109 protein-coding genes (1 of these 109 only partly in view) are annotated in these 114,201 nt (G+C 68.8%); 55 read left to right on the plus strand and 54 right to left on the minus strand.

Going from position 1 to position 114,201, the window contains the following annotated elements; all coding sequences use genetic code 11:
* Positions 1-93 precede the first annotated feature (93 nt).
* Positions 94-327, minus strand: coding sequence for a hypothetical protein (locus ACXIZN_RS06990; protein WP_125682264.1), 234 nt, complete (start codon positions 325-327; stop codon positions 94-96).
* 197 nt (positions 328-524) lie between these two features.
* Between ACXIZN_RS06990 and coaE the strand changes: the two genes are divergently transcribed.
* The gene (gene coaE, locus ACXIZN_RS06995; protein WP_457953159.1) at positions 525-1,709 is read left to right on the plus strand and encodes a dephospho-CoA kinase; all 1,185 of its coding nucleotides are present in this window, start codon (positions 525-527) and stop codon (positions 1,707-1,709) included.
* A 3-nt stretch (positions 1,710-1,712) separates the two neighbouring features.
* Here the strand turns inward: coaE and ACXIZN_RS07000 are convergent, their stop codons facing one another.
* The 5 genes from ACXIZN_RS07000 to ACXIZN_RS07020 all read right to left on the minus strand — a co-directional run bounded on the left by ACXIZN_RS07000 (position 1,713) and on the right by ACXIZN_RS07020 (position 7,389).
* Positions 1,713-2,339 (minus strand): response regulator, encoded by a 627-nt coding sequence (locus ACXIZN_RS07000; RefSeq protein ID WP_457953160.1) that lies wholly within the window; start codon positions 2,337-2,339, stop codon positions 1,713-1,715.
* Entirely contained in the window at positions 2,336-3,595 is a 1,260-nt protein-coding gene (locus tag ACXIZN_RS07005) for a sensor histidine kinase (protein ID WP_457953161.1), read from the minus strand. The genes ACXIZN_RS07000 and ACXIZN_RS07005 overlap by 4 nt, the downstream gene beginning before the upstream one ends.
* Complete coding sequence (locus tag ACXIZN_RS07010) at positions 3,592-5,112, minus strand: ArnT family glycosyltransferase (protein WP_457953162.1); 1,521 nt, start codon at positions 5,110-5,112, stop codon at positions 3,592-3,594. The genes ACXIZN_RS07005 and ACXIZN_RS07010 overlap by 4 nt, the downstream gene beginning before the upstream one ends.
* An 89-nt stretch (positions 5,113-5,201) precedes the next feature.
* Complete coding sequence (locus ACXIZN_RS07015) at positions 5,202-6,728, minus strand: ArnT family glycosyltransferase (protein ID WP_457953163.1); 1,527 nt, start codon at positions 6,726-6,728, stop codon at positions 5,202-5,204.
* A 145-nt stretch (positions 6,729-6,873) separates the two neighbouring features.
* Entirely contained in the window at positions 6,874-7,389 is a 516-nt protein-coding gene (locus ACXIZN_RS07020) for a DUF402 domain-containing protein (RefSeq protein ID WP_192741582.1), read from the minus strand.
* Between the two features lie 142 nt (positions 7,390-7,531).
* Between ACXIZN_RS07020 and ACXIZN_RS07025 the strand changes: the two genes are divergently transcribed.
* Both ACXIZN_RS07025 and uvrB read left to right on the plus strand, forming a co-directional pair.
* Positions 7,532-8,797: a DUF5685 family protein gene (locus ACXIZN_RS07025; protein ID WP_457953164.1), complete on the plus strand. Its 1,266-nt coding sequence runs from the start codon at positions 7,532-7,534 to the stop codon at positions 8,795-8,797.
* Between the two features lie 51 nt (positions 8,798-8,848).
* The gene (uvrB, locus tag ACXIZN_RS07030; protein WP_457953165.1) at positions 8,849-11,005 is read left to right on the plus strand and encodes an excinuclease ABC subunit UvrB; all 2,157 of its coding nucleotides are present in this window, start codon (positions 8,849-8,851) and stop codon (positions 11,003-11,005) included.
* Between the two features lie 72 nt (positions 11,006-11,077).
* Here the strand turns inward: uvrB and ACXIZN_RS07035 are convergent, their stop codons facing one another.
* The 5 genes from ACXIZN_RS07035 to ACXIZN_RS07055 form a co-directional block, all read right to left on the minus strand.
* Complete coding sequence (locus ACXIZN_RS07035; RefSeq protein ID WP_457953166.1) at positions 11,078-12,487, minus strand: S28 family serine protease; 1,410 nt, start codon at positions 12,485-12,487, stop codon at positions 11,078-11,080.
* Between the two features lie 69 nt (positions 12,488-12,556).
* Positions 12,557-13,333, minus strand: a complete 777-nt coding sequence (locus ACXIZN_RS07040) for an enoyl-CoA hydratase/isomerase family protein (protein WP_457953167.1) — start codon at positions 13,331-13,333, stop codon at positions 12,557-12,559.
* Between the two features lie 189 nt (positions 13,334-13,522).
* Positions 13,523-13,945: a hypothetical protein gene (locus ACXIZN_RS07045; protein WP_034316212.1), complete on the minus strand. Its 423-nt coding sequence runs from the start codon at positions 13,943-13,945 to the stop codon at positions 13,523-13,525.
* 257 nt (positions 13,946-14,202) lie between these two features.
* The gene (locus ACXIZN_RS07050) at positions 14,203-15,162 is read right to left on the minus strand and encodes an ABC transporter permease (RefSeq protein ID WP_052121043.1); all 960 of its coding nucleotides are present in this window, start codon (positions 15,160-15,162) and stop codon (positions 14,203-14,205) included.
* Positions 15,155-18,064 carry an alpha/beta fold hydrolase gene (locus ACXIZN_RS07055; protein WP_457953168.1) on the minus strand — a complete coding sequence of 970 codons (2,910 nt, stop codon included), beginning with the start codon at positions 18,062-18,064 and terminating at the stop codon, positions 15,155-15,157. The genes ACXIZN_RS07050 and ACXIZN_RS07055 overlap by 8 nt, the downstream gene beginning before the upstream one ends.
* Positions 18,065-18,383: 319 nt before the next feature.
* Between ACXIZN_RS07055 and ACXIZN_RS07060 the strand changes: the two genes are divergently transcribed.
* Positions 18,384-19,358 (plus strand): TerC family protein, encoded by a 975-nt coding sequence (locus tag ACXIZN_RS07060; protein ID WP_126734103.1) that lies wholly within the window; start codon positions 18,384-18,386, stop codon positions 19,356-19,358.
* Between the two features lie 30 nt (positions 19,359-19,388).
* Complete coding sequence (locus ACXIZN_RS07065) at positions 19,389-21,350, plus strand: alpha/beta fold hydrolase (RefSeq protein WP_457953169.1); 1,962 nt, start codon at positions 19,389-19,391, stop codon at positions 21,348-21,350.
* 216 nt (positions 21,351-21,566) lie between these two features.
* Here the strand turns inward: ACXIZN_RS07065 and ACXIZN_RS07070 are convergent, their stop codons facing one another.
* Positions 21,567-22,547: a LacI family DNA-binding transcriptional regulator gene (locus ACXIZN_RS07070; RefSeq protein WP_457953170.1), complete on the minus strand. Its 981-nt coding sequence runs from the start codon at positions 22,545-22,547 to the stop codon at positions 21,567-21,569.
* 114 nt (positions 22,548-22,661) lie between these two features.
* Between ACXIZN_RS07070 and ACXIZN_RS07075 the strand changes: the two genes are divergently transcribed.
* Positions 22,662-24,185, plus strand: a complete 1,524-nt coding sequence (locus ACXIZN_RS07075; RefSeq protein ID WP_457953171.1) for an FGGY-family carbohydrate kinase — start codon at positions 22,662-22,664, stop codon at positions 24,183-24,185.
* Here the strand turns inward: ACXIZN_RS07075 and ACXIZN_RS07080 are convergent.
* On the minus strand, positions 24,116-24,802 hold the full coding sequence (locus ACXIZN_RS07080; protein WP_457953172.1) for a helix-turn-helix domain-containing protein: 687 nt from the start codon (positions 24,800-24,802) through the stop codon (positions 24,116-24,118). The genes ACXIZN_RS07075 and ACXIZN_RS07080 overlap by 70 nt on opposite strands.
* Positions 24,803-24,832: 30 nt before the next feature.
* On the opposite strand from ACXIZN_RS07080, the gene ACXIZN_RS07085 reads away from it, so the two are divergent.
* The 3 genes from ACXIZN_RS07085 (at position 24,833) to ACXIZN_RS07095 (ending at position 26,711) form a co-directional block, all read left to right on the plus strand.
* Positions 24,833-25,237, plus strand: a complete 405-nt coding sequence (locus ACXIZN_RS07085; RefSeq protein WP_457953173.1) for an NUDIX hydrolase — start codon at positions 24,833-24,835, stop codon at positions 25,235-25,237.
* Between the two features lie 199 nt (positions 25,238-25,436).
* The gene (locus ACXIZN_RS07090; RefSeq protein ID WP_457953174.1) at positions 25,437-25,922 is read left to right on the plus strand and encodes an MmpS family transport accessory protein; all 486 of its coding nucleotides are present in this window, start codon (positions 25,437-25,439) and stop codon (positions 25,920-25,922) included.
* A gap of 21 nt (positions 25,923-25,943) precedes the next feature.
* A complete protein-coding gene (locus ACXIZN_RS07095) occupies positions 25,944-26,711 on the plus strand; it encodes an ABC transporter permease (RefSeq protein ID WP_457953175.1) in 768 nt (255 codons plus the stop codon).
* On the opposite strand, the gene ACXIZN_RS07100 is transcribed toward ACXIZN_RS07095, so the two are convergent.
* The 11 genes from ACXIZN_RS07100 to ACXIZN_RS07150 form a co-directional block, all read right to left on the minus strand.
* On the minus strand, positions 26,674-27,360 hold the full coding sequence (locus tag ACXIZN_RS07100; RefSeq protein ID WP_457953176.1) for a histidine phosphatase family protein: 687 nt from the start codon (positions 27,358-27,360) through the stop codon (positions 26,674-26,676). The genes ACXIZN_RS07095 and ACXIZN_RS07100 overlap by 38 nt on opposite strands.
* Positions 27,361-27,378: 18 nt before the next feature.
* Positions 27,379-29,247: a Na+/H+ antiporter gene (locus tag ACXIZN_RS07105; RefSeq protein ID WP_457960469.1), complete on the minus strand. Its 1,869-nt coding sequence runs from the start codon at positions 29,245-29,247 to the stop codon at positions 27,379-27,381.
* 40 nt (positions 29,248-29,287) lie between these two features.
* Positions 29,288-29,683 (minus strand): VOC family protein, encoded by a 396-nt coding sequence (locus ACXIZN_RS07110; protein ID WP_457953177.1) that lies wholly within the window; start codon positions 29,681-29,683, stop codon positions 29,288-29,290.
* Positions 29,684-29,688: 5 nt separating this feature from the next.
* The gene (locus ACXIZN_RS07115) at positions 29,689-30,093 is read right to left on the minus strand and encodes a helix-turn-helix transcriptional regulator (protein WP_378367503.1); all 405 of its coding nucleotides are present in this window, start codon (positions 30,091-30,093) and stop codon (positions 29,689-29,691) included.
* Between the two features lie 117 nt (positions 30,094-30,210).
* Positions 30,211-33,282 carry a glycosyl hydrolase 2 galactose-binding domain-containing protein gene (locus ACXIZN_RS07120; RefSeq protein WP_457953178.1) on the minus strand — a complete coding sequence of 1,024 codons (3,072 nt, stop codon included), beginning with the start codon at positions 33,280-33,282 and terminating at the stop codon, positions 30,211-30,213.
* A 124-nt stretch (positions 33,283-33,406) separates the two neighbouring features.
* Entirely contained in the window at positions 33,407-33,793 is a 387-nt protein-coding gene (locus ACXIZN_RS07125; protein WP_257485815.1) for a YchJ family protein, read from the minus strand.
* A 13-nt stretch (positions 33,794-33,806) separates the two neighbouring features.
* Complete coding sequence (locus ACXIZN_RS07130; RefSeq protein ID WP_457953179.1) at positions 33,807-34,184, minus strand: DUF1801 domain-containing protein; 378 nt, start codon at positions 34,182-34,184, stop codon at positions 33,807-33,809.
* Between the two features lie 73 nt (positions 34,185-34,257).
* Positions 34,258-34,461: a helix-hairpin-helix domain-containing protein gene (locus ACXIZN_RS07135; RefSeq protein ID WP_257485817.1), complete on the minus strand. Its 204-nt coding sequence runs from the start codon at positions 34,459-34,461 to the stop codon at positions 34,258-34,260.
* A gap of 122 nt (positions 34,462-34,583) precedes the next feature.
* Positions 34,584-36,746: a UvrD-helicase domain-containing protein gene (locus tag ACXIZN_RS07140; protein ID WP_457953180.1), complete on the minus strand. Its 2,163-nt coding sequence runs from the start codon at positions 36,744-36,746 to the stop codon at positions 34,584-34,586.
* Between the two features lie 25 nt (positions 36,747-36,771).
* On the minus strand, positions 36,772-37,401 hold the full coding sequence (locus ACXIZN_RS07145; protein WP_457953181.1) for a hypothetical protein: 630 nt from the start codon (positions 37,399-37,401) through the stop codon (positions 36,772-36,774).
* A gap of 183 nt (positions 37,402-37,584) precedes the next feature.
* Positions 37,585-38,838, minus strand: coding sequence for a DUF222 domain-containing protein (locus ACXIZN_RS07150; RefSeq protein WP_457953182.1), 1,254 nt, complete (start codon positions 38,836-38,838; stop codon positions 37,585-37,587).
* Between the two features lie 225 nt (positions 38,839-39,063).
* On the opposite strand from ACXIZN_RS07150, the gene ACXIZN_RS07155 reads away from it, so the two are divergent.
* Entirely contained in the window at positions 39,064-39,375 is a 312-nt protein-coding gene (locus ACXIZN_RS07155) for an antibiotic biosynthesis monooxygenase family protein (protein ID WP_457953183.1), read from the plus strand.
* An 80-nt stretch (positions 39,376-39,455) separates the two neighbouring features.
* Positions 39,456-40,253, plus strand: a complete 798-nt coding sequence (locus ACXIZN_RS07160) for a DUF1684 domain-containing protein (RefSeq protein WP_457953184.1) — start codon at positions 39,456-39,458, stop codon at positions 40,251-40,253.
* On the opposite strand, the gene ACXIZN_RS07165 is transcribed toward ACXIZN_RS07160, so the two are convergent.
* The 7 genes from ACXIZN_RS07165 to ACXIZN_RS07195 form a co-directional block, all read right to left on the minus strand.
* A complete protein-coding gene (locus tag ACXIZN_RS07165) occupies positions 40,235-41,230 on the minus strand; it encodes a BtrH N-terminal domain-containing protein (RefSeq protein WP_457953185.1) in 996 nt (331 codons plus the stop codon). The genes ACXIZN_RS07160 and ACXIZN_RS07165 overlap by 19 nt on opposite strands.
* On the minus strand, positions 41,227-42,030 hold the full coding sequence (locus ACXIZN_RS07170; RefSeq protein WP_457953186.1) for a MerR family transcriptional regulator: 804 nt from the start codon (positions 42,028-42,030) through the stop codon (positions 41,227-41,229). Before ACXIZN_RS07170 ends, ACXIZN_RS07165 begins: the two co-directional genes overlap by 4 nt.
* A 46-nt stretch (positions 42,031-42,076) precedes the next feature.
* Positions 42,077-44,983, minus strand: coding sequence for a discoidin domain-containing protein (locus ACXIZN_RS07175; protein WP_457953187.1), 2,907 nt, complete (start codon positions 44,981-44,983; stop codon positions 42,077-42,079).
* Positions 44,984-45,151: 168 nt separating this feature from the next.
* The gene (locus tag ACXIZN_RS07180; RefSeq protein WP_457953188.1) at positions 45,152-45,838 is read right to left on the minus strand and encodes a hypothetical protein; all 687 of its coding nucleotides are present in this window, start codon (positions 45,836-45,838) and stop codon (positions 45,152-45,154) included.
* 36 nt (positions 45,839-45,874) lie between these two features.
* Positions 45,875-46,600, minus strand: coding sequence for a HEAT repeat domain-containing protein (locus ACXIZN_RS07185; RefSeq protein WP_457953189.1), 726 nt, complete (start codon positions 46,598-46,600; stop codon positions 45,875-45,877).
* 190 nt (positions 46,601-46,790) lie between these two features.
* Positions 46,791-47,276: an AMIN-like domain-containing (lipo)protein gene (locus ACXIZN_RS07190; protein WP_457953190.1), complete on the minus strand. Its 486-nt coding sequence runs from the start codon at positions 47,274-47,276 to the stop codon at positions 46,791-46,793.
* Positions 47,277-47,352: 76 nt separating this feature from the next.
* Positions 47,353-48,372 (minus strand): DUF6734 family protein, encoded by a 1,020-nt coding sequence (locus tag ACXIZN_RS07195; RefSeq protein WP_457953191.1) that lies wholly within the window; start codon positions 48,370-48,372, stop codon positions 47,353-47,355.
* Positions 48,373-48,497: 125 nt separating this feature from the next.
* On the opposite strand from ACXIZN_RS07195, the gene ACXIZN_RS07200 reads away from it, so the two are divergent.
* The 4 genes from ACXIZN_RS07200 to ACXIZN_RS07215 are packed head-to-tail and all read left to right on the plus strand — an operon-like array spanning position 48,498 to position 50,108.
* A complete protein-coding gene (locus tag ACXIZN_RS07200) occupies positions 48,498-49,043 on the plus strand; it encodes a hypothetical protein (protein ID WP_457953192.1) in 546 nt (181 codons plus the stop codon).
* 11 nt (positions 49,044-49,054) lie between these two features.
* Positions 49,055-49,399: a hypothetical protein gene (locus ACXIZN_RS07205; RefSeq protein ID WP_457953193.1), complete on the plus strand. Its 345-nt coding sequence runs from the start codon at positions 49,055-49,057 to the stop codon at positions 49,397-49,399.
* A 33-nt stretch (positions 49,400-49,432) separates the two neighbouring features.
* Complete coding sequence (locus tag ACXIZN_RS07210) at positions 49,433-49,711, plus strand: type II toxin-antitoxin system Phd/YefM family antitoxin (protein WP_457953194.1); 279 nt, start codon at positions 49,433-49,435, stop codon at positions 49,709-49,711.
* 16 nt (positions 49,712-49,727) lie between these two features.
* Positions 49,728-50,108, plus strand: a complete 381-nt coding sequence (locus ACXIZN_RS07215) for a type II toxin-antitoxin system VapC family toxin (RefSeq protein ID WP_192742427.1) — start codon at positions 49,728-49,730, stop codon at positions 50,106-50,108.
* Positions 50,109-50,315: 207 nt separating this feature from the next.
* Here the strand turns inward: ACXIZN_RS07215 and ACXIZN_RS07220 are convergent, their stop codons facing one another.
* Complete coding sequence (locus ACXIZN_RS07220; protein ID WP_457953195.1) at positions 50,316-50,993, minus strand: MBL fold metallo-hydrolase; 678 nt, start codon at positions 50,991-50,993, stop codon at positions 50,316-50,318.
* Between the two features lie 107 nt (positions 50,994-51,100).
* Between ACXIZN_RS07220 and ACXIZN_RS07225 the strand changes: the two genes are divergently transcribed.
* Complete coding sequence (locus ACXIZN_RS07225) at positions 51,101-52,324, plus strand: acyltransferase family protein (RefSeq protein ID WP_457953196.1); 1,224 nt, start codon at positions 51,101-51,103, stop codon at positions 52,322-52,324.
* Positions 52,325-52,401: 77 nt separating this feature from the next.
* Entirely contained in the window at positions 52,402-55,257 is a 2,856-nt protein-coding gene (uvrA, locus tag ACXIZN_RS07230) for an excinuclease ABC subunit UvrA (protein ID WP_192741640.1), read from the plus strand.
* Between the two features lie 25 nt (positions 55,258-55,282).
* Here uvrA and ACXIZN_RS07235 read toward each other — a convergent pair whose 3' ends face one another.
* Positions 55,283-55,906 (minus strand): fibronectin type III domain-containing protein, encoded by a 624-nt coding sequence (locus ACXIZN_RS07235; protein WP_457953197.1) that lies wholly within the window; start codon positions 55,904-55,906, stop codon positions 55,283-55,285.
* 275 nt (positions 55,907-56,181) lie between these two features.
* Here ACXIZN_RS07235 and ACXIZN_RS07240 point away from each other — a divergent pair, with 275 nt between their 5' ends.
* Genes ACXIZN_RS07240 through ACXIZN_RS07255 form a run of 4 tightly spaced genes read left to right on the plus strand, consistent with a single transcriptional unit; the run spans position 56,182 to position 58,624 of the window.
* On the plus strand, positions 56,182-56,733 hold the full coding sequence (locus ACXIZN_RS07240; RefSeq protein ID WP_167373663.1) for a sigma-70 family RNA polymerase sigma factor: 552 nt from the start codon (positions 56,182-56,184) through the stop codon (positions 56,731-56,733).
* Entirely contained in the window at positions 56,730-57,440 is a 711-nt protein-coding gene (locus tag ACXIZN_RS07245) for an anti-sigma factor family protein (protein ID WP_457953198.1), read from the plus strand. The genes ACXIZN_RS07240 and ACXIZN_RS07245 overlap by 4 nt, the downstream gene beginning before the upstream one ends.
* Entirely contained in the window at positions 57,437-57,910 is a 474-nt protein-coding gene (locus ACXIZN_RS07250) for an SRPBCC family protein (RefSeq protein ID WP_457953199.1), read from the plus strand. Before ACXIZN_RS07245 ends, ACXIZN_RS07250 begins: the two co-directional genes overlap by 4 nt.
* Before the next feature lie 9 nt (positions 57,911-57,919).
* Positions 57,920-58,624: a carbon-nitrogen hydrolase family protein gene (locus ACXIZN_RS07255; protein ID WP_457953200.1), complete on the plus strand. Its 705-nt coding sequence runs from the start codon at positions 57,920-57,922 to the stop codon at positions 58,622-58,624.
* Here the strand turns inward: ACXIZN_RS07255 and ACXIZN_RS07260 are convergent.
* A complete protein-coding gene (locus ACXIZN_RS07260; protein ID WP_457953201.1) occupies positions 58,603-60,006 on the minus strand; it encodes an MFS transporter in 1,404 nt (467 codons plus the stop codon). The two genes, ACXIZN_RS07255 and ACXIZN_RS07260, sit on opposite strands and share 22 nt — an antisense overlap.
* Positions 60,007-60,104: 98 nt before the next feature.
* Here ACXIZN_RS07260 and ACXIZN_RS07265 point away from each other — a divergent pair, with 98 nt between their 5' ends.
* On the plus strand, positions 60,105-60,506 hold the full coding sequence (locus ACXIZN_RS07265; protein ID WP_126734071.1) for a winged helix-turn-helix transcriptional regulator: 402 nt from the start codon (positions 60,105-60,107) through the stop codon (positions 60,504-60,506).
* Here ACXIZN_RS07265 and ACXIZN_RS07270 read toward each other — a convergent pair.
* A complete protein-coding gene (locus tag ACXIZN_RS07270; RefSeq protein WP_457953202.1) occupies positions 60,496-61,077 on the minus strand; it encodes a DUF6000 family protein in 582 nt (193 codons plus the stop codon). The two genes, ACXIZN_RS07265 and ACXIZN_RS07270, sit on opposite strands and share 11 nt — an antisense overlap.
* Before the next feature lie 83 nt (positions 61,078-61,160).
* The gene (locus ACXIZN_RS07275) at positions 61,161-62,480 is read right to left on the minus strand and encodes a cation:dicarboxylate symporter family transporter (RefSeq protein WP_457960470.1); all 1,320 of its coding nucleotides are present in this window, start codon (positions 62,478-62,480) and stop codon (positions 61,161-61,163) included.
* A gap of 206 nt (positions 62,481-62,686) precedes the next feature.
* On the opposite strand from ACXIZN_RS07275, the gene ACXIZN_RS07280 reads away from it, so the two are divergent.
* The 7 genes from ACXIZN_RS07280 (at position 62,687) to ACXIZN_RS07310 (ending at position 68,992) form a co-directional block, all read left to right on the plus strand.
* The gene (locus ACXIZN_RS07280) at positions 62,687-64,291 is read left to right on the plus strand and encodes an ATP-binding protein (protein ID WP_457953203.1); all 1,605 of its coding nucleotides are present in this window, start codon (positions 62,687-62,689) and stop codon (positions 64,289-64,291) included.
* Positions 64,288-64,956: a response regulator gene (locus tag ACXIZN_RS07285; RefSeq protein WP_457953204.1), complete on the plus strand. Its 669-nt coding sequence runs from the start codon at positions 64,288-64,290 to the stop codon at positions 64,954-64,956. The genes ACXIZN_RS07280 and ACXIZN_RS07285 overlap by 4 nt, the downstream gene beginning before the upstream one ends.
* A 36-nt stretch (positions 64,957-64,992) precedes the next feature.
* Positions 64,993-65,358 (plus strand): MerR family transcriptional regulator, encoded by a 366-nt coding sequence (locus ACXIZN_RS07290; protein ID WP_457953205.1) that lies wholly within the window; start codon positions 64,993-64,995, stop codon positions 65,356-65,358.
* 18 nt (positions 65,359-65,376) lie between these two features.
* Entirely contained in the window at positions 65,377-66,327 is a 951-nt protein-coding gene (locus tag ACXIZN_RS07295) for an alcohol dehydrogenase catalytic domain-containing protein (RefSeq protein WP_457953206.1), read from the plus strand.
* Positions 66,328-66,480: 153 nt separating this feature from the next.
* Positions 66,481-67,029 (plus strand): snapalysin family zinc-dependent metalloprotease, encoded by a 549-nt coding sequence (locus ACXIZN_RS07300; protein ID WP_126734066.1) that lies wholly within the window; start codon positions 66,481-66,483, stop codon positions 67,027-67,029.
* A 344-nt stretch (positions 67,030-67,373) separates the two neighbouring features.
* Positions 67,374-68,453, plus strand: a complete 1,080-nt coding sequence (locus ACXIZN_RS07305; RefSeq protein ID WP_457953207.1) for a DUF5005 domain-containing protein — start codon at positions 67,374-67,376, stop codon at positions 68,451-68,453.
* The gene (locus ACXIZN_RS07310) at positions 68,450-68,992 is read left to right on the plus strand and encodes a hypothetical protein (RefSeq protein WP_457953208.1); all 543 of its coding nucleotides are present in this window, start codon (positions 68,450-68,452) and stop codon (positions 68,990-68,992) included. The genes ACXIZN_RS07305 and ACXIZN_RS07310 overlap by 4 nt, the downstream gene beginning before the upstream one ends.
* Here ACXIZN_RS07310 and ACXIZN_RS07315 read toward each other — a convergent pair whose 3' ends face one another.
* Genes ACXIZN_RS07315 through ACXIZN_RS07355 form a run of 9 tightly spaced genes read right to left on the minus strand, consistent with a single transcriptional unit; the run spans position 68,993 to position 79,625 of the window.
* A complete protein-coding gene (locus ACXIZN_RS07315; RefSeq protein WP_457953209.1) occupies positions 68,993-69,565 on the minus strand; it encodes a hypothetical protein in 573 nt (190 codons plus the stop codon).
* 57 nt (positions 69,566-69,622) lie between these two features.
* The gene (locus ACXIZN_RS07320; RefSeq protein WP_457953210.1) at positions 69,623-71,035 is read right to left on the minus strand and encodes a beta-N-acetylhexosaminidase; all 1,413 of its coding nucleotides are present in this window, start codon (positions 71,033-71,035) and stop codon (positions 69,623-69,625) included.
* A gap of 1 nt (position 71,036) precedes the next feature.
* A complete protein-coding gene (locus ACXIZN_RS07325; RefSeq protein ID WP_126734061.1) occupies positions 71,037-71,903 on the minus strand; it encodes a carbohydrate ABC transporter permease in 867 nt (288 codons plus the stop codon).
* Complete coding sequence (locus ACXIZN_RS07330; protein WP_034321570.1) at positions 71,894-72,853, minus strand: carbohydrate ABC transporter permease; 960 nt, start codon at positions 72,851-72,853, stop codon at positions 71,894-71,896. Before ACXIZN_RS07330 ends, ACXIZN_RS07325 begins: the two co-directional genes overlap by 10 nt.
* The gene (locus ACXIZN_RS07335) at positions 72,854-74,137 is read right to left on the minus strand and encodes an extracellular solute-binding protein (RefSeq protein WP_457953211.1); all 1,284 of its coding nucleotides are present in this window, start codon (positions 74,135-74,137) and stop codon (positions 72,854-72,856) included.
* A gap of 11 nt (positions 74,138-74,148) precedes the next feature.
* On the minus strand, positions 74,149-75,279 hold the full coding sequence (locus ACXIZN_RS07340; RefSeq protein WP_457953212.1) for a lactonase family protein: 1,131 nt from the start codon (positions 75,277-75,279) through the stop codon (positions 74,149-74,151).
* Positions 75,280-75,306: 27 nt separating this feature from the next.
* Positions 75,307-76,695: a GntP family permease gene (locus ACXIZN_RS07345; RefSeq protein WP_457953213.1), complete on the minus strand. Its 1,389-nt coding sequence runs from the start codon at positions 76,693-76,695 to the stop codon at positions 75,307-75,309.
* Complete coding sequence (locus ACXIZN_RS07350) at positions 76,692-78,287, minus strand: N-acyl-D-amino-acid deacylase family protein (protein WP_457953214.1); 1,596 nt, start codon at positions 78,285-78,287, stop codon at positions 76,692-76,694. Before ACXIZN_RS07350 ends, ACXIZN_RS07345 begins: the two co-directional genes overlap by 4 nt.
* 33 nt (positions 78,288-78,320) lie before the next feature.
* A complete protein-coding gene (locus ACXIZN_RS07355; RefSeq protein ID WP_457953215.1) occupies positions 78,321-79,625 on the minus strand; it encodes an amino acid deaminase in 1,305 nt (434 codons plus the stop codon).
* A gap of 150 nt (positions 79,626-79,775) precedes the next feature.
* Between ACXIZN_RS07355 and ACXIZN_RS07360 the strand changes: the two genes are divergently transcribed.
* Genes ACXIZN_RS07360 through ACXIZN_RS07370 form a run of 3 tightly spaced genes read left to right on the plus strand, consistent with a single transcriptional unit; the run spans position 79,776 to position 81,858 of the window.
* Complete coding sequence (locus tag ACXIZN_RS07360; RefSeq protein ID WP_457953216.1) at positions 79,776-80,717, plus strand: sugar kinase; 942 nt, start codon at positions 79,776-79,778, stop codon at positions 80,715-80,717.
* Positions 80,714-81,478, plus strand: coding sequence for an IclR family transcriptional regulator (locus ACXIZN_RS07365; protein WP_192741661.1), 765 nt, complete (start codon positions 80,714-80,716; stop codon positions 81,476-81,478). Before ACXIZN_RS07360 ends, ACXIZN_RS07365 begins: the two co-directional genes overlap by 4 nt.
* Positions 81,475-81,858: a RidA family protein gene (locus ACXIZN_RS07370; protein ID WP_034321592.1), complete on the plus strand. Its 384-nt coding sequence runs from the start codon at positions 81,475-81,477 to the stop codon at positions 81,856-81,858. The genes ACXIZN_RS07365 and ACXIZN_RS07370 overlap by 4 nt, the downstream gene beginning before the upstream one ends.
* Positions 81,859-81,914: 56 nt before the next feature.
* On the opposite strand, the gene ACXIZN_RS07375 is transcribed toward ACXIZN_RS07370, so the two are convergent.
* The 3 genes from ACXIZN_RS07375 to ACXIZN_RS07385 all read right to left on the minus strand — a co-directional run bounded on the left by ACXIZN_RS07375 (position 81,915) and on the right by ACXIZN_RS07385 (position 84,007).
* The gene (locus tag ACXIZN_RS07375; protein WP_457953217.1) at positions 81,915-82,910 is read right to left on the minus strand and encodes a 1-aminocyclopropane-1-carboxylate deaminase; all 996 of its coding nucleotides are present in this window, start codon (positions 82,908-82,910) and stop codon (positions 81,915-81,917) included.
* Complete coding sequence (locus ACXIZN_RS07380) at positions 82,907-83,554, minus strand: GntR family transcriptional regulator (protein ID WP_457953218.1); 648 nt, start codon at positions 83,552-83,554, stop codon at positions 82,907-82,909. Before ACXIZN_RS07380 ends, ACXIZN_RS07375 begins: the two co-directional genes overlap by 4 nt.
* Before the next feature lie 93 nt (positions 83,555-83,647).
* Positions 83,648-84,007: a DUF1844 domain-containing protein gene (locus ACXIZN_RS07385; RefSeq protein WP_005163289.1), complete on the minus strand. Its 360-nt coding sequence runs from the start codon at positions 84,005-84,007 to the stop codon at positions 83,648-83,650.
* 268 nt (positions 84,008-84,275) lie between these two features.
* On the opposite strand from ACXIZN_RS07385, the gene infC reads away from it, so the two are divergent.
* From infC to ACXIZN_RS07420, 7 genes are all read left to right on the plus strand, one after another.
* Entirely contained in the window at positions 84,276-84,851 is a 576-nt protein-coding gene (gene infC, locus ACXIZN_RS07390; protein WP_063273553.1) for a translation initiation factor IF-3, read from the plus strand.
* A gap of 70 nt (positions 84,852-84,921) precedes the next feature.
* Positions 84,922-85,116, plus strand: a complete 195-nt coding sequence (gene rpmI / locus ACXIZN_RS07395) for a 50S ribosomal protein L35 (RefSeq protein ID WP_007028043.1) — start codon at positions 84,922-84,924, stop codon at positions 85,114-85,116.
* 63 nt (positions 85,117-85,179) lie between these two features.
* Complete coding sequence (gene rplT / locus ACXIZN_RS07400) at positions 85,180-85,557, plus strand: 50S ribosomal protein L20 (RefSeq protein ID WP_005163284.1); 378 nt, start codon at positions 85,180-85,182, stop codon at positions 85,555-85,557.
* A complete protein-coding gene (locus ACXIZN_RS07405; protein WP_457960471.1) occupies positions 85,554-86,387 on the plus strand; it encodes a TrmH family RNA methyltransferase in 834 nt (277 codons plus the stop codon). The genes rplT and ACXIZN_RS07405 overlap by 4 nt, the downstream gene beginning before the upstream one ends.
* Positions 86,388-86,623: 236 nt before the next feature.
* Positions 86,624-87,688 (plus strand): phenylalanine--tRNA ligase subunit alpha, encoded by a 1,065-nt coding sequence (gene pheS, locus ACXIZN_RS07410; protein WP_457953219.1) that lies wholly within the window; start codon positions 86,624-86,626, stop codon positions 87,686-87,688.
* Positions 87,689-90,256, plus strand: a complete 2,568-nt coding sequence (gene pheT, locus ACXIZN_RS07415) for a phenylalanine--tRNA ligase subunit beta (protein ID WP_457953220.1) — start codon at positions 87,689-87,691, stop codon at positions 90,254-90,256. It begins immediately after the preceding gene.
* Positions 90,257-90,345: 89 nt separating this feature from the next.
* On the plus strand, positions 90,346-93,732 hold the full coding sequence (locus ACXIZN_RS07420; RefSeq protein WP_457953221.1) for a tetratricopeptide repeat protein: 3,387 nt from the start codon (positions 90,346-90,348) through the stop codon (positions 93,730-93,732).
* On the opposite strand, the gene ACXIZN_RS07425 is transcribed toward ACXIZN_RS07420, so the two are convergent.
* Complete coding sequence (locus ACXIZN_RS07425; RefSeq protein ID WP_457953222.1) at positions 93,713-94,405, minus strand: DNA alkylation repair protein; 693 nt, start codon at positions 94,403-94,405, stop codon at positions 93,713-93,715. The genes ACXIZN_RS07420 and ACXIZN_RS07425 overlap by 20 nt on opposite strands.
* A 196-nt stretch (positions 94,406-94,601) precedes the next feature.
* Between ACXIZN_RS07425 and ACXIZN_RS07430 the strand changes: the two genes are divergently transcribed.
* Positions 94,602-96,188 carry an alpha/beta hydrolase gene (locus ACXIZN_RS07430; protein WP_457953223.1) on the plus strand — a complete coding sequence of 529 codons (1,587 nt, stop codon included), beginning with the start codon at positions 94,602-94,604 and terminating at the stop codon, positions 96,186-96,188.
* Between the two features lie 302 nt (positions 96,189-96,490).
* Here ACXIZN_RS07430 and ACXIZN_RS07435 read toward each other — a convergent pair whose 3' ends face one another.
* Positions 96,491-96,940, minus strand: a complete 450-nt coding sequence (locus ACXIZN_RS07435) for a DUF6294 family protein (RefSeq protein ID WP_126734046.1) — start codon at positions 96,938-96,940, stop codon at positions 96,491-96,493.
* 215 nt (positions 96,941-97,155) lie between these two features.
* Between ACXIZN_RS07435 and ACXIZN_RS07440 the strand changes: the two genes are divergently transcribed.
* On the plus strand, positions 97,156-97,650 hold the full coding sequence (locus ACXIZN_RS07440; protein ID WP_457953224.1) for a helix-turn-helix domain containing protein: 495 nt from the start codon (positions 97,156-97,158) through the stop codon (positions 97,648-97,650).
* 42 nt (positions 97,651-97,692) lie between these two features.
* On the opposite strand, the gene ACXIZN_RS07445 is transcribed toward ACXIZN_RS07440, so the two are convergent.
* The gene (locus tag ACXIZN_RS07445) at positions 97,693-98,658 is read right to left on the minus strand and encodes a helix-turn-helix transcriptional regulator (RefSeq protein WP_457953225.1); all 966 of its coding nucleotides are present in this window, start codon (positions 98,656-98,658) and stop codon (positions 97,693-97,695) included.
* A 90-nt stretch (positions 98,659-98,748) separates the two neighbouring features.
* Here ACXIZN_RS07445 and argC point away from each other — a divergent pair, with 90 nt between their 5' ends.
* From argC to argH, 8 genes are all read left to right on the plus strand, one after another.
* A complete protein-coding gene (gene argC / locus ACXIZN_RS07450; RefSeq protein ID WP_457953226.1) occupies positions 98,749-99,777 on the plus strand; it encodes an N-acetyl-gamma-glutamyl-phosphate reductase in 1,029 nt (342 codons plus the stop codon).
* Complete coding sequence (argJ, locus tag ACXIZN_RS07455) at positions 99,774-100,934, plus strand: bifunctional glutamate N-acetyltransferase/amino-acid acetyltransferase ArgJ (protein WP_457953227.1); 1,161 nt, start codon at positions 99,774-99,776, stop codon at positions 100,932-100,934. The genes argC and argJ overlap by 4 nt, the downstream gene beginning before the upstream one ends.
* Positions 100,931-101,851 (plus strand): acetylglutamate kinase, encoded by a 921-nt coding sequence (gene argB / locus ACXIZN_RS07460; protein WP_034321637.1) that lies wholly within the window; start codon positions 100,931-100,933, stop codon positions 101,849-101,851. Before argJ ends, argB begins: the two co-directional genes overlap by 4 nt.
* Entirely contained in the window at positions 101,848-103,041 is a 1,194-nt protein-coding gene (locus ACXIZN_RS07465; protein ID WP_457953228.1) for an acetylornithine transaminase, read from the plus strand. Before argB ends, ACXIZN_RS07465 begins: the two co-directional genes overlap by 4 nt.
* A gap of 16 nt (positions 103,042-103,057) precedes the next feature.
* Positions 103,058-103,984: an ornithine carbamoyltransferase gene (gene argF, locus ACXIZN_RS07470; RefSeq protein WP_126734040.1), complete on the plus strand. Its 927-nt coding sequence runs from the start codon at positions 103,058-103,060 to the stop codon at positions 103,982-103,984.
* 73 nt (positions 103,985-104,057) lie between these two features.
* Positions 104,058-104,579: an arginine repressor gene (locus ACXIZN_RS07475; RefSeq protein ID WP_034321647.1), complete on the plus strand. Its 522-nt coding sequence runs from the start codon at positions 104,058-104,060 to the stop codon at positions 104,577-104,579.
* Positions 104,569-104,922 carry an argininosuccinate synthase gene (locus tag ACXIZN_RS07480; RefSeq protein ID WP_457953229.1) on the plus strand — a complete coding sequence of 118 codons (354 nt, stop codon included), beginning with the start codon at positions 104,569-104,571 and terminating at the stop codon, positions 104,920-104,922. Before ACXIZN_RS07475 ends, ACXIZN_RS07480 begins: the two co-directional genes overlap by 11 nt.
* 27 nt (positions 104,923-104,949) lie before the next feature.
* Positions 104,950-106,365, plus strand: coding sequence for an argininosuccinate lyase (gene argH / locus ACXIZN_RS07485; RefSeq protein ID WP_457953230.1), 1,416 nt, complete (start codon positions 104,950-104,952; stop codon positions 106,363-106,365).
* Between the two features lie 50 nt (positions 106,366-106,415).
* Here argH and ACXIZN_RS07490 read toward each other — a convergent pair whose 3' ends face one another.
* From ACXIZN_RS07490 to ACXIZN_RS07500, 3 genes are read right to left on the minus strand one after another with little or no spacing between them, the layout of a single operon-like run.
* Entirely contained in the window at positions 106,416-107,054 is a 639-nt protein-coding gene (locus ACXIZN_RS07490; RefSeq protein ID WP_457953231.1) for a TetR/AcrR family transcriptional regulator, read from the minus strand.
* The gene (locus tag ACXIZN_RS07495) at positions 107,054-107,725 is read right to left on the minus strand and encodes a DUF4166 domain-containing protein (RefSeq protein ID WP_457953232.1); all 672 of its coding nucleotides are present in this window, start codon (positions 107,723-107,725) and stop codon (positions 107,054-107,056) included. Before ACXIZN_RS07495 ends, ACXIZN_RS07490 begins: the two co-directional genes overlap by 1 nt.
* Positions 107,722-108,297 carry an SRPBCC family protein gene (locus ACXIZN_RS07500; protein WP_457953233.1) on the minus strand — a complete coding sequence of 192 codons (576 nt, stop codon included), beginning with the start codon at positions 108,295-108,297 and terminating at the stop codon, positions 107,722-107,724. Before ACXIZN_RS07500 ends, ACXIZN_RS07495 begins: the two co-directional genes overlap by 4 nt.
* 122 nt (positions 108,298-108,419) lie before the next feature.
* Between ACXIZN_RS07500 and ACXIZN_RS07505 the strand changes: the two genes are divergently transcribed.
* The 6 genes from ACXIZN_RS07505 to ACXIZN_RS07530 form a co-directional block, all read left to right on the plus strand.
* Positions 108,420-109,055 carry a DNA-3-methyladenine glycosylase gene (locus tag ACXIZN_RS07505; RefSeq protein WP_457960472.1) on the plus strand — a complete coding sequence of 212 codons (636 nt, stop codon included), beginning with the start codon at positions 108,420-108,422 and terminating at the stop codon, positions 109,053-109,055.
* Between the two features lie 32 nt (positions 109,056-109,087).
* Entirely contained in the window at positions 109,088-110,362 is a 1,275-nt protein-coding gene (gene tyrS, locus ACXIZN_RS07510) for a tyrosine--tRNA ligase (RefSeq protein WP_457953234.1), read from the plus strand.
* Between the two features lie 575 nt (positions 110,363-110,937).
* A complete protein-coding gene (locus tag ACXIZN_RS07515; protein ID WP_457953235.1) occupies positions 110,938-112,851 on the plus strand; it encodes a hypothetical protein in 1,914 nt (637 codons plus the stop codon).
* Positions 112,844-113,833, plus strand: a complete 990-nt coding sequence (locus ACXIZN_RS07520) for an HAD-IIA family hydrolase (protein ID WP_457953236.1) — start codon at positions 112,844-112,846, stop codon at positions 113,831-113,833. Before ACXIZN_RS07515 ends, ACXIZN_RS07520 begins: the two co-directional genes overlap by 8 nt.
* A 22-nt stretch (positions 113,834-113,855) precedes the next feature.
* Complete coding sequence (locus tag ACXIZN_RS07525) at positions 113,856-114,098, plus strand: hypothetical protein (RefSeq protein WP_457953237.1); 243 nt, start codon at positions 113,856-113,858, stop codon at positions 114,096-114,098.
* A gap of 4 nt (positions 114,099-114,102) precedes the next feature.
* A protein-coding gene (locus ACXIZN_RS07530; RefSeq protein ID WP_457953238.1) for a TlyA family RNA methyltransferase crosses the window boundary here: on the plus strand, positions 114,103-114,201 show its 5' portion. The gene runs 717 nt beyond the window's last position; 99 of the gene's 816 nt are visible here — the first part of the coding sequence; its start codon is at positions 114,103-114,105; its stop codon lies beyond the right edge, outside the window.

Raw genomic sequence — 114,201 nt, forward strand, 5'->3', positions numbered from 1 at the left:
CCACTTTCGAGACATCTGGTGTCCCGAAAGTGGCTTTCGCGACGCTGGGACTACCGCATTCAGAGGACTAAATGCGGTGAGGGGGAACGGGGGTCAGGAGGTTGCGGTCCGGACGGACGGGACCGACGGCACCCAGATGCGTTCGAGCGCCGCGGCGCGGGCCTTACGGCGGAGTCCGGCGAAGCTGTGCTTGGCGGGAACGAGGAGCGCGCTCAGCCACGTGCGCCGGTATTCGGCGAGGGCGTCGGCCACGGGACGATGGAGGACACAGTGCACCAGGCCCGGCGTTCCGAGCCGGTGCCTTCCGACGTGCTTACCGTCTGCCATCTTTCCTCCGTGTGGGCTACCTTCGCCGCGGACGGTACGCAATCAAGCCCCCGAAGACCGGTAACCGCCCGGCGTGTCACCCATAAAGGTTGAGTCTCGCGTCACGATGAACTTGCCTTTTGCATCCGTCTGTGCCGGAAGTGCGCGTCCCGTGACCCTGCGCGGTCGGCCCGGCTCGCGGCACTAGGCTGCTCGACATGCTGCGTGTGGGCCTGACCGGCGGGATCGGCGCCGGAAAATCGACGGTGGCGAACCGGCTTTCCGAGCACGGCGCCGTCCTCATCGACTCCGACAAGATCGCCAGGGAGGTCGTCGAGCCGGGGACACCGGGGCTCGCGGAACTCGTCGAGGCGTTCGGGGAGGACATCCTCGGCGCCGACGGCGCGCTGGACCGGGCCGCGCTCGCCGCCAAGGCGTTCGCCGGCGAAGAGTCCCGCAAGCGGCTGAACTCGATCGTCCATCCGAGGGTCGGCGCCAGGACGGCCGAGCTGATGGCGGCCGCCCCGCCGGACGCGATCATCGTCCACGACATCCCGCTGCTCGTCGAAGGCGGGCTCGCGCCGATGTACCACCTCGTCGTCATGGTCGACGCGCCGGAGGAGGTCCGGGTCCGCCGCCTGGTCGAGGCGCGGGGGATGGCCGAGGATGACGCGCGCGCCAGGATCAAGGCACAGGCCACGACCGATCAGCGCCGGGCGGTGGCCGACGTCTGGTTCGACAACAGCGGGGCGCCCGACATCGTGCTCGCCGAGGTCGACGCGCTGTGGGCGGACAGGCTGACCCCGTTCGAGGCGAACGTGCGGCTCCGCAAGCCGCGCGCGCCGATGTCGCCGAAGATCGCGCCGTACGACGAGACCTGGCCCGTACAGGCCGAGCGGGCGCTCGCGCGGATCCGCGTGGTGGTGGGTGACGCCGCCGTGCGGGTCGATCACATCGGTTCGACGTCCGTGCCGGGGCTGCCGGCCAAGGACATCCTCGACCTCCAGCTGACCGTGTCCACTTTGGACAAGGCGGACGAGCTGGCCGGCGCGCTCTCCGACGCGGGGTTCCCGCGGGCGGAGGGGGAGTGGTACGACGACGCGCACGGTGAAGAGGGCACCTGGCCCAAGCGGTTCCACTTCGGTGGCGACCCCCGCCGTCCGGTCAACCTGCACGTCCGCTCCCAGGAGACGCCGGCCTGGCGGCTCGCGCTGCTGTTCCCGGAATGGCTGCGGCGGAACCCGGACGAGCGCGACGCCTACGCGGCGGTCAAGAACGCGATGGCCGCGAAGCACGCCGGCGATGGAACGGTCGAGCAGTACACCGACGAGAAGCAGGTCTGGGTCGACGCGGCTTTCACCCGTGCCGACGCGTGGGCGGACTCGACCGGCTGGACCCCTTAGGCCTCAGCCGCCGAGCAGTCCCCGCGCGAAGGCGGTCGCGACGGCGGCCGCGCGATCCTTCACGCCGAGCTTGGCGTACGCGTGCACGAGGTGTGTCTTCACCGTGGCCTCGCTGATGAACAGCAGTTTCGCGGCCTCCTTGTTGGTCGACCCGCGCGAGATCAGGGTGAGGACCTCCAGCTCACGCTTGCTCAATGGCTCCGGCGTGGGTGCGCGCATCCTGCCGAGGATCAGGTCGGCGACGGCGGGGGAGAGCACCGCCTCGCCCCGCGCCGTCGCCCGGACCGCGCGGAAGAGCTCCTCGCGCGGAGCGTCCTTGAGCAGGTAGCCGGTCGCGCCCGCTTCGATCGCCGGGATGACGTCGGTGTCGGTGTCGTAGGTCGTCAGCACGAGGATCCGCGCGGGATTGCCGAGCTTCGCCAGCGTCGCGATCGCGGCGACCCCGCCGGAACCCGGCATCCGGAGGTCCATCAGCACGACGCCGGGGCGGAGTTTCTCCGCCAGCGCGACGGCCTCGTCACCGGACGACGCCTCTCCGAGCACCTCGAATCCTTGATCCGCGGTGAAGATGCCGCGCAGCCCGTCGCGGACGATGGGATGGTCGTCGGCGATCAGCAGCGTGATGGTCATACCCTGGCCTCCAGCGCGATCGCGGGCAGATCGGCCGACACGGCCGTCCCGCCGCCCGGCTCGGATTCGAGGTGCAGTGTTCCCGCCAACCTGGCGACCCGGGCCCGCATCCCGGGGATGCCGAAACCGCCATCGCCGACCGTGTCCGGTTCGAAGCCCTTCCCGTCGTCCCGGACGTCGACGGTCACCTGATCGCCCATGTAGGACAACGTGAGCCCCACGATCGTGGCGGCGGCGTGCTTCTCGACGTTGGCCAGCGCCTCCTGCGTGATCCGCAGCAACGTCGCCTCGATCTCGGGATGCAGCGCCCGCGTGGTCCCGGTGGTGGTGAACCGGACCTCGACACCGGTCCGGCCGCTCCATCGCCGGGAGACCTCGCCGAGCGCGTCCGGCAGGGTCGCGGCGGCCAGCGGCTGCGGGCCGAGTGCCCGCACCGAACGCCGGGCGGCGGTCAGGTTCTCCCGCGCCAAGGCCATCGCGGACCCGACGTGCCGCTGCCATTCCGCGGGATCGCCCTTCGCCTCGGCGGCCGCCTCCAGCTGGGTGATGATCCCGGTGAAGCCCTGGGCGAGCGTGTCGTGGATTTCCTGGCTCAACCGCTGACGCTCGTCGAGGACACCGGTTTCGTGCGCCTGGCTCAGCAGTTGCCGTTGCAGCACCGCGTTCTCCTCCTGTGCGGCGGCCAGTTCGTCGAGCACGCGTTTGCGCTCCGCGTGCTGCCGCGCCATCGCCGCCGAGACGAGCCCGCCCCCGCCGACCGCGGCCGTCTGCACCAGCGTGACCACGGCCCACAACGCGGGCTGATCGGCGAACGCCCGCAGCGGGCCGCCGTTGGGGATCGTGTTGATCAGCGCGGAGACCACGAAGATCCCGGCCAGCGCCAGCGGGGCGGGCCGCAGGCGCATCGCTTCGAAGAACCCGGTGATCATGAAGATCAGGAAGATCGTGTCGTGCGCTTCGAGCACCGCCGCGATCGTGATCAGCCCGGCGAAGGACACGGCGACCACGGCCGGATGATCTTCCCAGCGTTTCGGTATCAGTGTGGAACCGAGCAGGAGCCAGCCTGCCGCGATCCCCGCCGGCCCCAGGGTGGACAGCGGGTCGTGGCCGGAGAGCACGAGACTGAGCACTGTGCTGAGCGCCAGCAGCGCATACGGCAGATACCTTTCGATCCGGCCGCCCCAGGGGCGCCACAGGGACCCGCCGTCGTCAGGAGACGGCCACAGCGAGTCCTGCCACCGGATCCAGCTGGTCATACCCGGAATTCTCGCAGGCCCGGCCACGCCGTGGCCCAGGTTTCGGTATGGCCGGTGACCAGCCAGATCGGCATCCCCCGGCTCACGTTGCGGACGCCGGCGGCGTTGTCCACGCGGGAGACGATCCGGGCGTCGGTGAACGAACGCAGCAGGCGCGCCGGATCCGGTCCGACGAACAGGACGCTGTCCGCGGTCTCGGGCGGATGCCCGAAGTACCAGAAGCCCCGGCTGGGGCTGTACACGGCGGGAAGCCCGTAGTCGGCGCCGTACCGGTCCAGTGCTCCGGCCTGCCAGTACCCGGCCGTGACGAGCGTGGTGCGCGCCCGCTGGTCCGGCGGGAGCCGATGGTAGGCGTCCGCGACGGAACGGGCGAGGTCCGGCCAGCCGATCTCTTCCAGCGCGTACGCCGGACGCGGGACGTCCCGGCCTTCCGCGAGCCAGGCGGACGGCCACACCGGCAGCGCGTACGGGAGCGTGTACAGCGCGGAAAGCAGGAACACCGGCCAGGTCGGGATCCACCGGAACCACCGGGACGGCCTCAACTGTCCGAAGTGGACGGCGGCGCCCGCCCACAGGACGCCGAACATGCCCGCCGCGTAGTAGTACCGGCCGTTCGACAGGATGAACAGCGCGATCACCCCGACCGCCGTCCAGCCGAGGAACCGGTATTCGCGCAGCCTGGCCGAGAACAGCAGGACCCAGAGTCCATAAAGGACTCCGACGACACCGATACCGAGCCCGGCGCCGGTGAGCAGGGCGGGCAGGAACCCGGCACGGCCGCTCCAACCACCGGTGGTCTCGTGCGCGATGACGTCGCCCATCTCCAGTTGCGGCCAGCCGTTCGCGGCCTGCCACCACAGTGTCGGCACCATCGAGAGGGCGGCGATCCCCGCGCCGAGCCAGAGTTTGGGCCTGCGCAAGAGATCCCGGGGCCCGAAGACCAGGATCGCGACCCCGGCGGCGACCCAGAACGTCGCGATCAGGAGCTTGACGTTCAACGCGACGGCGGTCGCCACGCCCAGCCACACCAGCAGGTTGTCGTCGCGGGTCCGCATCCACCGCACGAGCAGCCACGCGATGAGCGTCCACAGCGCCGGGTCGATCGTCGAGGTGGCCAGGTAGTGCCCGCTGCCGAGGAACTGCCCGCAGATCGCGTACGCGGCGGCGGCGCGGGTCTGCGCCCGGCGGTCCCCGCCCATCTCGTAGGCGACGAGCCCGGTGAACACGACACCGGCGGCCGTCGCGAGGACGGCGGGCAGACGGAAGACGAAGACGTTGCCCGGCGCGAGCGTGTCCATGGCCAGCGCCAGTGCCGGGAGCACCGGCGGCTGATCCGCGTAACCCCAGGCCAGCCGCTTGCCCGCGGAGAGGAAGTACAGTTCGTCGCCGAAGTAGCCGTACCGCCACGCCGTCGCCATCAGGACCGCCGCGGCCGCGGCGGCGAGGAGCCCCACCGGGAGCCGGGCGAACGCCGCACTGGACACGGTCGGCGTTTCGGCCGCGTGGGCGGCTTCCATCCATTCCTCGCAGATCCCTCGGGTGCCGGTCCTCTCGCACCTTACGTGCCACCGGCGTGGCGCGTCGGTCGCGAGAGGACCGGTGAGGCTCAGAAGCCCCAGTCCGTGAGTTTCGGCCACACCGTGTCCCAGCTCCCGTTCCGGCCGGTGGCCAGCCAGATCTTCATGCCCTGACTCACGTTCGCGATCCCGGCGCGGTTGTCGAGGGCACCGACCTCACGCACCTGCGTGAAGTACGGCACAAGCCCCGAAGGGTCGTTCCCGACGAACAGGATGTCCCGTGCCGATTCCGGCGGCCTCGGCAGCGTCACGTAGCCGCGGTTGGGGCTCGACGGCGACGGAAGCCCGAGCTCCGGTCCATAGTGGTCGATGGCACTGGCCTGCCAGTACTTCGCCGTGACGACACCGGTCCGGGACGGATCGGGAGCGGCCCGGTGCGCTTGCGCCACCGACTCCGTGATCTCCCGCCAGCCGACCTCCTCGACGGCGAAGATCGGCCGCGCCCACACCGGAGCGCTCGCCAGCTGCGCACGCGGAAGGATCGGAAGTGCCTGCGGGATCGCGATCACCGCGGCCAGGAGGTACACCGGCCAGGTGGCGATCCAGCGCCAGTACTTCGACGCCTGGCCCGCTTCGATCTCCACCGCCGCCGCGGCGAACAGCGGGGCGAACATCCCGGCCGCGTAGTAGTAGCGCCCGTTCGCCAGGAGGAACAGGGCGAGGACGCCGAGCGCGGTCCAGCCGAGGAACCGGTACGGCCGCAGGCGTTCGGACCGCAGCAGGCGCCACAGTCCATAGCAGACCAGGATCGCCCCCACCGGTACGCCGGCGCTCAGCACCAGCGTCGGGACGAAGGTGACCCGCCCGCCCCAGCCTGCCGAGACCTCCTGGGAGATCGCGGCGCCCATGGTCAGTTGCGGCCAGCCGTTCGCCGCCTGCCAGACGAGGGTGGGCGCGATCATCGCGGCGGCGATCAGCGCGCCGAGCCACAGCGCCGGGCGGCGGACGAGGTCACGGGGCCCGAACACCATCGCAGCGGCCAGCACGACGAACCAGAAGCCCCCGACGAGGAACTTCGTGTTCAGGGCGAAGCCGGTCACCACGCCGGCCCAGACCAGTAGCGTGTCCGCACGGGTCCGCACCCAGCGGGTGAGCAGCCAGATCAGCAGCGCCCACAGGAACGGGTCGATCGTGCTGGTCGCCAGATAGTGCCCGCCGCCGAGCATCTGGATGGACACCGCGAACGTCGCCGCCGCGATCGTCTGCGCTTTGCGGCCGCCGCCCAGTTCCCTGGCGATGAGCGCGGTCAGCACGACGCCCGCCACCATCGCGAGCGTCGCCGGGATCCGCAGGACGAACGGGGAATCGGCGCCGAACGCATCCATCAGGCGGGCCAGCAGTGGCAACAACGGCGGCTGGTCGGCATACCCCCAGTCCAGATGCCGTCCGGCCGCCAGGAAGTACAACTCGTCGCCGAAGTAGCCGTATCGATCGGCCGTCGCCGCGAGGACCGCCCCCATCGCGCCAGCGATCGCCAGCACGGGTGTCCTGGCGAACGACGCGACCTCTCCGCGTTCTCGTCCATCGGACCGTTCCCGGAGTCCCTCGGCCTCCATGACCACGGGTATCCGCCCCCTCTCGATCGGTTACGCCCTTGATCGAGAGTCCCGCGGCGCCGCCCTTCCGGGGATCCATCGGCCGGTCAGGATCGGCTCATCCAAGGGATGAGCCGGGATCAACCGATCGATGGATGCAGAGGGGTCAGTGCCGTCGCCAGCCGAGGGTGATGTCCTTTGTGGACAGCCAGCCGCGCAGGTCGTGGCCGTGCGTTGCCAGTCCGTCGACCGTCGTGTGGCTGATGCCGAGCGCGCGTTCGCCGTCGGCGGGGGAGAGCAGCCCGGCGGTGACCGCGGCGAGGAGTTCGTCGGCGTCGATCACCTGGACGGATTTCTTGTCCCGCAGGACGAGGTCGAGATAGAGATCGGTGGCCACCCAGACACCGTCCTCGCGGCGGATGTCGACGACGTCGAGGTAGAAGTCCTGGTCGCGCTCGTGGCCGGGGGTGAACCAGAAGTCCGTGATCCGCAGGCCGAGATCCGGCAGCAGCCAGGACTCGATGTAGTGGAACTGCGCCCGTCCCGGAGTCGGCCGCGCCATGTAGAGGCCGAAGGGCTCTTCGCGGTATTCCTCGACGTCCCTCACGATGCCCTTGGGGTCCGTGTTGGTCTTCGCGGCCGGGTCGAAGTACTCGACCTTGGGCGGATGCAGCGCGGTCATGCGCCCATCTTGGAAGGCGGCGTCGCTCGCGAACACCGCCCAACCGGGTGGACGATCACGGTTTGCCGGTTCCGGGGCAGGAGCGCCGCCCGGCCGGATAAGGTGCGCTGGTTCCGCCATAGGGGTGAGTGGGAGTCGACGTATGTTCGGGATCATCAGGCCGTGCCGCCACCGGCTTTCCGCGGGTCTGCACGCGGAGTGGCTCGCCCATCTCTGCGGCCTTTGCCTGGCATTGCGGGACGAACACGGACATCTCGCCCGAATGGTGACGAACTATGACGGGCTGATCATCTCGGCACTCGACGAAGCGCAGTCGCGGCGTGCGGAAGGCCGCCGCGACGCCGGCCCTTGCCCCCTTCGGGCGATGAAGGGGACGTCGGTCGCGAAGGGCGGCGGTGCCCAGCTCGCGGCGGCGGTCTCCCTCGTGCTGGCGTCGGCCAAGATCAGTGACCACGTCGAGGACCGCGACGGCGCCTTCGCGCGGCGTTCCGTCGCGCTGGCCGCGAGGCGGGTCGCGACGCGCTGGGCGGACCAGGGAAGCCGTACGGGAATCCGGGTCGGCTTCGACACGGCCGTCCTGACCGAGGCCGTCGACCGGCAGGCCGAGATCGAAACCGCCGTCCGCCTCGGTGATTCGGCCGTCCTCGCCACCGAACCCGCCGAACTGGCGACGGCGGCCGCGTTCGCGCACACCGCGGTCCTGGCGGGCCGCCCGGAGAACGCGGCGCCGCTGGCCGAGGCCGGACGCCTGTTCGGCCGGGCCGCACATCTGCTCGACGCCGTCGAGGACCTCGCGGAGGACGAGGCCGCCGGCGCGTGGAACCCGCTGGCGGCCACCGGTACCGGACTCGCCGAGGCCCGGCGGTTGTGCGACGACGCGGTGCTCGGTGTCGAACTCGCGCTCCGCGAGGTGGCGTTCGATCAGCCCAAGCTGGTGCACGCGCTGCTGGTCCACGAACTGCGGCAGGCGGTGCGGCGCGCCTTCGGGCACGGCCACGGCCCGCAGCAGCCGCCGCCGGGCTGGATCGGGCCCGGGCCTCAGCCGCAACAACATCCTCACCAGCCTTATCCGCCCCACCAGTACCCGCAGGGCGGCTACCAGCCTCCGCCTCCGCCGGCGGGCGCTCCCGGTGGCGGAGGCCCGCCGCAGGAGCCGCCGAAGAAGAAGGGCAAGCACCGCGGCGAGGGCGGACCGGTCGATGGTCAGGGCGGTGGCTGCTGGGTCCCCAAGTTCCGTGTCCCGCCGAAGCCGAGGAACTTCTTCTTCGGCTGCGCCGTGGCGACCTACATGTGCTGTTCGTGCCAGTTCTGCTGCCGCGATCCCTTCCCCGGCCCGTGGAGCGGCAAGCCCAACAGCAGCTGTGACTGCGACTGTGACTGCTGTTCCTGCTGTGACTGTTCCTGCTGATCCGACCAGGCGAAACGGAAACTGTCGGACCCAGCGCTTACTCTGGTTCTCGTGGCTTTCGCAACCGAACACCCCGTGCTCGCCCAGTCGGACTTCCGCCCCGTCACGGACATCCCCCGGACAGGCGGCCGATTCGAGGTGGTCAGCGACTACAAACCCGCCGGTGACCAGCCGGCGGCCATCGACGAGCTCGAACGCAGGATCAACGCGGGCGAGAAGGACGTCGTGCTGCTCGGCGCCACGGGTACCGGCAAGTCGGCGACGACGGCCTGGCTGATCGAGCGCGTCCAGCGCCCGACGCTGGTGATGGCCCCGAACAAGACGCTCGCCGCTCAGCTGGCGAACGAGCTGAGGGAGCTGTTCCCGCACAACGCGGTCGAATACTTCGTCAGTTACTACGACTACTACCAGCCCGAGGCGTACATCGCGCAGACGGACACCTACATCGAGAAGGACTCGTCGATCAACGACGACGTCGAGCGGCTGCGGCACTCGGCGACGATGAACCTGCTGTCCCGGCGCGACGTCATCGTGGTCGCGAGTGTCTCGTGCATCTACGGTCTCGGCACCCCGCAGTCGTACCTCGACCGGTCGACGAAGCTGAAGGTCGGCGAGCAGCTCGACCGGGACGTCTTCCTCCGCGCGCTGGTGGACGTGCAGTACACCCGTAACGACATCGCCTTCGCCCGCGGCACCTTCCGCGCCCGCGGCGACACGGTCGAGATCATCCCGGCGTACGAGGAGCTGGCCATCCGCGTCGAGTTCTTCGGCGACGAGATCGAAAAGCTGTACTACCTGCACCCGCTCACCGGCGACATCGTCAAGGAGGTCGACGAGGTCCGCATCTTCCCGGCCACCCACTACGTGGCGGGTCCGGAGCGGATGGAGAAGGCCATCCGCGGTATCGAGGCCGAGCTCGAGGAACGGCTGGCCGAGCTGGAGAAGCAGGGCAAACTGCTCGAGGCCCAGCGGCTCCGGATGCGCACCGCCTACGACATCGAGATGATGCGCCAGGTCGGGTTCTGCTCCGGCATCGAGAACTACTCGCGCCATATCGACGGCCGCAGCGCCGGCTCCGCGCCCGCGACCCTCATCGACTACTTCCCGGAAGACTTCCTGCTGGTCATCGACGAGTCGCATCAGACGGTCCCGCAGATCGGCGGCATGTTCGAAGGTGACATGTCCCGGAAGCGGAACCTGGTCGACTTCGGGTTCCGGCTGCCCAGCGCGGTCGACAACCGGCCGCTGACCTGGGAGGAGTTCACCGACCGGATCGGACAGACGGTGTACCTGTCGGCGACGCCGGGGCCGTACGAGATGGGGCAGGCGGGCGGCGAATTCGTCGAGCAGGTCATCCGGCCGACCGGTCTGGTCGACCCGAAGGTGGTCGTGAAGCCCACCGAGGGCCAGATCGACGACCTGGTGCACGAGATCCGCGAGCGGGCCGAGAAGGACGAGCGCGTCCTCGTCACCACGCTCACCAAGAAGATGTCCGAGGACCTCACCGACTACCTGCTGGAGCTGGGCATCCGGGTGCGGTACCTGCACTCCGAGGTGGACACGCTGCGCCGGGTCGAGCTGCTGCGGCAGCTGCGCGCGGGCGATTACGACGTGCTGGTCGGCATCAACCTGCTCCGTGAGGGTCTCGACCTCCCCGAGGTCTCGCTGGTCGCGATCCTCGACGCGGACAAGGAGGGCTTCCTCCGCAGTGGCACGTCGCTGATCCAGACGATCGGCCGCGCCGCCCGAAACGTGTCGGGCGAGGTGCACATGTACGCCGACAAGATCACCGACTCGATGCAGCACGCCATCGACGAGACCGATCGCCGCCGCGCCAAGCAGGTCGCCTACAACAAGGAGCGCGGCGTCGACCCGCAGCCCCTGCGGAAGAAGATCGCCGACATCCTGGACCGCGTCTACAGCGAGGCCGAGGACACGGAGTCCGTCGCCGTCGGCGGTTCGGGCCGGAACTCGTCGCGCGGCAAGAAGCCCGAGCAGGGCGACCGCGTGCGCAGCTCCGGGATGCTCGCCGACAAGGACGTCGCCGGGATGCCGCGCGCCGAGCTGGCGGACCTCATCCAGCAGATGACCGACCAGATGATGCAGGCCGCGCGCGACCTGCAGTTCGAGCTGGCCGCCCGGCTGCGGGACGAGGTCGCGGACCTCAAGAAGGAGCTCCGGGGCATGGACGCGGCCGGCATCAAGTAACCCGCGTTCCGTCCTCTGGTTGCGGTACTTGCACGCGCAAGGATCGCAACCAGAGGACGAAATGCGTGAGGGTCAGAGCCGACGGCGCTCCAGCATGGTCAGGTCCGCGTCGAAGTCCGGGAATCCGGCCGGGGCCGAACGCGTGCTGACGCCCGGCGAGACCGGAGGCAGACCCGCCCACCGACGCACGGTGTTCGTCGCTTCGGCGGCCTGGGCCGCGGGAAGCTGCGAGATCCGGGCGCCGTGGTTTCCGCCCGGCACCGTGTAGCTGTAGGAATCCTTCGTGCCGAAGCCGAGCTTGAAGGGCTCCGCACTCCACGGGTCGTTCTCGCCGTTGACGAACATCAGCCGCTTCCCCTGGGACTTCACCCAGAAGTCGATGTCCGGCATCGCCAGATGGTCGAACCGCGGGATGTCGACCGAATCCGGCACGAACGTCCGCGACACGTTGGAGCCCGGGTAGCGCAGCAGGTCTCGCAGATAGCCTTCGTAGGACTCGGGGGCGCCGAGCTGGTAGGCCGCCTGGAAGTAGTACGGGACGTAGACCTCGAGGTTCTGGTCGGAGTAGGTGTTGAGGCTCTCGACGCGTTCGAACCAGGCATAGACCTCCGCCGCCGGAGCGCCCGCCTTCGGGATCGTCGCGCAGTCCGACTGCCTCTGGTACTGCCAGAAGGCGAAGTACGAGTCGATCACGGAGATCTCCAGCGACACGTCCGCCGAGCCGACGGTCTTGAACGTGTAGCCGTTCTTCGCCGCGTCGGCGGCGGCGAGCGCCGCGAACTCCGGACGCCGGGTCAGCACGTCACGCTGGATCGCCTTCAGCGCCGATCGGCAGGCCGGATCGTCGCCGACGTTCGCCAGGAACCGGTTGTAGCGGTCATGCGAGTCGATGACGTCGTTGGGCGCGACGTACGGGATCGTCGCGTCGACGTCGTCCGGGAAAAACCTACGGAAGTAGGTCGCCGTCATACCGCCCTTGCTGCCGCCGGTCGCGAGCCACTTGCCCGGATAGATCCGCTTGAACGCCTCGACGGCGCGGTGCTGGTCGGCGGCGGCCTGCCAGATCGTCAGCTGCTTGCCCCAGTCCGGGTGGTCCGGCCGCGAGGGCGTGAAGAACCGGTACTCCATGGACAGCTGGTTGCCGTCGACGATCTGTGTCGGCTCCGAGCGGTTGGGCGATTGCGAGACGTTGTACCCGCTCGTGTACACCACGGTCGGCGACCGGAATTCCTTGTGCAGCAACGTGAACCGCTGCTGGAATGTGCCGCGGTCCGGCCTGCGGTGGTCGACGGGCTGGGTGTAGGCGAGTTTGAAGAACCGGTATCCGGCCGGCGCCGGGTTCTCCGAGACGACGGTCAGCCCGGGGACCCGCCCGAGCGCTTCCTCGATGTCGCCGGGTGCCGCCTGCGCGGCCGGGGCGAGCCCGGCCAAGGCGAGAACGGTGATCGCCAGAACCGGCCACGCGGCCGTGAGCTTCCGCATCCATGCCCTCCCCATCGGGACCTGTTGAGCTGTCGGATACTCACAGAGTCACCGCCGGTGGGCAATCGCCTATCCGGTCGAGCCGCCGCGCAGCACCCGGTCGACATAGGCCTTGATCGCCGCGGTGGCTTCGGGCGAACTCCACAGTTCGAGGACGTGGGCGTCGTCGCCGGTACGGTGTTCGGCGATCCGCTCGTGGAACGGCCGGTGCAGCTGCGCCTTCGTGTGCGCGTACGCGGCCGCCGGGATCTCGGCGAGTTTCCTGGCCACCTCCACCGCCCGCCCGACGACGTTCTCGGGGGCGGTCACCTCGTTCACCAGGCCGAGCCGGAGCGCGTCCGCGGGCAAGTGGGTCTCGCCGAGGAAGGCGAGTTCGGCGAGGACGTCGGCGCCGAACCCGGACCGCAGGATCTCCAGCGCCGCCAACGGGAACGGCACGCCGACGAGCAGTTCGGTGATCCCGATCCGGCCGGGGCCGTCGGCGAGGACGCGGCGGTCGCAGGCGGCGGCGAGCACCGCCCCGCCGGCGATCGCGTGCCCGTTGACGGCCGCGACCACCGGGCCGGGGAAGCCGAAGACCGAGAGGAACGCGTCCGACAGCGCGGGCAGGAAGTCCTCGATGTAGTCCGCGCCGCCGTCGTGTACTCGCCGCAGGTCGACACCCGCCGAGAAGATGCCGCCGGTGCCGGTGAGCACGACCCCGCGACAATCGCTCAGCTGCACGTCTTCGAGCCGGAGGGTCAATTCCTGGCAGAACTCGGTGTCGAGGGTGTTCGCTTTGCCGTGCTGGAGGGTGACGACGGCGATCCCGCCTTCGTCGTCCACGCGGATCGAGGAGGTGGCCATGGCCCGACCGTACCCGAGCCCGCGAGGATCTACAGTGGACCGCTTAGTCTGTGTCTCTCATAGCGCGCTTCCGGGTTTCCGCGGCCGGGCCGCGGCGTGGTCCGGCCGCAAACCCGAGCCGCCGGCCGAAAGAAAGACGCGCGCGCGTCTCCTCACTTGAACCGGAGAACCTCAGCCTGGGAGCGACCGCTAGTCCCGCAGCCGTACGGTGACCGTCGGGCTGAAGGACCGCTTGCGGTTCCAGCCGGTCTCGGCGCCGATGCTGAGCTGGATGGCGCGGTCGGCGGGCGCCCAGTAGCCGGTGCGCACGAAGTAGGCGTCCATCGAACACAGCCTTGCGCAGGACTTGCGGTTGCAGATCGTCTCCCAGCCCCACTGCCTCCCGCTCTCCTCGACGCCGTTGCGCCGGACGAAGAGATGCGGGTTGCCGATTTCACGGCAGTAGGCGCTGCCCTCGGAGATGTAGAGGACCCCGTCGATCTTGTAGAACCGATTGTTGTCGAGAAGCGTCACCTGGCCGGAGACGGCGAATCCGACCCGGCCGCCCTTGCCCGCGCTCATGGTCCAATCAAGAGAGAATTCTTGGACCGGAGTCTCGACTGACTGGGTCATGGTGACATCCCCGCTTTCCGCTCGCGTCGGCACCTTTCCATTGAAGATAAGGATTTCCCGGAGGGGCCCGAAGCTGAATTCGAGGTTTTCACCCAATGAGTCGATGATCGGAAAATCGATGTTCTCATGCGCATGAAACACCGGTTACCGGCGCTAATGGGTGAAGGTCGCCACGGCCAGTGAAAACCGGGGCCCACCAGGGAAGAGGATTTCGTCTTCCCGGTGGACCCCGGTGCTTTTCCGGTACGGAATCGCTCTCAGCTGGTGATGTCCTTCGTCGCGAACCGGCGGCCGGCCAGAAGGAAGAACACCGTGCCGTACAACGCCGCGGACAGCATGCCGTTGGCCATGTTCGTCCAGTCGATGTCGGTCGAGATCAGATCCATCCACGAGAACGCGAAATGCGTCGGAAGGTAGTCGCGCAGCCCTTCCAGCGCGGTGATCTGGTCGAGGATCTGCGAAACGATCGCGACGATCACCGCGCCGCCGACGGCGCCCAGCGGGGCGTCGGTGGCGACCGAGAGCAGCATCGCCAGACCGGCCACCCACGCCAGCTGCAGGATGATGTAGATCGTCGCGAGCCCCATGGCGACGAGGCTGTCGCCGAACGACACCGCGTCCCCGGTCGGGCTGATCGCGTCGCCCGCGCCGTACCAGATGACGCCGACCACCAGCGAAACCAGCGGCAACAGGATCAGCGCGACCGCGGAGAGGATGCCGGAGACGATCGCCTTCTGCCGCAGCACCCGATGCCGGGGGACCGGCATCGCGAGCAGGTACTTCAGGCTCGACCACGACGCCTCACTCGCGATCGTGTCGCCGTAGAACAACGCCACGATCATCGGGAGCAGGAACGTCCCGGACACGAACAGCGCGAGCACCACGAAGTTCGGCGCGCTCGCGGTGGCGAGGTCGACGAAGCCGCCGCTGCGGCGGTTCGGGTTGGCCTGCCCGATCTCGAACGCGATCACCAGGATGAACGGCAGCAGCGCGACGAACCCCAGCATCAGCTGGGTCCGCCGCCGTTTGAGCTGCCGTTTCAGTTCGACGCCGAGCCGCAGCGTCCGGTCGGCGCGGTAACCCGCCACCGCCCCGTCCGGGCCGACCTCGGTCGGTTCGTGCGACGCGACCTCGGTCAGCTCCAGCAGGGCCGCCGGATCGGTGTGCACGCCGTGATCCGCCCGGGTCGCCGGGCCGGAACCATTGGTCTTACTCACCCTTCGAGTCCTCTCCGACCAGCTGCAGGAACGCGTCTTCCAGACGGCGCCGCGGCCCGGCCTGCTCGACCGCGACTCCGGCCCGCACCAGGGCGGCGACCGCTTCGGCGCGCGCGAGACCGTCGAGATCCGCGTGGACGAGTTCGCCGTCGACGTCGACGCCGGAAACACCGCCGACCTTTCGCAGCGCTTCGGCCGCTTCGGCGGGCTTGTCTACCCGGAACGTCGCCTCGCCGCTGGACGCGGCCAGTTCCCCGACCTCACCCGAGGCGACCAGCATGCCGCGGTGCATCACGACCACGTGCGTACAGGTCTGCTCGACCTCGGCCAGCAGGTGGCTCGAGACCACCACGGTGCGCCCGGTCGCCGCGTAGCGCTGAAGCACCTCGCGCATCTGGTGGATCTGTGGCGGGTCGAGCCCGTTGGTCGGTTCGTCGAGCACCATGAGCTCCGGCAGGCCGAGCATCGCCTGCGCGATCGCGAGCCGTTGCCGCATGCCCTGGCTGTAGGTGCGGACCCGCCGGTTCACCGCGTCGCCGAGCCCGGCGATCTCCAGTGCCTCGGCGAAATGCGCCTTGTCCCGCGGGCGGCCCGTGCTCGCCCAGTACAGCTCCAGGTTCTCCTTGCCGGACAGGTGCGGCAGGAAGCCCGAACCCTCCACAAAGGACCCGATCCGGGACAGCACCGGCGCGCCGGGCGCGATCAGGTGGCCGAACACGCGGATGGTGCCCGCGGTCGGCGTGATGAGCCCCATCAGCATGCGCAGGGTGGTCGTCTTGCCCGCGCCGTTCGGCCCGAGCAGGCCGAGCACCTGACCGGGTTCGACGCGGAACGAGAGATCCTTCACCGCGACGAACCCGCCCGCGTAGGCCTTGCGCAGACCCTCGATCACGAGGGGCGTCTTCGCCAGGCTCTCGTCGACGTCGTGGGCGCGGCGGCGGCGGAAGGCGGCGATCACGGTGATCGCGATCCCCGCGAGCAGCGTTCCGGCGATCCCGAGCAACTGCGCGGTGGGCGCGCCCGCGCCGACCGAGTTACCGGGGACGACCGGCACGCCGAGCCGTCCGCCGTCCGCCAGCCCGATGCGGAACACGGCGGGCTCGACGGGCGTCGCGAACGCCTGATCCGTCGTGGCGACGACCAGCCGCAGTGTGTGCCCCGCTTCCAAGGGCCGCACGATGCCCGGCAGCGTCACGGTCACCTCGACCGGGCTGCCGTCGGCGGGCAGGCCCGAGACGCGGAAGGGGGCGACGGCGTTGGCCGGAAGCGTGCGGACACCTTCCGAGTTGACGTCGTAGAGCTTCGCGAACAGGACGGCTTCCTTCTGGGGAGCCGCGGTGGAGGGGTCGGCCGAGATCTGGAGCCGGACCGTCGACGAACCGGCCGCGATCGTCTGCGCGTCGAGGGGCGGCGTCGCGAATTGCGCGGCCTGCCCTGGCGGGTCCAGGCTGAACAGTCCGGAAAGGCGGGACGAACCCGCCACCGCGCCGTTGAGCCCGGGGATCCCGCTCACCGCGGCGGGGTTGCCGCCGGCGGGACGCACGACCGGCTGGGCCGGGCCCGCCAGGGTGAACTGGCGCCGTTCGGTGGCGTCCCCGGTCGCTCCCGGGTACGCCGGTGCGGTGACGGTCCGGACCGAAGGGGCGCCGTTGGCCCGCAGGGTGCCCTGGATGTCGTAACTGAACCCGGTGCCGGGATCGGTGCCCTGCCCGGTGAGGGAGAACTTGAGGAAGTCGGCGATCTGCCCGCGCAGTTTCTGCCCGGGCTTCCCGCCGTCGTGGCCGCCGGTGTACCAGATCGTGCGGACCTTGCCGCCCGCCGCGGTGATCTGCCGCGCGGTCGCGTCGGACTGGTCCAATCCGAACAGCGTGTCACTTTCGCCCTGTACCAGCAGGGTCGGCACGGTGATCTTGTCCGTCACGGACGCGGGGGAGACCCGGCGGAGCAGATCGACGGTCTTCTGGCTCGCCTTCCCCGTGGTGGCGAGCTCGGTGTAGGCCTGGCAGACCTCGGCGGTGAACCGTCCACAAGGGTCGGCCGGGCCGGACGGTGGCCGCTGCCCGTTCTGGCCGCCGAGCGGCAGGGACTGCGCCGCGGCCCCCGCCGCGCCCGTGCCCTGTGCCGCACCGGATTCGCTCGTCTCGTCACCCGCTTCGGGGGCGTCGTTGGCGGGGGAGCCGCTCTGCGCCGCGCCGGAACCGGCGGAGAAGAAGATGCCCGCCCACGACTTCTTGAAGACGCCGTCGGCGGCGAACGCGCCGGCGGCCGGAGTCGTGGCGTTCGGCGCGGCCGGGGCGGCGGCGTTCGGGAAGAGGCCCTGCGCGAGATCGTTGTAGGTGATCACCGGCGCGATCGCGTCGACCCGCTTGTCGGTCCCGGCGAGCAGCAGGGAAAGCGCGCCACCGTACGAAGCGCCGGACACGGCCACCTTCGGGTCGCCGTTCTCTTTGAGGACGTCGGGGCGCGTGGCCAGGCCGTCGATCAGCTTCTTGGCGTCGGCGACCTCGCGGTCGGGGTCGTTCAGCGCGATCTTCCCGGTGCTGCGGCCGAAACCGCGCGCGGACCAGGTCAGCACGACGAAACCCTTGTCGGCGAGTTCGCGGGCCTCGGCGGCGACACTGTTCTTGTCACCGCCGAAACCGTGGGCGAGCAGGACGGCCGGAGCCGGGGTCTGTTCGGGCAGGTACGTGGTCGTGTCGATCTTCACGACCTCGGACGAGCCCGGGGCTTCGGGCAGGTCGAGGGTCGCGTCCTGGGTTTCGACCGCGGACGGGGCGGGTTCGCTGTTCGTCCACACGACGGCCGCGGCGGCCAGGACCACCACGACCGCGGCGAGCGCGGTGAGCTTCGCGCTTCGCGTGCGAGGGAGCGGGATTCGGGGCACGGAACGACCGTATTTCACCGAAGCTGAGAACCGCTTCCCCGGCACACACGGACCACACAAGCGTGACGTTAGGCCGCCACCGGAACGGGTACTCAAGTAGTGAGAAGAGGTGGGTGTGACGGGAGTTACGCCATCATCTTGGTGACAAGGGCAACCTTAACTGGCGTCATGCGTACAGACAGGTCAAACTGGACCAGCTGTGAGGGGAGTATTCCTTCGCGGCGGTGTCGTCAGCACGGTGGTCTTCGCAGGCCCCCGGCACCGTCGGCCGGTTTTCGTACCGGCGGAAGAGACCTCCGGTTAGTTGCTGCTGTGCACTTTCCGGAGGGTTGGTTACATGTCTGTTCCCCTGTGGCTATGGATCGCCACGGTCGGCGGTCTGCTCGCGCTGATCGCACTCGACCTGGTCATCGTCGATCGCAAGCCGCATGAGGTCACCACCGGCGAAGCCGCCAGGTGGGTCATCTTCTACATCGCCGTGGCCATCGCGTTCGGCGTCGGCGTCTGGGTCTTCGCCGGGCACGACTTCGGTGTCCAGTTCTTCACCGGGTACATCACCGAGTACTCGCTGAGCGTCGACAACCTGTTCATCTTCATGATCATCATGACGTCGTTCAAGGTGCCCGCGATCCACCAGCACCGGGTGCTGCTGATCGGCATCCTGCTCGCGCTCGCCATGCGCAGCGTGTTCATCGCCGTGGGCGCCGCGCTGATCGCGCAGTTCGTCTGGGTCTTCTTCCTCTTCGGCGCCGTCCTCGTCTGGACCGCGGTCAGCATGGTCCGCAACAAGGACGAAGAAGAGGAATACGAGGAGAACGCGCTCACCCGCTGGGTGCGCAAGCTCTTCCCGGTCACCGAAGAGTGGCACGGGCACAAGTCCTTCGTGAAGAAGGACGGCAAGCGCTGGATCACCCCGATGTTCCTGGTGATCGTCGCGATCGGCAGCGCGGACCTGCTGTTCGCGGTCGACTCGATCCCCGCGATCTTCGGTATCACCCAGGAGGCCTTCCTGGTCTTCACCGCCAACGCGTTCGCGCTGATGGGCCTGCGCCAGCTGTACTTCCTGCTCGGTGGCCTCGTCACCAAGCTGGTGTACCTGTCCTACGGCCTCGCGGTGATCCTCGCCTTCATCGGCGCCAAGCTGTTCCTGCACGCGCTGCACGAGTACCACGTCGTCCCGGACTGGCTGGACATCAACAACTGGGTCTCCCTGGGCGTCATCGTCGTGGTCCTGACCGTGACGACGGTGGCCAGCCTCGCGAAGGCGAAGAAGCTGGAAGCCGCTGAGCGGGAATCTTCGATCAGTAGTTAGAACTGCTAAGGATCGGGTACCGTCGGGGCCGTGCGTCCCGTTGACATCGAAGCCCTGACGGTCCCCGGCATCCTCGCGCTGCGCGGCGACCTGCTGCTCACCGCGGTGAGCAGGCCTGATCTGAAGACGAACGGCTACCGCGGAGCCCTGCGCAAGGTCGACCTGGGTGGCGGCGGGGAAGAGGCCTGGACCCACGGGGCCAGGGACTCCGCCCCCGCCATCTCACCGGACGGCCGGTGGGTCGCGTTCCTCCGGGCCGGAGAGGGCTCCGGACGCGCGGCCAAGCCGCAGGTGCACGTGATGCCCGCGGCCGGCGGCGACGCGAAGCGGATCACCGGCCTGCCCCTCGGCGCGGGCGCACCGGTCTGGGCACCCGATTCCCGGCGGATCGCGTTCGTCGCCCGCGTGCCCGAGCCGGGCCGGTACGGCACCGAGAACGCGGACGGCGAAACCCCGGAGCCGGGCGAAGAAGCGCCGCGCCACATCAAGAACCTCTTCTACCGCGTCGACGACGTGGGTTTCCTCAACGACCGTCCACAGCGTCTGTTCGTCGTGGACGCCGTCGCCGCGCTGGACGAGGAGCCGCCCGCCGAGCTCACGCCGCTGACCGACGACCGGGCCGACGTCGACCATCCTTCGTGGACGGCCGACGGCGAGCAGATCCTGTTCACCGCTCCGCGTGACTGGGCCGCCGAAGACACCGTCCGTTCGGACGTCTACGCCGTGCCCGCGGGCGGTGGCGAACCTCGGCCACTGGTCCGGTCCCTGGGCACCGCGGATCGGCCCGTCGTCGCCCCGGACGGTTCGATCCTGTTCTACGGCAACGAATTCTCCGGTATGGAAGACGTCGCTCGCAACACCGGGCTCTGGCAGGCGCCGTGGCCCTCCGGTGACGAACCCTCTGCACCGCGCCGGCTGACCGACGTCGAAACGGTGGACTGCGACCACGCGGCCAGTCCTCCCGTCGTCGTCGGCGACGAGGTCCTCGTCGTGGCCAGCAACCGCGGTGCCGCGGAGCTGCGTGCCGTTCCCCTCGGCGCCGAACTCGCCGAGCTGAAGTCCCTGCGCCGCCTCGCCGGTGAACGCACCGCGGTGAAGTCGTTCGCCGTCGACGGCGAACGGATCGTCGCGGTGATCGGGACGCCCGTGAGTTCCGGTGACGTCGTGCTGCTTTCCGGTGGCGGACAGCGTGTGCTCACCGACTACTCGAAGGCGTTGCGGGACACCGGGATCCTGCCGCTGGAGGAACTGGACGCGACCGCCCCGGACGGCTATCCGGTCCACGGCTGGGTCGTCCGGCCCGCCGGAGACGGGCCGCATCCCGTGGTCCTGATGGTCCACGGTGGACCGTTCGCGGCGTACGAATGGAAGGTCTTCGACGAGGCGCAGGTGCTCGCCGACGCGGGCTACGCCGTCGTGCTCGGCAACCCGCGCGGTTCCGCCGGCTACGGCGAAAGCCACGGCCGGAGCATCGTCCACGGACTCGGCACCGTGGACGCGGACGATCTGCTGGCATTGCTGGACGAAGCGCTCAAACTGCCGAATCTCGACAGCGACCGCGTCGGAGTGATGGGCGGCTCGTACGGCGGGTTCATGACGAGCTGGCTCGCCGCGCACCACGGCGGCCGGTTCCGTGCCGCGTGGAGCGAGCGCGCGGTCAACGCGTGGGACTCGTTCGTCGGTAGTTCCGACATCGGCTGGTTCTTCGCCGGAGGGTACGCCGGTGACGACATCGAGGAGCAGCGCAAGCGCAGCCCGCTGACGTACGCGGGGAAGATCGACATCCCGTTCATGGTCGTGCACTCCGAGCAGGACTGGCGATGCCCGCTGGAGCAGGCGCAGCGGATGTACGTGGCACTGCGGCAGAACGGCGTCGCGGCCGAATTCCTGCTGTTCCCCGGCGAGGGGCACGAACTCACCCGGTCCGGGCTGCCGCGGCACCGGGTGCAGCGGTTCGACGCCGTGCTGGAGTGGTGGGGCCGTCACCTCTGAACCTCGTGAGTGGTGGGGGCGGGTGGGTGCCGCCCACACCCCCACCAAGGCCCGACCACCGCCCGGGGGTGGGGAAAANGTAAACGATTTCTTCCCACCGCTTCGGAGAACCCGGCTGGTGTGGGGCCGGCTTGGGGGAACAAGGGGGTGGGGCGTTCCTGGGCGGCCGGTGCGAACCGGTCGCCCAGGCACGTCGTGCACCGGGATCTCCAAGTGTCAGCCGCGTCGTGAGCTCCGGCGCACGATCAGCTTCGCCTGAAGCGTGGTCGTCGTGGCCTTGCGCGTGCTGTCGCCGATCCGGGCGAGCAGCAGCTCGGCGGCGACCCTGCCCACCTCGTTCGCGGGCTGGGCGACCACCGTGAGCGGCGGGTCGATCAGCGTCGTCCACGGCGCGTCGTCGAACGACACGATCCCGACGTCCTGCCCCGAGCGCAGGCCGCGGGCGGCCAAGGCCTCCAGGACCCCGATCGTCATCGTGCTGTTGCCGACCAGGAGCGCGTCCGGCGGCTCGGGCTCGTCGAGCAGGCTGAGCGCGGCGAGCCTGCCGCCCTCGGCGCGGAACTCGGCACGCCGCGTGAGCGCGTTCTCCTCACCGACCGCGTCGGTGTAACCGGCCAGCCGGTCTTCGGCCGTGCGCACCCCGGGCGGCCCGCTGACGCAGGCGACCCGCCGGTACCCGCCGTCGAGCAGGTGCCGGGTGGCGTCGCGGGCGGCGAGCCGGGTGTCGACCAGCACCTGGTCGCCGGTGTTCTCCAGCAGCGGCCGGTCGACGGCGACCACGGGAGTGCCGCGTTCGGTCAGCCGGTCGACGTTGGTGGCCCGGCCGGTGGGAGAGAGCACGACGCCGGCGACCCGTTCCTGGAGCGCGACGTCTATGTAGCGCCGCTCCTTCTCCTCGTTGTCGTCGGCGTTGCACAGCACCACCGAATAGCCCGCCGTCTGCGCGATGTCCTCGACGCCGCGGGCGATCGCGGTGAAGAAGGGGTTCTCCACGTCGGAGATGATGAGCGCGAGTACCGCGGTCTCCTGACGGCGCAGATTCCTCGCGAGCCCGTTCGGGTGGTATCCCAATTCGGCCGCGGCGGCCTGCACCCTTGCCGCGAGCACCGGGTCCACAGTGGACTTCCCGTTGAGCGTTCTCGACACGGTCGCCGTCGAAACCCCGGCCTTCGCCGCCACGTCGTTGATGGTGGCCACCGTGACCTCCCCTTCCGCAGGTGTGTTGACACCCTCGCACGGGAAGAATAGCTTGACCGACAATCGTTACCATCCGCTGATCGCGCTACTCGCGCGGAGGAGTTCGGAGGCGTCGTGCGGGAACCGGGCCTGGTGCTCGGCGTCGACATCGGCACCTCGAGTTCCAAAGGCGTCCTCGTCGATTCCCGGGGCACCGTGGTGGCACGGGCGTCCCGGCCGCACGAAACCTCCCGGCCGCGTCCCGGCTGGTTCGAGCACGACGCGGAAACCGTGTGGTGGCAAGACTTCGTGGCGCTGGCGAGGGAGCTTTCGACGGCCGCCGGGGATCATCCCATCATCGGAGTGTCGGTCAGCGGGATCGGGCCGGTGCTGTTGCCGGCCGAAGCTTCCGGCAAACCTTTGCGTCCCGCGATCCTTTACGGCGTCGACACCCGCGCATCTGACGAAATCCTGGAATTGAACCGGGAATTCGGCGAAGAATCCATTGTGGAACGCGGCGGGAGCGCGCTCGGCTCACAGGCTGTCGGGCCGAAATGGCGCTGGCTGGCCAAGAACGAGCCGGACGTATTCGAGCGGGCGAAGCTCTTCTTGATGGCGAGTTCGTTCCTCGTGCTGCGATTGACCGGTGAATACGTCCTCGACCATCATTCGGCGAGCCAATGCGATCCGATGTACGACCTGCGCGAGGCGCGCTGGGCGCCGGACCGGGCCGCGGCGATCGCCCCCGGCGTCGAGCTGCCGAGGCTCGCGTGGCCGACCGAGGTGGCCGGTTCGATCACCGCCGGGGCGGCCGCGGAAACCGGCTTGCCGCAAGGGATCCCGGTGACGGCGGGAACGGTGGACGCCTGGGCCGAGGCGACCAGTGTCGGGGTCACCGCGCCCGGCGACACCATGCTCATGTACGGCACCACCATGTTCCTGATCCAGATGCTCGCCGATCCCCGCCCCGGGCGGGGGCTGTGGACGACCCGCGGTGCCTTCCCCGGCAGCTATTCGCTCGCCGCGGGGATGGCCACCTCCGGCGCGATCACCGATTGGCTGCGGGAACTCGTCGGCGGCGAGTTCGGGGAGCTGGCCGCGGCGGCGGCCGAGGTACCGGCGGGCAGCCGCGGCCTGCTGATGCTGCCGTATTTCGCGGGAGAGCGGACACCCGTGCCGGACCCGGACGCGAGGGGGATCGTCGCCGGGCTCACCACGTCCCACGATCGTGCGGATCTGTACCGCGCGGCCCTGGAAGGCACCGCGTACGGCGTGCGGCACAACCTCGAAGCCATGCGCGAGGCCGGTGGCGGCGCCGGCCGGTTCGTCGCCGTCGGCGGCGGGACACAGGGCGGTGTGTGGACACGGATCGTCAGCGACGTCGCGCGGATCGAGCAGGAGATCCCCGCGGAAACCATCGGCGCCGCGTTCGGTGACGCCGTCCTCGCCTCGGTCGCGCTGGGCAGGAAACCGGATCTCGAAGCCTGGAACCCCGTCGCCGAGATCGTCCGCCCCGGCGCGGACGCCGACGTCTACGACGAGTTCTATCCGCACTACCGTGACCTGTACCGGTCCACTGTGGACATCGCTCACTTCCTGGCGCGCAAGAACTCGCTCGCCTTCAGTCCCGAGAACTCCCGGCAATCCCGGCTCAGGTGAGCCTGGTCGGCGTAACCCGCCGAGAACGCCAGCGAGGCGAGATCCGGCGCCGTTCCCGCGAGGCCGATGGCGCGCTGGAACCGGGTGACCCGCAGGTACGTGGCCGGTCCGTAGCCGACCGCGAGAGTGAACCGCCGCCGCAACTGCCGTTCGCCGGTGGTGAAGCCGTCCAGTGCGGCCGAAACCCGGGCGACGCCGCCGTCCAGCCTGGCGATGAGCTCCGAGACCTCCCGGTCGGCCCGGCCGGGTCCGCGCCGCTCGACGACGTCGATCAGCGAAGCCGCGCCGGAGAGCACGCGTTCGGCCAGCAGCTCGCCCTCCCCGCCCCACAGGTCGCCGAGGGGGACACGCTGGTCGCGCAGCTCGTCGGCGCCCAAGCCCAGGACGTCACCCGCTCTGCCGGGGGCGAACCGCACGCCCCGCGCCGGGCCGCTGGTCTCCCAGGTCCAGGCCGCGGTGTCCGGCCCGGCGACGAAGACCTCGCCGCCGCTCTCCACCAGGTCCACGCAGCCGTCGGGCACGATCCGCTTCGGCGCCGTGCCCGTGTCCTCCCACAGGCAGCGCACCACGCCGGACGGCTCGCCGGGTGCCGTCGTCTCCCGATACACGGTTGCCATGATGCCCCCGGCCTACGACAGAATCGGGCCGTGTCCGAAGCAGAGATCGATTCACTGGCCTGGATCCACGTCCGCGACCGCCGTCTGCTGTCGGTGCGGACCGAGGGAAAGGCCAAGTTCTACCTGCCTGGAGGCAAGCGCGAACCCGGCGAGGGCGACGTCGCCGGGCTGTGCCGGGAGATCAGGGAGGAACTCGGCATCGAGCTCGACCCGCCGAGCTTCCGCTTCTTCGCGGTGCTGAACGAGCAGGCCGACGGTTACGCGGACGGCCGCCGAGTCCGCATGACCTGTTACACCGCCGATCATCGCGGCGAGCCCGAGCCCGGCCGTGAGATCGCGGAGTCCGCCTGGCTGTCGTCGGCCGACGCGCACCTCTGCCCGCCGGCGGGAAGGCGGGTGCTCAGGCTGCTTGCCGACGCGGGTCTCGTCGACTAGTCAGGTCACTCAAAGTGAGCTGTTCGGCTCACAGTGCTTACGCCGATCGCCGTATGACCAGGGGCTCCCCATTCACTGGGACACCCAAAAGGGTGAATATCGGGTTTCTTCCCGATAACGGCTAACGCGGAGTCACCTTCGTGCGAGAAGTAGTCGACGCACTCGACGGAAGTGCGCTCGGACGAGAGAAGACCTCTCCATGGGTGTTCCCACCGCGACCCCTCCGGCATCGGCGCCGGGGCAGGGTGCCCCCGGCAGGCTGAAGCCGCTGGGGACCGTCGTGGTCGTGCTGGGTGTGATGGCCGTCGCCGTCACCCTGACCAGCTACGTGCTGCCGAAGGCCTCCAGGCCCGTGCAGAGCCCGCCCGCGCCGCAGGTCGAACAAGCCGCGGCCGCCGTGCGCACGGTGCTGCACACCGTCGTCTACGAGCTTTCCGGCGCGAAAGGCGCCCAGAACGTCACCTACGTCGCGCAGGGCTCGGAACTCATGCAGAAGACCGACGTGACGACGCCGTGGAGCACCACCTTCGAGCGCAGGAGCGAAGAAGGCCGCGACGAGTTCTACAGCCTGTCCGCGCAGGGTTCGGGTAGCGGCGCGCTGCGGTGCCGGATCCTCGTCGACGGCGAGGTCGTCAGCGAACGCATCGCCCCCGCCCCGGGCGCGCCGGTGACCTGCACCGCCTGATCCTGCGGCAGGATCATCCGGGTGACGGATGGTGCGATCGAGTTCGGCCCGGTGCTCGCCGTGGTCCTGGCCGTGCTGGCGATCTTCGGCGCTGCGGTGGTGCAGTTCGGGCGGCTCGGGCAGGGCAAGGCGGTGCTGTTCGCGGCCGGGCGGGCCGTCGTCCAGCTCGCCGCCGTGTCGCTGGTCATCGTGGGGATCCTGAAATCAGGCTGGCTGACCGGCGGTTTCGTGCTGCTGATGTTCACGATCGCGGCGGTCACCTCGGCGCGCCGGATCGGGGTGGCGAAGGATCTGGCGTGGGTCGCGCTCGCCATCGCGTCCGGTGTGGTGCCGGTGCTGACGCTCGTGCTCGCGACCGGGGTGGTCCCGTGGCGGCCGATCGCGATCGTGCCGATCGCCGGGATCGTCATCGGCGGCGCGATGTCCGCGACCTCACAGGCGGCGCGGCGGGCGCTGGACGAACTCGTTTCCCGCCACGGCGAATACGAAGCCGCGCTGGCGCTGGGCTTCCTGCGCCGCCCGGCCGCGCTGGAGATCTGCCGCCCCTCGGCGGGACACGCGCTGATCCCCGCCCTCGACCAGACCCGCACGGTCGGCCTGGTCACCTTGCCCGGCGCCTACGTCGGTGTCCTCCTCGGTGGCGCCGGGCCGGTGCAGGCCGGGGTGACCCAGGTGCTCGTGCTGATCGGGCTGCTGGCCGCCGAGGCGGTCGCGGTCCTGGTCGTCGTGCACCTGGTTGCGGCGGGCCGGATCAGCCGAAAGGCGACTGGAGATGCGACGTGTCGTTGAACCGCCGCACCATCCAGTCGTCGCCCGACACCACCAGATGTGAGATCGAGCCGTTGTCCGCGCCCAGGAACGCGAACCGGTTCTTCGCGCCGCTCGCCTGCGCGAAGACCTCGCCGATGACACCGCCGTGGGTGAACACGGCGATCCTCCGGTCGGGATTGGCCGCCGCGAGCCTGCCGATGGCCGCCCTGATCCGCCCGCCGAACGACTCCATCGTCTCCGCGCCGGGAATGACGTCCCAGCGCTGTTCGCGCCACAGCTGTTCGACGATCGGGTGACCTTCGTAGGTGTAGCGCCGGAAAAGCCCGTTCTCCCACTCACCGAGGTGGATCTCGCGCAGGTCCGGCTCGACTTCCGGCGTGAGCCCGAGCTTCGCCGCCAGCGGTGCCGCGGTCTGCGGCGTCCGGCGCAGTGTCGTCACGTACAGTGCTGAGATCCGCTCGTCCGCCAGACGGCGCCCCACCCGCTCGGCGTGATCCCTGCCTTCCGGCGCCAGGTCCGGATCGGCCTGCCCGTCGACGAGGTCGAATGGGTGGTCGCCCTTCGCCGGAGCGGATTCACCGTGGCGGACAAGGAAGATCTCGGTCGCGCCAGGTGGGGGAGAGAACCGGTGCTGGCGGTATTCGACTTCCTGCTCAGGGGTGCTCATACCCCGGACCCTACCGAGCTAGCCGAGCTGTTTGTCCACGAAACACCAGCGCCAGGTCTCGCCGGGTTCGTGGCTGCGCATCACCGGGTGCAGGGTGTCGTGGAAGTGCTCGGTCGCGTGCTTGCCCGGTGAGGAGTCGCAGCAGGCGACGTTCCCGCATTTGACGCATTCACGCAGATGCACCCAGGTCATCCCGTTCTCGACGCAGACGGCGCACACGTCGGGGGAGCTGGGTTCGACCGCGGGCCACTCCTTGGTGAGATGTTTGCAGGATCCCGCCGTCGCGGCGGGGGTGCGCAGTTCCCGATCGGAGTCCGGCACGGTCTCCTCCTCCCTGTCCAGCATGGATTCCTCGATGTCGAGGCGTTCGAGGATCCGGCGCAGGACATCATCATCGGCCATGCCGGAGTCACGCGCCTCCAGGAACTTCTCCCGTTCGACTTCGAGTAGCCGCAGCCTCAGCCGCCGGTACGCGTCGCTCGGTGTCTCGGACAGCGCACTCTGCCTGCCGAGCTCCTCCCAGGCCGAGTCCGAGCGGTGCTGGAGCCGGCTGCGCAGGCGTTCGACGATGTCGTCGGGGTCCTCGGGCGTCCGGATCTTCTCCAGTTCTTCGAGCGCGGCCCTGGTCATGTCGTGGAGGACGGCCGCCTCCTGCAGCGCGTCCTCGGCCGGATCGGGCGGCGGCAGTTTCAGGCGGCGGACCAGCACCGGCAGCGTCGTCCCGTGCAGCAGCAGCGTTCCCGCCACCACGACGAACGCGACCAGCACCAGCACGGCCCGCTGCGGGGTGTCCGCGGGCAGCACGAACGCCGCCGCGAGCGTGACGACCCCGCGCATCCCCGCCCACGCGATCACCGCCGAATACCGCCACGGCCAGGCGTGACGGTGGAACACGCGTCGCGCCAGGCCGATGCCCGCCATCCAGACGATCCGGGTGACGATGGTCGCGGCCAGCGTGGCGGCGCAGATCAGGACCAGTTCCAGCGCGGTCAGCCCGCTGTCGCCGACCTCGGTCATGATCCGGCGGACCTGCAGGCCGATCAGCAGGAAGACTATGTTCTCCAGCAGGAACTGGATGGTCTGCCAGTTCAGCCTGCTGGCCAGGCGCGAGCGGCCCGAAAGCATGCTCGGCGCCTTGTGCCCGAGGATCAGCCCCGCGACGACCACGGCGATCACGCCGGAACCGTGGATCGCCTCGGCGGCCAGATAGGCGACGAACGGGACCACCAGCGACAGCGCGGTGTCGGTGACCGGGTCTTCCAGGCGGGTGCGGATCAGCGCGGCGAGCGCGCCGACGGCGAACCCGATCACCAGCCCGCCGCCCGCGGCCAGCAGGAAATCCCCGCCGACCTGCAACAGGCTCACCGAACCCGCGATGGCCGCGATGGCGGTCCGCAACGCGACCAGCGCGGCCGCGTCGTTGAACAGGCTTTCGCCCTCCAGCAGCCTGGTCAGCTTGCGCGGCATCCCGACCTTGCGGGCGACGGCGGTGGCCGCGACCGCGTCGGGCGGCGCGACCACCGCGCCGATGGCGAGCCCGGCGGCCAGCGGCAGGCCGGGGATCACCAGCCACGCCACGACCCCGACCGCGGCCGTGGTGAAGATGACGAGACCCACCGACAACAGCAGGATCGGCCCGCGGTTGCGCCGGAAGTCGATGAGCGACGTGCGGATCGCGGTGGCGTACAGCAGCGGGGGCAGCAGCCCCAGGAGCACGACCTCCGGATCCAGTTCGTACTCCGGGACGCCCGGCACGTACGACGCGGCGACCCCGACGGCGATCAGGCACAGGGGCGCCGACCAGTCGAGTTTCCGCGCCGCGGCGGTGACCAGGAGGACGGCCACCACCAGCGCTACTAGTTCTACCGCGATCTCCACGCCGCTCATCATCACCCGGGAGCGTCACCACGCGCGCACCGAGGCCCGGCTAACGCTCCTCGAACCGCACCAGATTGCCCGCCGGGTCGCGGAAAGAGCAGTCGAAAGCGCCCCAGGACTGCTTCATCGGTTCTTGGACGACGTCCGCGCCCGCCGCCTGGATCCGGTCGAAGGTACCGACCAGATCCGGCGTGGACAGCACGATGATGCCGTGGACGCCCTTGGCCATCAGCTCGGCGATCGTCGCGCGTTCCTCGTCGGTGATCTCCAGATCGGCGGCGGGCGGGTGGAGCACGAGTGACGTCCCCGGCTGTCCCGGCGGGCCGACCGTGGCCCGGAGCGGGCCCCGGTCGCGCACTTCGAAGCCCAGGATGTCGCGATAGAAGGAAAGTGAAGCCTCGAGATCGTCCGCGGGAAGGTAGGACGCCTGAATCGAGAGGGTCATACGACTCAAGGTAGGTCGGCGCGCGGCGGTGACGCTTCTCGATTCCTGATCGGTCGCATGACCTGTTTGACGACGCAGCCGGGCATACCCCGGCCGTCTTCCGCCGCCTGTTTGCGGTACGCGCTCGGCGAGATGCCGACCAGCTCGGAGAAGCGCGTGCTGAACGTGCCCAGCGACGAGAAACCGACGTCGAAGCACACTTCGGTGACCGACATGTCCCCGCGGCGCAGCAGCATCATGGCCCGCTCGATCCGGCGGGTCATCAGGTAGCTGTACGGCGATTCGCCGTACGCGGCGCGGAACTCGCGGCTGAGGTGCCCGGCGGAGACGTGCACGCCGCGCGCCAGCGCTTCGACGTCCAACGGCTGCGCGTAGTCGCGGTCGATCCGGTCGCGGACACGGCGCAGCATCGCCAGGTCCCGCAGGCGCGGGTCGGGTTTGCCGGTCACCCGGAAAGCGTAACCCACGCCCGCACGGGAGAGGCCCCCTTCGCCGGGTGGCGAAGGGGGCCTCGGGTGACTCCCGCGCTAAAGGGTGATCTTGTCGATGTTGGGGCCGCCGTTCGCCGTGGTGGCGACCGCCTTGATCTTGTTCGCTCCCGCCGCCAGCGTGACCTTGACGGTCCTGGTCGTCCAGTTCGGCCAGGCCCCGGTGCCACCGAAGCCGACACCGGACGCGCTGATCGAGCCGTTGACGGAGAAGTCCAGCGGCCGGTTCGCCGTCGTCCCGTTGGCGTAACGGACGACCACGTCGTAGGTGCCCGCGGCCGGCACGTTCACCGTCCACTCGACCGAGCTGCCCGCGACGTTGTCGTAGTTGACGAATCCGGTGCCGGTGAACCCGGCGTGGTTCGACTCCACCGCGCCCTGGACGATCGTGGCCTCCTCGGCCTGGTAGTCGACCGGGTTGGCCGGTCCGGAGCCGTCGGCGGGAACGGTCTGCGTGCCGGTGTTCCAGCCCGAGACCCGGACCGAAGGCTTGGATCCCTTGAGGTCGGCGGTGCGGTACTTCGCGGTCAGCGTGGTCGTTTCACCCGGCCACAGGCTCACCGCGTTGTCGTTCCACTCCACCGGCAGCACCGGCTTGCCCCCGGCGTCCACGACCTTCGAGTCGACGTAGAACGCCGGGAGCTTGCCGCCCGAGGTGTTCTTCAGCGTCACGGTGGTCGTGGTGGTGCCGTCGCCACCGGCGACCGACTTCGCCGTCGCGCTGACCGCGGACTGGCCGAGGTTCTTCAGCCCGGTCAGGTCGGCGTAACCCGACTGGGGCGTGTAGTACCAGTCGCTGCCGGCCCAGTTCAGCGTGTCGGCCTTGGTGGAGAGCCAGTACACGTTCCGGCTGACCTCCTTGCCGGAGGAGTCGGTGAGCACCAGCTTCGCCAGGTAGGTGTTCGACAGCCCGCTCACCGCCGGGACGGTGACCGCGGTGGCCTTGGCGCCCAGCGCGCCGACCGACATCCCGGTCTTGGTGTTGCTGTACTTCTCGGTGCCGTCGAGGTTGTACAGCTTCGTGGTCGCCGTCAGCCCGCTCACCGCGTTCGACGTCTGGTTGATCACCACGACCGACCGGTTGTCGTGCGAGTACTGGATGTGCAGCGGTTCGTTGGCCTTCTTCGCCCCGTAGTAGGCGCCGTTCTGGTCCATGTAGGCGTCGAACAGCTGCCAGTGCAGCGAGGTCCACGGGCTGTTGAGCATCCAGTAGATCAACCCGGTCGACGGGTTGGTCGAGTCGGTGTAGTTGCGCGAGTGCGACTCGAACTCCGCGCGGACGTTCTCGTACTGCGCGAGCTGCGCCTTCCGCACGAAGTCGTTCAGGTCGGCAGGCGCGCCGTAGCGCTTGGTGAGCGCGTTGGCGAACAGCTTCAGGTTCGCGAACGTCGTCGACGACGAACGGTGGTACTGGGGTGCGGACGGGTCCTTCCACATCGTTTCCAGCTCACTGTCCGACATCATCCGCTTCAACGTGTCCATCGTCGGGATGTCGACGCCCGCGCTGGTCTCGGAGTTGAAGCTCCAGGCGCCACCGCGGTCCTTCTGCGACTTGTCGTACCAGTAGACGGGCGGGACGTAGTCGTACGGGCCGTTCATCTTCATGCCGGAGGCGCCCGTGATCGGGGACGGCCTCTTCGACGCCGACGGGATCACCGGAAGGGTGAAGTCGGCGGCCTTCATCGCGTCGAGATAACCCTGCTCGATCCGCCGGTCCGGCGCGAAGTCGCTGCCGATGTGGAACGAGATGACGCTCGGGTGGTCACGCAGGCGCTCGGCTTCGGAGAACATCGACGCCTTGGCGATCGGGTAGTCCGACTCGACCCACGGCTCGCCCTTCTCCTCGCCGTTGACGTGCCCTTCCCATTTGTCGCAGCATTCCCAGCCGGGCATCGTCAGCACACCGAGGTCGTCGGCGAGGTCGAAGAACTCGTCCGGCTCGATGTGGCCTTCCAGGCGGACCGTGTTGAGCCCGAGGTTCAGCACGTACTTGAGCTTGTCGGCCGCCGCGGTCTCGTTCCAGCGCAGGAACAGGTCAGGGGTGTAGCCGCCGCCGCGGATCAGCAGCGGTTTGCCGTTGACGCTGTACTGCCGCCCGCCGCTGGAGTTCAGCGGTGCCTTGACGTCGCGGACACCGAACTTCGACTTCGAGGTGTCGGACGGCGTTCCGCCGACACTCGCGGTCAGATCGAGTTCGTACCGGTGCTGGCCGCCCATCCCGGCTGGCCACCAGAGATTCGGCTTGTCGAGCCCGACCACCGGGAACGTCACGGTCTTGCGTTCCTTGGCGGCCAGCGAGACGGTCTGGGTGACCGGCTTGCCCGCGACCGTGCCGGCGACGGTGGCCTGCACCGCGTCCGCCGTGTCGTTGCGGACGTCGGCCTTCACGGTCAGGTCGGCGTGGTCGAGCGAGGAGTTCAGCTTCTGGACCACGTGGGCGCTGCGCAGCGCGACCGGGCCGCTGCGGCGGACGAGGACGTCGCGCACGATCCCCATGTTCTGGTCCGGCGGGGTCTGCGCCCAGTCGATCCAGCCCATCGAGAGGTCGTTGTCGGGGTCGTTGGGGTAGACCTTGAACGCGACGCTGTTGATGCCCTGACGCACGTGCGAGGTGATGTCCAGGTCGTGGCGGGTGTAGGCACCGTTGACCTGGTCCTTCGTCGCGATCCTGGTGCCGTTGACCCAGACGTCGGCCTTCGAGAGCACACCGCTGAAGTCGAGGTACGTGCGCTTCGAGGTGTCCTCGACGTTCAGGTCCGTGCGGTACCACCACGGCACCGAGAACTGCGCGGTCGGGACGTTCTTCATGTTCGTCGAGTAGAACGGGTCGGCGTACTTGCCGTTCTGCAGCAATCCGGCGTAGACCGTCGAGCGGGACGACACCGGGTACCAGCCGGCGGTGGGGAAGCCCGGCTTCGACACCGCCGAATCGTCGCTGACCTGCGCCGAAGACTGGATCACGTAGCCGGGGATCGGGGTGGCGTTACCCGCGACGGCCACCTCCGCGCCGGTGGCGACGGGGGCGGTGGTCACCCCGCAGACCGCGGCGGCCAGCGCGGTGACGGTCAAGGCCAGTAACGGGAGCCGGGTTCTCTTCTGCCGAAAACTCACGAGCGCGCCTCCTCGGGCACACGGCGGCGGACCTTTGGTGAAATCGTTAAGAAAGTTCCCTAACAATGTGGGGGAGATAGTAGCCGCCACCGCACGCGGAGAACAGACCCTTGCGCCGGGTTCGTCAGCCGACGGGTGCCACGTAGATCCACTGCCCGTCGACGCGGACGAAGTGGCTGTTCTCGTGCATGCTGTCCGCCCGCCGGTCCTGCCGGTAGTGGGCCCGGAACTCCACGGTGCCCTCCTTTTCCAGCAGTCCGCCGCCGGTCTTGCCGAGGATCTCCAGGAACGTCCAACGCTGTCCGGGATCGAGCTCGAGCTCGGCGGGCCTGGTCTTCGGATGCCAGGTCTTCATGAGATAAGCGGTGTTGCCGACGGCGAACGCGCTGAACCGCGACCGCATCAGGAGTTCGGCGGTCGGTGCGGCCGAGGCTCCCCGATGGAAGCGGCCGCAGCACGCGCCATAGGGCTCGCCAAGGCCGCAGGGGCAACGGGACTCGTCGGTGATCACGTCGGCGATTGTGTCATCGAGCCGCCGCGGTGGTTTCGAGGTCTCGCGCCTGCTTGAGCCAGCCGGTGAACAGGTCGGCGTCGATGTCCTCGACGGAGCGCAGCTTGACGTGCGCCATCTCCCGCGCGCTCGCCTCCAGCCTGCCGGACTCGTCGTCGATGAGCTGGCCCTTCCACAGGGCGAAGGTGACGTACGACGAGTAGGCCTTCAGTAGGCAGACGAGGTTCTTCCCGACGGCTTCGCCGGCGCTCCAGGTCGGGGAGGCGTGGTACATCGCCTCGATGGAGCCGGGCAGGGCGGCGTTGACGATCGGGCGCAACGCGGTGGCGACTTCGCGCAGGTTCTCGGGCAGGGCTGCGATGTAGTCGTCGACGTTCGCGAACTTGGCCATGACTCGTTCTCCTTCGGTCGGTGTGCTGCGCCCAGCTAACCTTCCGACGGCTGAAGTTGTCAAGACAAAAAATTTAGTCGGTGGGTTTGAATGTCTGACCTCGTGTTTCCAGCGCTTCGCGGATGATGCGGAGCGCTTTGGGGCCGACGCCGTGCAGGCTCGCGAGCTCGGCTTCCGTCGCGCGGGTGAAGTGCTCCAGCCGGGTGTAACCGGCGGCGGTGAAGGCGCGTGTCGCCGGGTTGCCGATACCGGGCGGCAGGTCGGTCTGTTCGTTCATGGGTGTCCTCTTCGGTCAGTGGCCGTGCCGTCGCATCCATTGTGGACTGCAGCAGAACTCGCACGGTTCGAGCTCACCGGGGGCGACGGAACCCCAGGCGAGACGCGTGGCGTCGTGGACGTTCATGCCCTGCCGATGCGCGCGCCCCTGGCCCTTGCGCAGCCCAGTGCAATCCGGGTCGTTGTGTTGGCGTTTCCCCCTGAGGTCCGGAAGCCGTGGGAGAGGACGTTCGGTGGCGGCTTACGGCACAGCGAGCACCACGAGACCGGCATGTCGTGGACGCAGTCCTCTTCGGCTTTCACGGCTTTCGCCTGCTCATCGGCCTGCTCGGGCGCGGTGTCGTCGAGCACGCCCCACCAGAGGAAGTCGCGGGCCCGCGTCGCCGCGACGAGATGCTGCCTGCCGCGTAACTCACGGCGTTCCTCCTCGGCCTGGCTCCCGGTCACGCTCTCGTGGGTGTTCTGCAGTACCAGCACGGCCTCGAAGTCCAAGCCCTTCGCCCGGTGCACAGTGCCGACCTTGAGCTTGCCGTCGGCCGCACCGGTGTAGTGCTCCAGTGCCAGCGTGGGGATCCCGGCCGCACGCAGGATCTCGGCGCATCGGCCGAGATCCTTGTGGTGGAAGACGATCAGCGCCGAATGGTCAAGGCGTACCGGCAGTTTCCGGACCGCTTCGACCAGCGCGCCGGGCAGTTCTCCGGACGTGCCCCGCCAGGTCTCGGTCGTGCCGCCCTCGCTGGCGGACTCGGCCGCGCGGAGAGCGATCCCGTCGGCGCCGTCGAGATCGTCGACCCGGTTCGTCGCGTCGAAACGCCGCGCGAAGCCCAGAACCTCGGCACGGTTGCGGTAGTTCACCTTCAGGATCTCGCCGCGGCCCTGGACGGGGATGCCGGCGTCGGACAGTCGCCAGCCGCCGGGGTAGACCTGCTGCTGACCGTCTCCGACCAGCAGAAGCCGGTTCGGACCGTCACCGGCCAGGTCGCGCAGCAGTCGCAGCCCGCACAGCGGGATGTCCTGCACCTCGTCGACGACGACTCCCGCGTACGGCGTTTCGAGTGGCCGCCTCGCGAGTTCGGTGCGGCCGAGCTCGATCAGGTCGTTATAGTCGTGCACGCCCCTTTCGGCCAGTCCTCGCTGGTAGTGCTCATAAAGGTCCCAGACGTGCGCTTTCTGGCTCGCGTCGAGCCGGAGGATACGTCCACGCCGCTGGACCGCGACGTAGCCGGCCAGCGTCGTGATGCCCCTGCCCTTGATCACCCGGTCCAGTTCCGTGCGCCAGTAGTCGACGCTCGGTTCGATGACCTGCAACTTCTCACGGTGGGCCATCCACGCGAAGCTGAATGCCGTGTCGATCTTGGGCCGATCCACCTGCACGGGCACTTCGCGCTCGGCGAGGAACCGGCGGACCCAGGCGTGCAGGTTCGTGAACTCGACGCGACCGTCCAGCTCGGGCGCGAGCCGGTCGAAGGCCGTCTTGATCACCGAAGGCAGCGTGTGGACGTAGGTGGTGAACAGCAGCGGCCCGGTGCTGAGCCGGGCCAGATGCCTGAGCCGGTGGAGAGCGACGACCGTCTTGCCGGTCCCCGCCGGGCCACTGATCCGCGCCGGTCCCGAGTAGTCCCGCTTGACGATCGCGTTCTGCTGAGGATGCAGGAAGGTGAGCCACGAATCGAACGGACGTCGCTGGGCTGCTCCGAGCTGGTCTTCGATCAGTTCGGTGACGTCCAGCAGCCCTCCCGCGCTCGGCTCACGGTCCGGCTGCTGGACGGCCAGGGACCGGTAGCCGCGCAGCCGTCGTTCCGCCTGCTCCGCGATGGCGGCGACCGACCGTTTGTCGAGATGGAGCGCGTCCCGCCGGAAAATCCGGCCGAGGCTCGACTCGGTCAGTGACCAGTGGACGCCGTCCTGACGGGGGTCGCCCGCGCCCTGGCCGATCACCGCGAGGTGGATGGCGCTCTCGGCCAGGGAACGGCCCTGTGGGCCGGGGATTCCGGCGAAGCGCTCTTTCGCATGGCGCAGGATCTGGTTCGCGGTCTCGAAATCAGGCCCCTTGTCCGAGATCAGGAGAGCGAAAACGCCGGTCTGCCCGATCAGGAAGGCGTCCGCGCTCCGGCTGTCCCCCGACGGCAGCGCCGCGTTGACCATGAGCCGCCAGCCCGTACCGGTCCGGCTGAGCAAGGCGGTGAGCACGTTGCGTTGTAGTGAGTCCAGCCCGGTGAAGGTTCTCGCGAGTATTTCTCGAGCCTGGTTTTCGAGTCGCCTTCTGGAATGGTCGCTCCTGCTCACATGCGTTCCGTTCGTCGGTGGTGGTTCAAGGTGCGGGGAACTCGACGGCGATATCGGCGGCCGTCTCAAGCGTCGCTTCGCTCGGCCGTCCGGAGGCCGGCGCGGACTCGGCGATCACGACCAGCTTCTTGGCCAGGCGGGAGTCGTAGTTCTTGCCGGTGAAACGGCTTCCCGGCGGTGTCTCGCCGAAGAGCACGACGTTGCCGGTGCCGTCCTTGTCGACGAGCCGTTTCAGGTCGCTCGCCTCGCTTGCCTTCGGCATCTTCACCCAGGCGACGGAGACGGTGATGGTGTTGCCGGCGCCGTCGTCGACGATGACCATCATGCGGTCGAGATCGACGCAAGGATGGCGCAGGAAGAAGCGCTGGACTTCACCGAAGGAATGCGGTCCGCATTCGAGTTCCCGTTTGGCGGTCTTCTTGAGCTGGCGCCAGCCAAGACGTTGCCATGATTCGGAATGACGGCCTTTCTGGGCGGATTTCTTGCTGGAGCTTTTGCCTTTGAGGGCTTGGCTCGCGGCGGAATCCAGGGAGGCGGCGGTGCCTCCGCCTATGCCGTTGGTGGCGGCGACGACCACTCCTGCCGTGGCCATCGCGCCCGCACCGTACTTGTATTTGACCCAACGGCCGTCCGGGCCGCGCGGTTGATTCACCATGATGCGCTCCGTCCCCTCCCAAGTCCGGAACGGCGATCTTGCTCCGGCTTTTGCGGAACAATCGAGGACTCTTGCGCCAATACGCCCGAACGGCGCAATCGATTCCGGGGTTTCCGCCGGTACTGAACAGTTTTAGGCATGACGAGGAGCCCGTCGCCGGTGTGGCTGGCGGGCTCCTCGGGTTCAGTGGTGGTGCAGGGTGTTGCGGCGGGGTTGTCGGAGCGGATCTCGGTATTGGGGCGGGATGAATTCCGGTAACCCATCGGCCGCCATGCGGACTTCCCAGTCACCGTGATGAATCAACCGGTGATGAAAACCGCACAACAGCACGAGATTCCGAAGATCCGTGGGTCCGCCGTCTGCCCAGTGCTCAATATGATGGGCGTGGCAGTTCTTGGGTTTCCGATGACAGCCCGGGAACGCGCAGCCACCATCGCGGATATTCAGCGCCCGGCGTTGGCCGGGCGTGACGAAGCGTCTGAGCCGTCCCACGTCGAGGGGTTCTCCGGCGGTGCTCATCACGACCGGCAACATCAGACAGTCGCAAGTGGCGAGCCGCGCTTCCAGGGCGGTCATCGTCCCAACGAAGTCGAGACACGCGGCGCCGAGATCGGATTTCAGCTCGTCGAGTCCGATGGTGACATGCACCAAGGTGCGGTAGCCGCTGGTTCCGGGCTGGTCCGGGCACGCGATCGCGAGGTCGAGGAGTTCGGCCCACGCGTCGCCCAGGCGCTCGCACTTCATCCGCAGATCCGCCTGACCGAACTCGTCCACCGGCCGCGGCTGGGCATACGCCTCCAGCGCAGCCGCCGTCCGGGCACCCGTCTCGTCATCAAGCAGCCCGGTCAACTTCCAGAACCCGTCCCGACGCCGCTCCAGAGTGATCTCCCGGCGTGGTTCCCTGGGCTCGGGGTCTTGGGGTTCGCTGCCGTCAGGATCCAACCAGCCCAGCAGTTTCGCCTCAGCGTCCACCAACTGGTGAGGACCGGCATTCGGGGCCAGATCAGCGAGGATCTTCTCCGCGACCGCCCGATCCTCAACCGAGGCATCGGCAGGCAACCTCTTCAAGATCTCCAGAATCTGATCGATCCGCTCATCCCCGACCAGCCCTTCAGCGGCGACCGCGGCCGTCTCGGGTGCCACGGCCGGGGCTTCGGTGCCATCCAGGTTCCGCGTCGGGTTCAAAGCCACCGCCCGCTTCACCACCGCACCCGCCTCAGCCCGCGACAACCCCGCCAACTCCGCGAACCAACTCGCCGTACTGCCATGCCCATACAAGTCCTTGGCGCCCCGAGACTCGACCTCCGCCAGAAACCGCCCCAAACCAGCGGTGGCCATCCGAATCACCCGCAACGACTGCTGCACACCATGCGCAAGCTCCAGCTTGCCGGCACGCCACAGTTCTTGCGGCAACTCAGGAAGGAAGGTCTCGGACACCCCTCAATAATACCCGAACAAATAGAACACATGTTCGTAATTTTAAGCAACAAGCGAAACGCGCGAACAACACCGAAGGTGATGCTGCTGCGCAGGGAGATCACGCAAAGAAAACGTGACGCATTTAGTCGGCTAAATGCGGGCGGACGTGCGCAAGTAGTCGGCTGAATGCGTACGAAGCAAGTGGTCGACCGAACGCGAAGATCGTCGCCTAGCATCGGCACCATGACGACAGGCACCATGACGACAGTGGAACTGACCCGCTTCAAGGTCCCGGCCGACCGCGCGGACGAACTGCTCCAGGCCCGGGCCGCGATGCTCGCCGACTTCCGGGCCGACCGGGAAGGGTTCCTCGACGCCCAGCTGATCCGGGTCGACGACGAGTCCTGGCTCGACGTCGTGTGGTGGCGCTCATCGGAGGACTTCGCCGCGTCCCGGGAGAAGGGAGCGAACCTGCCGGGGATCAAGGCGTTCTTCGCGCCCATCACCGAGTTGATCTCCGCCGAGGAGGGTACCACCGGGGATTTCCGGGCGTAGCCCACATACCGGGACAGGAAATATCATCACCGCCCGCCCGTTGACCTGGGGAAAGAGCAAGGTCACGGAAGGGATCGGCGATGAGCACAAGCCTGGACACGTTCACGCACGACTGGCAGGACTGGAAGACTCAGCGCGAGCGCGATCTCGCCGATCCGCTCGGCTGGCTCGCCCTGGTTTCCCTGGACTGGCTTGAGGACAAGTCGCGCGCGTACGACGGGTTGCCCGGCCTGTGGTGGCAGGACGCCGAAGCGGCGTACCTCGACCCTCAGGGCGCCGATCTTTCGCACGACGGTGAGCGGATCACCGGTGTCCGCCGCTTCGAGCTGGTCAACAGCGGCGCGACCACCAGGGTCGTCGCCGGCGAGATCGAGATCGAGGTGGCGCGCCGCGGCGGGTACCTGATCCGGACGCATGACCCGAAGGCGCCGGTGCTGAACGCTTTCCGCGGTGTCCCGGCGTACGAGCCAGACGCGGCCTGGGTGCTGTCCGGGACTTTCGAGCCCTTCGACGAGCCGCGGCCGACCACGGTCGGAGCGGTCGTCGAAGGGCTCAGCCATGTCTACGTCTCGCCGGGCATCGTGCGTTTCGACCACGACGGCGCGGAGCACACGCTCACCGCGTTCAACGGCAAGAAGGACGGCCTGCTCATCCTGTTCACCGACGCCACGAGCGGCGTCACCACTTACGCGGCGAACCGGTCGCTCGCGGTGCCGCCTCCCGCGGAGGACGGGTCGGTCGTCCTCGATTTCACCCGCGCGACGAATCTGCCGTGCGCGTTCACCGATTTCGCCACGTGCCCGTTGCCACCGGCTGGCAACAACCTGCCGTTCGCGGTCGAAGCGGGGGAGAAGCTGCCCTACGAACGGCTGGGCTGAACAGTCGCGAGCGCCGTCATCGCCTCCTGTTCGAGCCGGGCCAGCTCGGACAGGAGGGCGGACGCGTCGTTCAGCTTCCCGGCGTCACCGGTTTCCCCTGCCAGGGTGAACAATCCCGCGACATCTGTCCATAGTGGAGTGATTTCGCGGTATTTCTCATACGCGGTGCGGAGACCGGTGTCGTCGACGAGCGCTGTGCATTCTCCGAGGAAGTCACGGTAGATCCGGCGGAAGAGCGCGCCGCCGGTCCCCGCCCGCTCCATCAGCATGGCGGCCTGCGGAAGGTCGCGCGCCGGATCACTGCTGCGCTCCAGCCATTTCCGCACCTGGACGGCGGCTTTGCCGATCCCGCGATAGCCGAGGTTCGCGATGGGCGGGTCGAGGAACTCGGCCGCGTTGGCCCGGACGGCCGCGCGGATGGCGTCGGCGAGCGGAACGAGAGGCGCGTCGACGCCAATGGTGAACGAGCGGTTCTTCGCCGTCATCGGGCCCTTCTCCCCGCGGGCTCGTTCGAGGCTCTCCAGCGAGGTCGACACGGCCCCACCCTGCTGAGCCGTGTCGACGAGGGACGCACGCTCGTCGTCATAGCCGTACAAGGCGACGAAGTGCCCGCCGAAGTGGACTTTAGACGTGAAGTACTCCAGGTGGTACGAGTCGAGTTGCAGGCCGACCGGCACACCGGCGTCGATCTCCTCGGTCACGTTCCGCCACGCCGTGCGTGCTGACGTCGTTTCCTTGACCCGCAGGGACAACCCGAGCCGGTCGGTCAGCCTTCGCGTGATCTCGACGGGTTTGCTCCGCCCGCCGAGGAACGGGAACGGCAGGTTCTTCCCGTCCCAGTAGACGAAGCCCAAGCCTTCGCCGAGCCCGAACAGCATCGGCTCGGACAGCTCGATCCCGGCGTGCCGCAGGAGGACGTCGAGGGTGCTGGTCTCACAGTGCTCCCCGCCCGCGGACGCGATTCCCTCGATGATCACGAGGTCACCGGCCAGGCGATTTCGGTGCGGTAGGCCTCGGGCGCGACGCCCGGTCCCGGTGCCACCAGGTAGAGCTCTTCAGCGGGCCCCGCGGGGACGCGGTCGCGCTCGGCGATCCAGCGGCCGAGCGATCGGTACGCGATCTCGACGTCTTCGTAGCCACCTTCGTGGATGGTCGCCACGAGCAGACCACCGGGAAGCTCGGCGGGGCCGATCTCCCCGGCTTCCTGTACCGGCCCGCTGACGGGGATGAACAGTTCGACGGTCAGCTCCTCGGGATCGTCAGTGAGGTAACGGGTCCCGGGCGGTCCGGACGGTACAACCCCTTGCGCGCCGAGCGCCGCGAACAGCCGGGCGTACGCGGGACCGATCCGCTCCGCCAGGCCGCTCAGCGGGGTCCGGACCGACAGGCGCGCGATCGGCTGCGGCGTGCGCACACGCTCGTAGACATGCAGCCACCGCGTCGGTTCGGCGAGCACGGAGTCGAGCCCGTCGGTGATCGCCGCTAGCTCCGCGGCCCGTGCCGCCACCCGGTCGTGATGTCGTTTGATCGCGGCCTTGACCTCGTCCGGATCGCCCGCATCGAGGATCCCCGCGATCTCCGCCAGCGGCACCTCGAGCTCCCTCAGCCGCCGGATGAGGCTCGCGCGGGCGAACTGTTCGAGCGAATACCGGCGGTACCCGGTGCCGGGGTCGATCCTGGCGGGCACCAGCAGCCCGATCCTGTCGTAGTTCCGCAGCGCGCGGACCGACAGCCTCGTGGCGTGCGCGAACACGCCGATCGGCATCAAGGTCGTCATGGGACCAGCCTGAACCCTCTCCCGGGGAGAGGGTCAAGCCGGTACCTCACCCCAGTGACAGCCGATCGAGATCCGGGGCGGACGCGTGGTCGTTGTGCAGTGTGATCGTGTTCGCCCCCGCCTTCAGTTCGACCGGTAAAGACGTCGTGAGCTGGGTGTTGTTGCCGGCGCCGTCGACCTTCACCTCGATCGGCGTACCGCCGTTCACCGTGACGAAGTACGAGCGCGGCCCGTTGACGGTGAAATCGATGTGGAGGGTGTAGCGCCTGGTCTCGGGCACGGTGACGTCGTCGAACCGCACGAACGAACCCGGGTCGCCGCCGATATTGCGGACCTTCTGCCCGCCCGAGCACACCCCGCAGTTCGTGATCCCCGCGTCGCCGACGTCGTTCGCCGAGTCTTCGGCCTCCCGCATGAAGACCCGGTCCGCGGGACGAGGGCTCACGCGGACGGGTTTGCTCACCGATTGAACCCGGCCGAGCAGGTCGAACGACGCGGTGACCGGGACGTCGGCCGCGGTGACACCTTCGGGGGAGACCAGCGTCCACGAGGCTTCGAGCTCGTTCCCGACCCGCATGGACGCCGTCGTGGCCGGAGCTCCCTGCAAGGTCCAGCCCGCCGGAACCACGGGCGCCAGACGGACCTGCTTGATCGTGTCGTCGGCGTCGAGCCGCAGCTTCGCGGTCACCTGAAGGGATTGCCGACCCGGCGCGAGCCATTGGAGGCCGCCCGGTTCGACGGTCAGTGTCGTTTTCGGCGTGTAGGACGGCGGTGGCAGGGGAGCGATCGCGATCCGATCGAGGCCTGGCCCCGAAGTGGCGTTGCTGAACACCTTGACCGTGTTGGCGCCGGCGTTCAGGTCGACGGGAACCGCCGTCGAAGCCACGACTCCTGGCGTTCCCGCGTCGATCGCCGTCTCGACAGGGGCGCCGCCGTTGACACTCACCGCCACCGACGTCGCGGGCCCGCCCAACGTGTCGAGCTGAAGCCGGTGGGTTCCGGTTTCGGTGGCCGTCACATTCGGGTAGGTGACCGAGTTGCGCGGGCCGCCACCGAGCCCGGTGACCTGGAACGATCCGGAGCAGGACGAGCAATGGCCGAGCTTGGCACGGCCGTCGTGGTCGTTGCGGAAGGACTCCGCCTCCAGCGGAACCTGCGCGCCCAGCACAGAACTCGGGTAGCCGTACGCCACCTTGATCTCGTCGATCGCCAACTGCTTGTAGAAGGGTTTCGCCTGCGGCCCGGACCAGGTGTTCAGCACTTCGAGTTTGACGAACCGGGTCTGCCGCTCGCCGAAATCGATGAACTGCAGGCCGCGGGCGCTCGGCATCGCGCCGGTGCGGACCGGTTCACCCCAGTTCCGCCCGTCGTCACTGACGTAGACGCGATAGTCCTTGATCCGCGCCGAGTCCTCCGGCCTGCCGAACGACTCGCGCGCGTGCGTCGGCGACATCTCGCGCTGGTTCACCGCGAGGTAAGCGGCGGTCCGCCGCCTGCCGAGGTCCAGGGTCAGCGACACCGGCTGCTTGCCGTCGGCGTCCCAGTAGTTCTCGAAGTTCCCGTCGACCAGGTTCGACGCGGGATGGCCGTCCCGTGCGGACGAAGCGGTCGCCTTGATCGTGCGGGAGTCGTGGAAGTACCGTTGCCCGGCCGTTTCCACCTTGAACACCGTGTCGTACGGGTCCCAGTCCTTGATGTCCACAATGGTCAGGTAGCCGCCGGATTGACTGAAACGCAGCGGCTTGCCCGTGCGCAGGTCGGAGACCCCGGTCACCTTGTATCCGTTGTCGCGCAAGCGGAGCAGGTCGGTGCGCGGCCGCGTGACCACGTGGAGGTACTGCGTCGCCGCGCCGGGCTCGACGGTGATGACGCCGTGCGCGCCGTCATTCCAGAACCCGGGCTGCATCCCGCCGTACATGTACCCGCCGCCCTCTTTGCCTTGCAGGGAGGACTTGATCGGGGGCACCCAGCTCGCCATGAAGTTGTTGTACGCCTCCTGCCGCGGCGGGAACTTCCCGTTCACCATCGGGGTCTCGGCCATCAGCGACTTCATCGACGAACCCGCGTTGGCGATGTAGCGCCCGGTGGACAGCCGGAAGTCGACGGCCTGATCGGTGCCGTCGTACCACCAGGCACCGTTGGTCGGCAGCTTGTAGTCGGCCTCGGTGAGCCTCGGCATCGGGGTGAAGGCGGCCTGCGGATAGTCGTACGGCGGTGTGATGCCGGTCTTCTGTTCGTTGCTGACGGTGTCCATGATCGGGGTGTCCTCGTTGTTGTTGCTCAGCAACCAGGACGGCCGTTTCTCGCGGATCTGTTCGTAGAGCCGGTTCTTCTCCCAGTAGTCGTTGTCGTTGTCGATCCAGAACCCGGAGAGGTCCGCGTAGCGGTCCATGACCTCGTGGAAGAGGTCGTAGCTGTACTCACCGAAGCCTGGGCGGGTCGTCAGGTCGACCTGCTTGCCCTTGTAGGCGGAGTACGCGGCGGAATCCAGTGATTCGACACCGGTCTCCTTGTGCCACTGGGGATCGTCGGTCATGTAGAGGATCGTCCGGACGCCTTTGGCATTGCCCGCTTCGACGAGTTCGCCGAGGAGGTCGCGGCGCGTGGAGCAGCTGCCCGGGATCGCAGACGGCCACGGCCGCGCGTAGCCCAGCCTGCTGTGGAAGGTGGCGAGCACGATGTAGGAGGCGCCCAGCTTGCGGGCTTCGTCCACCCAGTAGTCCGCGCTCCAGCCGCCGTCGGTGACGGCGCGTTCCCAAGCCGCGCAATCGGTATGACGTGGTGCGGTGAACATGCCCCAATGGAGGAAGAGGCCGGCGGTGGCTTCGCGCAACCACTTCTGCCGGGGATGGTGCACCTCCGCGCTCGCGGCCGTCGTGGTGAGCAGGCTTGCCAGCAGGGCGAGAACTACGGCGAGCCAGGCGGTGCGATGCGCTCGAACTCTCATGACCATCCGCTCTCATCCAAGGCGTGGTTTCCCGAGAGATCCGATGATTGCGGCAGAAATGTCAGTGGTCAAGCCCCGATGAGCGGGACATGGCTAAAGTCATCAGAGGTATTACGTGACGTTGAAGGCAGGGCCCCCTCGTCTGCAGTACGAGAGGGCCGTGTCGGTCGTGCTTCAGATGTTGAAGCCCGGGTGGGTCGCGAAGGCGTTGTCGATCACGAGGTTCCCGCGCTGGCGGGCACGTTCACGCAATGCCGACGTCGTGCGGGCACCCTGGGCGTAGAACCACCACAGGTAGAGCGCGCCGTACATCCAGGCGCCCTCGTAGTCCCAGGTGGAGTCGGCGCCGCTCTTGCCGGCGCCGAACACCGAACCCGCCGGGAAGTTCGCGTTGTGCGGCTTCCCGCCCTGGTGCCGCGATTCGTGGATCAGCGTCTCGGCGCGGCCGGGAACGTCCTTGGAGTACCAGAAACCGAGGTACAACTCGATCCGGTCGTCGACGAACGCCCCGCTGAACGAACGTGCGATGGCGCTGCCGTCGCCGCAAAGCGAGCGGAGGTCGTCGCAGTTGTCGCGGACGTACCGGCGGGCCCAGTTCAGCATCGCCCCGGAATAGGCGTCGTTCTGGTAGTCCTGCGCCGAATAGGTCAGCAGGTAGCACGCGTTGAACGTCCGGGCGAGCGGCTTGTCGGTGTTGCACGCGTCTTCCCAGCCGAAGCCGTCGTCCCAGTAGTCCTTGTTGCCCGCGAAACCGTAGGTGTTCCAGAAATAGTCGATGTAGGTCTGGTTGCAGATCGAGGCGCCGTAGAAATTGTCCCCGGTCACGTTCTTGTCGGGCACGGTGTAGCTGCAAGTGGCCATCGGAGATCACCTGTCTGTAGAAGGAATGGGTTCGGTTCAGGAGCGCGGGGGCTCCGGCGGCGGCACGTCGTCGGCCCGTGAGTCCTTCACGTGCCGGCCGCCGACGGCCTGGGGGACCCCGCGGACGTCGACCCGCCGGATGTTCAGCAGGCGCTCGTCCTCGGTGCCGCTGAGCTCCTCGCGCACCCGGCCGGTGAGCTCGGTGTCCCCGGTCTCCGCGATGGCCTGGACCGCCGCGCGCCGTACCGTGAACACCTCGTGCCGGACCTGGCGCAGCAGCAGCTCCTTGGCCGCGCTGTCCCCGGCGGATGCCAAGCGCGCCAACGCTTCCACGGCGGTGGTGCGGATGATCACCTCTTCGCCGACGGTGCTGATCCCGTGGGCGGGGTCGTCTGAACGCTCCGGCGGGATCGGCTGGCGCAGCACGTTTTCCAGCACCGAAGCGGCGGCCGGGTGTCTCAGGTCGGTGAGCAGCTGGACCAGGCCCCAACGCTCCAGGTACTGCTCCTCGGACAAGGCGTCGTACTGCGCTCCGAGCGCCGGGACGACGTCGTCCGCGCGCTCGCGAAGCCGGTCGAGGCTCCGCTGGTAATTGCGCTCGGCGTCCTCGCCGGACGCGGCCATGGTTTCGGTGGCCTTGGTGACCAGTTCGCCGATTTCGCTGTCCGAAAAGCTTCCGAGGCCCGAACTGTCCGGGCCCGCTTCGAGATTGTCGCCACCCGGGCCCAAGGACGGGGTGTCGGGATTGCGTGGGGTCGGCATGAGGTTCTCCTTCGCAGCGGCAGTGATGCTGACGGAAGGAAGGAACGCGAACCCGGACGGCAGATACCTGATTTTCCGAAAATTCGCCCGTTGGGGCAGAACGTGATTTTCACCGCGGGAATCCGAAAAGGATTTTGCTCACCGAAAACGGGATGATCGCCGAAAAGCCTTCACGGATTCCCGCTCGTGATCAATGACGGACGTCGATGACGACACGGTTCGGCGAGGTCAGGGTGAAGACGCTGACCGAGGTCCTCGATCGGACACCGAGACCGATGGACAGGGTGCCCTCGAAGTCGCCGGTGACCGCGACCGCCATGACGTTGCGCAGATTCCGGGTCCGGAACTTCTGCGGTCCGGGATAGGTCGGATTCCCGGCGTCGTCGTGTGCCGCGGCGGGCGGCGCGGTGACCGCGACGAAGAATTCCCCGGTCAGCCAGACGATCTCGCCGGAACCGTCGGCGATCAACTCGTCGACGAGGTCGTACCGGACGGCGGGAGCCGGACCGGCGGTCAGGTCGAGCACGACCCGGTCGAAGCCGGGGTTCTGGCCGGTGCGGATCCCGGTCATGGCGGGGATCTGCGGTGCCGCGGCGGACGCCGGGACGACCGCGGCGACGGCGCCGGTCAGCATCAGGACGGTGGCGGCGAGCGCGCGTCGTAGGGTGATGGTCATGAGATGACCTCCTGCCGGAGAGTTGTTTCCGGAGAGACGCCTCCAGGGCTGGGAGGTTGTATTCTTCGCGCGATCGTTACCGATCGCCGAATTCGCGTCTAACGATCTCGAAGTCGGCGGGGAAATGGTTTCTCACTTGCTTCGCTAGCCAGCGCATGTAGCGGAGATCGCTTTTCGCGGAAGCGATGAGATGGGTGAATCTCCGGTCGTCTTCGCGATAGCTGTCGTCCTGCGAGGCGAAGACGCATTGGACGTCAGTGGTGCCGCCGCTCCAGCAGAGTGCGCCGAGAAGGTACTGCTCGACGACGAGGTTGTAGTCCTCTAGTGGCGCGAGCCGTCGCCAGGCCGTCTGGTTCTCCGCCGACTCCACCATGCGGATGGCGAGATCGGCGTAGCGGCGGAGGAAGGAAATCGCCGTGCCGCCGACGATTCCGGTGCACAGCGCGGCTTCCCCGGTGTAGTCGCTGAATTCCTTCGGCAGGAAGCCGCCCGTGCTCCGGATCGCCGCGACGGCGGCCGCCGGGCGGTAGTAGCCCGCATCGGAAGCCGGTGCGTGCTCGGGATTCTGGGCGACGACCTCGCCGTCGAGCCCTCGCGCCGGGAATCCGGGCCAGAGGAACACGTCGTTGTCGATGTGCAGGAACGGCTCGCGCTGCTCGCGGTACGCGTGCAACTTCCCGAGCGCCCACCAGGACGGGTCCTGCCCGGCGAGTCCGTCGAGCGTCAGGGAAATGTCGTCGAAGGGCAGCCGTAGCCGCCCGACGAGCAGATCGTGTCCCCAGCCGTCGGTCACCAACGCCGTCGTCGGGAAGAGGCGGGACGCGAGCCGGAACGACAGGATCCAGGACAACGCGTGGAAGAAGTCGCTCGGCCAATGCCTTCCGTGCCGGCGCCGGTACGGGACGCTCCAGAACGACCAGACCGCCCGGCGGATCGGCCGCGCGGCCCTGTCACCTGGACGGAGCACGCGGACCGGCGGAGGGCGCCAACCCGGCACGCTGATCTCGCCGTATCCGCCGTGGCGGGGGATTCCGGGCGCGAGCAACCGGCCGCCGATGGCGACCGCGGTGCCGGGGTCGTATCCGTAGTACGGCATCGCGCTGTGGTTCGGGCCGGGGAGGTCGAACGTTACGCTCGTTTGTGGTGTACTAGTACACCTTGGGCGCGACGACCGGTGAAAGCCTTCGCCGGTTCTGATCTTTCACGGTCAGGAGGAGTTTCTTGTCGTCACGAGCGGGGACGCAGCCCGTGTTCCTGGAACGCCTGCTGCTGGACGTGGAAATGCGGCGAGGGCAGGTCCATCGCCGTCTGGCCGTGCGAACCGTCATCGCCTGCGAACACGGCGTCGACGGCTTCCGGGACTCGGTCCCCGTCAAAGCGATCATCGGCTGCCGCGCCGAGACTTCGGTGCTGCGCTTCCCGAAGCCGTTGCGCAAAGGAGAACGGCACGAGTTCGTCTCCCTCGTCTGCGACGACGATCTGGACGGCGAGAGACAGTGGATCAATGTCGACGTCGACCATCACGGGATCGCGCCCGGCGCCGTCGACGGTGAGGGCAAGGTGATCGGAGGGCTGAACGTCAGCATCACGTTCGACGACCGCGTTCCCGAAGCCTGCTGGTGGTACGCGGAGCAGACCGAGTGCGAGCGCGTGGTCCGGCCGCCCGCCGGCGATCGGCGTCTGCTCGAGATCCGGCGCGGCGTCGTCGAGCACACGTTCGCGGGGCCTTGCCGTCCACGGGAGCAGTACGGCATCGCTTTTCGCTGAGGGGAGTGAACATGGCCGGTGACGTGGGCTTGGAGTCGCTGCTCGACTACGCGCGAGAGGACCGGGTCGGGCTCTCGGTCGTGGTCGCCGTGGCGGGAGCGAAGGCGGGCGAAGGTGCGACGTTCGCGGAGAAGACCGCGGTACTGCTCTCGGTGGTCGGTGACTTGATGGACCGGGGCGCGGTCCCCGGCGACCTGGTGGGCGCGGATCGCGACTTCGTGGCTTGGCCGGGGTCGAAGGCCGCCGTTCTTTCGCGGCTGGCGTGCGAGGTCAAAGCGCTGGGGGAGGAGGCGGCGACGGGGGAGCTTTGCTGGATCCACGATCCGGCCGCCGGTTCCGCTCTCGGGCCAGTGTAGCTTGAGGTGCTACGCGTCGCTACACTCTTCGTCATGAAGGTGATCACCCAGCGCGAGTTTCGCAACAACTCCGCCGCCGTCATGGATGCGGTCGAGGCAGGGGAGACGTATCACGTCACCCGCAACGGCGTTGAGGTGGCAGAACTCCGGCCTCTTTCTCGTAGGCGCCGTCTGAGTGCGGAGGAACTGGTTCAGCGGCACCGAGGGTTGCCTCGGGTCGAGGCGGCCCAGATCCGGCAGGAAGCCGACGACTTCTTCGGCTCTGAGGACCGGGTGGACACCGACGATGTGTGGGAGCGGCGCCGTGGCTGAGCGACCCGAGACGGGCGTGTTGGACACCTGCGCGTACATCGACCTCGGTCTTCTCGACCCCTCGGCGTTGCCTCGCTTGCCGGAGATCACCGCGATCACGATGGCTGAATTGCATCAAGGTGTGGCGATGGCCAAAGATCCGGCCGTACGTGCGGCACGCACCGAGAAACTCGGCGCCGCGATCGTGGACTTCGCCCCTTTGCCGTTCGACGGCGATGCGGCAGCCCGATACGGGACACTGGTGGCGCTGGTTCTCGCGGCGAACCGCGACCCGCGCCCTCGGCGGATGGACCTGATGATCGCCGCCATCGCGTCCTCGCGGGAGTTGCCGCTCTACACCCGCAACGAAGACGATTTCAAAGGGTTGGACAGCATGGTCGAGGTTGTCGCCATCTGAGCGTCGCCAAGGGCTTCTTCATGGAAGCCCTCGGAAATGTGCCGAGTTCCACGACTTCGGGAATTCGGTGTGAGAAGTTGCTGGAATTACTTCCAGCGGCAGGTTATCCAGATTGTTCGCCGTGGTGCAGTCCGCACTTCCCCGGAGCGAAATGCCGAACGGGGCCACCTACTGGGTAGGCAGCCCCGTTTCGCAACAGCTTTCAGCTCACCAGCCGCGTTCGCGCCACTCCGCCAGGTGCGCCCGCTGCTCACCAAGCGTCGAGTCGTCCCCATGCCCCGGGTAGAACCACGTCTCGTCCGGCAGTTCGTCGAAGATGCGGGAAGACACATCGTCCAGCAGCGACTTGAAGTCCTCCGGCGAGTTCGTCTTCCCGACGCCGCCGGGGAACAGCGAGTCCCCGGTGAACAGGTGCGGGTGCCCGTTCGGGTCGCGGTACAGCAGCGCGATGGAGCCAGGGGTGTGGCCGCGCAGGTGGATCACCTCGAGGGTGGTCTGCCCGACCTTCACCGTGTCGCCGTGTTCGACGAGGAAGTCCGGCGGGATCGGCAGCGGTTCGGCGTCCAGCGGGTGGGCGGCGGTGTTCGCGCCGTTCGCGCCGGCGACGGCGCCGAGGGCCTGCCAGTGGTCCTGGTGCTGGTGGGTGGTCACGACGGTCTTCAGCGCGGGCCGGTCGGGGCCGTGGCCGATGAGGTCGGAGATCCGCTCCGGGTCGTTCGCGGCGTCGATCAGCAGCGCTTCGTTCTCGGCGCGGCAGACGAGCAGATACGCGTTGTTGTCCATCGGGCCGACCGACAGCTTCGTGATGGTGAGCGCGTCCAGGGTGCGACGGGCGGCGTCGCCGCCGGGGTCGACATGCCCGGTGTAGGTCTCGACGATGTTCACACCGCATACGGTAGTCGTTCGCCTGCAATCGGTTCCACCCGCACAGGCGGCGCACAGGTGCAGGACGTAGGCTCGCGTCGCCCCGCCAGCCGAACCACAGGACGCTCGTGCCCGACGCTTCGCCGCGCGCCTCGCGCAAGATCAGCTGGGACGTCCTTCGCGTTGTAGCCGTCTTCGCGGTCATGCTCGGGCACGTCACCCATCAGGGGGCGCTTCTGCATCCCGAACTGGTGGGGTACCCCTTTCAGGTGACCGCTCAGTTCGGCGCGGCCATCCTTCTGGTGATTTCCGCCTTCTTCGTGTGCGCGAGCCTGCGCAAGGGGCGGCCCGGGCGGTGGCTGTGGAACCGGGTCGCGCGGCTGGTGCCCGCGTACCTGGTGGCGGTGGCCGTCACCTACGTCGTCGCCCGGTACGCGACGATCCGGTTCAGCGGTTTGCCGTTCCCGCCGGGACTGTCCGGATTCCTGTTCGGCGTGCCGCAGGGCCCGCCGTCCGATCCGTCGCCCTGGTACGTCCCCACCGGCGCCGATCTGCTCGCCAACCTGGGCATGGTCCAGGAATGGGGCTGGCGGTACGAGCTCTTCTACTATCTCGACGGCGCCTACTGGACGCTGCCGGTCCAGCTCGCCGCCTTCACCGCCGCCGCCCTGCTCTGGCCACGCCGGTGGCGCACCCACCGGCTCACCGTCGGGCTGCTCTGGGCGCTGATCCTGGTGCCGCTTTTCCTTCGGTTCGTCGTGTTCGACCCGGTTTCCACGCCGAAGCTCGTGGAGACCTTCTACTACGGCCTCGGCCTGCACCGCGTGCACGTCTTCGCCATCGGGATCGCGATCTGGCTGTGGTCGAAACGACGTCTAGCGCACTGGCACGTCGCGTTGTTCGTGCTCGCCGCCTGCGCCGCGCAGGACCTGCAGGTCTTCCCGTTCCACCAGGCCCTGCCGAACGATCCCGAGCGCTGGCCCTCGGCCATCGGGTTCGCGATCATGCTTCTGCTGGTGTGCCTGGCCGCGCGCGGACCGGACTGGCGGCTGCCGGGCATCTCCAGGGTCGCCCCGGCTGTTACCTGGCTCGCGGGCATCTCGTATGGTCTTTATCTGGTGCACCAGGAACTCGGTTACATCCTGGCCCGTGCCCTGCTGAACGCCGGCGTCCCCGGTTGGCTGCGGCTCCCCATCGTGCTGGCCGCCGCCGTGTTCGGGGGCTGGGCGATCACCGCCGGCGTTGAACGACCGGTCCACCGGTGGCTCACCGCTCGCCGGGATCGACGCGAAAAGCCGGGAAAACCGCAGGTCAAAGAGTCGGAACCGATTTCTGTCGGTGGTGCCTCGTAGCATGGATGCGGCCGCCCGTGCAGCTATCGACCGGGACGGCGACCGCAGCTGAGAATGAAACCTGAAGGGACCCTGGCGTGGCTGATCGCCTCGTTGTTCGCGGCGCCCGCGAGCACAACCTCCGCGGTGTGGATCTCGACCTGCCCCGCGACAGCCTGATCGTGTTCACCGGTCTGTCCGGGTCCGGGAAGTCGAGCCTCGCCTTCGACACCATCTTCGCCGAAGGGCAGCGGCGCTACGTCGAGTCGCTGTCGGCGTACGCGCGCCAGTTCCTCGGCCAGATGGACAAGCCGGACGTCGACTTCATCGAGGGCCTTTCGCCCGCGGTGTCGATCGACCAGAAGTCCACCTCGCGCAACCCGCGCTCGACCGTCGGCACCATCACCGAGGTCTACGACTACCTGCGCCTGCTCTACGCCCGCGCCGGAAAGGCGCACTGCCCGCAGTGCGGCGAGGCGATCAGCAAGCAGACCCCGCAGCAGATCGTCGACCAGGTGCTCGCGATGGAGGAGGGCACCCGCTTCCAGGTGCTCGCTCCGGTCGTCCGCGGCCGCAAGGGCGAGTACCTCGACCTCTTCGAGAACCTGCAGCAGCAGGGCTACGCGCGTGTCGTGGTCGACGGGACGGTCCACCCGCTCACCGACCCGCCGAAGCTGAAGAAGCAGGAAAAGCACCAGATCGCCGTCATCATCGACAGGCTCTCGGTGAAGACCAGCTCGCGGCAGCGGCTCACCGACTCCGTCGAGACGGCGCTCCGGCTGGCCGACGGCCTGATCGAGCTGGAGTTCGTCGACCTCCCGGAGAACGACCCGCATCGCGTACGCGGGTTCTCCGAGAACCTGGCCTGCCCGAACGGCCACCCGCTCGCGATCGAAGACCTCGAGCCGCGGTCGTTCTCCTTCAACGCGCCCTACGGCGCCTGCCCCGACTGCACCGGTATCGGCGTCCGCAAGGAGGTCGACCCGGAGCTCGTGGTCCCCGACGACGAGATGTCCCTCGGCGAGGGTGCCATCGCGCCGTGGGCGGGCGGCCAGAGCGCGGACTACTTCATCCGCCTGCTGGAGTCGCTTTCGGAGACCATCGGCTTCCGCATGGACACGCCGTGGCGCAAGCTGCCGGCGAAGGTGCAGAAGGCCGTCCTGCACGGCGTCGACGAGCAGGTCCACGTCCGCTACAAGAACCGCTACGGCCGCCAGCGTTCGTACTACGCGAGCTTCGAGGGTGTCATCCCGTTCCTCGAGCGGCGCCAGGAGCAGACCGAGTCCGAGTACATGCGTGAGCGGTACGAGGGCTACATGCGCGAGGTGCCGTGCCCGGCCTGTCAGGGCACGCGGCTCAAGCCGGAGATCCTCGCCGTCACCCTGGAGCACAAGACGCAGGGCGACCGGTCGATCGCCGAGGTCTGCGCCCTTTCGATCGCGGAGGCGTCGAAGTTCCTCGACGAACTGGAGCTCGGCAAGCGCGAGCAGGTGATCGCCGGCGCGGTGCTCAAGGAGATCCAGGCGCGACTGCGCTTCCTGCTCGACGTCGGCCTCAACTACCTCTCGCTCGACCGCGCCTCCGGGACGCTGTCCGGCGGCGAGGCGCAGCGCATCCGGCTCGCCACGCAGATCGGCTCCGGTCTGGTCGGCGTGCTGTACGTGCTGGACGAGCCGTCGATCGGGCTGCACCAGCGCGACAACCACCGCTTGATCGAGACGCTGGTCCGCCTGCGGGATCTCGGCAACACGCTGATCGTCGTCGAGCACGACGAGGACACCATCCGCTCCAGCGACTGGGTGGTCGACATCGGCCCCGGCGCCGGTGAGCACGGTGGCCACATCGTCCACAGTGGACCGTACAAGAAGATCCTGCGGAACAAGGAATCGATCACCGGCGCGTACCTGTCGGGCCGCACCAAGATCGAGGTCCCGGCGATCCGGCGCCCGATCGACAAGAAGCGGCAGCTGACCGTCGTCGGCGCGCGCGAGCACAACCTGCGCGGTCTCGACGTGTCGTTCCCGCTCGGCTGCCTCGTGTCGGTCACCGGTGTCTCGGGTTCCGGGAAGTCCACGCTGGTCAACGACATCCTCGCGACCGTGCTGGCGAACAAGCTCAACGGCGCCCGCCAGGTCCCCGGCCGGCACACCCGCGTGAACGGGCTGGCCAACGTCGACAAGCTGGTCCGTGTCGACCAGTCGCCGATCGGCCGCACCCCGCGGTCCAACCCGGCGACGTACACCGGCGTGTGGGACCACGTGCGCAAGCTGTTCGCCGCGACCACCGAGGCGAAGGTGCGGGGCTACCAGCAGGGCCGGTTCTCGTTCAACGTCAAGGGCGGCCGGTGCGAGGCCTGCGCCGGTGACGGCACGATCAAGATCGAGATGAACTTCCTGCCGGACGTCTACGTCCCGTGCGAGGTCTGCAAGGGCGACCGGTACAACCGCGAGACGCTCGAGGTGCACTACAAGGGCAAGACAGTCTCCGACGTGCTGAACATGCCGATCGAGGAGGCGGCCGAGTTCTTCGAGCCGATCAAGGCGATCCACCGGCACCTGGCGACCCTCGTCGACGTCGGCCTCGGCTACGTCCGGCTCGGGCAGCCCGCGCCGACGCTGTCGGGCGGTGAGGCGCAGCGCGTCAAGCTCGCCAGCGAACTGCAGAAGCGGTCCACCGGCAAGACGGTCTACATCCTCGACGAGCCGACCACGGGTCTGCACTTCGAGGACATCAGCAAGCTGATCGGCGTGATCAACGGGCTGGTGGACAAGGGCAACACGGTGATCGTCATCGAGCACAACCTCGACGTCATCAAGACCTCGGACTGGATCATCGACATGGGTCCCGAGGGTGGTTCCGGCGGTGGCACCGTGATCGCGGAGGGCACGCCGGAGCACGTCGCTTCGGTGGAGGAGAGTTACACCGGGCAGTTCTTGAAGACCGTTCTCGCATAGCGGCTCGTGAGTGGTAAGGACGGTTCTAACCGTCCTTACCGCTCACGAGGTCCAGCACCGGAGAAGCGGGCCCGTAGTAGAAGGCGCGCAGCCGGTACGAGGCGCCTTCTTCGCCCGGCATCGTGGCGAGCCCGGCCGACGTCGTCCCCGGATCGGAGACCTCGATCGGCACGAACTCGGCGGCGCCGGGTTTCTTGATCTCCACGAGGAAACCGTCTTCGTCGGTCGAGCGATCCGTCCAGCCGAACCGCACCATCTCCTCCGGCGCGGGCTCGGCCCGGAACGAGGCCGGAGCGGCCTTGCGATCACCCGTCCGCAGAGACGCGGCGGGACCGGCCGCGGCCGGAGTGGCACGGCCGGAAACCGTGACGGCGTCCGAAACGGCGCCGTAGAACGGCCGGATCCGGTAGTAGAACCGTGTTTCCGGCATCAGGTCCGGATGCCGGTAGGTCGTCTGCCGCGGCGGCACGAACTGCAGGATCGTGTATTCGCCCTGCGGATCGGTGGTGTACTCGACGACCCGCCCCGCGGCGGCCGGATCGTCGTCGGGCCAGCTCAGGTCGACGTTCACGGGATCCGTCAGCGTCGCGGTGAAACGGGGCTCCTCGCCGCATCCCGACACGAAGGCGACCGCCAGCAGAACGGCCACGAGTTTCCTTGGCACGCCGAGACCCTCCCGGGAATCAGGCGGCGGCGGAATCCGGAGGCGTCAGCATACGAGCGCGTCCGGTGATCGACAAGGCCCCGGTTGAACCGCGTCCCCGTGCCGTCCGTGTGGGAGGCAAGAGGAGGCGGACATGGAGAACCGAGGAGAGGCCGGTGCCGATGCACAGTTCGATCGCGGCGCGCGCCGAACGATCCACTCTGCCCCTGCGGGTTGCAGTACTGTCCTCGCCGACCCAGAAGACCGTCGGGAGGACGCGAGTGGCGATCGGAGGCTGGCGGCCCAAAAAGGCCAAAGGCGAGGACTTGGTCCGGCACTTGTACGCCGAACACGGGCGAAGCCTGCTGGCGTACGCGACGAGGCTGACCGGGGACCGCGCGGCCGCGGAGGATGTCGTGCAGGAGACCCTGGTCCGGGCCTGGAAGCACGCCGAAGACCTGGAGAACGACGCGAAGGGATCGGTGCGGGGCTGGCTGCTCACGGTGGCCCGCAACATCATCACCGACCGCGCGCGGGCCAGGGCGGCGCGGCCACCGGAAGTGGCGGAGCCGGAGGAAGGGGTGCCCACCCCGGCGGTCGAGCGGGATCACGCGCAGAGCGTCGTGGACTCGATGGCCGTGCTCGGGGCGATGGACGGCCTTTCCACGGAACATCGTGAGGTGCTGGTGGAGATCTACTACCGGGGCCGGACGGTGGCCGAAGCGGCACAGTCCCTCGGCGTGGCCCCGGGTACCGTTAAGTCGAGATCTTATTACGCGTTACGGGCGCTCAGAGCCGTGATGGCGGGACCTGGAAGGGAGGTAGCGCGATGAGTGCGGTGGGACACGACCAGGGCCAGCTCGCCGCCTACGTCCTCGGCGGGCTCACCGCGGCGGAAGCGGCCACGTTCGAGACACATCTGGCGAACTGCCCCACCTGCCGTCGCGAGGTGCGCGAGCTGTCGGAACTGCGGTACCGCCTCGACGAGGTACCGCCGGAGGCGTTCCTCGAAGGACCTCCCGACGGCGGGGACCTGCTGCTGCAGCGCACGCTGCGTCAGGTTCGCGAAGAAGAAGGCACTCAGGAGCGCAAGCCGCGGCGGCTCCTCGCCGTGGCCGGTGCCGCCGTACTGGTCGTCGTGGCGCTGGGCGCGGGCGTGCTGGTCGGACGGCAGACATCCCCCGAACCGGCGACGGTGGCGCTGCCGGTGCCGACGGTGGCGGCCCCGGTGCCCGGCACCCGGGATCTCGCGGCCACCAACCGGGACACGGGAGTGCAAGTGGCGGTACGGGTGGTTCCGGCCGCGGGATGGGTGCGCCTGCACGCCAAGGCGACCGGCGTCCGCGAGGGTGAGAAGTGCTCGCTCATCGTGGTGACCAAAAGCGGAGAGCGGGTCAACGCGGGCAGCTGGCTCGTTTCGGAGAAGGGGCAGCGCGAGGGGACCGGTGTCGACGGTTCCGCGTTGGTCGCCCCGGGCGACGTGGCCTCGGTCGACGTCGTGACCATGGACGGCCGGAACCTGGTGTCGGCGCGCGTATGACGGATTCGTTCGCGGGTCGCGGAGGCGGTTGGTACCGTTTCCGCGACACGTGGCTGCTTCCGGCCTCGCCCAAGGCGGTTTTCGACGCCGTCGTCGACCTGGCCGCGTATCCGCTGTGGTGGCGCGACGTCCGATCGGTCAGCCAGGTGGACGAGGACACCGCCGAACTCGTCTGCCGGTCCAGGCTGCCGTACGCGCTGACCGTACGGATGCACCGGGACCGGCAGGACGAGCGCGAGGGCCGGGTGCGGGTCCTGCTCAGCGGCGATCTCGAAGGAACGCTGGCCGGCGCGCTGATGGCGGTGGGGACCGGCACCAGGCTGGAGATCACGCAGGAGGTCGAGGCGCGGAAACCGTTGCTGCGCAAGCTCGATCGGATAGCGCGGCCGGTGTTCCGGATCAACCACGCGCTCATGATGCGGCGGGGTCACAACGGATTACGGGGGTATCTGCGGGCGTCCGCGGGATAGGCTCGCGCCATGCGTGTCGCCACTGTGCAGCCGTTCACCGTCCCCGCGGATCCTTCCGCGAACATCGCCGAACACGCGAGGCTGATCCGGATCGCGGAGGCCGATCTCTGCGTCTTCCCCGAACTTTCCCTGACCGGCTTGGAATTCGAGGCGCTCGCCGCCGATCCGGCGCTCTGGCTGTCCTCGGAGGATCCCCGCCTCGAACCGCTCCGGGAAGCTTGCCGGGCCAGTGGTGTCCATGCCGTCATCGGCCTTCCGCTCGTGGAGGACGGACGACGGCTCATCGGCTCGATCGTCCTCGGGCCGGCCGGGGAAACCGTTGCCACCTATGCGAAACGGAACCTGCACAACAGCGAGGAAGAGCTGTTCGAACCGGGCACGCGGCAGGTGATCGCCGAGGTCGGTGGCAGGCGTCTCGGCCTCGCGATCTGTCTCGACGCGGCGAATCCGGATCATGCGCGGGAGCTCGCCGAGGCGGGTGCCGAGGTCTACGTCCTCAGCGCGCTCTTCAGTGCCGGCCAGGAACAGCGGCTGCTCGACCAGGTGGGCGTCGCGGCCGGATACGGGATGTGGGTGGTGCTTTCCCAGTATTCCGGCAAGACCGGCGGGATGGTCGCGTTCGGCGGCAGCGGGGTCTGGAAACCCGGAGGCGCCGCCGAGGTACGCCTCGGCGGCGAGGTCTCCGAATGGGCCTACGCGACGATCGTTTCCTGAACCTTCCGGGTGCGAAGGAACACCGTCGCGGAGAAGACGGCGAGAGCGAGCAGTCCGGCGCTCAACGCGTACGCCGTCCGGTAGCCGCTGGTGAGGGCTTCGGGAATCGCGGTGCCCTCGGCCAGGAGCGAGCCGGTGCGGGACGCGGCGGCGGTCGCGAGTACGGCGGTCCCCATGGCCGCGCCGATCTGCTGCGTGGTGTTGATCAGTCCCGAAGCGACCCCGGCGTCGGCGGGGGCGACGCCGGACATCGCCTGCCCCATCAGTGCCGGCATCGCCGCGCCGAACCCGATGCCCATCAGGACGAGCGCGGGCAGAACGTCCGTCGCGTAGTCACCGTCCGCCTCGACGGTGGCGAGGAAGCCGAGCGCCAGCGTGACCAGGGAAAGCCCGGTGACAAGTACCGCTCGTGCCCCGAAGCGGTGGTTCAGCCGTTCGGCGAAGACCAGCGACATCACCGCGATCGCCAGCGGTGCGGGCAGGAAGGCGAACCCGGTGCTCAACGCGTCGAGTTCGAGCACTCGCTGCAGATAGAGCGCGGTGATGAACTGGAAGCCGAACAGCCCGGCGACCATCAGCACCATCACGGCGTTCGCCCCGGACACCGCGCGGAGCCGGAAGATCCGCAGCGGCAGCAGCGGCTGACGGGCCTTCGCCTGCCGGAGCACGAAGCCGGCGAGAAGAAGCAGCGACACCGCGAGCAGCCCGAGCGTGCGGGCGTCGGCCCAGGTGTACTCCTCGGCCTTGACGATCGTGTAGACCAGCAGCATCAGCCCGCCGGTGACCAGCCCGGCGCCGGTGGCGTCGGTGCCGCCGCGCAGGCCGGGGCCCCGGTCGTCGGCGAGCAGGCGGACGGCCAGTGCCAGCGCGATCGCGCCGATCGGCAGGTTGACGAAGAACGTCCAGTGCCAGTCGAGCAGTTGCGTGAGCGTTCCGCCCGCGATGAGCCCGATCGACGAGCCCGCGGCCTGGGTGAAGCTGTAGACGCCGATGGCCTTCGCCCGTGCCCGGGGTTCCGGGTAGAGCGTGGTGATCATGCCGAGCACGACGGCCGACGCCAGCGCGCCGCCCGCGCCCTGCAGGAAGCGGAACACGATGAGCTGCGCCTGGTCCTGCGCGATTCCGCAGAGCAGCGAGGCGAGTGTGAACAGGCCGAGCCCGGCAAGGAAGACGCGTTTCCGCCCGATCAGGTCGCCCAGCCTGCCGGACAACAGGAGCAGCCCGGCGAAGGCGATCAGGTAGGCGTTGACCACCCAGGCCAGGGTGGACGGCGTGAAGCCGAGGTCGTTCTGGATCGCGGGCAGCGCGACGGCGACGATCGAGCCGTCGAGGACGACCATCAGCGAGACGGCGCAAAGGACGGCGAGGGTGAGAGCGCGCATGGTGATCCTTCGAGATTCCCCAGGTGATGCCTTGGTGCACCACTTGTAACAGCGCCCATCTTGTGTGACTCTGTTCCTCGCCGGAAGGAGGCACTTTCATGTCCCAGGGGAACACCGATGTGACCGCGCAGGCCAGGCTGGTCGATCCGGAAAAACTCGAGGTGTGCACCGTGCTCGAGGTGATCAACCGGATCAGCGGCAAGTGGGCGATCGGCATCCTGTTGGAGGCCACGCGTGGTCCGGTGCGGTTCACCGAACTCGAACGCTCGGTGGAGGGGATCAGCAGGCGGATGCTCACGCTGACATTGCGGAACCTCGAACGCGACGGCCTGCTCGTGCGCACGGTGTACCCGACGGTGCCGCCGAAGGTGGAGTACGAGGCCACGCCGATGGCGAAGGAACTTTATGCGTCGCTGAGCGGTTTGCTGAGCTGGGCCGAGCGCCACCGCGACTCGATCGCCGCGTCCCGCGTCGTCTACGACGAGAAGGTCAGCGCCTGACGTCCGCCGCGTGCACGGCGCGTTGGACGTGCGAGCACAGCATGGCGAAGTACATCTTGTGGAACGGCAGATCCGTGCCGTTCTTCGCGGACCAGCTTTCCCACAGCCCGTCCGGCCGCAGATAGCGTGACGTGTACGCGGTCGTGAGGTCGGCGTCGATGTGGTGCAGGGCCGCGAGCGCCCATTCCTGGTCGTAGCGCAGGTCCGGCTGCGCGAGGTAGTGGTCCAGATAGGACACGAGGATCTCGGCGTCGGCGATCGTGCCGAACCGGGCGAGCGCGAAACAGTAGCCCTGCCCGGCGAAGACCAGGCCGCTTTCCAGGAACAGTTCCCGGATGCGGCCTCGCCACGCGGTGCGGCGGTCGACGCCGACGAGCCACGCCGCGGTGATCCGTGGCCGCCAGTCCGCCGCGAGCAGCTCTTCGAGTTCGTCGTCGGTGATGCTCCGCGCGTCCTCGACGAGGTCGCGCAGGAAGGCCTCGCGTTCGGGGTCGCTCATCATCCCGGCGAAGTTGCCGTGCAGCAGCTTCGAGTACCGCGAGACCACGTAACGGTCGATGGCGTCCGGCATGCCGGTGAGTTTCCCAGAAAAGAAGGAACCGCGGTGCGAGGACGGGGGACCCTCGCACCGCGGTTCCGGTTCACCGCCGGGCGCTACGCGTGCGCCACGGTCTTTTCCCTGTCGCCTTCGGGATCCTGCGATGTGTCGGGATGGTCGTCGATCAGGGTGGCTTCGTCGAACGGCGCCTGGCCGCTGAAGACCCGGTTGGCCTGGTCGCGGTCGAATTCCTTGGTCCAGGTGCCGACCAGGACGGTCGCGACGGCATTGCCGGCGAAGTTGGTCAGCGCGCGGGCCTCGGACATGAACCGGTCGATGCCGAGGATGAAGCCGACGCCGTCGACCAGTTCCGGCCGGTGCGACTGGAGGCCGCCGGCGAGGGTGGCGATCCCGGCGCCGCTGACGCCCGCCGCACCCTTCGACGCGATGATCATGAACAGCAGCAACGAGATCTGTTCGCCGACGCCCAGCGGCTGGTCCTGCGCGCTGGCGATGAACAGCGTCGCCATCGTCAGGTAGATGGCCGTGCCGTCGAGGTTGAACGAGTAGCCGGTGGGCACGGTGATGCCGACGACCGGTTTGGAGACCCCGAGGTGCTCCATCTTCGCGATCAGGCGGGGCAGCGCCGATTCGGACGACGAGGTCGACAGGATCAGCAGGAACTCGCGGCCCAGGTAGCGCAGCAGGGTGAAGATGTTGATCCGCGCGCCGAGCCACAGGACCGAGCCGAGCACGCCGAACACGAACACCAGGCAGGTCAGGTAGAAGCCGATCATGATGACGGCGAGGCTGCGCAGCGCGCCCCAGCCGGTTTCGCCGACCACCGCGGCGATCGCGCCGAACGCGCCGACCGGGGCGGCCCACATGATCATGGCGAGGATCCGGAACACCAGCCGCTGGATGTGCTCGATGCCGCGGCGGATCGGCTCACCCTTGGTGCCCAGCTTCTGCACGGCGAATCCGGCGAGCAGCGCGACCAGGAGTGTCTGCAGCACCTGGCCTTCGGTGAACGCGGAACCGAAGCTGGTGGGGATGATGCCCATCAGGAAGTCGACGGTGCCTTCGCCGCCTTCGGCCTGCTTGTGCGCCTTCGCGGCGGCGGCGGGGTCGAGGTGCAGGCCCTCGCCCGGGTGCAGGAGGTTGCCGACGACGAGACCGATCGCGAGCGCGAAGGTCGACATCATCAGGAAGTAGCCGAGCGACAGCAGCCCGACCTTGCCGACCTTCGCGGCCTTCGCCACCGATCCGATACCGAGGACGATGGTGCAGAAGATGATGGGGGAGATCATCATCTTGATCAGGTTGACGAAACCCGTGCCGAGCGGCTTGAGTTCCTTGGCCAGATCCGGCGCGGCGAACCCGACGATGACGCCGAGGACCACCGCCGCGATCACGGCCAGGTACAGGTAGTGCATCTTGTCGCGACGTCGTGGCGCCGCTTCCGGCGTTGTAGGCACCTTTGCCTCCAGCTCAGGGGGGTGTCCGTGGGATCGCCGGTCACTATCACCCGGACAGGTGAGCTGGGTCACGGTTGTGTTCATTGAGTTCGCGCGAGCGGTTTCCGGGGAATTCCGGCCGGGCGCGCCGAGCGGCCCCGCGAACGGTGTGCTGGTATGAGCGGGTGCCCTCGACGACGCGGATCCGGACCAGGCGCGGCAGTCTCGCCCGCCAGCTGCTGGTTCTCCAGCTCGTGGTGCTTTTCGTGCTTGTCGCGGCGGGGCTGACCTTCGCCTATCTCGATTCCGTCCGGGCCACCGAAGACCGGGCGGAGGACAAGGTGATCGCGGTCGCCGAAGCGGTGGCGGACGCGCCGGGGGTGCTGGCCGCACTGTCCACATCGGAGCCCACTGCCACGCTGCAGCCGTTCGCGCAGCGTGTCCGCGCGGACACGGAAGTGGATTTCGTGACCATCATGGACAAGAACGGGATCCGCTACACGCATCCGAATCCGGAGCTGATCGGGCAGCCGTTCATCGGCAACATCGGCGAGGCGCAACGCGGCGGAAGGGTGCTCGAGACCTACGCCGGCTCGCTCGGGCCGTCCGAACGTGTCGTGGTCCCGGTGCACGGTGCCGCCGGACAGGTCGTCGCGCTGGTGTCGGTCGGCATCACCGTCGAAGCGATCGACGCCGAACTGAGGGAACGGCTGTGGCCGCTGATCGGCGTCGCGGTGGCGGTGCTGGTGGTCGGCGGGATCGGCAGCTACCTGGTGAGTGCCCGGCTCCGGCGGCAGACCAGGGGGATCGCGCCCGAGGAACTGAGCAACCTGTTCGAGTACCACGAAGCCGTCCTTCATTCCGTGCGCGAGGGGCTGCTGCTCGTCGGCGGCGACGGGCGGGTGGTGCTGTGCAACGACGGAGCCCGCGCGCTGCTGGAGGTCACCGACGATCCGGTGGGCCGCGAACTGTCCGCATTGGACATTCCCGAGGATCTCGTCGAAGCGTTCACCTCGGGTGAGGAGCGCACCGACGAACTCCATCTCACCGAGGCCAGGGTGCTCGTCGTCAGCACGTCGCCGGTGCGCTCGCGCGGAAAGGCGATGGGCACCGTGGTGATCCTGCGCGACCACACGGAACTTCAGGCGCTGACCGGGGAACTGACTACCGTGCGCGGCCTGGCCGAGGCGCTGAAGTCGCAGGCGCACGAGGCGGCGAACCGGCTCCACACCGTCGTTTCGCTGGTCGAGATCGGCCGCCCCGAACAGGCCGTCGAGTTCGCGACCGAAGAACTCGCGCTGGCGCAGGAACTCACCGACCGCGTGGTCGGCGCGGTCGCCGAACCGGTGCTCGCGGCGTTGCTGCTGGGCAAGGCGGCGGAGGCGAGCGAGCGCGGTGTCGAGTTCACGATCACGCCGGACACCGTCATGGAGGACGCGGACACCGGTGTCCCGCCACGCGACCTGGTGACCATCCTCGGCAACCTGATCGACAACGGCATCGACGCGGCGGCGGGGAACGCCGGCGACGGTGGACGGCCCGGCGTCGAAGTCACCGTGCGGTCCGACCCCGAGGGCCTGTGGCTGCGGGTCGCCGACACCGGCCCCGGCGTGGACGACGTCGAGGACGTGTTCCGGCGCGGCTGGTCCACCAAACCCGAGGACGGGCACGGGCTCGGCTTGGCACTGGTGGGTCAGGCGGTGCGGCGGCACAGTGGGACGATCGACGTCGGCCGTGCCGAGGGCGCGGTGTTCACCGTTCGCCTGCCGCCGAAGGAGTCCGCGCGATGATCAAGGTGCTGGTCGTCGAGGACGAACCGGTGGCCGCCGACGCGCATCGGGTGTACGTCGAGCGGATGCCCGGCTTCACCGTGTCCGGTGTCGTCCACTCCGGCGGCGACGCCCTGCGGTTCTGCGAACGCGAACCGGTGGACCTGGTGCTGCTGGACTTCTATCTCCCGGACACGCACGGTCTCGCCGTCTGCCGGTCGCTGCGCGCGGCCGGGCTCCCGATCGACGTCATCGCGGTGACCTCGGCGCGGGATCTGGCGCTGGTGAAGGCCGCCGTGTCGGTCGGCGTGGTGCAGTACCTGCTGAAACCGTTCACTTTCGCCTCCCTGCGGGAGAAACTCGAGCGCTACGCCGAGTTCCACGGCGCTTCGGGTGAGGTCACCGGACAGGCCGAGATCGATCGCGCGCTCGGCACCCTGCACACCACCGAGCGGCAGGTCCTGCCGAAGGGGATGAGCGCGCAGACCCTGGAGTCGATCACCGAGGTCCTCGCCTCGGCCGCGGACGGCCTCTCCGCCGGGGCGGCCGCGACCGCGATCGGCGCCTCCCGCGTCACCGCGCGCCGATACCTCGAATACCTCGCCGACAACGGCCTCGCCCAGCGCGAACCCCGCTACGGCCAGGTCGGCCGCCCCGAAGTCTGGTACAAACCGAAAACCGTATAACGACCTATACCGCGACCCGCGGGCTACCTTGGGATCGTGAAGATCGGCGAACTCGCGCGGAAGACCGGGGTCAGCGTCCGCGCGCTGCGCTATTACGAGGAAGAGGGCTTGATCAGCCCCGGCCGCGAAGGCAACGGCTATCGCGATTTCCGCGAAGGCTCGGTCGAGGCCGTCCTGCAGATCCGCGGGATGCTCGACGCCGGACTGCCGGTGCGGCTGATCCGCGAAGTCCTGCCGTACCTCGACGGACCGGAGGAGGTCCGGCCGAAGGAGCCGTGCGAGTACATGATCGGCGAGGTCGCGCGGCAGCGGGAAGTGCTCGATCGACGGATCGCGCTCATGACCCGCAATCGCGAGGCCCTCGACGCGTACCTCCGCGACTTGACCCTCACGCAAATGTGAGGGTTTTAGCGTGCGGACATGACTTCGATGCGCGCGCTGCGACAGAACTCCTCGAACGGTCCCGAAGATCTCCACTTGATCACCGACGCACCCGTTCCGGTGCCGGGACCAGGTGAAATCCTGCTGAAGGTCACCGCCGCCGGGGTCAACTTCGCCGACGTCATGCAGACGCGGGGCACGTACGAGGGCGGCCCGGCAGCCCCGTACGTCGCCGGGTTCGAGGCGGCAGGCGAGGTCGTGGCTCTGGGGGAAGGGGTGACCACGCCCGCGGTCGGGGACCACGTCGTCGGGACCGGCGGCGGGGCTTTCGCCGAGTACATGGTCATGTCCGCGGCCGGCGCGGTACCAGTGCCCGGCGGCTGGTCGGACGAGCAGGCGATCGGGCTGATCCTGAACTGGGTCACGGCGCTCGCCGCGCTCAAGCCGCTGGGCAGGCTGGCCGCCGGTGAGACCGTGCTGGTGCAGGCGGCGGCGGGCGGGGTCGGCCAGGCCGCGGTCCGGCTGGCCAAGCACTACGGGGCGACCGTCATCGGCGCCGCGTCGCCGGGCAAGCACGACTCTGTGCGGGCGCTGGGCGCCGACCGGGTGATCGCTTACGGCGAAGAGACGGGCGACGTGGACCTCGTGCTCGAATCGGTGGGCGGCGCGGCTTTCTCCGCCAGTCTGGCGGCGGCCAAACGGGTCACCGGACGCGTCGTGGTCTACGGCGTCGCCGGGGGAGAGGTCGCGATCACCAACCGGGACTTGAACTTCCGGCATCAGATCCACGTGATCGGGCTGCATCTCGGCGTCCTGATCGAGCACGCGCCCGCGATCTTCGCGGAGCTGATGGACGAACTGCGTGCCCTGATCGCGGCCTGGGTCTGCGTGCCAGGGACGCCGGCGGTGTACGACCTCGCGGACGGGCCGAAGGCGCTCGCGGAACTCGAAGCGCGGGCGACGTCGGGAAAGCTGGTGCTCCGGCCTTGAGCCCGGCATAGTCGTATGCGAACACGTGCATGTCAATAGGGCGAAAGTGTTGGTAAATCACCAGCTGCCGGAAGCGACGAAAGTTGGTGCCGGGCCCCGGCCGGGACTTCTAAATTCACGAACCATTCCGTTGTCCTGACAAGGAGTGGGTCCATGGCAAGGAAGTTCTTCGTCTCCGCGTCCGTGAGCTTGGCGCTGCTGGCCGTCCCGGTCACCGCGGGCCAGGCCACGGCGGCGGTCCAGCCTGCTCAGCAGACCGCGGCGGCGACCACGGTCTACTACGACGCCTCCGGGGCGCCCAGCTTCCGCGCCGCCATCCAGGCGGGCGTGGCGAACTGGAACAACTCGGTGTCCAACGTGAAGCTGCAGGAGAGCTCGTCGGGCGCCACCCTGCGCTACACCGAGGGCAACGACCCCTCGGGTTCGTACGCCGAGACCGACGGCCACGGCCGCGGCACGATCTTCATCGACTACACGCAGGCGCGGGAGTACGACCAGACGCGGATCGCCGCGCACGAGACCGGCCACGCGCTCGGCCTGCCGGACAACTACCAGGGCCCGTGCTCCGAGCTGATGTCCGGCGGTGGCCCCGGCCCGTCCTGCACCAACGCGAAGCCGAACGCCCAGGAGGTCTCGCGGGTGAACTCGCTGTGGGCCAACGGGCTCGTCGCGGCGGGTGTCATGCAGCGCATCTACAACTGACGCTTCGGGTCCCTCGTGCCATTCGGTGCCGGTGGGTGCCCGGCCCGGCCGCGGCCCTGGTGAGCATGTCGCGAAAGCCACTTTCGAGACGTCTGGTGTCCCGAAAGTGGCTTTCGCGACAGCGCCACGGAAAGCAGTTTCAGGACATCCCGCGGATGGCGCACAAGGGTCGTACAAAATCCCCGTCGCCTTTAGCATGATCCGATGCGNGCGAAAGCCACTTTCGAGACGTCTGGTGTCCCGAAAGTGGCTTTCGCGACAGCGCCACGGAAAGCAGTTTCAGGACATCCCGCGGATGGCGCACAAGGGTCGTACAAAATCCCCGTCGCCTTTAGCATGATCCGATGCGCCGGGCGTCGAGGATTCTCGTACCGGCGGCGCTGCTGTTCAGCGCCGTGGTGGCGAGCAGCGGGATCGCCTCCGCGCCGCCACCGCCGGTGGCTCCCGTCGCCGGGCTGAACGAACTCTGGAACGACTACGGCGATCAGGGCGGCCACTGGACCGGCGGGGATCGCACGGTGTCGGTCCCGCTTCCCGACGGCCGCACCGCGTGGCTGTTCTCGGACACGTTCCTCGGCACGGTGAATCCCGACCACAGCCGCCCCCGGGACAGCCCGATCGCCCGCAACACCCTGGTCGTCCAGCGTCCGGACGGCACGCTGGGGGAGACGCTGCACGGCGGCACCCCGGACGAGCCGGAGGCGCTGATCGGGCTCGCGGGTTCCGGCGAGCACTACTGGGTCGGTGACGGAGTCGTCCAAGGCGACGTCCTGCGGGTGCTCTACAACCGTTACCGGACGACGGGTCCGGGCGGCCTGGACTTCCGGGGCACCGGGACGTCGCTGGCCACCTTCCGGCTGCCCGCGCTGACGCCGTCCGAGCTGCTGGTGATCCCGGTGAGCGAGAAGGTCGCGTGGGGATCGGAGCTGCTCGAAGACGGCGGCCACACCTACATCTACGGTGCCGAACAAGGCCATCTGAGGCTCGCCAGGGTGCCCGGCGGAGGACTTCGCGGACCGTGGCGGTTCTGGACCGGCGCCGGTTGGTCGCCCCACGAGGAGGACTCGGTCCGGATGCTGTCCGGGGTCGGGACGGCGTTTTCGGTGAACCGTGTCGGCGGCGAATACGTGCTGATCACCATGGACACCAGTCCCGGCTTCAGCCCCGTGATGCTCGCCTACACCGCGAGTTCGCCGACCGGCCCGTTCGGCCGTCCCGTCGTGCTCCACCGGGCGCCCGAAGCCAGTGACCGGCGCATCGTCTACGACGCGACGGCGCATCCGCAGTTGAGCCGTCCCGGGAAGCTCACGGTCTCGTACAACGTGAACAGCCTGGATCACGCCGACAACATCGCGGACGCGCGGATCTACCGGCCGCGGTTCGTCGAGGTCGCCTGGCCGCCTGCCCTACGCTTCATCGAGTGATCGAGATACTCGACGACCTCGACGTCCTCACCCGGCCGGATGTCGATCCGCGCGACCTGAGCCTCGCCGGCGCCCGCTACGGGTCGAAAGCCGCCGACACCGTCACCCGCGACAGCGTCATCGAGGTCACGCTCTCGCCGATCGTCCACCGCTCGATCGGCGGAAGCGGCCGGGCCACGGAGTACTACGGCGCGGACGGTGAGCCCCTCTCTCGTGAAGAGGTGGTCGAGAACGCCGTCGAAACCGAGGGAATCGTTCACTTTTCCGGCAAATTCAGCTACCGGATCGTCGGCGGAACGGTCTCCGGGTTCGCCTTCTACGGTGCCGAGCGTGGTCTTCTCGCGCACTTCGGGTATCTGCGGTCTCGTGACGAGTTCCTCGGCGTGTTCGGAACGCCCGATCTCGTCGAGGAGAGCTTCGATACCGGCGAGCTGATGGGATACCGCCATCGCTACCGGAACGCCGGGAAACAGGTCTTCTGGGACAGCTGGGACGATCGCGTGAGCTGGTTGAACATCGGCGACTTCGGCTTTCACTGATCATTCGAGCGCGCGGCCTCCCTGCCCTTCGATGGTCAGGGGGACCGGCGAGTCACCGGTGAGCTGGTTCAGCCGGCTCATGGTCCGGTCCAGCTGCTCCGCCAGCCGCGGAATCGTGCTCGACGGCAGGTACGCCTCCGCGCCGGCGTCGAGCAGGCGGCGCACCGGGCCCTCGTACTTGACGCCGAGCTCGGCGTCCTCGATCTCCGTGAGCACGATCCGGGCCTTCGGATACAGCGCGCGGAAATTGCCGATCAACTGCGGGCTGCCCGGCGGGACCAGCAGGACGTCGACGGTCGGGGGAGCCGAACGCAGGTCCAGCACGAGGTAGCCGGGGCCGAGCCGCTCGGACAGCGCATTCCGGGCCGTCGCCGACAGCTTCATGGCGGTGGCCACCACCGTGATGTCGTCGGAGTCCGCCGAACGCACAGGTTCTTCGCGGGCAGCGGCGGAAATCGTCCCGATGGTCTCGCCGTTCCGGGTGATGAGCACGTTCTCGCCGGGGCGGAGGGTGCCGATGAGCGCTACGAGTTCTTCAGGAAGCTGGGAGGCGTCGACCCACTGATCACTCATCACCCCATGATGGCCCCCTTCCCGGCGCGAGGCGCAAGGACGGGGGCGATCACGCGTTCACCGCTGCCGCGGCCGCCCCGGGACTCCGGGCCGCGTCTGCCAGGGATGCGGCCCGTCGAGCGGCCGGTACTCGACGCCCAGCGCGTCCAGCCGGGGCAGGTGGTGGTCCCGCAAACGCGGCAGGAACTCGGCGTAGTCCCGCCCGTCCGGCTCGCTCCACGCCACCTCGGCGAAGGCGCACAGACGCGGGAACGCGACGTAATCCACCCGCCGCACGGTGTCGAGATGCTCAGACCACACCTGCGCCTGCGCGCCGAGAATCGACTTCCCCTCGGGGAAATCGGCGGGCACCGGCTCGTAGCCGTAGAAGCTCTCCAGCGTGCTCAGGTACCCGACCGGGATCGGTTCGTCCGGGTGATCGGACTGCCGGTGGTCCAGGTACACGTGCTCCTCGGGACACATGACGACGTCGTGCCCGGCGGCCGCCGCGCGGGCGCCGGCCGCTTCGCTCTGCCACGAGCCGATGACCATCGGCGGTAGGTCGCCCGCTTCGAGTACTTCGTCCCAGCCGAGCGGACGACGCCCCCGATCGACCAGGTGTTGCGCGATCTCGCGGACGAATCGGCCGTGCTCTTCGGTCGCACCAGGGACCTCGTCACCGCCGAGCGCGATGACCTCGGACGGGAAGATCTCCAGCACGTGGTCGAAGACGCGTTTGAAGAAGTCCACAGTGGACTGATCGGTGTTCAGCAGTGACGTGCTGATGCCCCAGCTCGTCCACACCTCCCACGGCTCGTCGGTTTCCGGGCCGAGCTCGGGGTACGCGGTGATCGCGGCCCGTGCGTGCCCGGGGATGTCGACCTCCGGGACCACCGTCACCGAACGCGCGGCGGCGTAAGCGACGATCTCGCGGAGATCGTCGGCCGAGTAGAACCCGCCGTGCGGCCGCCCGTCCCGCTCCGGACCGTCGTGCCGTCCGACCATGGACGACTTCCGCCAGCCGCCGACCTCGGTCAGCCTGGGGAACTCGGGGATCTCGATCCGCCAGCCCTGGTCGTCGGTCAGGTGCAGGTTGAGCACGTTGAGCTTGTGCACGGCGATCAGGTCGATGAACCGCAGCACCTCGGCCTTGGTTCGGAAGTGCCTTGCCACGTCCAGCAGACAGCCTCGCCAGCCGAACCGCGGGTGGTCCGTGACGACGCCGCACGGGATCGTCTGCTGTCCACTGTGGATCGGAGCGGCCCGGAACGCGTCCGGCCCGATCAGCTGCCGGAGTGTCTGGCGACCGTAGAACTCGCCCGCCGCGTCGGCCGCGTGCAGTGTCACACCGGACGGATCGATCTCCAGCCGGTAACCCTCGGCGGGCAGGAGGTCGTCGCGGCGCACGTCCACTTCGGACGGTACTGGGCATTGTCCCGGCAAGGGTTCCACCGAGACGGGACGGGGGAGCAACGTTTCGAAGCCAGGCATGTCAACCCTTCACCGCGCCGCCCATGACGGACACGAGTCGTCGTTGCACGAGAATGAAGAACACCAGCACCGGGATGGTCATCAGCGTCGAACCCGCCATCACCGCGCCCCAGTCGGTGTCCTCCGGTTTAAAGAACACCAGGATCGCCAGCGGGAGCGTCTGGTTCTCGGTGTTGGAGATGATGAACGTCTTCGCGAACAGGAAGTCGTTCCAGGCGTGGATGAACGCCAGCACGCTGATCGCCACCAGACCGGGCGCCACCAGCGGGAAGAGGATCTGCCAGGTGAACCGCATACGGCTCGCCCCGTCGATCTTCGAGGCCTCTTCCAGCTCCTGCGGTACCGCGGCGACGAAACCGCGCAGCATCCAGATCGCGAACGGCAGGCTGAACGCCAGGTGCACCAGGATCAGCGAGCCGAGGTGGTTGGTGCCGAACGCCGGCGCGACGTCGCCGACCGACCGCATCAGGAAGAACAGCGGGATTGTCAGCGCCTCGACCGGCACCATCTGCGCCACCAGCACCATCACCAGCAGCACGGTCCGGCCCTTGAAGTTGAACCGTGTCAGCGCGACCGCCGAAAGGAACGAGAGCAGCAGCGACAACGCCACCACCACGACGGCGACGATCACGCTGTTCAGGAAGAACATCGCGAAGCCTTCGCCGCTCAGCACGCGTTCGAAGTGTTCGAGCGTCGGCGTGAGCGTCCAGGGCCGGGGGTTCTCCGCCTGGATCTGCCCGGTGGGTTTGAAGGCCGACAGCACCATCCAGTACACCGGGAAGGCGACCATCCCCGCGATCACCACGCAGATGATCTCGGCGATCAGCCTCCCGGGTTTGTGGACCCGGCGGCCCGCGGTCACACCCATCCCGCGCTCCGGCGTTGCGACCGGACGTACAGCCCGGTGATGGACAGCAGCAGCAAGGTCATCACGACTCCGAGCGCCGCGCCGAGACCGTATTCCTGTCCGGCGAAGGCCTGTTGATAGGCGAAGACGTTGAGCACGAGGTTGCGCCCGGCCACGCCGCCGCCGTTGGTCATCACGTAGATCTGCGTGAAGATCTTGAAGTCCCAGATGATCGACTGGATGGTGGCGATGGTCAGCAGCGGCCGCACCATCGGCAGCGTGATCGACCACGTGGTGCGCCAGGTCGACGCGCCGTCGAGGTACGCGGCCTCGACGACCTCCTCCGGCACTCCCTTGAGCCCCGCGTACATCGTCACCATGACGAACGGGAACGAGCACCAGATGACCTCCGCGGCCACCAGCCCGAACGTGCTGTAGGTGTCGAAGGTCCAGGAGTGGTTCGCCATCCCGGTGAAGCCGATGCCCGAAAGCACCTCGTTGACCAGGCCGAAGTCCGCGTCGAACAGGAACAGCCAGACGTACGAGCCCGCCATCGCCGGCGTCGCCCACGCGGCGAGCGCCGCCAGGAACAGCGGGACGCGCGCCCACGCGCGGACCCGGGTCGCCAGTACGGCGAGCCCCGTCCCGAGCGCGAGGCTGCCGACGACACAGACCGCGGTGAACCCGAGGGTCTTGGCCAGCACCTCCCAGAATTGCAGGTTCTCCAGCAGTTCGACGTAGTTGCCGAAGCCGAGGAACACCAGCGGGGCGTTGCCGACCGCCTGCGGCTGGCCGTAGTCGTAGAACGAGATCAGGACGAGCTGGTAGATCGGGTACACCAGCATCGCCAGCAGCAGGATGCCGCCGGGGGCCAGGTAGAGCAGGGCGGCCCGCCCGTCCCGGCGACGGCGGGGCGACCGCCGTGCCGGGACGGCCGGAGCCGTGGTGCGGGGGATCTCCTTCGTGACCACTTAGCCGAACGCCTTGTTCATCTCGGCGGCGGCCGCGGTCAGCGCGGCCGCGGGATCCTTGCCGCCGGTCGCGATCTGCTGGATCGCGGTGGGCAGGACGTTCTGCGCGTCGATCTTCGACCACGCCGCGGTGGCGGGGACGAACTTCGTGCCCGCGGTGAGCGTGTCGACGAACGGCTTGACCGACGGGTCGCTCGCGGCGAGCTTCTGCTGGACGCTGCCGAGGGTGGGCAGGTTGCCCATGGCGACGTACATCTTCTCCTGGTACTTCGCGCCACCGAGGAGCTGGGTGAACTCGACCGCGAGGCTCTTGCGCTTGGTCGCGTTGAACACGCCGAGCAGGTTGCCGCCCGCGAACGCCGGGGCGATCTTGCCCGCCTCGGTGCCCGGGATCGGGATGATCGCGTACTTGCCCTTCACCTGGCCCGCCTCGACGGCCTTGCGGTTGAAGTCACCACCGATGGACATCCCGGCCTTGCCGCCGGCGAACGCCGTGATGCTCTGCGTGCCGGTGAGGTTGGCGCACTGCTCGGGTGGGCAGATGTCCGCCTTCAGCAGGTTCGCGTACGCCGCGACGCCTGCCTTCGCCTGCTCGGAGTCCACAGTGGACTTCCACTTGTCGCCGTCCTGCTTGGCGATCTCGCCACCGTGCGCCCACAGGAACGGCAGCATCGCGTAGGTGTACTTGCCACCGACGGAAATGCCGTACAGCTCCGGCTTCTTGGCACGGATCGTCTTCGCGGTCTCGGTCAGCTCCGCCAGCGTCGTCGGCGGCTTCAGGCCGAGTTCGGCGAAGAGGTCCGTGCGGTAGTACAACGCGCGGATACCGGTGAACCACGGAAGCCCGTAGGTCTTGCCGCCGGACTTCGCGGTCTCCAGTACCGCGGGCAGGATGTCGGCCCCTTCCTTCCACGACGACAGGTCGCCGGTCAGGTCGGCCAGCGCGCCGGTGGCGGCGTAGCTGGACACGTCGGTGTTGCCGAACTCGGCGACGTCCGGCGCGCTCGCCGGATCGTTGAAGGCGCCGGAGAACTTGTCCGCGCGGCCCTCCACCGGAATCCACTGGACGTCGACCTCGACGCCCGAATGCGCCGCCTTGAACTCGGTGATCGCCTCCTTGACCGCCGCTTCCTTGGGCGCGCGGTTGGCCTCGTCGAACAGCCAGACCCGGATCGTGCCGGTCTTCTCGTCACCGCCGCTCGCGGCTGGGGTGTTCTGGGCCGGCGCGCAGCCTGCCACGAGGCCGACGGCCGCGAGGCCCGCGATGAGGACGCGAGTTCTCATGGGTTTTCTCCTTAGGCGAAAAAGACGGAATTGACCTGGGGGAGCGCCAGTTTCCCGGCGACGGCCCCTGGAAGACCGGTACCGGGATCGCGCGGCAGCCAGCTGAGGGTGCCGGACTTGTCGCTCGAGACGTAGAACCAGCGTTCGGTCGGGTCGAGGGTGAAGTGACGGGGGTACACGCCGCCCACGGGCGCGTTGTTCAGCAGTTTCAAGGACTTCCCGTCCTCACTGACGCCGAACGACGCGATCGTGTCGGAGCCGCGGACGGAGGCGTAGACGAACTTCCCGTCCTTGGACGTGGTGATCTCACCCGGGTACTGCGCGCCGGGTGTGCCCGCGGGAACGGCCGGGACGACCTGTCCGGCGGTGAGTTTCCCGGTGGCCGGGTTCCACGCCGCGACGGTCACCTCGGCACGCAGCTCGCCGAGGATGTACGCGTACTTGCCGTTCGGGTGGAACGCCAGGTGCCGAGGCCCGGCACCCGACGGGAGTTTCAGCTGTTGGTTCAGCTTGAGCTTTCCGGTGGCGACGTCGAGTTTGTAGACATAGACCGAATCCGCGCCGAGGTCGACGGCGAGTACCCACTTGCCGGTCGGATCGTTGACGACCTGGTGCGCGTGCGCCTGACGCTCGGCGCCCTTGTGCTGGGCCAGATCGACGACGTCGCCGAGTTTCCCGCCCGCGAGGATCGGGAGGACGACGACGCTGCCGCTGCTGTAGTTCGCGGCCAGCACGTACTTCTGGCTCGAATGGACGCTCAGATGGGTCGGGTGCTGGCCCTTGGCGGACTTCTTGTTGAGCAGCTTGGGTTTCGCCGGATCGGCCAGGCTGAACGAGGAGATCTGGCCGTTCTCGTCCTCGTTCGTCACGTAGAGCGTTTTGCGGTCGGCGCTGATGTCGAACCAGGAAGCGTTGCTGACTCCCGGGATCGTCCGGTCGACGACGAGCGCGTTGGTCGCCGCGTCCCGGTGAGCGACATCGAGTCCGTGTCCGGAACTGGTGTAGCTGCTGACGTAGATGGCCCCGGTTCCCTTCGGTCCGCAGGTCTGTTCGGAGGCGTTCGCGAGGTGGGAACCGAGAACGGTGGTGAGTCCAGCCGCTCCGACGGCGCCGAGGAAGGTGCGTCGATCCAGTCCGGTCATCGTGATCTCTCCCAGTCGTCAGGTGGTTTAAACCACTGCCATGAGCAATGCTGCCACGCCGAAACCGGAAACGGAAAGGACGGTTTCCAATACGGTCCAGGTTTTCAGGGTCTGCGGCACGGTCATGTTGAAGTACCGCGAGATGATCCAGAAACCGCCGTCGTTCACGTGCGAGGCGATGATCGAACCCGCCGAAATCGCGACGACCAGCAGGGCGAGCTGCATCTGCGAATAGCCCAGCGTCGCCACTGTCGGCGCGACGATTCCGCTCGTGGTCACGATCGCGACGGTCGCCGAACCCTGCGCGATCCGCATCCCGCAACTGATCACATACGCGGCCAGGATGACCGGGAGACCGGCGTTGTCCAGCGAACCCGCGACGGCCTTGCCGATACCCGTGGCGGACAGCACGGCGCCGAAGAACGCGCCCGCGCCGACCACCAGCAGGATCATCGCTACCGGGCGCAGCGACTTCGCCGAAAGCTCGCTCAGATCCTTGCCGGTGAGGCCGCGGCGCAGGCCGAGCAGCCAGGACGCGAGCAGGACCGAGATCGTCAGCGCGACCGCCGGGGTGCCGATGAACGCGGCGACGCCGGCGGGCGCCGAATTCTTCGGAAGCCAGATGCTGCCGAAGGTTCCGGCGAGGATCAGCACCAGCGGGACGGCGATGATCCCCAGCACCAGGCCGAGCGACGGCGGGTTCGTTTCCTTTTCGCCCTCTTCCTCGGCGACCAGGAATTCCGCGGGGACCTCCACGTCGACGCGTTTGCCGATCCAGGTCGAGTACGCGACGCCGCCGACGAGGAACGCCGGGATACCGCAGACCAGGCCCATCAGGATGATCCAGCCGAGTTCCACGTGCAGCAGACCGGCCGCGGCGACCGGGCCGGGATGCGGCGGGAGGAACGCGTGCGTGATCGAAAGCCCGGCGAGCAGCGGCAGCGCGTACAGCACGAGCGAACGGCCGCCCTGTTTGGCGGCCACGTAGACCAGCGGCGCCAGCACGAAGATGCCGATGTCGAAGAAGACCGGGATGCCGAAGACGAAACCCGCGAGACCCATCGCCAGCGGGGCCCGCTTCTCGCCGATGGCCCGCAGCAGCGCGCCGGTGAGCACCCTCGCTCCGCCGGAACGCTCCAAAATGGACCCGAGGATGGTGCCGAGCCCGATGATCGCGGCGATATGGCCGAGGATCCCGCCGAAACCCTTTTCCAGCAGGGAATCCGACGCCTTCTGTGCCGATCCGACGATCTGGCCGACCGGCAGGCCCGCGGCCAGCGCGGTCAGCAGGCCGACCACGATCAGCGCGATGAAGGGCTCGAGTTTGACTTTGATGATGAGGAACAACAACACCGCGATCGAGACGGCGGCGAGGGTCAGGAGACCTCCCGTCGTGTGTTGGAGCCAGTCGATCATCGGGCACTCCCGGGGTTCCGCAGTGAATGGCCGGCGAGGGCGCCGGTCGGTTGACCATCGTCGATGGCGGCGACACCGTTGACGAAGACATAGGGGATACCGGCGGCCTGCTGCCGCGGCTCGTCGAACGTGGCGGTGTCGGCGACGGTTTCCGGGTCGAACAGCACGAGGTCCGCCGCGTATCCGGCGCGGACGAGACCCCGGTCGGTCAGCCGCAGGCGCTGTGCCGCGCGGCCGGTGAGGTGGGCGACGCATTCGGCGAGGTCGAGGACGCCGAGTTCGCGGACGTAACGCGCGAGGTAGCGCGGGAACGTGCCCCAGGCGCGGGGATGCGGCCGCGCCCCGACGAGCAGCCCGTCGCTGCCGCCGGTGTGCGTGCGGTGCCGCATGATCGCCTGGACGTTCTCCTCGTGCCCGACGTGCATCAGGCAGGACGTGCCGAGTTTTTCCGAGAGCAGGACGTCGAAGTACAGCTCCGCGGCCGGTTTCCCGGCACGCTGCGCCGAAGCGGCGACCGAATGCCCGACGAGGTGGGCGTTCTCGTCCCGGCGGACACCGTTGATCTCGATGGCGTCCCAGTCGATCGGCACGCCGTGCGCGCCGTCGGAGCCGGTCTCCTCGATCTCGGCGCGGATCCGCTCGCGGGTGTCCACATCGGACAACCGGGCGAGCGTGGCGTCGAGGCCGCCTTCGGTGGCCCAGCTCGGCAGCAGCGCGGAAAGGTAGGTGGCGCCGGGAAGATAGGGATAGGTGTCCAGAGTGATGTCGCAGCCGTCGTCGAGCGCCCGGTCGAGCAGCTCCAGCAGATCCTGCGCCTTGCCCTTGTTCACCGAGAAGTTCATGGTGGCGTGCGCGAGGTGCAGCGGGCAGCCCGAGCGGCGGGAGACGTCGACCATCTCGCCGAACGCCTCGAGCGCGCCCTTGCCGTAGCTGCGGTGGTGCGGGCTGTAGAAGCCACCGCGCTCGCCGACGACCCGGCAGAGCTCGACGAGCTCCTCGGTGGTCGCGTACATGCCCGGTGTGTAGGTGAGCCCGGACGACATGCCCATCGCGCCCTCGGCCAGCCCGGTCGCGATGAGTTCCTTCATCGCGTTCATCTCGGCTTCGGTCGCGGGCCGGTCTTCCCAGCCGACGGTGAGCATGCGGACGGTGCCCTGCGGCACCAGATAGGCCGCGTTGACCGCGACCCCCGTGTCCAGCCGGTCGAGGTATTCGCCGACCGAGCGCCAGTTCCAGTCGAAACCGGCCGGATCGTCGTTCCACCCGGCGAGCTGCTGGCGCAGCGCGGCGAGGACCTCGTCGTTCACGGGCGCGTAGGAGAGCCCGTCCTGCCCGAGCACCTCGGTTGTGACGCCCTGGGAGAGCTTCGCGAGGTGATCCGGATTGGCGAGCAGCTGAAGATCGGAATGCGAATGCATGTCGATGAACCCGGGCGCGAGCACGAGCCCTTCGGCGTCGATGGTGCGGCGGCCCGCGAGCGAGCCGGGTTCGGCGACACTGGCGACGCGGCCGTCGGTGATGCCCACGTCGTGCCTGGTGAGCGGATCCCCGGTGCCGTCGGCGACCAGTGCGGAGCGGACAACGATGTCCATGGCGATTCTTCCTCTGCGGCGGTGGAGGACGGATCAGAAATGGGTGCGGACGAAATCGAGCACGGTCTCGCCGTCGGGGCCGACGACCGGGATCAGGGGCCATTTGTCGAAAACGGTGCATGGATGCGACAGGCCGAGGGCGACCCAGTCGCCGACCTCGACGGGCGACGACGCGGGCAGCGTGAGAAAGGCGTGCTGGTCGTTCATCTTCTGGATGGAATGACCTTCGAGCGCGGACGGTGGTCCGTCGCCCTTGCGGATCAGGCGCGGCTCGGGCATGCCCTCGTCGAACGAGGCGTCCCGTTTGCCGATGGTGAGCAGCGCGAGTTCGTTCGTCGGCTTCGACGTCACCTGAGCCCAGGCGCGCAGCGCGGACCGGAACGAGGCGACGCCCCCGATGCGCGGGTGTTCGCCCAGCGGCGAGATCACCCGGTAGAAGCCGTCGTCGTGGGTCACGTAGGCGCCGCTGCGCAGGATCGGCAGGACGTCCAGGCCGCCCCAGTCCTTGGTGAGTTCGTCGGCGACGCGGTCGAAGTACGCGCTGCCGCCGCCGGTGACGATGATCTGGCCGGCGTCGTCGAGCAGGCCCTTGGCGTGGAAGGCGAAGACGAGCTCCCGCAGACCGTCCACATAGGAACTGATCAGCTGGAGCGACTTCTCGTCGGTGTGGTGGGAAAGCGCGCCTTCGTAGCCGCCGGACCCGCGCAGCCGCAGAGCGGGGCTCGCGTGCGCGGCCTCGGCGACGGCGAGCGCGGTCTCCGTGTCGCGGACACCGGTGCGGCCGCCCTCGGCGCCGAGTTCGACCAGCACGTCCACCTTGCGGCGGGCACCGCGCAGGGCTTCGGTCATCAGCTCGACGCCGCGGACCGAGTCGACCCAGCAGACGAACTCGAAGTCGTCGTCGGCGTCCAGCTCGGCGGCGAGCCACTTCAGCCCGGACGGATCGAGCAGCTGGTTCGCCAGCAGGATGCGGGAGACCCCGAACGCGCGGTAGATCCGCAGGTGGCCGGCGTTCGCGCAGGTGATGCCCCACGAGCCGTGCCGCAGCTGCCGCTCGAACAGCTGCGGCGCCATCGTCGTCTTGCCGTGCGGGGCCAGCGCGACCCCGCGTTCGGCGCACCAGGCCGCCATCGTGCGGAGGTTGTGTTCGACGGCCTCTTCGTCGAGAACGACGAACGGGCCGAGGAAGCCGTCGTCGAACAGCTTCGCGCCGCGGGCGGCGGCCTCGCCGATCGTGAGACCGGACAGCGAGGGCGCGACCGAGCGGAAGCGCCAGTCGACGCGCTCCTCCCGGACGGCCGCGACCGCGGCGGAATCGATGGTGCCGGCTTCGAACATGAGGTTCACCTCGGTTGCGTATGTTGCAACGGACGTTGCGCATATTGCGTGGGATAGGTGTAGCATCCGGTCCGCTGGAGGTCAACGGCGTGACGACTAGGAGACGCGAAGGTGACAAGCGCGCCCCACGTTCTGTGCATCGGGGAGTCGATGGCTTTGTTCGTGCCGGCCGAATCCGGGCCGCCCGACGAGGTACGCAAGTGGGTGCGTAGCATCGGCGGGGCCGAATCGAACGTCGCCTGCCATCTCCCCGCGCTGGGTTTCACCAGCGCCTGGGTGAGCGCCGTCGGCGACGATCCGTTCGGCCGCGCGCTGGTGCGCGAGATCGGCGCGGCGGGGGTGGACGTCAGCGCGGTCGTCGTCGATCCGACGCGCCCGACCGGGCTCTACATCAAGGAGAGCGGAGCGGACGGCAGCCCCGTGCGCTACTACCGCAAGGGCTCCGCCGCGTCCGGAATGGACGCCGGGCTCCTGGGGAAACTCGAACTCGACGGGGTGCGCGTCATCCATCTGTCCGGGATCACGCCCGCACTGTCGGACGGCTGCCTCGACCTGGTGCGGGCGCTGATGGAACGACCGCGGGGCGACACGCTGGTGTCGTTCGACGTGAATTTCCGGCCCGCGCTGTGGACCGGACGCGACCCGTCGGTGCTGGCCGGGCTGGCCGCCCGCGCCGACATCGTGCTGGCGGGCGAGGACGAGGCCGAGCGCGTGTGGGGGACCGGTGACCCGGCACGGCTGCGCGCCGCCGTGCCCGGACCGAAGACACTGGTCGTCAAGCACGGGGCACGCGGGGTCACGCTGATCGAAGGCGACGAAGCACCGCTGTTCTCGCCCGCGCTCCAGGTCGACGTCGTGGAGCCGGTCGGCGCCGGTGACGCGTTCGCGGCCGGTTTCCTCGCCGCGACCCTGCGCGGCGACGACCCCGCGACCCGGCTGCGGCGCGGTCATCTGCAGGCCGCGGCCACCCTGCTGACCCACGACGACGTGGGGCAGCCGCTGCCCGCGTCCGTCGTCGAAACACTCCTCGGGGCGGATGAGGCAGCATGGGCGGCGGCCAAGCTGACGGACAAGGGATTGGTGGGCGGATGAGCCAGAGCCTGGACAGGGCGCTCACGCTGCTGAGCGGGCTCGCCCGCGAGCCGAAGACGCTGGACCAGCTCGCCGAGGAGATCGGCGTGCACAAGTCGACCGTGCTGCGGCTGCTGCGCACCCTGGAGGCGCACCACTTCGTGCGCCGGGAGGGCCAGCGGTACTACCGGCTGGGCAGCGCGCTCTTCGATCTCGCGCAGCAGGCACTGGAGGATCGCGACGTCCGCCGCACCGCGCAGTCCGCGCTCGCCGGCCTCAACGCGCGTACCGGGCACACCGTGCACCTCGCGTCCTATGAGGACGGAGAGGTGGTCTACATCGACAAGTTCGAGGGCAGGCATTCGGTGCGGATGTACTCCCGCATCGGCAAACGCGCGCCGCTGCACTGCACCGCCGTCGGCAAGGTGCTCGTCGCGGCCATGACGCCGGAGAAGCAGGCGGACGTGGTGTCGAGGATCGACTTCTTCGTCCGCACCCCGAACACGATCACCACGCCCGAGGCCTACGAGAAGGAACTCGCGCTCGTCGCCGACCGCGGCTACGCGGTGGACAACGCCGAGCACGAGGACTTCATCCACTGCGTCGCCGCGCCCGTCCGCGGCCCGGGCGGCGTGGTGCTCGCCGCCGCGTCGGTGTCGGTGCCGAAGGTGCTGCTGGACTACGACGGCCTGATGGGGCTCGTGCCCGAGCTGCTGGCCGCCGCCGAGGAAGCTTCCGTCCACAGTGGATGGACGGGGAACCGAAAGGGGAAGTTGGAATGAGCAAGACCGCGATCAGCACGGAGAACGCGCCGAAGCCGGTGGCCGCGTTCTCGCAGGCGGTCCGCAAGGGCAACATCCTGCAGGTGGCCGGCCAGGTCGCCTTCGACCCGGCCACCGGCGCCATCGTCGGCGAGACCGTCGGTGAGCAGACCGAGCAGACCTTCAAGAACATCGAGGCGGTGCTCGAGGCCGCCGGTTCGAGCCTGGCCGACGCGATGATGGTGCGCGTGTACCTGACCGACGTCGACCACTTCGGCGCGTTCAACGAGGTCTACAACAAGCTGATCGGCGAGGCCCCGCACCCGGCCCGCACCACCGTGTACGTCGGCCTGCCCGCCGGGCTTCTGGTGGAGATCGACGTCCTGGCCGTCACGGACTGACCCGGCGCCTCGTGAGTGGTAAGGACGGTTGGAACCGTCCTTACCACTCACGAGGGCTAGAGGACGCTCGTGTACCCGTTCAGCGCGGGCTGCCCGCCCAGGTGCGCGAAGAGCACGTTCGAGTCCCGCGAGATCTCACCGCGCGCCACGAGGTCGATCAGTCCCGCCATGGACTTGCCCTCGTACACCGGGTCGGTGAGCACTCCCTCCAGTCGCGCCAGCGTCCGGATCGCGTCCAGAGTGGACTCGTCCGGGATGCCGTAGATCCCGGCGTGGTAGCGCTCGTCCAGTTCGACCTCGCCGATCTCGCCGGCACCGATCAGTTCGGCGGTCGCGCGGGCGATGCGGGTGATCTGATCGCGGGTCTCGGCCGGTTTCGCCGAGCCGTCGATGCCGAGGATCCGGCGCGGCTTACCGGAAAGCGCGGCCCCGGCGACCATCCCGGCCTGCGTGCTGCCGGTCACCGAGCAGACGATCACCGTGTCGAAGAAGACGCCGAGTTCCGCCTCCTGCGCTTGGAGCTCGACCATCCAGTTCGCGAAGCCGAGCCCGCCGAGACGGTGGTCCGAGCCGCCCGCCGGGATCGCGTACGGCTTCCCGCCGCCGGCCTCGATCTCCTTGACGGCGTTCTCCCAGCTCTCCTTGAAGCCGACGCCGAACCCGGCCTCGACCATCCGGATGTCCGCGCCGAGGATGCGCGAAAGCTGGATGTTGCCGACCTTGTCGTACATCGGGTCGTTCCAGTCGACCCAGCTCTCCTGCACCAGCACGGCCTTGAGCCCGGCCCGCGCGGCGGCCGCGGCGACCTGGCGGGTGTGGTTCGACTGCACGCCGCCGATCGAGATCAGCGTGTCCGCGCCCTGAGCCAGCGCGTCGGCGACCAGGTATTCGAGCTTGCGGGTCTTGTTGCCGCCGAACGCGATCCCGGAGTTGACGTCCTCGCGTTTCGCCCAGACCTTCGCGCCGCCGAGATGAGCGGTGAGCCGCTCCAGCGGATGGATGGGGGAGGGGCCGAACAGCAGCGGGTAGCGGGGGAAATCGGCGAGGGTCATGGAGTCTCCAGGAGGTCTTCGAGCTCGGTCCAGATCGTGGCGGTGATCGCGCAGGCCGCGTCGACGTCGCCCGCTTCGATGGCGTCGGCCAGCTCCGCGTGGCGCTGTACCGATCGGTGGGCGGGCAGGGAGCCGAAGCGGGCGTATTCGAGGCGTCGCAGCAGGGGCGTGTAGCGGGCCAGCGTCGCGGCGATCGCCCGGTTGCGCGCGGCGGCCACCGGGACGTCGTGGAGTTCGTCGTCGGCGGCGATCGCGGCCGCGATGTCCCCGGCGGCGATCGCGTCGGCGAACCGGGCGTTGGCCGCGCGCATCGCGGCGACCTCGGCCGGGCCCATCCGCGGGGCACCCGCCCGGACGGCGAACTCGTGCAGCGCGCGGACCAGCTGCAAGGCGTCGCGGACGTCGTCGGGAACGAACCCGGCCACGCGCGTGTAGCTCTGTGGCTTCGACTCGACGAGGCCGTCCTCGACGAGCCGCAGCAGCGCCTGGCGTACCGGCGCCCGGGAAAGCCCCAGCTGATCGGCGAGTTCGCCGTCGCGCAGGTTCGTGCCCGGCGGCAGCGTCCCGTCGATGATCGCCCGCCGGATGCTCTCGTAGGCCTCGTCCCTGAGGAGAGACCTAGATACCTTCGCTAACCCACTCACATCTGAAATGTTAGTTGAAGTCGAAGCGGAAGTACATGAAGGCCCCTTCCTGTACTCAGGCGCAAGAAAGGGGGCCTTCATGTACTTCGGGGGCTAGTAGACCGGCCCTGTGTACTTCTCGCCCGGCCCCTGGCCAGGCGCGTCCGGTACGGCCGAAGCCTCGCGGAACGCCTTCTGCAGCGACTGGAGACCGTCGCGCAACGGGCCCGCGTGCAGGCCGAGGTACTCTGCCGAAGCGGTGACCAGCCCGGCGAGGGCGGTGATCAGGCGGCGGGCCTCGTCGAGGTCGCGGTGCGGTGAGCTGGCCGGGTCCTCGTCCGCGAGGCCGAGGCGTTCGGCGCCGGCGGAGAGCAGCATGACGGCCGCCCTGCTGATCACCTCGACGCTCGGGATGTCCTCCAGGTCGCGGACGTCCGGGGAATACGGGGGCTGCTGAACGGGTTCATCTGACACGTCTGGTACCCTTCCACGAGCGACCAGCCCCCGAGTGATCGGGGGCGGCAAGTGGAGCCCCGCTCCCACCCGTGTCACCGCCGTAACACCAGGTGTCCGGGTCCGGTCTCGCCAAGACGATTTCGGGCGTCGAGGCGGTGTGTTCGGTTCTGGAGATCGAACACGATCGGAAAGAGTGGGCCCCGCGTACCGCACGGTACCGGGGCCTTAGGTATGTGGGCACCAGGTCGAAACGGTAGAAGAATTTACCTCGAACCAGGGAGGCCCCATCAGCTCCGAGACACGCATCAACGACCGAATCCGGGTTCCGGAGGTCCGCCTCGTCGGGCCGGCCGGTGAACAGGTCGGCATCGTCCGGATCGAAGATGCGCTGCGGCTGGCACAGGAGAACGATCTCGATCTCGTCGAGGTCGCCCCGCAGGCACGCCCGCCCGTATGCAAGCTCATGGACTTCGGCAAGTTCAAGTACGAGAGCGCGCAGAAGGCCCGCGAGTCCCGCCGCAACCAGCAGCTCACCGTCATCAAAGAGCAGAAGCTGCGGCCGAAGATCGACCAGCACGACTACGAGACCAAGAAGGGTCACGTGTCGCGCTTCCTTGCGGCAGGCAACAAGGTCAAGGTCACGATCATGTTCCGCGGTCGCGAGCAGTCCCGGCCGGAACTCGGGTTCCGTCTGCTGCAGAAGCTCGCCGACGAGGTGACCGAGCTCGGCTTCGTCGAGTCGTCGCCGAAGCAGGACGGTCGCAACATGATCATGGTGTTGGCCCCGCACAAGAACGTGAAGCCGCAGAAGGCCGCGAAGGCAGCCAAGGACGAAACGTCCGAGCCGCCCGCCGACGCGTAGCGCCGACCAGCACATGTCAGCGGCACACCGGGCAAAACCGGTGTGCCGCCGCACGGAAGAGGACAACGTAATGCCGAAGATGAAGACGCACAGCGGGACGTCCAAGCGTGTCCGCGTCACGGGTTCGGGCAAGCTGCGCCGCCAGAAGGCCGGCCGCCGCCACCTGATGGAGAAGAAGTCCAACAGGCTCACCCGTCGCCTCGAAGGCACGACCGAGATCGCCAAGAACGACGTCGGCCGCGTCAAGCGCCTTCTCGGCCGCTGACACCCCGCACTTTGTAAACGCCGGGCGCGCCAGCGCGCCCCCAGATCGACAGGATGGACCCCAGTGGCACGCGTCAAGAGGGCTGTCAACGCCCAGAAGAAGCGTCGCGCGACTCTCGAGCTCGCCAGCGGCTACCGCGGCCAGCGTTCGCGGCTGTACCGCAAGGCGAAGGAGCAGACGCTTCACTCGCTGAACTACGCCTACCGGGACCGTCGTGCCCGCAAGGGTGACTTCCGCCAGCTGTGGATCACCCGCATCAACGCGGCGGCCCGCGCCAACGGCGTGACCTACAACCGGTTCATCCAGGGCCTCAAGGCCGCTGGTGTCGAGGTCGACCGCAAGATCCTCGCGGACCTCGCCGTCAACGACGCCGCCGCCTTCACCGCGCTGGCCGAGCTGGCCAAGGCGAACGTGAACACCGAAGAGAAGAAGTCGGCCTGACCGGCGACAGCGCTCTTCCACGGCCCGGGGCTGCTCCGTTCACCGAACGGACGCCCCGGGTCGTCGCTGCGCGCAAGCTCACCCGCCGGGCCGAGCGCGAGAAGACCGGCCGGTTCCTGGCCGAAGGCGCGAACGCGGTCGAAGCCGCGCTCGAACACGGCGGCAAGGTCTACGAGCTGTTCGTGACCGAACGCGCCGCCGCGCAACACGAGCGTCTGCTCGTCGCCGCGCGTGAGGCGGGCGTCCCCGTCTCGCCGATCACCGATCGCGCCGCCGACGGGCTGTCCGAGACCGTGACGCCACAAGGCATCGTCGCGGTCTGCGCGCTCGTCGACCGTCCACAAGAGACCGTCCTGAAGCCGGGCGCGAAGCTCGTCGTCGTCCTCGTCGACGTCGCGGACCCCGGTAACGCGGGCACCGTGATCCGGGTCGCGGACGCCGCCGGTGCCGACGCGGTCGTCCTCGCCGGCGACAGCGTCGACCCGCACAACGGCAAATGCGTCCGCGCGGCCGCCGGCAGCCTGTTCCACCCCGCCATCACCCGGATCCGGGACGTCGACGCGGCCTTGAAGGCCTGCTCCGCCGCTGGACTCCGCACCTTCGGCGCGCACGGCTACGCCGACACCGAGCTCGATCAGGTGACCTTCGACGAGCCCACCGCGTGGGTCTTCGGCAACGAGGCGCACGGACTGCCACAGGGCGTCCTCGAGACGGTCGATCTCGCGGTCAAGATCCCGATGTACGGCCGGGCGGAAAGCCTGAACCTCGCGACGGCCGCCGCGATCTGCGTGTATACAAATGCGATGGCCTCGCGGGCCGTCACCACGTAGAGTCGTGGGCAGCACGCCGTCGCAGCACGACACCAAGGGAGCTCTCATGGAACGCAGTGTTCGTTCCAGCACCTTGTTTACGGCGTAGAGCGCGTTTTTCGCACTTCCGAGTGACGGTGTGCCCAGCCCGAGGGTGATCGGGGGCCGCCGTTCGCTGTCCCATAGAATTCAGCAGCTGCTAAACCCATGTGTGCGCTCGCGTGCACCGGACCAGTCCCAGCGGACGCCGAGGAGTTATGTCCGAAGCCAACGACAAGCAGGACCCCCAGGCGGGAACGCTCGCGCCGGAAACATTGACGGCCGCCGTCAAACAGGCCGAGACCGATTTCGCCGCCGCGGCGGATCTCGACGCGCTGGCCGCGGTCAAACCCGCCCACCTCGGGGACCAGTCTCCGCTGCTGCTCGCCCGCCGCGAGATCGGCGCCCTGCCGAAGCAGGAAAAGGCCGAGGCCGGCAAGCGGGTCAACGAAGCGCGCCAGGGTATCCAGGCCGCTTTCGACGCGCGCCGGGCCGTGCTCCAAGCCGAACGTGACGAGAAGGTGCTCCGCGAGGAGGCCGTCGACGTCACGCTCCCGTGGGATCGCGTGCCCCGTGGCGCCCGGCATCCGATCGCGACCCTGTCGGACCGGATCGCCGACGCGTTCGTCGCGATGGGCTACGAGATCGCCGAAGGCCCGGAGCTCGAAGCCGAATGGTTCAACTTCGACGCGCTGAACTTCGGCAAGGACCACCCCGCGCGCCAGCTGCAGGACACGTTCTACCTCGGCGAGGAGGACTCCGGCCTGGTGCTGCGGACGCACACCTCTCCGGTGCAGGCCCGCACGCTGCTGCACCGCGACCTGCCCGTGTACGTCGTCTGCCCCGGCCGCACCTACCGGACCGACGAGCTGGACGCCACGCACACCCCGGTGTTCTCCCAGGTCGAAGGCCTCGCGGTGGACAAGGGCCTGACGATGGCGCACCTCAAGGGCACCCTCGACGCCTTCGCCCGCGCGATGTTCGGCGGTAACTCGAAGACCCGTCTGCGCCCGCACTTCTTCCCGTTCACCGAACCCTCGGCCGAGGTCGACGTCTGGTTCGAGGAGAAGAAGGGCGGCCCCGGCTGGGTCGAGTGGGGCGGCTGCGGCATGGTCAACCCCAACGTCCTGCGTGCCTGCGGCGTCGACCCCGAGGTCTACTCGGGCTTCGCCTTCGGCATGGGTATCGAGCGCACCCTGCAGTTCCGCAACGGAATCCCGGACATGCGCGACATGGTGGAGGGCGACATCAGGTTCACCCTGCCCTTCGGAACGGAGGCCTGAGTGAAGGTCCCAGCCAGCTGGCTGACCGAACACCTCGACGTCGACGAGGAGGTCACGGCCCAGGATCTGGCCGACGCCTTCGTGCGCATCGGCATCGAGGTCGACGACGTCCGGAAGCTCGAACCGGTCACCGGCCCGCTCGTGGTCGGCCGCGTCGCCGAGATCGAGGAGCTCACCGAGTTCAAGAAGCCGGTCCGGTTCTGCCGGGTCGACGTCGGCGAATCGGACGACGGCACCGACAAGCCCGACGAGAACCTCGACGAAGACGAGGACGACGACGAAGGTCCTTTCGAGGACGACGGCCCCACGGGGATCAAGACCCGCGGGATCATCTGCGGTGCCACGAACTTCGCCGAGGGCGACCTGGTCGTCGTCGCGCTGCCCGGCACCGTGCTGCCCGGCGGTTTCGAGATCGGGTCGCGCAAGACCTACGGCCGCCTCAGCGACGGCATGATCTGCTCCGCGAGCGAACTCGGCATCGGCGACGACCACTCCGGCATCCTGGTGCTGCCGCCGAGCACGGCCAGCCCCGGCGAGGACGCGAACAAGCTGCTCGGTCTCGAAGACACCGTCCTCGAGGTGACGCCGACCCCGGACCGCGGGTACACCCTGTCGGTCCGCGGCCTGGCCCGCGAGCTGTCCAACGCGCTCGACGTCCCGTTCGGCGACCCGGCGTCCATCGAGGTCCCCGAGGCCGAGAGCGATGCCTGGCCGGTGCACCTCGAAGACACCGAGGGCTGCAAGCGGTTCGTGCTGCGCCGGGTCAAGAACCTCGACGCGACCGCGCCGACGCCGTGGTGGATGCGCCGCCGCCTGATGCTGGCGGGTATCCGCTCGATCTCGCTCGCGGTCGACGTGACCAACTACGTCATGCTCGAGCTCGGGCATCCGCTGCACGCCTTCGCGACCGGTTCGGTCAAGGGCGATCTGGTGGTGCGCAAGGCGAAGCCGGGCGAGAAACTGACCACTTTGGACGATGTCGAGCGCACGCTCGACGCGGACGACGTGGTGATCGCCGACGACAGCGGCGTCATCTCGCTGGCGGGCACGATGGGTGGCGCGTCGACCGAGATCACGCCGGAGAGCACCGACGTGCTGCTCGAAGCGGCGCACTGGGACCCGTCGTCGATCAGCCGGACGGCTCGCCGCCACAAGCTGTTCTCCGAGGCGGCCAAGCGGTTCGAGCGCTTCACCGACCCGCAGCTGTGCGCGGTGGCCGTCGAGCTCGCCGCGCGCCTGCTGCGTCAGTACGGCGAGGGTTCGATCCTGCCCGGCCGCACCGACGAGGGCGGCGTCGAGCCGAATCCGCCGGTCACCATGCCGATCAGCCTCCCCGACCAGGTGGCCGGGGTGCGCTACGAGCGCGGTGTCACGGTCAAGCGGCTCTCGCAGATCGGCTGCAAGGTCAACGTCGGCACCTCCGAGGACGGCACCGCACTGGTGACCGCCGTCCCGCCGAGTTGGCGCGGTGACCTGGTGCAGCCCGCCGACCTGGTCGAGGAGGTGCTCCGGCTGGAGGGCTACGACAGCATCCCGTCGGTGCTGCCCGAAGCCCCGGCCGGCCGCGGTCTCACCGACACGCAGCGTCGTCGTCGGTCGGTCGCGCGTGCGCTGGCGGAGAACGGCTACGTCGAGGTGCTGCCCTTCCCGTTCATCTCGGACTCGGTCTGGGACGCGTTCGGGCTGCCCGAGGACGACGTCCGCCGCAGCACCGTGAAGGTCCGCAACCCGCTGGAGTCGGACAAGGACCGGATGGCGAGCACCTTGCTGCCGGGGCTGCTGGAGATCCTGCAGCGCAACATTTCCCGTGGTTTCAAGGATGTCTCGCTGTTCCACATCGGACAGGTCGTGCTGCCCGGGCCGAACCCGATCCCGATGCCTTCGCTCGGGGTGGACCGGCGCCCGACCGACGAGGAGCTCGCGGTGCTGGAGGCGGCGGTCCCGCCGCAGCCGCAGCACGTCGCCGTCGTACTCGCGGGCCAGCGTGCCCGGGCAGGCTGGTGGGGTGCGGGCGAGCAGGCGAACTGGGCCGACGCGGTGCAGACCGCGCGGCTGGTGGCGCAGGCCGCCGGTGTCGAGCTGACCACGGCCGCCGCCGACCAGCCGCCGTGGCACCCCGGCCGCTGCGCGCAGCTGCGGGTGGGGCAGTGGCCCATCGGTTACGCCGGTGAGCTGCACCCGAAGGTCGTCGAGGCGCTCGGGCTGCCGCCGCGCACCGTCGCGATGGAACTCGACCTGGACGCGATCCCGATCCCGGACGGCCGTCCGGCTCCGCGGATCTCGGCGTACCCGCCGGTGCTGCTCGACGTCGCCCTCGTCGCCGAGGCGAGCGTCCCGTCGGCCGACCTGGCCGATGCGCTGCGCGAAGGCGCGGGCGAACTGCTCGAGGACATTACGCTGTTCGACTCGTACCAGGGTGAGCAGCTGGGCGAGGGCAAGCGCTCGGTGGCGTACAAGCTGCGGTTCCGCGCAGCGGATCGCACGCTGACCGTCGACGAGGCCACCAAGGCCCGCGACGCCGCTGTCGCGGTCGCGGGTGAACGCTTCGGTGCGAGCCTGCGCGCCTGACCTGTAGTCCCGCGAAGGCCCCGTTTCCCTCGACTCAGCCGAGGGAAACGGGGCCTTCACGCGCTTCAGGTGTGGCAAAGTGAGGACCTGTGTCACGTCCAGACGGTCGGTCCAGCATCCAAGACATCGCCCGCGCCCGGCTGAGCGACGGTTTCGTCGGCAGGGTCGGGGAACGCGAGGACTTCCGGGTCAATCTGGGGCTGCCGGGGGACGACCGGCGCCGCCGGTACCTGTTCTCGGTGCACGGTCTCGCGGGGGTCGGCAAGTCCTTCCTTCTCGATCAGCTTCGCGGTATCGCCGAGGAAACCCGTGCCGCCGTCGGTTTCGCCGACGACCGGCAGCAGGATCTGCCCGCGACCTTGGTCAAACTGGCGAAGGACCTCGCTCGCGGCGGGTACGAGATGCGCCGCTTCGAGAAACGCTACGAGTCCTATCTCAAAGCGAGGGAACGGCTGCACCGCGATCCGCAGGCTCCGGCCGCCGGGCGTGAACTGGTGACGAAGACCGTGGTCAAGGCCGGGCTCGGGGTCGCGAAAACCCTTCCGGGCGGGAGTATCGCCGCCGACGCCATCGACGCGGACGCGACGGCGAAACAGCTGGAGCAACTCCAGGTCTACCTCGCCGCGAAGTTCAAGCGGAAGGCCGATGTCCAGCTTCTCCTGGAACCGGCGGAGGAGCTGACCAAACCGTTCGTCGAGGATCTGTGGCGTATTCCGGAGAACCGGCAGATCGCGCTGTTCTTCGACACCTTCGAGCGCACCGCGCCGGTGCTGGAGACGTGGCTGCTCGACCTGTTCGGCGGGCTGTACGGCGATCTCCCGCAGAATCTGGTGTTCACCGTCGCCGGCCAGCTCCCGCTGGACGAGGCGAAATGGAACCGGCACGCGCCACTGGTGCGCGAGATCGAGCTCCGGCCGTTCACCGAGCCGGAGGCACGCCGCCTGCTCGCCGAACACGGGATCACCGACGAGAAGGTCGTCGAGATCGTGCTCCGGCTGACGGACGGCCTGCCCGTGCTGGTCGCCATGCTGGCTCGCGGGAACCCCGCCGAGGCCGACGCCGTCGGCGACCCGAGCGACGACGCGGTCAAGCGGTTCCTGCACTGGGTTCCCGAAAAGGCCAGGAAGGACATCGCGGCCACGGCGTCCCTGCCACGATTCCTGGACGAAGACGTCATCGGCGTGCTGACCGGCAAGGAGAGCGCGGGCGAGATCTTCCGCTGGCTGAGGGAACTGCCGTTCGTCGGGCGCCGTGAGCTCCCGGTGCGCTATCACCCGGTCGTCCGCGGCCCGATGGTGCGCATGGAACGCGGCCGATCGCCCGCCGAGTTCGCCGAACGTCACCTCAGGCTCAGCGAGTACTACGAAAGCCGGTGCGTCGAGCTCGGCCTGAGCCACCACCGCGACGCCTGGAGCGACGAGCGCTGGCAGAAGAGGAAGCTCGAACAGACCTATCACCGGCTTTGTGGTGCCCCGGCCGACGCCCTGCCGGACGCGCTGCTCGGCGCGGCCGAGATGATCACCAGCGGCACCGCGCCCGCACGCGCTTGGGCGCGCATGATGGAGCAGGCGGGTGCCGACGCGGACGCGCCCTCGGTGCTGGGCTGGGGCCAACGGCTGACCGCCGCGATCGGCGACGGCGACGGCCCGCGGGAGATCCCGGTGCTCGACCTGCTCGCCGGCGCGGGCGAACTCGACGCCGCGCGGCTTTCGACGGTGATCCGGCGGCGCGCCTGGGCTCACGAAGCACAGGACGACATCGCCGCGGCGACACGGGATCTCGGCCGGGCTCTCGATCTGAACCCCGCCGATCCTTACCCGTGGAGCGATCGGGGCAACCTGTTCCGCAACGAGGGCGACTGGGAACGGGCGTTGTCGGATCTGAACCGGGCGATCGAGCTCGACCCCGGCTACGCCTATTCATGGCGTGGACGCGGTTCCGCCCGTGCCGAACTCGGCGACCTCGACGGCGCGATGGCGGATCTCGACGAGGCCGTCCGGCTCCAGCCCGACCACAGGTGGGCCTACTCCATCCGGAGCGAGGTGCACTTCAAACGCGGCGACATCCGGAAGGCGATCGACGAGATCGACATCGCGATCCGGCTCGACCCCGACTACGCCTGGGCCGTCCACTACCGGGCCACGCTGTTCGCCGAGCTGGGAGACGACGCCGAAGCGCTCGCCGGTCACCGCGCGGCCGCCGCCCTCCGGCCCAAAGACGTCTACTACCTGACCGAGCTGGCGTTGTTCCTGGAGCGGACGGAAGACGGGGACGCCGCGTCGGCGGCCTTCGACGCGATCGTCGCGGCGGACCCCGGCAGCGCCAGGGCACACGCGCTCCGGGCCGCGTTCCACCACCGCGGCGAGCGGTACCGGCTCGCCGTCGACGGTTTCACCGCCGCGCTGCGGATCGACCCGGACTACGAGTGGGCGTACTACATGCGCGGCCAGGCGCACCACGGTCTGGACGAGCACCGCACGGCACTCGCCGACTTCGAACGGGCCATCGAGCTGGCCCCCGACGACGCCGAGAACCATCTTCAGCGTGGGGTGATGCTCAGCAGGCTCAAGGAGAACAGCGCCGCGGTGAACTCCTTGAGCCGCGCCATCGAACTCGACCCCGGCAACGAGTGGGCACACACCTGGCGTGCGCTGGCCCATCAGCGCTCCGGTGATTCCCCGGCCGCCCTCGCCGACATCGACGTCGCCGTCGCGGCGAATCCGGAGATGGCCTTCTTCCACACCACCCGCGGTGACATCCTCGGCGACCTCGACCGGCATGACGAAGCCCGGGCGGCACTGGACGAAGGAGTGCGGCTGGGACAGGACGGCGGGTACGCCTTGTACCGGCGCGCCCGGCACCGCCTTCTTTTCGGCGATCAGGAAGGCGCGTTGTCCGACGCGGAAAGCGCGCTGGAAGCAGGGCATGACGAGAGCGCCCGCGCCCTCCGCGCGGAGATCCGCCGCCGGGCTGGTGCGTACGGGGAGGCCATCCGGGAGCTGCGCGAACTGATCGCGTCGGATCCGGAGGACGCCGAATACCGCGAAAACCTCGGGGAGGCCTTGCTGTTCGCGGGGGAGACCGACGAGGCGGAGGCGCTTCTGGCCCCGCTCGCACCGGAATTCGGCTGGGCGCACAACCTCCTCACGCTCGTCTGGCTGAAGACCGGGCGAACGGAAGAAGCCCGCCGCGCGCTGAACGAAGGCCTCGACAAGGCCAACGCCCGGATCGCGACCGGCGCCTTCGACTGGGACGTCCAGCTCCAGCCGCTGTTCTACCTCCTCGTGCTCGGGCGCGAGGACGAAATGACCCGTGACCTCAAGGCCCTTCTCGAGAAGGGCGCGCCCCAGGAAACGCGCTTGGAGCTGCTTCACGATCTCAAGGAGCTCCGAGTGCTGATGCCCGAACTCGGCGGGGTGATCGAGGATCTCATCGCCCTCATCCCCAGGCCGGTGCTCAACCTCCCAGATGCTTGAGCGCCTCCCTTCTGGACAAAGTGGACAGTGCCGGATGCGCGGTGACGAAGGCGCGCACCCAGTCCGGCTCGGTCTTCGCGTACTCGCGCAGAGCCCAGCCGATCCCTTTGCGCAGGAAGAAGTCCTTGTCGTCGATGTTGGCTTCGACGGCACGGGTGAGCAGATCGGTGTCCGTTCCGCCCTTGGCGCCGATCTGGCAGATGACCGAAGTGCGGCGACGCCACCTGTCCTCGTCGTAGGCCCAGGTCAGCATCAGCGTGGTCACCGTCTCCGGTTCCGCCCGCAGGATCGGCCCGACCCGGCGGATGGCGACCTCGTCCACGTAGTCCCACCAGGCGCCCGTCACGATCATCTCCTCGTAGAGGCCGAGCAGATCGCGGTCCTGCCAGCGGGCGTAGGCACGATGGCCGGACAGGGCGATCGCCGCATAGCGCTCTTCGCGGAATTCCGCTTCGCGCCACAAGGTGAGAACGGCCTTCGAAAAACTCACTCGATCGGGTAGCGGATGCTCGGCGTAAACCCGCTTCAGCAAGGCCGTCCGAGGCGGGGACGCCACTCCGAGGAACGGCATCTCCGACTTCATGTACGCCCGCATCGCCGGAGCCTTCTCCGGATCGGCCAGCCCGGCCAAACCGTTGCGAACCGCCGAAACCAGGCTTTTCACCTCGTCCACGCGTTCTCCTTTCCCCAGTGGGCGCCGCGAGCGTACGACAGGGGACCGACAAGACGGATATGCCCGGATCGAACCCCGTCCCCCAGCCGGATACCGACTAAAGAGGGATGGCGGCCGACGTGTCGGTCAGCGAGATTGAAGCCGGTTCTCGGTAGCTTCGGCCCGACCGGGTCGAACGCGGACGAAAAGGAACACAGTGAAGAAATTCGTTGCCGCCCTGGCGGTCGCGGGGATCGGCGCCGGCACGATGGCGCTCGCTCCCTCCGCCACGGCCGCCTCGGCGTCGGACTTCGATCCGAAGCCCATCTCCTGGGGAGCCTGCACCCGCCCGAGCCTGGTCAAGGCCGGCGCGGAATGCGGTTTCCTCGAGGTCCCGCTGGACTACGCGAAACCCGGCGGCGAGAAGATCTCGATCGCCGTCTCGCGCGTGAAGCACAAGGCCGCCGAGTCGCAGGGCGTCATGCTGGTCAACCCGGGCGGACCGGGCGGCTCCGGCCTCGGCCTCTCGACCCTCGGCAGGGCCGTCCCCAAGAAGGCGGGTGAGGAGTACGACTGGATCGGCTTCGACCCGCGCGGCGTGGGGGAGAGCAAGCCGTCGCTGACCTGCGACGGCAACTACGCCTCCTACAACCGCCCGCAATACGTGCCGACCACGCGCGCCATCGAGACGGCGTGGCGTGAGAAGGCGAAGGGCTACGCGAAGGCGTGCGCCAAGAACGGCGCGATCCTCGACCACATCAAGACCATCGATGTGGCGAAGGACGTCGACAGCCTGCGCAAGGCGCTGGGCGAAAAGCAGATCAACTACTACGGCTTCTCCTACGGCACCTACCTCGGGCAGGTCTACAGCACGCTGTTCCCGCAGAACGTGCGGCGGATGGTGTTCGACGGCACCGTCGACCCCCGCGACGTCTGGTACAAGGCGAACCTGAACCAGGACATCGCCTTCGACAAGAACATCAAGACCTACTTCGGCTGGATCGCGAAGTACGACGACGTCTACCACCTCGGCAAGACCGCGGCCGCGGTCGAAAAGCTGTGGTACGCCGAGCAGAAGAAGCTGTACGACAAGCCCGCGGGCGGCGTCATCGGCGGGTCCGAGTGGACGGACATCTTCCTTCAGGCCGGCTACTACGTGTTCGGCTGGGAAGACATCGCGAACGCGTTCGCCGGCTGGGTGCACAAGGGTGACTGGCAGACCTTGAAGGGCCTGTACGACGGCTCCAACCCGCCGGGCCAGGACAACGGCTACGCCGTGTACGCGGCCGTGCAGTGCACCGATGTGGCGTGGCCGCAGAGCTGGCCCCGCTGGAAGTTCGACAACTGGGTCACGCACTTCCGGGCGCCGTTCGAAACCTGGGGCAACGCCTGGTTCAACGCGCCGTGCCTCGACTGGCCTGCCAAACCGGGCAAGCCGGTGGAGATCGACGGAAGCAAGGTCCCCGGAATCCTGCTGATCAGCGAGGAGAACGACGCCGCGACGCCGTACCCCGGCAGCATCGAGGTCCGCAAGCGCTACCCGAACTCCAGCCTCATCAGCGCCCCGGGCGGCACGACGCACTCGGGTTCGCTGTCCGGTGTGTCCTGTGTGGACGACAGGATCGCGGACTACCTGCTGACCGGGAAGCTGCCGGTGCGCAAGCCGGGCAACGGTTCGGACGTGCAGTGCTCCCCGGTTCCGGCGCCGGTTCCCGCCGGTGCTTCGGCGGCCGCCAAGTCCGACGTGCCTTCCGCGGTCACCGAAGTGAAGAAGGAGGCGCTGGCTCAGGCGCTGCCTTTCTGAGTTTCTCGCCAGAGAACGCCCCGGTCCGGATTTCGGACCGGGGCGTTTCTTTGCTCTGGTGCTCCTCGGCGTGGTCGCGAAAGCCACTTTCGCAACGAGCGGCGGCGGTGGTCGTGGATGGTTCGCCCGACCTGCCGAGGGCGTGTCGCGAAAGCCACTTTCGGGACATCAGACGTCCCCAAAGTGGCTTTCGCGACATGGCCGTCGAGGGCCTTGGTCGTCAGGTTCCCAATGTCGCATTGGAGACGCTCAGTGTTCCCGATGCGACATTGGGAACACTGAGCAGCCGCTCCGCGCACCCCTTAGCAGTGGCTCGTGATCCGCATGCTGTGGATGCGGTCGAAGAACCCGGCGTCGAACGACCCCTCGGCGAACCACCAGTGCCACACGTTCTTCACGGTGCCCTTGACGAACTTGGTGTCACCGCCGTGATGGATGGGCCCGAGGACGATTCCGTTGCTGTCCAGGGTGTTCACCCACATCAGCCACGCGTCGTTGCTGTCGCTGCTGATGATCGTCGCTTCGAACGAAGCGCTGCCGTTGCGTCTGAGCGTCCACTTCGCGTTGTCCATCGTGCAGTCGCCCGCCTGGATGCGGCCCCAGGTGAACCAGCAGGAATCCGCTCCGGTGCAGGTGGCCTGCGCGGTGGTGGAACCTGTCGTCCCCGCCGAGGCGGGCGTGGCGAAGACGGTCCCGATCGTGAGCACGAGCATCGTCACGAAAAGCGACATCCGACGCGCTGTGGTTTTCATGTTTCCTCCCCGAAAATCGTCGATCCGTACCGGTCTGTGAACGAAACTAACTCGCGGCTGACGGCGGTCGGGATCACTTAGGTGCGGCAACAGGGGTGGCCGATAGTGCGTGACCGGCACCCTCTCGCCCCCGAATGCGATGAAAGTTCCGTTCACGCATCGAATCCTCTCGCCGCGCCGGAAAACTGTCGGCGCCCCCCGTTAGCGTCCCCGGCATGACCATCGTCGAAGAGCACCGGACCGAGATCCGCGTGCAGGACACCGTTTATCGCATCGAGGTCGCCGCCCGCGAGGGTGGCGGCGCGGCCGGGGAAGACCGCTGGGTGACCGTCATGGTCGGCGGAGCCGGACCGCAGGAGGAGCCTGTCGCCGAAGGCAGGCTCGATATGGACGCCGAAGCCGTACCGGCCTTGGCGACCGTCCTTTCCGACACCCTCCTGGCGTTCGCCGGGCGGGGCAACGGAAGGAACGGTCGCCGAAGATCGGCGGACCGCCCCGCCCATCAGGGCTCGCCGTGGTCCGACGAGCTGGACGCGGAACTGGAAAGCCGTTGGCTGGCCGGGGAAAGCGTCGAGGAGATCGCACGGCGGTTCGAGCGGACACCGGGCGGGATACGTGCCCGGCTGCCCAGGGTCGGCTGCGACCCGGAGCGCCGGGGCGCGTACCTCCCGATCCCGCCGAGCAGACGAGAGGTAGGTGAACTCGGTTGAACCAGGGCGGTCGCGAGGGCGGGTGCGTCCTCGCGGCCGCCGTCAGTCCACTGTGGACTTCGTTCCGCGCTGTGCCCTGGCCGCCATCTCCCTGAGATGAGTGATCAGTTCCGGCGGTTCGTGCACGGTGAATTCGCAGCCGAGCCCGAGGATCCGGAACGCGAGCCAGTCGAGGGTGTCCGTGCCCGCGTGGAGAACACAGCTCTCGTCGTCGATCGGTTCCAGCTCGCCGGATCCCTCGCCGATCGCGGGGGAGACCTGGCCGATCGGCGCGTACAGGGTCACGCGTGCGCTGTAGGTGGGAAGGAGGCTGTACATCTTGTCGGTGACGTAGGCTGCCACGTCCTTCGCGGGTGGCTGTCTCGGTGTCGCCCGGCCACCGGTCGCCCTCGGTTCCGAGATCCGGTCCGCGCGGAAGATCCGCCAGTCGTCCCGGTCGAGGTCGTAGCCGAGCAGGTACCACCGGCGTCCGGCGGAGACGAGCCGGTGCGGTTCCACGTGCCGCCGGGATTCGGTCCCGTCGCCGGTGCGATAGCCGAACCGGGTCCGTTCGGTGTTGGCGATCGCGCCCGCGAAGACCGTGAGGTGTTCCGGGTCCACCGCGGCTCCGGTGCCCGGGATGGGCACGGTCGCGGCGCCCAGCGCGCCGACGCGGTACCGAAGCCGCGACGGCAGCACCTGCTCGAGTTTGGCCAGCGCCCGCACCGAAGACTCCTCGATTCCCGAGATCGCCTGGCCGGCGGCGCTCCGGAGACCGACCGCGATCGCGACGGCCTCCTCGTCGTCGAGCAGCAGCGGGGGCATCGCCGTGCCGGCGCCCAGCCGGTAGCCGCCTTCGGAACCTCGCGACGCCTCGACGGGGTAACCGAGCTCACGCAAGCGGTCGATGTCGCGCCGGATGGTCCGCGGACTGACCTCCAGTCGCTCGGCGAGCTCGCTGCCAGGCCACTCGCGAGGGGTTTGCAGGAGTGACAGCAGGCTCAGCAGCCGGGCGGGCGTGTCGGTCATGCGATCAAGGATGCCGGTACCGAGTCCCGTATCGGGTGAGCCACACGACTTTGTTTGATTGAACTTGCATGGGAGTGCATAATCATGCGTATGACGGTGAAGATCGCGGTGGCCGGAGCCAGCGGGTACGCGGGCGGCGAACTCCTGCGCCTGCTGCTGACCCATCCCGAAGTCCAGATCGGCGCGCTCACCGCGGCCAGCTCCGCGGGGACGCCGCTCGTCCAGCATCAACCGCACCTCGCGCCACTGGCCGACCGTGTCCTGCTGGAGACGACCCCGGAGACCCTGGCCGGGCACGACGTCGTCTTCCTCGCCCTGCCGCACGGCCACTCCGGCGCGATCGCCGCGAAGCTGGGCCCGGATGTCCTGGTGGTCGACCTCGGCGCGGACCACCGCCTCTCGGAGGCGGCCGACTGGCAGCGCTGGTACGGCGGCGACCACGCTGGGCAATGGCCGTACGGGCTCCCCGAGCTCCCCGGCGCCCGCGAGCGCCTCGCCGGGACCAAACGCATCGCGGTCCCCGGCTGCTTCCCGACCGGCGGTTCGATCGCCCTCGCCCCGGCGCTCGCCGCGGGCCTGGTCGAGCCGGAGGTCAACGTCGTGGCCGTCACCGGGACCTCGGGCGCGGGCAAGAGCCTGAAGCCGAACCTTCTCGGTTCCGAGGTGATGGGTTCGGCCACCGCGTACGGCGTCGGCGGTGCCCACCGCCACACCCCCGAGTTCGCGCAGAACCTTTCCGCGGTGTCGGGTGAGCGGGTCAAGGTCTCGTTCACCCCCGTGCTCGCCCCGATGCCGCGCGGCATCCTCACCACCGCGAGCGCCCCGCTGAAGACCGACCTCGACGCCGACGGCGCCCGCGAGGTCTACGAAAAGGCGTACGCCACCGAGCCGTTCGTCCAGCTGTTGCCCGCGGGCCAGTGGCCGTCCTCGGCTTCGGTCGTCGGCTCGAACAACGTCCAGCTGCAGGTCACCGTCGACGCCGACACCCGGCGCCTGATCGTGGTCGCGGCCATCGACAACCTGACCAAGGGCACCGCCGGAGGTGCCGTCCAGTCGATGAACATCGCACTGGGCCTCCCGGAAACCACCGGACTACCGACCGTAGGAGTCGCTCCGTGACCGTCACCCAGCCGAAGGGATTCCGTGCCGCGGGCGTCGCCGCCGGGATCAAGGCCGAGGGCAAGCTCGATCTCACGCTCGTCGTCAACGACGGGCCGCTCCAGGTCGCGGCCGGTGTGTTCACGCGCAACGTGATCAAGGCCGCGCCCGTGCTGTGGTCGCAAGAGGTGCTCAAGCAGCAGCGGCTCAAGGCCGTCGTCCTCAACTCCGGCGGCGCGAACGCCGCCACCGGCCCCGGCGGTTTCCAGGACACCCACAAGACCGCGGAGAAGGTCGCCGAGCTCCTCGAAGCCGGTGCGATCGAGGTCGCGGTCTGCTCGACCGGCCTGATCGGCGAACGGCTGCCGATGGACGCGCTGCTTTCCGGCGTGGACACCGCCTTCGAAAGCCTCGGCACCGGTGCCGAGGCCGATCTCGCCGCGGCCACCGCGGTCATGACCACCGACACCAAGCCGAAGCAGGCGGCCGCGAAGCACGACAGCGGCTGGAGCGTCGGCGGGTTCGCCAAGGGCGCGGGCATGCTCGCCCCGAACCTCGCGACGATGCTGTCGGTCCTCACCACCGACGCGGTCGTCACGCCGGAGGTCCTGGACAAGGCCCTGCGCGCCGCCACCGGCGTGACCTTCGACAGGCTCGACGTCGACGGCGGGACCTCCACCAACGACACGGTGCTCGTCCTCGCGTCCGGCGCCAGCGGCGTCGAACCGACCGAGGCCGAACTGACCGAACTCCTCACCGCCGTCAGTCTCGACCTCGTGCTGCAACTGCGCGCGGACTCCGAAGGCGCGACCAAGTACGTCGACGTCACGGTCACCGGCGCGGCGAGCGAGGCGGACGCCATCGCCGTCGGGCGGACGATCGCCGAGGACAACCTCGTCAAGACCGCGCTGTTCGGTTCGGACCCGAACTGGGGCCGTATCGCCATGGCGCTGGGCCGGGTGCCCGCGAAGATCGACCCGGAGAAGGTCGCCATCGCGATCAACGGCGTCACCTTGTTCGCCAAGGGCACCACCGCGGCGGACCGCTCCGAAGCGGACCTCTCGGGGCGGGACATCCAGATCGTGGTCGACCTCGGTCTCGGTGAAGGCGGGGCGACGATCTACACGACCGATCTCTCGCACGCGTACGTCGAAGAGAACAGCGCGTACTCCTCATGAGCCCTTCCGAATCCACGGTTCCCGCGGACGAGCGGCTCGCGACCGCCGCCGAGAAGGCGTCGATCCTCATCGAGGCCCTGCCCTGGCTGCAGCGTTTCCACGGCGCCACCGTCGTGGTCAAGTACGGCGGCAACGCCATGATCGACGAGAGCCTCAAACAGGCCTTCGCCGAGGACATGGTCTTCCTGCGCATGGCCGGGCTGCGGCCGGTGGTGGTGCACGGCGGCGGGCCGCAGATCACCGCGATGCTCAACCGGCTCGGCGTCGAAGGCGAGTTCAAGGGCGGCCTGCGCGTCACCACCCCCGAGACGATGGACATCGTCCGCATGGTGCTGACCGGCCAGGTCAGCCGTGAGCTGGTCGGCCTGATCAACGCGCACGGCCCGTACGCGGTCGGCATCTCCGGCGAGGACGCGCGGCTGTTCACCGCCGAGCGTAAACAGGCCACTGTGGACGGTGTTCCGGTCGACATCGGGCTCGTCGGCGAGGTCTCCGAGGTCAACCCGGACGCGGTGCTCGACATCGTCAACGCGGGCCGGATCCCGGTGGTGTCCACCGTGGCCCCGGACGTCGACGGCGTCGTGCACAACATCAACGCCGACACCGCCGCCGGCGCGCTGGCCGCGGCGCTCGGTGCGGAGAAACTCGTCGTGCTCACCGACGTCGAGGGCCTCTACGCCAACTGGCCGGACCGCGGATCGCTGGTCGACCGGATCCGCGTGGACCGCCTCGAAACGCTGCTGCCCGGCCTCGCCAGCGGCATGATCCCGAAGATGGAGGCCTGCGTGCGTGCCATCCGCGGCGGCGTCCGCCGGGCGCACGTGATCGACGGTCGCATCGCCCATTCGGTTTTGCTGGAGGTCTTCACCTCCCGCGGTATCGGTACCATGGTCTTCCCCGAAACGGAGCTCCCGTGACCACGTACAAGTCCAATGTAGACGGCCAGGAGCACTGGAAGTCGTCCCTCATGGACAACTACGGCACCCCGGCGCTGACCCTGGTCCGCGGTGAAGGCGCGAAGGTCTGGGACGCCGACGGCAAACCGTACGTCGACCTGCTTGGCGGCATCGCGGTGAACGCGCTCGGCCACGCGCACCCCGCCGTGGTCGCCGCGGTCACCGAACAGGTCGCGAAACTCGGGCACACCTCGAACCTCTACGTGAACCCGGCCGCCGTCGAACTGGCCGAAACCCTCCTGGACGTCGCCGGCCTGTCCGGCAACGCGAAGGTGCTGTTCGTCAACTCCGGCGCGGAGGCCAACGAAGCCGCGCTGAAGATCAGCAGGCTCACCGGCCGGACCAAGATCGTCGCCTGCGAGGGCGCCTTCCACGGGCGCACCATGGGCGCGCTCTCGCTGACCGGCCAGCCGTCGAAGCGGGACGCGTTCGCGCCGCTGGTCCCGGGTGTCACGCACGTTCCGTACGGTGACGTCGACGCGCTTCGGGCCGCTGTGGACGACGAAACCGCGGCGGTGTTCCTCGAGCCGATCCTCGGGGAGGCGGGCGTCGTCCCGGCGCCGGACGGCTATCTCCAGGCCGCGCGGGAGATCACCAAGGCGACCGGGACCCTGCTGGTCCTCGACGAGGTACAGACCGGCATCGGCCGCACCGGCGCGTGGTTCGCCTTCCAGCACACCGGCATCGTCCCGGACGTCATCACGCTGGCGAAGGGCCTCGGCGGCGGCCTCCCGATCGGTGCGGTCATCGGCGTCGGCGAGGCGGGGGAGCTGATGAAGCCGGGGCAGCACGGCACCACCTTCGGCGGCAACCCGGTCTGCTGCGCCGCCGGGCTCGCCGTGCTCAAGACCATCGCCAAGGACAATCTGAACGACCACGTTTCCGCGCTGGGCAAGGACATCGCCTCCCGGGTGGAGGAGCTCGGCCACCCGCTGGTGTCCGGGGTCCGCGGTGCGGGCCTGCTGCTCGGCATCACGCTGCGCGAACCGGTCTCGGCGACGGTCGCCAAGGCCGCGCAGGACGCGGGATACCTGGTCAACCCGATCGCACCCGACACCATCCGGCTGGCACCGCCACTGATCCTGAGCGCCGAAGAGGCCACGGGATTCCTCGAAGCCCTTCCCGGGGCGCTCGATTCCACCACCACCTAGGACAGAGACGAAACGCATGCTCCGCAACTTCCTCCGTGACGACGATCTCAGCCCCGCCGAACAGGCCGAGATCCTCGACCTCGCCGACCAGCTGAAGGCCGAGCCGCTGAGCTCCCGCGCGCTGGAGGGCAAATCCGTCGCGGCGATCTTCGAGAAGAACTCCACCCGGACCCGGTTCTCGTTCGAGGTGGGCATCGCCCAGCTCGGCGGCAACCCGGTCATCGTCGACGGCCGCTCCATGCAGCTCGGCCGCGAAGAGACCATCGAGGACACCTCACGGGTGCTTTCGCGGTACCTGGACGCGATCGTCTGGCGGACCTTCGCCCAGAAGCGCATCGACGCGATGGCCTCGGCGGCGAGCATCCCGGTGATCAACGCGCTCACCGACGAGTTCCACCCGTGCCAGGTGCTCACCGACCTGATGACCATCCGCGAGCGCAAGGGCAAGCTCGCCGGGCTGACCCTGGTGTACCTCGGCGACGGCGCCAACAACATGGCGCATTCGCTGCTGCTGGGCGGGACCACGGCCGGGATGCACGTCCGCGTCGTCTCGCCGGAGGGCTTCCAGCCGGATCAGCAGGTCATGCTCGACGCGAAGCACCGGTCGACGGAGACCGGCGGCAGCACCACGGTCTTCACCGATCCGTACGCGGCCGTCGAAGGCGCGGACGTCGTCGTCACCGACACCTGGACCTCCATGGGCCAGGAGAACGATGGCCTCGACCGGGTCGGCCCGTTCCGCGAGCTGCAGGTCAACGCGGCGTTGATGCGCCGCGCCGCGGACGAGGCGATCGTGCTGCACTGCCTGCCCGCGCACCGCGGCTGGGAGATCACCGACGAGGTCATCGACGGACCGGCCAGCGCGGTCTGGGACGAGGCCGAGAACCGGCTGCACGCGCAAAAGGCGCTGCTGGTGTGGCTGCTTGGCAAGGAGGCATCGTGAGCCACACTGGCGAAGCCTCGCTCGCGCATGCCGACCGGGTGTGGGTGTCCCGCACTGGCACAGAGAAGCGACGATGACCGGCAGCAGGGTCACCCGGCAGGCACGGATCACCGAACTCGTGTCCACGATGGCCATCCGCAGCCAGACAGAGCTCGCGAAGCTCCTGGCGGCGGAAGGTATCGACGTCACGCAGGCGACGCTTTCGCGGGACCTCGACGAACTGGGCGCGGTGAAGCTCCGGGGTGCCGATTCCGGTGCGCCGGTGTATGTCATCCCCGAGGACGGCAGCCCGGTACGCGGGGTGCAGGGTGGCACATCCCGGCTTTCGCGGTTGCTCGCCGAACTGCTCGTTTCGGCGGACTCGTCGGGCAACCTGACGGTGCTGCGCACCCCGCCGGGTGCGGCGCAGTTCCTGGCCAGCGCCATCGACAGGGCGGCGCTGGAGGAGGTCGTCGGTTCCATCGCCGGCGACGACACGGTCGCGGTGATCGCGAGGGAACCGCTGTCCGGCAAAGACCTGGCCGAGCGCTTCATGGCGCTGGCCCGACGGTCGTCCACAGTGGACGGCGGTGAGGAGACCGAAGGTGACGCCTGACGGGTTCGCCTTCCCGGATGACCCGGAGAAGCTGGTCATCACCTTCGACGAAGGGGTGCCGGTGGCCATCGACGGGGAGACCGTGACGCTGCTGGAAGCCTTCCAGCAGCTGAACCTGCGTGTCGGCGCCTTCGGGCTCAAAGGACGCGAGATCTACGAGGGGCCTGCCGCGAGCGCGCTGGTCACCGCGCACGAGCAACTGCAGAAGGTCAGTACCGGGCGGGTGTCCGGCGAGGTGCGGCTGGTCCTGCACCGCGGGAACGCGGTCGTGAACTCCGCGCGCGACGAGCGCGCGCTGTACGACTTCACCACAGGCGCTACCTTCGACCGATCAGTCGCCTGAAGAGAACCAAGGGATTCGAGGAGTGTTGTGAGCGGGAATGAGCAGCCGGTGCAGCTGTGGGGCGGCCGGTTCGCCAGCGGGCCGGCCGAGGCGATGGCGGCGCTGAGCGCGTCGACCCATTTCGACTGGCGGCTGGCGCCGTACGACATCGCCGGGTCGCGGGCCCACGCGCGAGTGCTGCGGAAGGCGGGGCTGCTCACCGAAGACGAGCTGACCGGCATGCTCGCCGCGCTGGACACCCTCGCGCAGGACGTCGAGTCGGGCGCGTTCACCCCGACCGTCGCCGACGAGGACGTCCACACCGCGCTCGAACGCGGTCTGCTGGAGCGGGCGGGCACCGAACTCGGCGGCAAGCTGCGGGCAGGCCGTTCGCGAAACGACCAGGTCGCGACGCTGTTCCGGATGTGGCTGCGGGACGCCGCCCGGCGGGTGGTCGCGGGCACCCTCGGTGTCGTGGACGCCTTGGTTTCGCAGGCGAAGCGGCACCCGGACGCGATCCTCCCCGGCCGCACCCACCTGCAGCACGCCCAGCCTGTCCTGCTGGCGCACCACCTGCTCGCGCACGGCCAGTCGCTGCTGCGCGATGTCACCCGGCTGCGTGACTGGGACGCTCGCACCGCCGAATCGCCCTATGGCTCCGGCGCGCTCGCGGGTTCGTCGCTCGGTCTCGACCCGGAGGCCGTCGCCGCGGAACTGGGCTTCGACACCAGCGTCGAGAACTCCATCGACGGCACCGCCTCGCGCGACTTCGTCGCCGAGTTCGCCTTCGACGTCGCGATGCTCGCGGTCAACCTGTCCAGGATCGCCGAAGAGGTGATCATCTGGAACACCGCCGAGTTCGGCTACGTCACCCTCGACGACGCCTGGGCGACCGGCAGCTCGATCATGCCGCAGAAGAAGAACCCCGACGTCGCCGAGCTGACCCGCGGCAAGGCCGGACGGCTCATCGGCAACCTGACCGGTCTGCTCGCGACGCTCAAGGCGCAGCCGCTCGCGTACAACCGTGACCTGCAGGAGGACAAGGAGCCGGTTTTCGACTCCGTCGAGCAGCTGGAACTGCTGTTCCCGGCGATCGCGGGCATGCTCGAGACGCTGACCTTCCACACCGACCGGCTCGCCGAACTGGCGCCCGCCGGGTTCACCCTCGCCACGGACATCGCCGAATGGCTGGTACGCCAGGGCGTTCCGTTCCGTGTCGCGCACGAAGCGGCGGGGGAGAGCGTCCGCGTCGCCGAAGCCCGCGGTGTCGGCCTGGACGAACTGACCGACGAAGAGTTCGAGAAGATCAACCCGGCCCTGACGCCCGCCGTGCGCGAGGTGCTGACCGTCGAGGGCTCGGTGAGTTCGCGCAACGCTCGCGGCGGTACCGCTCCGGAGCGGGTCGCCGAGCAGAGGGACCGGCTGGTCGCGCGGGTCGCCGAGCACCGCGCCTGGCTCGGCTGAGTTGCACTTGAAGCCTCCCTTCCTTGCGCCCTGCGCAAGGAAGGGAGGCTTCAAGATCGCTTCGCGGTCTTCCGGAGCTTCGCACGCACCGCGCGGGTGGCGACCGGGCCGAGCCCCTCGAAGACGTCGACCAGGACGGCAAGCTGCTCCAACGCCGCCAGTGCCTGTTCGCTGCCCTCGGGATTCACCGACTCGAACAACGTCAGACCCAGGAAACCGGCGGAGACCGCGTGGGCGAGCCCCTCGGTCTCCGCGAACTCCAGCACCGGCGAATCGGCCAGCACACGGTCGAGGGTGACCCGGACTTCGCGCACCCAGTTGTCCAGCGCCTGCCGCGTCGCCTCGGCCAGCCGTCCGCCGCCCTGCGCGCCGGCGAGCGCCTGGGCGAGGACCGTCATGTTCCCTTCGGCGCGTTCCTCCGCATGGATGACCCGGCCGAGGTCCAGAAGCTCGCCCAGCGTGGTCACGTCGGCGAAGCGGTCACGGAAGTGGGCGACGCGGCTTTCGGTCGCCGTCACGCAGGCCTGCGCGATCAGCTCCTCGACACTGCCGAAGTGGTAGAAGATCAGCGCCTGATTGGTGCCCGCCGCGGCGGCGACGGTCCTGGCCGAAACCGCGGTGATCCCGCTGGTGCGGATCGTCTCCAGCGCTCCGTCGATCAACCGCTGTTTCGTGCTGGGCCCGTTCATCAGTCCAGGACCTTCTCACGCAGGGGCTTCACCGCGCCGCTCACCCCCGGCCGCAGATCGACGAACCGTGCCTCGAAAGCGCCCCGGTAGCCGAACAACGGCCCGAAGTGCCGGTTCGTCACCCGGATCTCGATGCGGAAGAGTCCGCTCTCCTCGTCGAACCACTCGTCGACCTCGGCCACACCGACGAGGGATCGCGGCACCACACACCGAAGCGGGCCTTCGCGGATACGGAACTCCTCCGACCGGATGTGGAAACCGCCGTCGGGCCGCACCGTCATGTCGAGATCGACGGCGAGGTGCTGATGTGTGCCCAGGTAGTCGACGATCTTCCCGCGATCGCGGCTGTAGATCATCTGCGCGTCGAACCGGCGTCGCCGTTCCGGCAGTTCGAAGGTGCGGACGAACGAGACCGTCTCCCTGCCGAGCGAGTCGACGTACGGATAGTTCTCGATGGTGAAAGGGACGTTGTGGCCCCGTTCGGGGAACAGGATGTGCCTCGACGCGCCGAGCCGCAGGAACGGCGTCGTGAACGCGGCGCCGCGCCAGATCTCGTCCATCACGCCCACGCCGATCATCCCGACGCCGTTCTCCGTACTCAGCGACAGCCGTTCGCGCATCCGCGGGTGCAAGGACTCGAAGCCGGCGCCCAGCGCTTCTCGGAAGATCATGCCTGCTCCAGGGTGTCGAGGATGCGGGGCGCGACGCCGTCCTTGCCGGGCCGCGGGCTCCGGCGGCAGCGCCTCGCCGAGGGGGAGAGCAACGGGAGTTCTTCCGGTGGCGCGCCGGTCTCGAGCCACAAGCGGAGCCTGTCGAACGACCAGGCCGTCATCCAGCCGAAGAGCGGCCGGAACAGCAGGTCGGCGAACCTGCCGAAGACACCCCATCGAGTGATGTAGTCGAAGCCGGTGACGAACCGGACGCCGTCGTCGACCGGGGTGTAGCGCCAGTACCCCGATCCGGTCCTGATGAGCGACAGCGGATCGGCCGAGGCGAATCGCAGCGCGGACGTCCGGCCGCCGTCCGGCCGGGTGCTCTCCCCGGCGTGTGTTCCGGTCCCGCTGACGACGATCCCCAGGAACTCGGTCGTGTACCGGAACCGTCCCGGCGAACCCACGACCGGCTCGATCTGCGAGAAGCGGAGATCCCACCGTGCGTGCAGACGCGGGTCCTGCGTGTACCGCCACAGCGTCTCGAGGTCGGTGCGGATCACCGTTTCGACGTAAAGCGCTCTTCGGCTCATGGAGCCCCCTCCAGTTTTGAGCGTCCACTCAAAATCACTGTAGAGCATGTTTGAGCGATCGCTCAATACCGGGCCGGTTAAGGTCGGCCTGGGAGAACGCGAGGTAAAGGGGAGTGCGGAACGTGGAGACCGGCAGGCAGTTCACCCGGCGCGAGCTGGCGCTGGATCCGGTGGAGCTGTCCACGCTCCTGCTCGGCGCGGTGATCGAGTCGACCGGTCCCGACGGCACGGTCGCCGTCCGCCTGGTGGAGGTCGAGGCCTATCGGGGGCTCGACGACCCCGCGTCGCACTGCTATCGCGGCAAGACGCCGCGCAACGCGGTCATGTGGGGACCCGCGGGGCACCTGTACGTGTACTTCGTCTACGGCATGCACTTCTGCGCGAACGTCGTCGGCACCGAAGACGGGCAGCCGGGCGCCGTGCTGCTGCGGGCCGGGGAGGTGGTGTCCGGTGCGGACATCGCCAGGGCGCGCAGGCCGTCGGCACGCGGCAACGGCGAGCTCGCCAAAGGTCCGGCGATCCTCACCTCGGTACTCGGCATCGACCGGGCCGAGAACGGCGTCGACCTGACCGATCCGGCATCACCGGTCCGGTTGTTCACCGGCGAACGCGTTCCCGAAGCGGACATCCGCACCGGGCCGCGCGTCGGCGTCGCGATGGCGATGGACACGCCGTGGCGGTTCTGGATCGACGGATCGCCCGCGGTCTCCACCTACCGCCGGGGCGGCAAGCGACGGGCGGCCGCCCCCGGCCGATAGTCGGTTGACCTGGTGCGGGAGGATCTACAGGCGTGAGCGAGCACATCCTTGACGAGTTGACCTGGCGCGGCCTGATCGCGCAATCCACCGACCTCGAAGCACTCCGGCGAGACCTCGACCAAGGACCTCTCACGCTCTATTGCGGATTCGACCCGACCGCGCCCAGCCTGCACGCCGGCAACCTGGTCCCGCTGCTGATGCTCTCCCGCTTCCAGCGTGCCGGTCACCGGCCGATCGTGCTGGCGGGTGTCGCGACCGGGATGATCGGTGACCCGCGCGACACCGGTGAGCGCACCCTCAACACGCTGGACACCGTCGCCGCATGGGCGGACCGGATCCGTGGGCAGCTGGAGCGCTTCGTCGACTTCGACGACTCGCCGACCGGCGCGGTCATCGAAAACAACCTGAACTGGACCGGCAAGCAGACCGTGGTCGAGTTCCTGCGCGACGTCGGTAAGCACTTCCCGGTCAACATGATGCTGAACCGGGAGACGGTGAAGCGGCGCCTCGAGGCCGACGGCATGTCGTACACCGAGTTCAGCTACCTGCTGCTGCAGTCGCAGGACTACCTGCACCTGCACCGCGAGTACGGCTGCAAGCTGCAGATCGGCGGCTCCGACCAGTGGGGCAACCTCGTCGGCGGTGTCGACCTGATCCGCCGGACCGACGGCGGGCACACGCACGCGCTGACCGCGCCGCTGGTCACCGACACCGAAGGGCGCAAGTTCGGGAAGTCCACCGGCGGCGGCAGTGTCTGGCTCGACCCGGAGATGACCTCCCCGTACGCGTGGTTCCAGTACTTCCTGAACGTCGCCGACGCCGACGTCATCCGCTACCTGCGGATGTTCTCCTTCCTCGGGCAGGAGGAGATCGCGGCGCTGGCCGAGGACACCGAACAGCGCCCCCACCTGCGGTCCGCGCAGCGGAAGCTGGCGGAGGACTTCACGACCCTGGTGCACGGCGAGGCGGCGACCCGGCAGGTCATCGCCGCGAGCCAGGCGCTGTTCGGCAGGGGAGAGCTGCGTGAGCTCGACTCGCCGACCCTCGACGCCGCCATGGCCGAGGTGCCCAACGGCAAGGTCGACCCGAACGGCGAGTCGACGATCGTCGACCTGCTGATCGCCGCCGGCCTCGTCGACAGCAAGGGCGCCGCGCGCCGCACCGTCAAGGAAGGCGGCGCGTACGTCAACAACACGAAGATCGCCGACGAGGAGTGGAAGCCGTCCGCGGACGACGCTCTGCACGGCCGCTGGCTCGTGGTCCGTAAGGGCAAGCGCAACGTCGCCGGCGTGCGCGTCGGAGGCTGATCGCCGCCCGGGCCCGAAACAGGGGCTCTGACCTGCGGAAACGCAGTTAAGGTACCCCCCTGTTTCGGGCCCTTCCGGGGCGTGTAAAGTTCTCCAAGTCGCCAGGGAAACCGGGCGGCCGACCGGGACACGAACCAAGCTCTCGCCTCGGAGTTGAAAGACTCAGTGCGATTGAGTGGGTGTCTCACCAAAAACTGCTAGGAATGACTGCTTCGGATAAGGCCGCGTGCGGTGCGATCTGGGGTGTGTTGCTTGAGAACTCAACAGTGTGCTAGTGAACTAAGCCAGTAGAGCTTATGTATTTGAACCTCGTTTGAGGTTCCTTTGAGAGCATTAATTTNCGGAAGCTAAGCCTGACAGCGCCGATGGTACTGCAACCGAAGGGTTGTGGGAGAGTAGGACACCGCCGGACTAACTTCAGGACAGGGTCCTGACCAGGGTCGAGAACCCCAACAGGTTCTCCCCGGTCAGGGCCCTGTCTCTTTTCATGTCCATGGACCGACTAGAATGGTCCGTTGGCCCACCTGACGGGTGGGCCCCAGTGTCGAAACTTTTCAATAGTGGCAGGAGGCCAGGTGTCCGAGTTCGGTCGACGTGACTCAGATGATGGCGCGTCCGGCCGGTCGGGTCGCCGGGACGACAGTCCCCGCGGAGGCCGGTCTGACGCGCAGCGAGGTGACCGGCGCGGTTCCGCCGGCGGCAGGCAGGACCGGGGCGGCCGCGATGGCGGCTACCAGGGGCGCCCGCGCAGGGACGACCGCGGTGCCCGCGGTTCCGGTGGTTACGCCGGCAAGCCCTCGCGCAGCGGCGACGGTCCTCGTGACCAGCGCCCCGGTGGCAGCCGGTTCGCAGGCCAGGGGCGTGACGACAACCGCCCGCGCTACAACAACGACGACCGGTCCGGCGGCCGCGACAACGACCGTCGTGGCGGCTTCCGCTCCGACGACCGGCGCGACAGCCGCGACTACAAGGGCGGCGACCGCGGCGGTTACCGCTCGGACAGCCGTGGCGGCGATCGCGGTGGATACCGCGGCGGCGACAACCGTGACAACCGTGGTGGAGACAGCCGGGGCGGTTACCGCCCGGACAACCGGGGCGGCGACAGCCGCGGTGGCTACCGGTCCGACAACCGCGACAGCCGTGGCGGCGATCGCGGCGGGTACCGCGGCGGCGACAACCGGGACAACCGCGGCAGTGACAATCGCGGAAGCGACAACCGTGGTGGCTACCGGTCCGAGAACCGTGGCGGCTACCGGTCGTCCGACAGCCGTCCCGAGCGTCGTTACGACAACCGCTCCGACAGTCGCTCGGACAACCGTTCCGAGGGCCGGTACGAAAAGCGCTCCGACAGCCGCCCGGCTCGCTCCGGCTATGGCTCGGACAACCGCGGCCGCTCCGACGACCGCCCGTCAGGCAACCGTTACGAGGGACGCCCCCAGGGCAAGTCCTACGGTGACCGCGACAGCCGTGACAACCGGGGTGGCGGCGACGACCGGCGTCCGTCCTATCGCGACGACCGCGGTGGCTCCCGTTCCGGCGGTGACCGTCGTCCCAGCGGCGGTGGCTACGAGCGCAAGAGCTTCGGCGACCGCGACAATCGTGGCGACGACAAGCGCGGTTCGTACCGGCCGTCCGGCGACCGTCCCGACCGTCGCTCGTCCGACCGGCCGGAGAAGCGCTACGACGACAAGCGCGGCGGGTTCGAGCGCAAGCGCGACGACCGTCCCCAGCGCGACCGTTCCGAGGGCCGCAAGGACTTCCGCTCCTCTCCTCGCACCGAGGACAGGCCGGTCGACGACGAGACCTTGGCGCGTGAGCTGCTCGAGGCTCCGGAGCTGCCCGAAGGCATCGAGTTCTCCGATCTCGACGAGGAGGTCCGCCGGGAGCTCCGCACCCTGCCCAAGGCACTCGCGGAAACCGTCGGCAAGCACCTGGTCGCGGCCGGTGGCCTTGTCGACGAGGATCCCGAAGCCGCCATGGAGCACGCCAAGTACGCGAAGGCCAAGGCGTCGCGGGTCCCGATCGTCCGTGAGGCGCTCGGCCTGGTCGCCTACCACGCGGGCAACTGGTCCGAGGCGCTGTCCGAGCTGCGGGCCGTCCGCCGGATGACCCGGACGGACGACCACATCGCGATCATCGCCGACGCCGAGCGCGCCATCGGCCGTCCGGAGCGGGCGCTCGACCTCGCGAAGGAGGTCGACAAGGAACGTCTCTCCAAGGCGACCCAGGTCGAGCTCGCGATCGTCGCGGCCGGCGCCCGGCGCGACCTCGGCCAGCTGGACGCCGCCGTCGTCTCCCTCCAGGGTGACGACCTCAAGGCGGAGAAGCGCGACCCGTGGAGCGCCCGGCTGTTCTACGCCTACGCGGACAACCTCGCCGCCGCCGACCGCAAGGACGAGGCGATCCGCTGGTTCCTGAACGCGGCAGAGGCCGACGAGGAGGACGAGACCGACGCCGCCGAGCGCGCCGCGGAGCTCACGAATGGCTGACGCCCTCTCGGCCGGATACGACGCGGTCCTGTTCGACCTCGACGGCACGGTCTACCACGGCACCGAAGTGGTCCCGGGCGCACCGGAAGCGCTTCGGGCGCTTCGGGACCACGGCACGGCCGTCCGGTGGGTGACCAACAACGCCTCCAAGGCGCCTGCGGAGGTCTCCGCGCACCTGGAGGCACTCGGACTGCCCGCCACCCCCGAAGAGGTCCACACGAGCTCTCAGGCCGCCGCCGCCCTGCTGGGTGAGCGGCTGCCTCAGGGCGCGGTGGTCCTCGTCGTGGGCACGGACTCGCTGGCCGCCCAGATCGAGTCCGCCGGGCTGAAGACGGTCCGGGAAGCCGGTCCGGACGTGGCCGCGGTGGTGCAAGGGCACTCGCCGCAGAACACCTGGGCGGCCCTCGCGGAGGCGTGTCTCGCCATCCGCGCGGGCGCGCTCTGGGTGGCGACGAACGTCGACGCGACCCTGCCCAGCGAACGTGGTCTGCTGCCGGGCAACGGATCGATGGTGGCCGCGTTGCGCCACGCCACCGGCGTCGAGCCGTTGGTGGCGGGCAAGCCGGCGCCGGGGCTGTTCACGACGGCGGCGCGCGACGCGGGCGCGGAGCGGGCCCTCGTCGTGGGCGATCGGCTGGACACCGACATCGAGGGCGCGGTCGCGGCCGGGATCGACGCGCTCTGCGTCCTGACCGGCGTCGCCGACGCGGCGTCCCTGATCGCGGCGAGGCCCGAGGAGCGTCCGCGCTACCTCGCGCAGGACCTGTCCGGGTTGAGCAGCCGGGCGGATCTTCTCGAAATCGGGCCCAAGGACGGCTGGCGTGTCACCGCACAGGGTGACGTCCTCGAAGCCGATGGTGAAGGCGACTCCCTCGACCTGTTGCGCGCATTGTGCGCGGCGGCCTGGGACTCGGGGATCACCGAGGTCCGTGGTGTGGGCGACACCGCCCGCGCCGCGCTCGCCGAGCTGCACCTCGGCTGACCAGCGCTGCTAACTTGGTGGGGTGCAAGACCACTTCCACCCCGTGCCGCGACCGCCGGTTCCGGGCCCGCCGCCGGTGCCCGGGCCTCCGGCGGTCCAGACCGAACAGTTCGCGCAGCAGGACACGGATCCCCGAGCCGGGATCGACGAAGCGGTCGCGGGGCTCGACGACCTCGCCGCGCTTCCGCTCTCGGAGCACGTCGACCGGTTCGAGGCCGTGCACACCGAGCTGACGGTGGCGCTGTCCACCATCGACAAGGTCTGACCGCGTGCCCAAACGCGCCCGCCTGGACGCGGAGCTCGTCCGGCGGGGACTCGCCCGTTCCCGGGAGCAGGCGTCGGCGCTGATCGCCGAAGGCAAGGTCACC

This window comes from Amycolatopsis sp. TRM77291 (assembly GCF_054166285.1).

Coding starts and splice junctions, on each gene's coding strand:
- ACXIZN_RS06990 (WP_125682264.1), bottom strand. CDS start 327: ATGGCAGACGGTAAGCACGTCGGAAGGCACCGGCTCGGAACGCCGGGC.
- coaE (WP_457953159.1), top strand. CDS start 525: ATGCTGCGTGTGGGCCTGACCGGCGGGATCGGCGCCGGAAAATCGACG.
- ACXIZN_RS07000 (WP_457953160.1), bottom strand. CDS start 2,339: ATGACCATCACGCTGCTGATCGCCGACGACCATCCCATCGTCCGCGAC.
- ACXIZN_RS07005 (WP_457953161.1), bottom strand. CDS start 3,595: ATGACCAGCTGGATCCGGTGGCAGGACTCGCTGTGGCCGTCTCCTGAC.
- ACXIZN_RS07010 (WP_457953162.1), bottom strand. CDS start 5,112: ATGGAAGCCGCCCACGCGGCCGAAACGCCGACCGTGTCCAGTGCGGCG.
- ACXIZN_RS07015 (WP_457953163.1), bottom strand. CDS start 6,728: ATGGAGGCCGAGGGACTCCGGGAACGGTCCGATGGACGAGAACGCGGA.
- ACXIZN_RS07020 (WP_192741582.1), bottom strand. CDS start 7,389: ATGACCGCGCTGCATCCGCCCAAGGTCGAGTACTTCGACCCGGCCGCG.
- ACXIZN_RS07025 (WP_457953164.1), top strand. CDS start 7,532: ATGTTCGGGATCATCAGGCCGTGCCGCCACCGGCTTTCCGCGGGTCTG.
- ACXIZN_RS07035 (WP_457953166.1), bottom strand. CDS start 12,487: ATGCGGAAGCTCACGGCCGCGTGGCCGGTTCTGGCGATCACCGTTCTC.
- ACXIZN_RS07040 (WP_457953167.1), bottom strand. CDS start 13,333: ATGGCCACCTCCTCGATCCGCGTGGACGACGAAGGCGGGATCGCCGTC.
- ACXIZN_RS07045 (WP_034316212.1), bottom strand. CDS start 13,945: ATGACCCAGTCAGTCGAGACTCCGGTCCAAGAATTCTCTCTTGATTGG.
- ACXIZN_RS07060 (WP_126734103.1), top strand. CDS start 18,384: ATGTCTGTTCCCCTGTGGCTATGGATCGCCACGGTCGGCGGTCTGCTC.
- ACXIZN_RS07080 (WP_457953172.1), bottom strand. CDS start 24,802: ATGGCAACCGTGTATCGGGAGACGACGGCACCCGGCGAGCCGTCCGGC.
- ACXIZN_RS07090 (WP_457953174.1), top strand. CDS start 25,437: ATGGGTGTTCCCACCGCGACCCCTCCGGCATCGGCGCCGGGGCAGGGT.
- ACXIZN_RS07100 (WP_457953176.1), bottom strand. CDS start 27,360: ATGAGCACCCCTGAGCAGGAAGTCGAATACCGCCAGCACCGGTTCTCT.
- ACXIZN_RS07105 (WP_457960469.1), bottom strand. CDS start 29,247: ATGAGCGGCGTGGAGATCGCGGTAGAACTAGTAGCGCTGGTGGTGGCC.
- ACXIZN_RS07110 (WP_457953177.1), bottom strand. CDS start 29,683: ATGACCCTCTCGATTCAGGCGTCCTACCTTCCCGCGGACGATCTCGAG.
- ACXIZN_RS07115 (WP_378367503.1), bottom strand. CDS start 30,093: ATGCTGCGCCGTGTCCGCGACCGGATCGACCGCGACTACGCGCAGCCG.
- ACXIZN_RS07130 (WP_457953179.1), bottom strand. CDS start 34,184: ATGGCCAAGTTCGCGAACGTCGACGACTACATCGCAGCCCTGCCCGAG.
- ACXIZN_RS07135 (WP_257485817.1), bottom strand. CDS start 34,461: ATGAACGAACAGACCGACCTGCCGCCCGGTATCGGCAACCCGGCGACA.
- ACXIZN_RS07145 (WP_457953181.1), bottom strand. CDS start 37,401: ATGGTGAATCAACCGCGCGGCCCGGACGGCCGTTGGGTCAAATACAAG.
- ACXIZN_RS07155 (WP_457953183.1), top strand. CDS start 39,064: ATGACGACAGGCACCATGACGACAGTGGAACTGACCCGCTTCAAGGTC.
- ACXIZN_RS07160 (WP_457953184.1), top strand. CDS start 39,456: ATGAGCACAAGCCTGGACACGTTCACGCACGACTGGCAGGACTGGAAG.
- ACXIZN_RS07170 (WP_457953186.1), bottom strand. CDS start 42,030: ATGACGACCTTGATGCCGATCGGCGTGTTCGCGCACGCCACGAGGCTG.
- ACXIZN_RS07175 (WP_457953187.1), bottom strand. CDS start 44,983: ATGGTCATGAGAGTTCGAGCGCATCGCACCGCCTGGCTCGCCGTAGTT.
- ACXIZN_RS07180 (WP_457953188.1), bottom strand. CDS start 45,838: ATGGCCACTTGCAGCTACACCGTGCCCGACAAGAACGTGACCGGGGAC.
- ACXIZN_RS07185 (WP_457953189.1), bottom strand. CDS start 46,600: ATGCCGACCCCACGCAATCCCGACACCCCGTCCTTGGGCCCGGGTGGC.
- ACXIZN_RS07190 (WP_457953190.1), bottom strand. CDS start 47,276: ATGACCATCACCCTACGACGCGCGCTCGCCGCCACCGTCCTGATGCTG.
- ACXIZN_RS07195 (WP_457953191.1), bottom strand. CDS start 48,372: ATGCCGTACTACGGATACGACCCCGGCACCGCGGTCGCCATCGGCGGC.
- ACXIZN_RS07205 (WP_457953193.1), top strand. CDS start 49,055: ATGGCCGGTGACGTGGGCTTGGAGTCGCTGCTCGACTACGCGCGAGAG.
- ACXIZN_RS07210 (WP_457953194.1), top strand. CDS start 49,433: ATGAAGGTGATCACCCAGCGCGAGTTTCGCAACAACTCCGCCGCCGTC.
- ACXIZN_RS07245 (WP_457953198.1), top strand. CDS start 56,730: ATGAGTGCGGTGGGACACGACCAGGGCCAGCTCGCCGCCTACGTCCTC.
- ACXIZN_RS07250 (WP_457953199.1), top strand. CDS start 57,437: ATGACGGATTCGTTCGCGGGTCGCGGAGGCGGTTGGTACCGTTTCCGC.
- ACXIZN_RS07255 (WP_457953200.1), top strand. CDS start 57,920: ATGCGTGTCGCCACTGTGCAGCCGTTCACCGTCCCCGCGGATCCTTCC.
- ACXIZN_RS07260 (WP_457953201.1), bottom strand. CDS start 60,006: ATGCGCGCTCTCACCCTCGCCGTCCTTTGCGCCGTCTCGCTGATGGTC.
- ACXIZN_RS07265 (WP_126734071.1), top strand. CDS start 60,105: ATGTCCCAGGGGAACACCGATGTGACCGCGCAGGCCAGGCTGGTCGAT.
- ACXIZN_RS07270 (WP_457953202.1), bottom strand. CDS start 61,077: ATGCCGGACGCCATCGACCGTTACGTGGTCTCGCGGTACTCGAAGCTG.
- ACXIZN_RS07275 (WP_457960470.1), bottom strand. CDS start 62,480: ATGCACTACCTGTACCTGGCCGTGATCGCGGCGGTGGTCCTCGGCGTC.
- ACXIZN_RS07285 (WP_457953204.1), top strand. CDS start 64,288: ATGATCAAGGTGCTGGTCGTCGAGGACGAACCGGTGGCCGCCGACGCG.
- ACXIZN_RS07295 (WP_457953206.1), top strand. CDS start 65,377: ATGACTTCGATGCGCGCGCTGCGACAGAACTCCTCGAACGGTCCCGAA.
- ACXIZN_RS07300 (WP_126734066.1), top strand. CDS start 66,481: ATGGCAAGGAAGTTCTTCGTCTCCGCGTCCGTGAGCTTGGCGCTGCTG.
- ACXIZN_RS07305 (WP_457953207.1), top strand. CDS start 67,374: ATGCGCCGGGCGTCGAGGATTCTCGTACCGGCGGCGCTGCTGTTCAGC.
- ACXIZN_RS07315 (WP_457953209.1), bottom strand. CDS start 69,565: ATGAGTGATCAGTGGGTCGACGCCTCCCAGCTTCCTGAAGAACTCGTA.
- ACXIZN_RS07320 (WP_457953210.1), bottom strand. CDS start 71,035: ATGCCTGGCTTCGAAACGTTGCTCCCCCGTCCCGTCTCGGTGGAACCC.
- ACXIZN_RS07325 (WP_126734061.1), bottom strand. CDS start 71,903: ATGGGTGTGACCGCGGGCCGCCGGGTCCACAAACCCGGGAGGCTGATC.
- ACXIZN_RS07335 (WP_457953211.1), bottom strand. CDS start 74,137: ATGAGAACTCGCGTCCTCATCGCGGGCCTCGCGGCCGTCGGCCTCGTG.
- ACXIZN_RS07340 (WP_457953212.1), bottom strand. CDS start 75,279: ATGACCGGACTGGATCGACGCACCTTCCTCGGCGCCGTCGGAGCGGCT.
- ACXIZN_RS07345 (WP_457953213.1), bottom strand. CDS start 76,695: ATGATCGACTGGCTCCAACACACGACGGGAGGTCTCCTGACCCTCGCC.
- ACXIZN_RS07350 (WP_457953214.1), bottom strand. CDS start 78,287: ATGGACATCGTTGTCCGCTCCGCACTGGTCGCCGACGGCACCGGGGAT.
- ACXIZN_RS07355 (WP_457953215.1), bottom strand. CDS start 79,625: ATGTTCGAAGCCGGCACCATCGATTCCGCCGCGGTCGCGGCCGTCCGG.
- ACXIZN_RS07360 (WP_457953216.1), top strand. CDS start 79,776: ATGGCTTTGTTCGTGCCGGCCGAATCCGGGCCGCCCGACGAGGTACGC.
- ACXIZN_RS07365 (WP_192741661.1), top strand. CDS start 80,714: ATGAGCCAGAGCCTGGACAGGGCGCTCACGCTGCTGAGCGGGCTCGCC.
- ACXIZN_RS07370 (WP_034321592.1), top strand. CDS start 81,475: ATGAGCAAGACCGCGATCAGCACGGAGAACGCGCCGAAGCCGGTGGCC.
- ACXIZN_RS07375 (WP_457953217.1), bottom strand. CDS start 82,910: ATGACCCTCGCCGATTTCCCCCGCTACCCGCTGCTGTTCGGCCCCTCC.
- rpmI (WP_007028043.1), top strand. CDS start 84,922: ATGCCGAAGATGAAGACGCACAGCGGGACGTCCAAGCGTGTCCGCGTC.
- pheS (WP_457953219.1), top strand. CDS start 86,624: ATGTCCGAAGCCAACGACAAGCAGGACCCCCAGGCGGGAACGCTCGCG.
- ACXIZN_RS07435 (WP_126734046.1), bottom strand. CDS start 96,940: ATGAAAACCACAGCGCGTCGGATGTCGCTTTTCGTGACGATGCTCGTG.
- ACXIZN_RS07440 (WP_457953224.1), top strand. CDS start 97,156: ATGACCATCGTCGAAGAGCACCGGACCGAGATCCGCGTGCAGGACACC.
- ACXIZN_RS07445 (WP_457953225.1), bottom strand. CDS start 98,658: ATGACCGACACGCCCGCCCGGCTGCTGAGCCTGCTGTCACTCCTGCAA.
- argC (WP_457953226.1), top strand. CDS start 98,749: ATGACGGTGAAGATCGCGGTGGCCGGAGCCAGCGGGTACGCGGGCGGC.
- argB (WP_034321637.1), top strand. CDS start 100,931: ATGAGCCCTTCCGAATCCACGGTTCCCGCGGACGAGCGGCTCGCGACC.
- argF (WP_126734040.1), top strand. CDS start 103,058: ATGCTCCGCAACTTCCTCCGTGACGACGATCTCAGCCCCGCCGAACAG.
- ACXIZN_RS07475 (WP_034321647.1), top strand. CDS start 104,058: ATGACCGGCAGCAGGGTCACCCGGCAGGCACGGATCACCGAACTCGTG.
- ACXIZN_RS07490 (WP_457953231.1), bottom strand. CDS start 107,054: ATGAACGGGCCCAGCACGAAACAGCGGTTGATCGACGGAGCGCTGGAG.
- ACXIZN_RS07495 (WP_457953232.1), bottom strand. CDS start 107,725: ATGATCTTCCGAGAAGCGCTGGGCGCCGGCTTCGAGTCCTTGCACCCG.
- ACXIZN_RS07500 (WP_457953233.1), bottom strand. CDS start 108,297: ATGAGCCGAAGAGCGCTTTACGTCGAAACGGTGATCCGCACCGACCTC.
- ACXIZN_RS07520 (WP_457953236.1), top strand. CDS start 112,844: ATGGCTGACGCCCTCTCGGCCGGATACGACGCGGTCCTGTTCGACCTC.